At 44.3% G+C, this 115,343-nt stretch carries 104 protein-coding genes and 1 tRNA gene (2 of these 105 running past the window's edge); 56 read left to right on the top strand and 49 right to left on the bottom strand.

Features of this window, described 5'->3' with window-relative positions; all coding sequences use genetic code 11:
* From B5Z18_RS05105 to B5Z18_RS05080, 6 genes are all read left to right on the top strand, one after another.
* Positions 1-3,417: the 3' portion of a SusC/RagA family TonB-linked outer membrane protein gene (locus B5Z18_RS05105; RefSeq protein ID WP_159454195.1), read on the top strand. 99 nt of this gene lie to the left of the window's left edge; the window shows 3,417 of its 3,516 coding nt (coding positions 100-3,516); its start codon lies off the left edge, out of view; it ends in the stop codon at positions 3,415-3,417.
* Between the two features lie 20 nt (positions 3,418-3,437).
* Positions 3,438-4,886: a RagB/SusD family nutrient uptake outer membrane protein gene (locus tag B5Z18_RS05100; RefSeq protein ID WP_079468304.1), complete on the top strand. Its 1,449-nt coding sequence runs from the start codon at positions 3,438-3,440 to the stop codon at positions 4,884-4,886.
* Positions 4,887-4,944: 58 nt separating this feature from the next.
* Complete coding sequence (locus B5Z18_RS05095) at positions 4,945-5,463, top strand: TlpA family protein disulfide reductase (protein WP_079468303.1); 519 nt, start codon at positions 4,945-4,947, stop codon at positions 5,461-5,463.
* A gap of 41 nt (positions 5,464-5,504) precedes the next feature.
* A complete protein-coding gene (locus B5Z18_RS05090; RefSeq protein WP_079468302.1) occupies positions 5,505-6,218 on the top strand; it encodes a DUF4369 domain-containing protein in 714 nt (237 codons plus the stop codon).
* Positions 6,219-6,342: 124 nt separating this feature from the next.
* Positions 6,343-7,353 (top strand): TlpA disulfide reductase family protein, encoded by a 1,011-nt coding sequence (locus tag B5Z18_RS05085; protein WP_200817199.1) that lies wholly within the window; start codon positions 6,343-6,345, stop codon positions 7,351-7,353.
* A gap of 77 nt (positions 7,354-7,430) precedes the next feature.
* Positions 7,431-8,567 (top strand): TlpA family protein disulfide reductase, encoded by a 1,137-nt coding sequence (locus B5Z18_RS05080; protein ID WP_079468301.1) that lies wholly within the window; start codon positions 7,431-7,433, stop codon positions 8,565-8,567.
* Positions 8,568-8,677: 110 nt separating this feature from the next.
* Here the strand turns inward: B5Z18_RS05080 and B5Z18_RS05075 are convergent, their stop codons facing one another.
* On the bottom strand, positions 8,678-9,271 hold the full coding sequence (locus B5Z18_RS05075; protein WP_143313492.1) for an alpha/beta fold hydrolase: 594 nt from the start codon (positions 9,269-9,271) through the stop codon (positions 8,678-8,680).
* 403 nt (positions 9,272-9,674) lie between these two features.
* Between B5Z18_RS05075 and B5Z18_RS05070 the strand changes: the two genes are divergently transcribed.
* The 9 genes from B5Z18_RS05070 to B5Z18_RS05030 all read left to right on the top strand — a co-directional run bounded on the left by B5Z18_RS05070 (position 9,675) and on the right by B5Z18_RS05030 (position 21,869).
* Positions 9,675-9,947 carry a DUF4242 domain-containing protein gene (locus B5Z18_RS05070; RefSeq protein ID WP_079468299.1) on the top strand — a complete coding sequence of 91 codons (273 nt, stop codon included), beginning with the start codon at positions 9,675-9,677 and terminating at the stop codon, positions 9,945-9,947.
* 171 nt (positions 9,948-10,118) lie between these two features.
* The gene (locus tag B5Z18_RS05065) at positions 10,119-11,195 is read left to right on the top strand and encodes an alpha/beta hydrolase (RefSeq protein WP_079468298.1); all 1,077 of its coding nucleotides are present in this window, start codon (positions 10,119-10,121) and stop codon (positions 11,193-11,195) included.
* 128 nt (positions 11,196-11,323) lie between these two features.
* A complete protein-coding gene (locus B5Z18_RS05060) occupies positions 11,324-12,130 on the top strand; it encodes a helix-turn-helix domain-containing protein (RefSeq protein WP_079468297.1) in 807 nt (268 codons plus the stop codon).
* Positions 12,131-12,200: 70 nt separating this feature from the next.
* Positions 12,201-13,604 (top strand): S41 family peptidase, encoded by a 1,404-nt coding sequence (locus B5Z18_RS05055; RefSeq protein ID WP_079468296.1) that lies wholly within the window; start codon positions 12,201-12,203, stop codon positions 13,602-13,604.
* Between the two features lie 131 nt (positions 13,605-13,735).
* Entirely contained in the window at positions 13,736-14,326 is a 591-nt protein-coding gene (locus B5Z18_RS05050) for an RNA polymerase sigma factor (protein ID WP_079468295.1), read from the top strand.
* 78 nt (positions 14,327-14,404) lie between these two features.
* Entirely contained in the window at positions 14,405-15,580 is a 1,176-nt protein-coding gene (locus B5Z18_RS05045) for a FecR family protein (RefSeq protein WP_079468294.1), read from the top strand.
* A gap of 405 nt (positions 15,581-15,985) precedes the next feature.
* Complete coding sequence (locus B5Z18_RS05040; RefSeq protein ID WP_159454194.1) at positions 15,986-19,300, top strand: SusC/RagA family TonB-linked outer membrane protein; 3,315 nt, start codon at positions 15,986-15,988, stop codon at positions 19,298-19,300.
* Positions 19,301-19,310: 10 nt separating this feature from the next.
* Positions 19,311-20,714: a RagB/SusD family nutrient uptake outer membrane protein gene (locus B5Z18_RS05035; RefSeq protein ID WP_159454193.1), complete on the top strand. Its 1,404-nt coding sequence runs from the start codon at positions 19,311-19,313 to the stop codon at positions 20,712-20,714.
* A gap of 27 nt (positions 20,715-20,741) precedes the next feature.
* Positions 20,742-21,869, top strand: coding sequence for a TlpA disulfide reductase family protein (locus B5Z18_RS05030; protein ID WP_079468291.1), 1,128 nt, complete (start codon positions 20,742-20,744; stop codon positions 21,867-21,869).
* Positions 21,870-21,991: 122 nt separating this feature from the next.
* On the opposite strand, the gene B5Z18_RS05025 is transcribed toward B5Z18_RS05030, so the two are convergent.
* The 5 genes from B5Z18_RS05025 to kynU form a co-directional block, all read right to left on the bottom strand.
* Positions 21,992-22,759, bottom strand: coding sequence for an ABC transporter permease (locus tag B5Z18_RS05025; RefSeq protein WP_079469975.1), 768 nt, complete (start codon positions 22,757-22,759; stop codon positions 21,992-21,994).
* Between the two features lies 1 nt (position 22,760).
* Positions 22,761-23,516 (bottom strand): ABC transporter ATP-binding protein, encoded by a 756-nt coding sequence (locus B5Z18_RS05020; RefSeq protein WP_079468290.1) that lies wholly within the window; start codon positions 23,514-23,516, stop codon positions 22,761-22,763.
* Positions 23,517-23,528: 12 nt separating this feature from the next.
* On the bottom strand, positions 23,529-24,467 hold the full coding sequence (locus B5Z18_RS05015) for a pentapeptide repeat-containing protein (protein WP_079468289.1): 939 nt from the start codon (positions 24,465-24,467) through the stop codon (positions 23,529-23,531).
* A 216-nt stretch (positions 24,468-24,683) separates the two neighbouring features.
* Positions 24,684-25,643 (bottom strand): tryptophan 2,3-dioxygenase family protein, encoded by a 960-nt coding sequence (locus tag B5Z18_RS05010; RefSeq protein WP_079468288.1) that lies wholly within the window; start codon positions 25,641-25,643, stop codon positions 24,684-24,686.
* A gap of 8 nt (positions 25,644-25,651) precedes the next feature.
* A complete protein-coding gene (gene kynU / locus B5Z18_RS05005; RefSeq protein ID WP_079468287.1) occupies positions 25,652-26,950 on the bottom strand; it encodes a kynureninase in 1,299 nt (432 codons plus the stop codon).
* A gap of 403 nt (positions 26,951-27,353) precedes the next feature.
* On the opposite strand from kynU, the gene B5Z18_RS04995 reads away from it, so the two are divergent.
* From B5Z18_RS04995 to B5Z18_RS04970, 6 genes are all read left to right on the top strand, one after another.
* Positions 27,354-27,929, top strand: a complete 576-nt coding sequence (locus B5Z18_RS04995) for an RNA polymerase sigma factor (RefSeq protein ID WP_159454192.1) — start codon at positions 27,354-27,356, stop codon at positions 27,927-27,929.
* Positions 27,930-27,971: 42 nt separating this feature from the next.
* Positions 27,972-29,114 carry a FecR family protein gene (locus B5Z18_RS04990; protein WP_079468284.1) on the top strand — a complete coding sequence of 381 codons (1,143 nt, stop codon included), beginning with the start codon at positions 27,972-27,974 and terminating at the stop codon, positions 29,112-29,114.
* 272 nt (positions 29,115-29,386) lie between these two features.
* The gene (locus B5Z18_RS04985) at positions 29,387-32,647 is read left to right on the top strand and encodes a TonB-dependent receptor (RefSeq protein WP_235015876.1); all 3,261 of its coding nucleotides are present in this window, start codon (positions 29,387-29,389) and stop codon (positions 32,645-32,647) included.
* An 11-nt stretch (positions 32,648-32,658) separates the two neighbouring features.
* Entirely contained in the window at positions 32,659-34,308 is a 1,650-nt protein-coding gene (locus tag B5Z18_RS04980) for a RagB/SusD family nutrient uptake outer membrane protein (protein ID WP_079468282.1), read from the top strand.
* A gap of 65 nt (positions 34,309-34,373) precedes the next feature.
* Positions 34,374-37,073 (top strand): glycoside hydrolase family 2 protein, encoded by a 2,700-nt coding sequence (locus tag B5Z18_RS04975; protein ID WP_079468281.1) that lies wholly within the window; start codon positions 34,374-34,376, stop codon positions 37,071-37,073.
* Positions 37,070-38,227, top strand: coding sequence for a glycoside hydrolase family 130 protein (locus B5Z18_RS04970; RefSeq protein ID WP_079468280.1), 1,158 nt, complete (start codon positions 37,070-37,072; stop codon positions 38,225-38,227). The genes B5Z18_RS04975 and B5Z18_RS04970 overlap by 4 nt, the downstream gene beginning before the upstream one ends.
* 362 nt (positions 38,228-38,589) lie before the next feature.
* Here B5Z18_RS04970 and B5Z18_RS04960 read toward each other — a convergent pair whose 3' ends face one another.
* From B5Z18_RS04960 to B5Z18_RS04915, 10 genes are all read right to left on the bottom strand, one after another.
* Positions 38,590-39,144 carry an RNA polymerase sigma factor gene (locus B5Z18_RS04960; protein WP_079468278.1) on the bottom strand — a complete coding sequence of 185 codons (555 nt, stop codon included), beginning with the start codon at positions 39,142-39,144 and terminating at the stop codon, positions 38,590-38,592.
* Between the two features lie 163 nt (positions 39,145-39,307).
* The gene (locus B5Z18_RS04955; RefSeq protein ID WP_079468277.1) at positions 39,308-40,690 is read right to left on the bottom strand and encodes a SusD/RagB family nutrient-binding outer membrane lipoprotein; all 1,383 of its coding nucleotides are present in this window, start codon (positions 40,688-40,690) and stop codon (positions 39,308-39,310) included.
* Positions 40,691-40,718: 28 nt separating this feature from the next.
* Positions 40,719-43,760, bottom strand: coding sequence for a SusC/RagA family TonB-linked outer membrane protein (locus B5Z18_RS04950; protein ID WP_079468276.1), 3,042 nt, complete (start codon positions 43,758-43,760; stop codon positions 40,719-40,721).
* Positions 43,761-44,056: 296 nt separating this feature from the next.
* A complete protein-coding gene (locus B5Z18_RS04945; RefSeq protein WP_079468275.1) occupies positions 44,057-44,974 on the bottom strand; it encodes a helix-turn-helix domain-containing protein in 918 nt (305 codons plus the stop codon).
* Positions 44,975-45,000: 26 nt separating this feature from the next.
* Positions 45,001-45,741 (bottom strand): SDR family oxidoreductase, encoded by a 741-nt coding sequence (locus tag B5Z18_RS04940; protein WP_079469974.1) that lies wholly within the window; start codon positions 45,739-45,741, stop codon positions 45,001-45,003.
* 242 nt (positions 45,742-45,983) lie between these two features.
* Positions 45,984-46,484, bottom strand: coding sequence for a heme-binding domain-containing protein (locus B5Z18_RS04935; protein WP_079468274.1), 501 nt, complete (start codon positions 46,482-46,484; stop codon positions 45,984-45,986).
* Positions 46,485-46,532: 48 nt separating this feature from the next.
* Positions 46,533-47,753, bottom strand: coding sequence for a DUF3570 domain-containing protein (locus tag B5Z18_RS04930; RefSeq protein WP_079468273.1), 1,221 nt, complete (start codon positions 47,751-47,753; stop codon positions 46,533-46,535).
* Positions 47,754-47,769: 16 nt separating this feature from the next.
* On the bottom strand, positions 47,770-47,991 hold the full coding sequence (locus B5Z18_RS04925) for a DUF4266 domain-containing protein (protein ID WP_079468272.1): 222 nt from the start codon (positions 47,989-47,991) through the stop codon (positions 47,770-47,772).
* 1 nt (position 47,992) lies between these two features.
* Positions 47,993-48,949, bottom strand: a complete 957-nt coding sequence (locus tag B5Z18_RS04920) for an FAD:protein FMN transferase (protein ID WP_235015875.1) — start codon at positions 48,947-48,949, stop codon at positions 47,993-47,995.
* Positions 48,936-49,373: a thioredoxin family protein gene (locus B5Z18_RS04915; RefSeq protein ID WP_079468270.1), complete on the bottom strand. Its 438-nt coding sequence runs from the start codon at positions 49,371-49,373 to the stop codon at positions 48,936-48,938. The genes B5Z18_RS04920 and B5Z18_RS04915 overlap by 14 nt, the downstream gene beginning before the upstream one ends.
* 45 nt (positions 49,374-49,418) lie before the next feature.
* On the opposite strand from B5Z18_RS04915, the gene B5Z18_RS04910 reads away from it, so the two are divergent.
* From B5Z18_RS04910 to B5Z18_RS04900, 3 genes are all read left to right on the top strand, one after another.
* On the top strand, positions 49,419-49,781 hold the full coding sequence (locus tag B5Z18_RS04910; protein WP_159454190.1) for a hypothetical protein: 363 nt from the start codon (positions 49,419-49,421) through the stop codon (positions 49,779-49,781).
* 245 nt (positions 49,782-50,026) lie between these two features.
* The gene (locus B5Z18_RS04905; RefSeq protein WP_200817198.1) at positions 50,027-50,587 is read left to right on the top strand and encodes a YybH family protein; all 561 of its coding nucleotides are present in this window, start codon (positions 50,027-50,029) and stop codon (positions 50,585-50,587) included.
* A 31-nt stretch (positions 50,588-50,618) separates the two neighbouring features.
* Entirely contained in the window at positions 50,619-51,086 is a 468-nt protein-coding gene (locus B5Z18_RS04900) for a hypothetical protein (RefSeq protein ID WP_079468268.1), read from the top strand.
* Between the two features lie 124 nt (positions 51,087-51,210).
* On the opposite strand, the gene B5Z18_RS04895 is transcribed toward B5Z18_RS04900, so the two are convergent.
* Positions 51,211-51,507: a hypothetical protein gene (locus B5Z18_RS04895; RefSeq protein ID WP_143313491.1), complete on the bottom strand. Its 297-nt coding sequence runs from the start codon at positions 51,505-51,507 to the stop codon at positions 51,211-51,213.
* 301 nt (positions 51,508-51,808) lie between these two features.
* The gene (locus B5Z18_RS04890) at positions 51,809-52,705 is read right to left on the bottom strand and encodes a LysR substrate-binding domain-containing protein (protein WP_079468266.1); all 897 of its coding nucleotides are present in this window, start codon (positions 52,703-52,705) and stop codon (positions 51,809-51,811) included.
* A 126-nt stretch (positions 52,706-52,831) separates the two neighbouring features.
* On the opposite strand from B5Z18_RS04890, the gene B5Z18_RS04885 reads away from it, so the two are divergent.
* From B5Z18_RS04885 to B5Z18_RS04875, 3 genes are all read left to right on the top strand, one after another.
* Complete coding sequence (locus B5Z18_RS04885; protein WP_079468265.1) at positions 52,832-53,389, top strand: hypothetical protein; 558 nt, start codon at positions 52,832-52,834, stop codon at positions 53,387-53,389.
* A 680-nt stretch (positions 53,390-54,069) separates the two neighbouring features.
* The gene (locus tag B5Z18_RS04880; RefSeq protein WP_079468264.1) at positions 54,070-54,519 is read left to right on the top strand and encodes an Hsp20/alpha crystallin family protein; all 450 of its coding nucleotides are present in this window, start codon (positions 54,070-54,072) and stop codon (positions 54,517-54,519) included.
* Positions 54,520-54,529: 10 nt separating this feature from the next.
* Entirely contained in the window at positions 54,530-54,820 is a 291-nt protein-coding gene (locus B5Z18_RS04875) for a hypothetical protein (protein ID WP_079468263.1), read from the top strand.
* 419 nt (positions 54,821-55,239) lie between these two features.
* Here the strand turns inward: B5Z18_RS04875 and B5Z18_RS04870 are convergent, their stop codons facing one another.
* From B5Z18_RS04870 to B5Z18_RS04830, 9 genes are all read right to left on the bottom strand, one after another.
* The gene (locus B5Z18_RS04870; RefSeq protein WP_235015874.1) at positions 55,240-56,043 is read right to left on the bottom strand and encodes a helix-turn-helix domain-containing protein; all 804 of its coding nucleotides are present in this window, start codon (positions 56,041-56,043) and stop codon (positions 55,240-55,242) included.
* A gap of 14 nt (positions 56,044-56,057) precedes the next feature.
* A complete protein-coding gene (locus B5Z18_RS04865) occupies positions 56,058-56,960 on the bottom strand; it encodes an SDR family NAD(P)-dependent oxidoreductase (protein ID WP_079468262.1) in 903 nt (300 codons plus the stop codon).
* A gap of 476 nt (positions 56,961-57,436) precedes the next feature.
* Complete coding sequence (locus tag B5Z18_RS04860) at positions 57,437-57,754, bottom strand: Arm DNA-binding domain-containing protein (protein ID WP_159454189.1); 318 nt, start codon at positions 57,752-57,754, stop codon at positions 57,437-57,439.
* A gap of 246 nt (positions 57,755-58,000) precedes the next feature.
* The gene (locus tag B5Z18_RS04855) at positions 58,001-58,771 is read right to left on the bottom strand and encodes a GIN domain-containing protein (protein WP_159454188.1); all 771 of its coding nucleotides are present in this window, start codon (positions 58,769-58,771) and stop codon (positions 58,001-58,003) included.
* Positions 58,772-58,852: 81 nt separating this feature from the next.
* Entirely contained in the window at positions 58,853-59,356 is a 504-nt protein-coding gene (locus B5Z18_RS04850; RefSeq protein ID WP_079468259.1) for a DUF4252 domain-containing protein, read from the bottom strand.
* 2 nt (positions 59,357-59,358) lie between these two features.
* The gene (locus B5Z18_RS04845; RefSeq protein ID WP_079468258.1) at positions 59,359-59,805 is read right to left on the bottom strand and encodes a hypothetical protein; all 447 of its coding nucleotides are present in this window, start codon (positions 59,803-59,805) and stop codon (positions 59,359-59,361) included.
* Entirely contained in the window at positions 59,802-60,290 is a 489-nt protein-coding gene (locus B5Z18_RS04840) for an RNA polymerase sigma factor (protein ID WP_079468257.1), read from the bottom strand. The genes B5Z18_RS04845 and B5Z18_RS04840 overlap by 4 nt, the downstream gene beginning before the upstream one ends.
* Before the next feature lie 1,229 nt (positions 60,291-61,519).
* Positions 61,520-62,458, bottom strand: a complete 939-nt coding sequence (locus B5Z18_RS04835; RefSeq protein ID WP_159454187.1) for a GIY-YIG nuclease family protein — start codon at positions 62,456-62,458, stop codon at positions 61,520-61,522.
* Positions 62,459-62,768: 310 nt separating this feature from the next.
* Positions 62,769-63,821 carry a phospholipase D-like domain-containing protein gene (locus tag B5Z18_RS04830; protein WP_394333859.1) on the bottom strand — a complete coding sequence of 351 codons (1,053 nt, stop codon included), beginning with the start codon at positions 63,819-63,821 and terminating at the stop codon, positions 62,769-62,771.
* Positions 63,822-64,544: 723 nt separating this feature from the next.
* Between B5Z18_RS04830 and B5Z18_RS04825 the strand changes: the two genes are divergently transcribed.
* Both B5Z18_RS04825 and B5Z18_RS04820 read left to right on the top strand, forming a co-directional pair.
* Positions 64,545-65,339: a hypothetical protein gene (locus B5Z18_RS04825; RefSeq protein ID WP_079468254.1), complete on the top strand. Its 795-nt coding sequence runs from the start codon at positions 64,545-64,547 to the stop codon at positions 65,337-65,339.
* A 51-nt stretch (positions 65,340-65,390) separates the two neighbouring features.
* Positions 65,391-66,416, top strand: a complete 1,026-nt coding sequence (locus B5Z18_RS04820; protein WP_079468253.1) for a hypothetical protein — start codon at positions 65,391-65,393, stop codon at positions 66,414-66,416.
* A 662-nt stretch (positions 66,417-67,078) separates the two neighbouring features.
* Here the strand turns inward: B5Z18_RS04820 and B5Z18_RS04815 are convergent.
* From B5Z18_RS04815 to B5Z18_RS04770, 10 genes are all read right to left on the bottom strand, one after another.
* Entirely contained in the window at positions 67,079-68,530 is a 1,452-nt protein-coding gene (locus B5Z18_RS04815; protein WP_159454186.1) for a C1 family peptidase, read from the bottom strand.
* A gap of 28 nt (positions 68,531-68,558) precedes the next feature.
* Complete coding sequence (locus B5Z18_RS04810; protein ID WP_079468251.1) at positions 68,559-69,434, bottom strand: hypothetical protein; 876 nt, start codon at positions 69,432-69,434, stop codon at positions 68,559-68,561.
* 605 nt (positions 69,435-70,039) lie between these two features.
* Positions 70,040-70,612 carry a hypothetical protein gene (locus tag B5Z18_RS04805; RefSeq protein WP_079468250.1) on the bottom strand — a complete coding sequence of 191 codons (573 nt, stop codon included), beginning with the start codon at positions 70,610-70,612 and terminating at the stop codon, positions 70,040-70,042.
* A 9-nt stretch (positions 70,613-70,621) separates the two neighbouring features.
* Positions 70,622-70,834: a hypothetical protein gene (locus B5Z18_RS04800; protein WP_079468249.1), complete on the bottom strand. Its 213-nt coding sequence runs from the start codon at positions 70,832-70,834 to the stop codon at positions 70,622-70,624.
* Positions 70,835-70,908: 74 nt separating this feature from the next.
* Positions 70,909-71,643 carry a RipA family octameric membrane protein gene (locus tag B5Z18_RS04795; protein WP_079468248.1) on the bottom strand — a complete coding sequence of 245 codons (735 nt, stop codon included), beginning with the start codon at positions 71,641-71,643 and terminating at the stop codon, positions 70,909-70,911.
* 107 nt (positions 71,644-71,750) lie between these two features.
* Entirely contained in the window at positions 71,751-72,152 is a 402-nt protein-coding gene (locus tag B5Z18_RS04790) for a hypothetical protein (RefSeq protein WP_079468247.1), read from the bottom strand.
* A gap of 48 nt (positions 72,153-72,200) precedes the next feature.
* Entirely contained in the window at positions 72,201-72,902 is a 702-nt protein-coding gene (locus B5Z18_RS04785; protein WP_079468246.1) for a hypothetical protein, read from the bottom strand.
* Positions 72,903-72,904: 2 nt separating this feature from the next.
* The gene (locus tag B5Z18_RS04780) at positions 72,905-73,402 is read right to left on the bottom strand and encodes a restriction endonuclease subunit S (RefSeq protein ID WP_159454185.1); all 498 of its coding nucleotides are present in this window, start codon (positions 73,400-73,402) and stop codon (positions 72,905-72,907) included.
* A gap of 56 nt (positions 73,403-73,458) precedes the next feature.
* Positions 73,459-73,532 (bottom strand) — tRNA-Pro (locus tag B5Z18_RS04775).
* Positions 73,533-73,609: 77 nt separating this feature from the next.
* Positions 73,610-74,149: an RNA polymerase sigma factor gene (locus B5Z18_RS04770; RefSeq protein ID WP_159454184.1), complete on the bottom strand. Its 540-nt coding sequence runs from the start codon at positions 74,147-74,149 to the stop codon at positions 73,610-73,612.
* Between the two features lie 199 nt (positions 74,150-74,348).
* Here B5Z18_RS04770 and B5Z18_RS04765 point away from each other — a divergent pair, with 199 nt between their 5' ends.
* The 3 genes from B5Z18_RS04765 to B5Z18_RS04755 all read left to right on the top strand — a co-directional run bounded on the left by B5Z18_RS04765 (position 74,349) and on the right by B5Z18_RS04755 (position 78,824).
* Entirely contained in the window at positions 74,349-75,041 is a 693-nt protein-coding gene (locus B5Z18_RS04765; RefSeq protein WP_079468243.1) for a hypothetical protein, read from the top strand.
* A 103-nt stretch (positions 75,042-75,144) separates the two neighbouring features.
* The gene (locus B5Z18_RS04760) at positions 75,145-77,547 is read left to right on the top strand and encodes a TonB-dependent receptor (protein ID WP_143313490.1); all 2,403 of its coding nucleotides are present in this window, start codon (positions 75,145-75,147) and stop codon (positions 77,545-77,547) included.
* Between the two features lie 26 nt (positions 77,548-77,573).
* Positions 77,574-78,824, top strand: a complete 1,251-nt coding sequence (locus B5Z18_RS04755; RefSeq protein WP_079468241.1) for a hypothetical protein — start codon at positions 77,574-77,576, stop codon at positions 78,822-78,824.
* Between the two features lie 62 nt (positions 78,825-78,886).
* On the opposite strand, the gene B5Z18_RS04750 is transcribed toward B5Z18_RS04755, so the two are convergent.
* Positions 78,887-79,423: a class I SAM-dependent methyltransferase gene (locus B5Z18_RS04750; RefSeq protein ID WP_200817197.1), complete on the bottom strand. Its 537-nt coding sequence runs from the start codon at positions 79,421-79,423 to the stop codon at positions 78,887-78,889.
* A 600-nt stretch (positions 79,424-80,023) separates the two neighbouring features.
* Between B5Z18_RS04750 and B5Z18_RS04745 the strand changes: the two genes are divergently transcribed.
* The 5 genes from B5Z18_RS04745 to B5Z18_RS04725 all read left to right on the top strand — a co-directional run bounded on the left by B5Z18_RS04745 (position 80,024) and on the right by B5Z18_RS04725 (position 82,936).
* Complete coding sequence (locus tag B5Z18_RS04745) at positions 80,024-80,626, top strand: ATPase (protein WP_079468240.1); 603 nt, start codon at positions 80,024-80,026, stop codon at positions 80,624-80,626.
* Between the two features lie 131 nt (positions 80,627-80,757).
* On the top strand, positions 80,758-81,039 hold the full coding sequence (locus B5Z18_RS04740; protein ID WP_079468239.1) for a YHS domain-containing protein: 282 nt from the start codon (positions 80,758-80,760) through the stop codon (positions 81,037-81,039).
* A complete protein-coding gene (locus B5Z18_RS04735; RefSeq protein ID WP_079468238.1) occupies positions 81,039-81,662 on the top strand; it encodes an SCO family protein in 624 nt (207 codons plus the stop codon). The genes B5Z18_RS04740 and B5Z18_RS04735 overlap by 1 nt, the downstream gene beginning before the upstream one ends.
* Positions 81,663-81,694: 32 nt before the next feature.
* Positions 81,695-82,030 (top strand): hypothetical protein, encoded by a 336-nt coding sequence (locus B5Z18_RS04730; RefSeq protein WP_079468237.1) that lies wholly within the window; start codon positions 81,695-81,697, stop codon positions 82,028-82,030.
* 36 nt (positions 82,031-82,066) lie between these two features.
* Positions 82,067-82,936 (top strand): AraC family transcriptional regulator, encoded by an 870-nt coding sequence (locus B5Z18_RS04725; protein ID WP_079468236.1) that lies wholly within the window; start codon positions 82,067-82,069, stop codon positions 82,934-82,936.
* A gap of 6 nt (positions 82,937-82,942) precedes the next feature.
* Here the strand turns inward: B5Z18_RS04725 and B5Z18_RS04720 are convergent, their stop codons facing one another.
* A complete protein-coding gene (locus tag B5Z18_RS04720) occupies positions 82,943-85,201 on the bottom strand; it encodes a M60 family metallopeptidase (RefSeq protein WP_079468235.1) in 2,259 nt (752 codons plus the stop codon).
* A gap of 172 nt (positions 85,202-85,373) precedes the next feature.
* Here B5Z18_RS04720 and B5Z18_RS04715 point away from each other — a divergent pair, with 172 nt between their 5' ends.
* Together B5Z18_RS04715 and B5Z18_RS04710 are read left to right on the top strand one after the other, a co-directional pair.
* Entirely contained in the window at positions 85,374-85,934 is a 561-nt protein-coding gene (locus B5Z18_RS04715; protein WP_079468234.1) for a flavin reductase family protein, read from the top strand.
* Position 85,935: 1 nt separating this feature from the next.
* A complete protein-coding gene (locus B5Z18_RS04710) occupies positions 85,936-87,531 on the top strand; it encodes a Na+/H+ antiporter (protein WP_079468233.1) in 1,596 nt (531 codons plus the stop codon).
* 90 nt (positions 87,532-87,621) lie between these two features.
* Here the strand turns inward: B5Z18_RS04710 and B5Z18_RS04705 are convergent, their stop codons facing one another.
* Complete coding sequence (locus B5Z18_RS04705; RefSeq protein WP_079468232.1) at positions 87,622-88,047, bottom strand: SWIB/MDM2 domain-containing protein; 426 nt, start codon at positions 88,045-88,047, stop codon at positions 87,622-87,624.
* Between the two features lie 174 nt (positions 88,048-88,221).
* On the opposite strand from B5Z18_RS04705, the gene B5Z18_RS04700 reads away from it, so the two are divergent.
* The 5 genes from B5Z18_RS04700 to B5Z18_RS04680 all read left to right on the top strand — a co-directional run bounded on the left by B5Z18_RS04700 (position 88,222) and on the right by B5Z18_RS04680 (position 94,935).
* On the top strand, positions 88,222-88,737 hold the full coding sequence (locus B5Z18_RS04700) for a hypothetical protein (RefSeq protein WP_079468231.1): 516 nt from the start codon (positions 88,222-88,224) through the stop codon (positions 88,735-88,737).
* A 62-nt stretch (positions 88,738-88,799) separates the two neighbouring features.
* Positions 88,800-89,678, top strand: a complete 879-nt coding sequence (locus tag B5Z18_RS04695) for a LytTR family DNA-binding domain-containing protein (RefSeq protein ID WP_079468230.1) — start codon at positions 88,800-88,802, stop codon at positions 89,676-89,678.
* Positions 89,679-89,815: 137 nt separating this feature from the next.
* Positions 89,816-92,566, top strand: coding sequence for a TonB-dependent receptor (locus B5Z18_RS04690; protein ID WP_079468229.1), 2,751 nt, complete (start codon positions 89,816-89,818; stop codon positions 92,564-92,566).
* Positions 92,567-92,590: 24 nt separating this feature from the next.
* Positions 92,591-93,862, top strand: a complete 1,272-nt coding sequence (locus tag B5Z18_RS04685) for a parallel beta-helix domain-containing protein (RefSeq protein ID WP_079468228.1) — start codon at positions 92,591-92,593, stop codon at positions 93,860-93,862.
* A 26-nt stretch (positions 93,863-93,888) separates the two neighbouring features.
* Complete coding sequence (locus tag B5Z18_RS04680) at positions 93,889-94,935, top strand: SO2930 family diheme c-type cytochrome (RefSeq protein WP_079468227.1); 1,047 nt, start codon at positions 93,889-93,891, stop codon at positions 94,933-94,935.
* A gap of 13 nt (positions 94,936-94,948) precedes the next feature.
* Here the strand turns inward: B5Z18_RS04680 and B5Z18_RS04675 are convergent, their stop codons facing one another.
* Positions 94,949-95,419, bottom strand: coding sequence for a hypothetical protein (locus tag B5Z18_RS04675; RefSeq protein ID WP_133256216.1), 471 nt, complete (start codon positions 95,417-95,419; stop codon positions 94,949-94,951).
* Positions 95,420-95,534: 115 nt separating this feature from the next.
* On the opposite strand from B5Z18_RS04675, the gene B5Z18_RS04670 reads away from it, so the two are divergent.
* On the top strand, positions 95,535-96,506 hold the full coding sequence (locus B5Z18_RS04670) for a DUF6528 family protein (RefSeq protein ID WP_079468225.1): 972 nt from the start codon (positions 95,535-95,537) through the stop codon (positions 96,504-96,506).
* Positions 96,507-96,535: 29 nt separating this feature from the next.
* A complete protein-coding gene (locus tag B5Z18_RS04665; RefSeq protein ID WP_079468224.1) occupies positions 96,536-97,867 on the top strand; it encodes a DEAD/DEAH box helicase in 1,332 nt (443 codons plus the stop codon).
* A gap of 55 nt (positions 97,868-97,922) precedes the next feature.
* On the opposite strand, the gene B5Z18_RS04660 is transcribed toward B5Z18_RS04665, so the two are convergent.
* The 4 genes from B5Z18_RS04660 to B5Z18_RS04645 all read right to left on the bottom strand — a co-directional run bounded on the left by B5Z18_RS04660 (position 97,923) and on the right by B5Z18_RS04645 (position 101,060).
* The gene (locus B5Z18_RS04660; RefSeq protein ID WP_079468223.1) at positions 97,923-98,576 is read right to left on the bottom strand and encodes a hypothetical protein; all 654 of its coding nucleotides are present in this window, start codon (positions 98,574-98,576) and stop codon (positions 97,923-97,925) included.
* 20 nt (positions 98,577-98,596) lie between these two features.
* Complete coding sequence (locus tag B5Z18_RS04655) at positions 98,597-99,103, bottom strand: hypothetical protein (RefSeq protein ID WP_079468222.1); 507 nt, start codon at positions 99,101-99,103, stop codon at positions 98,597-98,599.
* Between the two features lie 138 nt (positions 99,104-99,241).
* On the bottom strand, positions 99,242-100,243 hold the full coding sequence (locus B5Z18_RS04650; protein ID WP_079468221.1) for an NADP-dependent oxidoreductase: 1,002 nt from the start codon (positions 100,241-100,243) through the stop codon (positions 99,242-99,244).
* A 13-nt stretch (positions 100,244-100,256) separates the two neighbouring features.
* Entirely contained in the window at positions 100,257-101,060 is an 804-nt protein-coding gene (locus tag B5Z18_RS04645; protein ID WP_079468220.1) for an SDR family NAD(P)-dependent oxidoreductase, read from the bottom strand.
* Between the two features lie 87 nt (positions 101,061-101,147).
* Here B5Z18_RS04645 and B5Z18_RS04640 point away from each other — a divergent pair, with 87 nt between their 5' ends.
* A complete protein-coding gene (locus B5Z18_RS04640) occupies positions 101,148-101,555 on the top strand; it encodes a winged helix-turn-helix transcriptional regulator (RefSeq protein WP_079468219.1) in 408 nt (135 codons plus the stop codon).
* A gap of 70 nt (positions 101,556-101,625) precedes the next feature.
* Here the strand turns inward: B5Z18_RS04640 and B5Z18_RS04635 are convergent, their stop codons facing one another.
* Positions 101,626-101,979, bottom strand: a complete 354-nt coding sequence (locus B5Z18_RS04635; RefSeq protein WP_079468218.1) for a hypothetical protein — start codon at positions 101,977-101,979, stop codon at positions 101,626-101,628.
* A gap of 40 nt (positions 101,980-102,019) precedes the next feature.
* On the opposite strand from B5Z18_RS04635, the gene B5Z18_RS04630 reads away from it, so the two are divergent.
* Both B5Z18_RS04630 and B5Z18_RS04625 read left to right on the top strand, forming a co-directional pair.
* Positions 102,020-102,958 (top strand): helix-turn-helix domain-containing protein, encoded by a 939-nt coding sequence (locus B5Z18_RS04630; protein WP_079468217.1) that lies wholly within the window; start codon positions 102,020-102,022, stop codon positions 102,956-102,958.
* Positions 102,959-103,039: 81 nt separating this feature from the next.
* Positions 103,040-103,759 (top strand): SDR family oxidoreductase, encoded by a 720-nt coding sequence (locus tag B5Z18_RS04625; RefSeq protein ID WP_079468216.1) that lies wholly within the window; start codon positions 103,040-103,042, stop codon positions 103,757-103,759.
* 5 nt (positions 103,760-103,764) lie between these two features.
* On the opposite strand, the gene B5Z18_RS04620 is transcribed toward B5Z18_RS04625, so the two are convergent.
* From B5Z18_RS04620 to B5Z18_RS04610, 3 genes are read right to left on the bottom strand one after another with little or no spacing between them, the layout of a single operon-like run.
* Positions 103,765-104,355 carry a TetR/AcrR family transcriptional regulator gene (locus tag B5Z18_RS04620; RefSeq protein WP_079468215.1) on the bottom strand — a complete coding sequence of 197 codons (591 nt, stop codon included), beginning with the start codon at positions 104,353-104,355 and terminating at the stop codon, positions 103,765-103,767.
* A gap of 49 nt (positions 104,356-104,404) precedes the next feature.
* Positions 104,405-105,112, bottom strand: a complete 708-nt coding sequence (gene pepE, locus B5Z18_RS04615) for a dipeptidase PepE (RefSeq protein ID WP_079468214.1) — start codon at positions 105,110-105,112, stop codon at positions 104,405-104,407.
* Positions 105,113-105,151: 39 nt separating this feature from the next.
* Positions 105,152-105,685, bottom strand: a complete 534-nt coding sequence (locus B5Z18_RS04610) for a hypothetical protein (protein ID WP_079468213.1) — start codon at positions 105,683-105,685, stop codon at positions 105,152-105,154.
* Positions 105,686-106,032: 347 nt separating this feature from the next.
* Between B5Z18_RS04610 and B5Z18_RS04605 the strand changes: the two genes are divergently transcribed.
* From B5Z18_RS04605 to B5Z18_RS04575, 7 genes are all read left to right on the top strand, one after another.
* Positions 106,033-107,583, top strand: coding sequence for an alpha-N-arabinofuranosidase (locus B5Z18_RS04605; RefSeq protein WP_079468212.1), 1,551 nt, complete (start codon positions 106,033-106,035; stop codon positions 107,581-107,583).
* A 111-nt stretch (positions 107,584-107,694) separates the two neighbouring features.
* On the top strand, positions 107,695-109,368 hold the full coding sequence (locus B5Z18_RS04600; protein WP_079468211.1) for a ribulokinase: 1,674 nt from the start codon (positions 107,695-107,697) through the stop codon (positions 109,366-109,368).
* A 7-nt stretch (positions 109,369-109,375) separates the two neighbouring features.
* Positions 109,376-110,074 (top strand): L-ribulose-5-phosphate 4-epimerase, encoded by a 699-nt coding sequence (locus B5Z18_RS04595; RefSeq protein WP_079468210.1) that lies wholly within the window; start codon positions 109,376-109,378, stop codon positions 110,072-110,074.
* 10 nt (positions 110,075-110,084) lie between these two features.
* Positions 110,085-111,563, top strand: coding sequence for an L-arabinose isomerase (araA, locus tag B5Z18_RS04590; RefSeq protein WP_079468209.1), 1,479 nt, complete (start codon positions 110,085-110,087; stop codon positions 111,561-111,563).
* A gap of 92 nt (positions 111,564-111,655) precedes the next feature.
* Positions 111,656-113,338: a sodium:solute symporter family transporter gene (locus B5Z18_RS04585; RefSeq protein ID WP_079468208.1), complete on the top strand. Its 1,683-nt coding sequence runs from the start codon at positions 111,656-111,658 to the stop codon at positions 113,336-113,338.
* A gap of 90 nt (positions 113,339-113,428) precedes the next feature.
* Positions 113,429-114,148: an NUDIX hydrolase gene (locus B5Z18_RS04580; RefSeq protein ID WP_079468207.1), complete on the top strand. Its 720-nt coding sequence runs from the start codon at positions 113,429-113,431 to the stop codon at positions 114,146-114,148.
* Between the two features lie 368 nt (positions 114,149-114,516).
* Positions 114,517-115,343, top strand: partial view of an alpha-L-arabinofuranosidase C-terminal domain-containing protein gene (locus B5Z18_RS04575; protein ID WP_079468206.1) — the 5' portion only. Its footprint extends 1,156 nt past the window's final position; only the first 827 of its 1,983 coding nucleotides appear in the window; the start codon lies at positions 114,517-114,519; its stop codon lies beyond the right edge, outside the window.

Raw genomic sequence — 115,343 nt, 5'->3', positions numbered from 1 at the left:
TCAAACGTTTTTAAAATTATTGAGAAGCAAACCGGTTTAAGCGTTTTTTACAATAGTGAACAAATCAAAAACGCCGGTTCCGTTACCTTAGAGGCACGTAATATGCCTGTAGAAGATTTTTTAAAAACTGTTCTGAAACAGGAGCAGCTGAGTTACGAAATTTCTAAAGGAAATATTTTAATCAAATACCGGGAGAAGCCGGTGAAGGCATCGGATTTTGTCGTTCCCATAAAACTTTCCGGTACTGTTTTGGGCGACGACAAACAACCATTGATAGGCGCAACAATCCGGGTAAAAGGGCAAAAGGTAAGCGCCGTCAGCGATGAGCACGGGAACTTTCAGATAGCTGTTGAACCGGGGGCAGTTATTGTAGTAAGCTACATTGGCTTCGAAGAGAAAGAAGTAAAAATCACCGGCGAGGAAGCCATAAAGATTACACTCAATGCAGTTGAAACAGTATTGGAAGCTGCGGAAATAGTTTCTACCGGGTACCAGAAAATTTCAAGGGAACGAAGTGCAGGTTCTTTTTCCAAACCTAATTTGGATATTATGAAGAACCGTTCCGGTAGTGCAAATATCCTTTCGAGATTAGATGGACTTGTACCCGGATTGGTTGTGAATAACGCGCCCAGTGCCAGTCAGAACCCTTTTTTAGTACGGGGACTGGCAACAATTGGCCTATATGATGAGTTTGGCAACGCCGTACCAGGCGGCGCCAGCAGAAGCCCGTTGATTGTGGTCGACGGTGTTCCCCAGGATAATATATCCGCTATCAATACACAGGATGTGGAAGATATTACGGTGCTAAAAGATGCAACGGCCGCTTCTATATGGGGTACAAGGGCCGCTAATGGCGTTATCGTGGTTACCACAAAAAAAGGGAAAGCCGGTAATAAGCTGAGTATTGAATATGATGGATTTGTAAATTTTCAGGGAAAGCCGGACCTGAACTATATCCAAAGACTGAACAGCAGGGATTTCATTACCGCCTCCGGAGAGGTATTTCAGCAGAGTAAAGCCAGTTATCCCTTTGGTTTGGCATCACAGTTAGCAGCGTTACGCCCTCATCAGGTTATCCAGTACAACAGGGAGGCCGGGCTGATTTCCGCTGCGCAGGAAACCAAAAGCCTGGATAGCCTGGCTGCCATAAACAACACAGGTGAAATTGCAGACCTTTTTTACCGGAATGCCACACTGACCAACCAAACCATTTCTGTATCCGGCGGGGGAAAGGCGTATGCATTTTATGGATCCGTCAGCTATACCGGAACCAGATCAAATCAACCCGGTCAAAAGGATGATCTTTATAAAATCAACTTTCGCCAGGATCTTGTTCTCAACAAAAGCATCTCGCTTTTCCTGATTACCGATATCAGCAATAGCCAAACTTCATCTCCCATTGATATATCGTTAAGTCCAAACTTTGTTCCTTATCAGTTATTCAAAGATGCTGCCGGTAATCCCTTAACCATTAATCATATGGGGGATTTCAGCGACGCAAGAAGACTGGATTATCAGAACCGGAGCGGGATTAACCTTGAATATAACCCGCTCAATGAGCGTAACCTCGGCTATAATAAAAGTGACCAGCTATACAGCAGGATAGTAGGAGGAGGTACCGTTAAGATTCTGAAAAACCTGCGTTTTGAAGGAAACTATGGGTACAATATTTTGTCGGCCAACGCAACAGGGTTTTTGGACGCCAACAGTTATACCGTGCGTAGGGAATTGCTGGACTTTACCGTGGCGGTGCCCGGAGAAGCCCCTGTTTATTATCTGCCAAACAGTGGCGGCAGACTAACAGAGAATAACTCCTACCTGAAAAATTACTCCATCAGGAACCAGCTTGTTTTTGATCAGAACTGGCAAAAACATCAGTTAACCGTGCTCGCCGGACAAGAGGCCACTTCACAGTATGGAAGAGCAACACAGATCATTGTAAGAGGCTGGGACGATAAACTGCAGATTGGACAGCCGATAGATTACAAAACATTAAACGCCGGAGTGGATGGTACAATAACCAATGCCGCTACATTTTTAGATCAGAATTTTACCGGGGGAGAATCACCTGTAGTCAGAACCAGCTCTTATTATTCAAACCTGAGTTACAGCTACATGGGTAAATATACACTGAATGGTAGCTGGAGAAATGATCAGAGCAATTTGTTTGGCAGGGATAAATCTGCACAAAACAGACCGGTGTGGAGTATAGGCGGAAAATGGAGACTTGGTGAAGAGTCATTTATGCCGGGTAATGACTGGTTAAACAGACTTGATCTGAGGGCTACTTATGGCGTTGCAGGAAATGCGCCGCAACCGGGTACAGCTGCATCTTACGATATTTTAAAAGCGGATGCAGGCCCGTATTATGTAACAGGCATGGGGCTGATTATCGGCACGCCGGGTAACGATAAACTAACCTGGGAGAGTACCGTCATTAAAAACGCCGGGGTAGATTTTGGTTTACTCGGAGGAAGATTAGGCGGATCCATAGATGCTTATATCAAAAATACAACAGATCTGTTGGGTAACCTGCCGGTGAGTCCTTTTTCAGGCTATCAGAATGTGGTAGGGAACCTGGGATCCATACAAAATAAGGGGTTTGAAATTGGTTTGAACTCGATTAATGTGGTTGGTAAGAATTTTTTCTGGAGTACTAATTTCACCCTGGGCTATAATAAAAACAAGGTTATCCGGATAGAATCCCTGGGTACAATTGCCACCGGAACGGAAATGATCAGTCAGCGTTATGTGGCAGGCTATCCTGCTTTTTCATTGTTCGCATTTGATTATGCAGGACTGAACAACAACGGGGATCCGCAAATCAGGCTCGCAGATGGAACCATCACCACTGATCCTGTTGCTTCAAAGGCAACAGATGTAAAATTTATGGGAACCACGCAACCGCTTTGGGCTGGTGGATTATCAAATGGCTTTAGTTACAGGGATTTCTCTTTAAACATTAACCTGGTGTACAACCTGGGTCATGTGATGTTCCGTGATGTTAATACGTTTTGGAGCGAACCAATGTATGACAACGTTCATGCAGAATTTGCCGACAGGTGGAAAGTCCGCGGAGATGAGAACAAAACAAATATTCCCCGCTACATAGGCAATAAAGCTGAGAACAGCGATAGAAATACCACTTACTATACTGCTGCCAACATTAATGTGTTCAATGCCTCATTTGTTAAAGTGAGAGATATAACACTGGCTTACAATCTTCCGGAAAAATTAATCAACCAGCTGAAGGTCCGGGCAATAACCTTTAGGGCACAGGTGTCAAACCTGATGCTGTGGAAAGCAAATAAACTGGGAATTGACCCGGAATTCCAGAATTCCGGACTCTATGGATCCGGTAGAACCTTACGTACTGGTCAGGGTAGCCTTACCCTGGGTGCACATGTTTCATTTTAGGCCTGATAAACATTCAAATTATGCGTATTCCAAACAGACGATATATTTTACTCTTTCTCACAGCAGTGATTGTAGTTACGGTCTCCTGTAAAAAAGGATACCTGGAAGTAGAACCTAAAGGGGCGCTTATTGCAAAGGCCACCCAGGATTATGAAGCATTGCTGAACACCACTAAAGTAGACCCTTCAACAGCCGCAGGGTTTCTGGGAGACGAGGTGGCTGCACAGCAGAGCTATTTTGGTGGTGCATCTGTATACAGGCAGCGCCTGTTCAAATATATCGGCGATGCCTTGCTGCCGGACGACCTGCCGGAAATGGGGTATCTTAAATCGAACTATGCTTTTAATAAGATCATTGAAGAGATAGATGCTTCCACTGGCGGCACTGAACAACAAAAGGCCCAGATCATGGCGGAAGCTAAGGTAGGCAGGGCGGTTTGCCATTTGCTCTTTTTAAATGATTTTGGCAAACCTTACAATGAGGCAACAGCAGCTACTGATTGGGGCGTACCGATTATTACCGCTGCTGATGTAACCAAAACTGATTATAAAAGGGCTACTGTAAAGGAAGTTTATGAGTTCATCATCAATGATATCACGGAGGCATTACCAAATTTATCGAAACCTTTCTCCCATTCACTTAAAATATCAAAGCCTGCTGCCGAAGGAATTCTTGCAAGAGTTTATCTCTACATGCATAATTATACCGCATCCCGTGAGCACCTGGATAAGGCTTTCAGTGCCTTAACAGGAGCAACAAAACCTGTCGGTTTATACGATTATAATGTTACGCTTAGTCCGGATGGAACCTGGCAACCAGCTGATCCTGCATATTTTGGACCTGCATTAATGCCAAATTCTTTTTTGGGAGAAGATCAGGAAAGTATATTGAATATGAGTTTAAGCACTTTTTATATTGGCTCGGCCAATGCATTTGTATGCAGACCGGAAGTTGCAGCCCTTTATGATCCCTCTGATTTCAGGTTACAGATCTATTCGAATACTGAACTTTTTGGAACGGTTATTTTTCCCAATGGAATGAGACGCTATCCAAGATTTAGTGCAGAAGTAGGAATTTGTTTGCCGGATATGTATTTAATGCGTGCTGAACTGAAAGCACGTGCAAATGATTTGGCAGGTGCAAAAGCTGATGTGGAATTACTAAGGGCCAACCGGATGCCTGCTGCGGCGGCTGCTGTTCCGGCCGGCATTGCGGCTAATCAGCAGCAGTTGGTCCGCTTTATCCTGGAAGAACGGATCAGGGAATTTGCCTTAAAAGGTATGAGATGGTACGATGTACGTCGTTTATCTACAGATCCGGTTTATAGCAATACAATTAATTATACCCATAAACTGTATTCAGTTACCGGCGATGTAGTGGAATCTTATACCCTCACTCCGGAGCGGCTGGTGTTGAAGTTTGGAAGAAAACTTACCTCTCAGCATCCGTTACTTATTGAGAACCCTTAATTAAAAGACTGTTTGGAAAAATGATCCGGCAATAGCAGAACACTAAAAAAATATACAAATGAAAACAACAATAGTATTGGCATTGCTCCTTCTTGGAGCAGTTACCTGTTCTCATGCTCAATCGAAAAGTGAAGCCGGGAAAAAAAAGGTGTCAAAAATGATAGGAGGACTGCCTGTTGGTACGAAAGCGCCGGCATTGAAAGTGGAAGAGTGGCTTTCTGAGATACCGGATATGAAAGGGAAATTTGTGGCGCTGGATTTCTGGGGAACCCATTGCGGACCCTGCATTTCCGGGTTTGCTCATGTTAATGAACTACATCGCAAATACAAAGATAAGATAGCATTCATTGCCTCAACTACAAATGAAGCGCCGGAGGACGTATATGTTTTTGAAAAAGCTCCCATTGAATTTTACAGTATGATGCAAAAGGCCAAAGCGTGGAACGACGATTATAAGATCGTAGGAATACCCCATATGATCATAGTCGATCCTAAGGGTATTGTTCGCTTTTCCGGAAACGGTCATGATGTTACAGATGAAATGCTGCATGATCTGTTTGAAAAATACGGCAGGTAAAAAACGTGGCTCAAAGAATTTATCTTTTAAAGCATTGCAAAATGAAAATTATCCCATTGTTTATATTGGTTTTAACAGCCATCACTACGAATGCACAGGAATTGGAATTTACCGGGGAGTTGAAAGACCTGCAACCTGGTACAAAAGTAATCTTAACCGACCTCCGGCCCCGTTCTGATCTGAAAGGAAAGAGATTTCATGATACTGCGGTTGTAAGCAATGATGCTTTCAGGTTTAAAACCAAACTTCCCGGCGCAGGTATCTATGTGCTTCGGGTAGGGTTAATCGGACAAAATCCTGAACACCGGACATTGTACCTGGATGCAGGAATAGTGCGGCTAACGGGGAAACGTGGCGAACTTAAAACGGCTGTCGTTTCAGGTAATGATGGGTATATGAAAGATTATACCCGGTTCACGGAGATAATGGAAAGTCAGGAGGTGTTCGGCAGAAAGAAAGCGATTTACGATACCGCTATGGCGCTGATGGCCAGCACAGGTTCTTATGAAGGTCTTTTTAAAGATAAAGCTTTCCTGGAGAGGGAAACCAAAGTGGATCAGGAAGCCCGTGATAAAACCCTGGAAATAGCCTGGCGGTGGCTGGAAGAAAATCCCGCTTCGGACATCAATGCTTATGTGATTTACACTTATCTGGCCAGGCAGGACGAGGATAAGAGGTATAAAGCAGCAATGGAGAAGCTTAGTCCATCAGCGCGCAAATCCTTTCCCGGAAAAATGCTGACTGATAAGTTTTAATTGAAAGCGCTAAAAACGAAAACCATGGAAAATCCCGGCTGCCGGTCCCGGACACGATATGGATGCAATTCGTGCTGTGCTCAAATAAGGATAATCAAAAATCAATGAGAGATAAAACATGCATATGAATAGATTATTTTTTCTGACAGTAGCCTCTTTTATGACTACATCCGTGTTTGCACAGATGAGTTTTAATATTAAGGGGAAAGTTGCTCCCAATATATCTGCTACCCGTGCAGTATTAACATATGGAGGCGATGCTAAAAGTGATACCGTTAACATTAAGAATGGAGTCTTTGGATTTAAGGGAAATACCCGGAGACCTGAGCTGGTAGTGATAGATTTGATGACTCCTGGTTCATCCGGAGAAGAAGAATACGCTGCATTCTTTTATATGGACCCAAATGCTATCACGGTCGATTTTGATAAAAGTGGTACCGCAAAGATCATAAGCACAGGTAAAGAGCAGAAGATTTTCCGGGAGTATAGCGCCCGGGAACAGGACCCCAAAAATTTCGGTATGGATACTGAACAGGATATCGCCAAATTGATTAAGCAGTATCCCGACAGTTATGTTGGCTTGGATAAGCTGACATATAATTCCGTAAAGATGCAACCCACGAGGGCTCAACAATTGTTTGGCGGCTTAAGCAAAAGAATGCAGCAGACAAAAGATGGTATCGCTTTTAAAAAGGAACTGGAAATAGCCCTTAAGTTTGATGTAGGCCAACCTTCGATAGATTTTACACTTCCCGATACGGAAGGTAAACCGATATCACTGGCTTCTTTCAAAGGACGGTATGTATTGCTTGATTTTTGGGCAAGCTGGTGCGGTCCATGCAGAGCAACTCATCCTGAGCTGAAAAATACTTACGATAAGTACAAGGATAAAAATTTTCAGGTCCTGGCTGTTTCGCTCGATACACAAAAAAATCTCTGGCTGAAAGCAATCAAAGAGGATCAACTGCCCTGGACGCAGGTCATCGATTTGAAGACTGCTTCTAATCAGGTGGCAAAAATGTATGGGATTACACAAATTCCGCAGAGTTTTTTGATTGACCCCAACGGAAAAATTGTAAGCAGAAATCTGAAAGGAGAGGCTTTGGACGCCAAACTCTCACAGTTGCTTAAATAAGGATCAATACACGTTTAATATACCATTTACTATCATCAGATTGCGACCTTCAGTAGCAATCAGGCAAAAAAAATATTATGAAAAAGTTGCTAATATTAGTTTACGCGTTAACAGCAATGCTTACTGCCAATAGCCAGAATTTTACGGTTAAGGGAAAATTATCCGGACTTAATATACCTGCAGATATCAGCCTCGAATATAGCGGGAAAGTACTGAAACAGGTTTCAAATGATGGCACTTTTGAATTCAAAGGTTCCGGTCACCCGGCGGATGCCTTGCTTAAAGTCATCCCTCACCATCCTACCCTGACCATGCAGGATACTGCATTTTGGTCATGGGTAAAGCCCAATATGCATTTAATGGGCGGCAGGAGTTTTTTCCTGGAGGGTGACGTAACCATTAAAGGCGAAACAATAAATGATGTAGTGGTGGAGGGTGGCAAACAAGCTGTTTATGAGGGATTCAGAGCCAGGGAGGATGCGCTCAAACGTTCTTTGGATTCGATAAGAGGAATGGAAAGAGGAAATGAAAGTAACGATGAGGACGATGAGAACGCAGAAGAGACTGTGGAGAGAGAGCCCTCAGCAGCTGAAAAACAGTTGTTGAAACAGATAAGTGATTTGAAATTGCGTTTTGTAGAGCAGCATCCGGATAGCTACTTCAGTCTTAATTTAACCGGGGAGCAAAGTAATGGAGATGTACCCACCTTTAACCGGATGCTGGACCTATTAAGTGAGCGTATGCGTAAAACTTCCGTATATGCTGGTTTGAAGTCAATGTCTGCAGGGTTCTCCATGAAGAAAATCGGTAATGCTGCAAAAAATTTTACACTAAATACCGCAGAGGGAACACCCGTATCTTTGGCATCCTACAAGGGCAAATATGTATTGGTTGATTTCTGGGCCAGCTGGTGTGGACCATGCAGAGCCGAAAACCCCAACGTATTACGTGCCTACAATCAATTCAAAAGCAGGAACTTTGAAGTATTGAGTATTTCGGTAGATGCTAAAAAAGAGGAGTGGATAAAAGCAGTGAAAGAAGATAAGCTTCCCTGGACGCAGGTATTGGATTTAAAAGGGAACAATTCAACGGCAACGGCGTACGCGGTTACGGGTATCCCTGACAATGTTTTGGTAGACCCCAATGGTATCATCATTGCTACAAATCTCCGGGGTAAGCAGCTGGAGAAAACGCTTGAAAAAATGCTCAAATAAAAAATACTGCTATCGTGATAGGCAACAGTAACAGCCGGGCACTTGCCTGGCTGTTGCTTTTCAGGAAAGAGTTGTTCCAAACACGCATTTACCTTCCGGCAGGTCAAATATTATTCACGAAAGTAATTCATGATGATTTTACTAATGGGATCCGCTTTATTAAAAACCATGAGATGTCCTCCGCCCTTAATGCGATAATCGGGATGCACAAGTCTGCTGGCTATTACCCTGTCGGCCGTTCCATGAATTTGAATAGTTTTTTCAGGCGCTTCTTTATTATTCCAATGACCAATGCTTTTCAGTGCCCAGCGGAAAAAGGTGACATCTGTATCTTTCAATAATTTCGTCAGCGCTTTTTTGTCATTCTGTGACTGGGCGCCAAAGTAGCGATAGGTAAGAAAATTGGTACGGTTTATTAATGACGCGGGAATGATCCGGTATAGTCCCAGTTTTATGAAAAAAAACTGCACTTTGTTCAACTCTTTTTTTGTTCTGACCGAAGAGATCAATACCATTTTCTTTACCCTTATCTGTTTGGATACTTCTACCGCCACGATGCCTCCAAAAGAAAGACCGATTATATACGGATTTTCAACGGTGATCTGGCTCTTTATCCTGCCGGCATACTCCGTTATTGATTCATCCGGCAACGCAGGGATCCAGGAGACGTAAACTTTATGGTAGCCCGGAAGTTTCAGGTTCATGAAGATACTTGAATCTGCCCCGATACCACTAAAAAAATATACCGTCTTTTGTTCCTTTTTAGCTGTATCCTTCGTGGTTTGGGCACCAGCCAGGAAGCTGCAGAACATTAATAAAACAAAAAAAATCACTTTCACATTTTGCGTCATAAATTTCCCCGCTTCTTGTAATGTAGGTTACGATATTATTAAAAAAAGTTACTCATTAAAACAATCATATGTTGGCCCATCGGCAGAGTTAGCATATATACAGGCATGACCATCAGGGAAATCCGGCGGATCTTAAAATAATTGCTTACATTTAGGATATGTTACTCCATTGGCTATTCCTAAAATGCCAAACCTGTAAAAGTCCCTACAACGAGCAAGATTTAACTGTCATAGGATCAGCATTAAAACTAAAATTATGCCTAAGTATGTTATTGAACGCGAAATCCCTGGTGCCGGTAAATTATCAGGAGAACAATTAAAAGCAATTTCACAAGCTTCCTGCGGTGTACTAAGTAATATGGGCCCACAAATCCAATGGGTGCATAGTTATGTGACAACCGATAAGATCTATTGTGTTTATATTGCCCCTAATGAAGAAATGATCCGCGAACACGCCAAACAGGGCGGATTTCCAGCCAACACTATCAGTGAGGTGGCTGCCATTATTGATCCTGCAACTGCAGAGTAAAACATAACTATATCCTTTAAAACGCCCCTGCGTCTCAAAGGGGAATCACCCGTAAATAGGAATATTTACCGGCGCTTAGCTTTTTTTGTTTTTTTGTGGGCCACCTCATGCTACATTTTGGTGTCCAAATTTGTATATTACCTCCGCTAATTATAACCCAATTGTAGTCTTATGATAAAATGCCTGGCCTCTCTTTCTATTGCTTTCGTCTTTATATTATTGTCTTGTTCCGTACAAAGCCTGGCGCAGCAGCCGGGAATTGCAAAGGGTACAGTACAGCGGATAAAAGTTCACAGCAAGTTGCTGGAAGGTAATCTCAGTGGCGACAGTGCCGACCGCTATGTGTCTGTTTACCTGCCTGCCGGCTATAGTTCCGGTACTAAGAAACGCTATCCGGTGGTTTACTTCCTGCATGGCTACACGGACAATGATGCAAAATTTTATGGATTTCAAAAGCATTGGATGACGCTGCCCCCCATATTGGATACCGCGTTTTCCCAAAGCCCGGGTCATGAAATGATTGTGGTTACCCCCGATGCCTATACACTTTTCCAGGGAAGTATGTATTCCAATTCAGTAACAACCGGAAATTGGGAAGACTTTGTAGCCAGCGAACTGGTAGGTTATATTGATAGTCACTACCGCACCCTCGCACAGAAAGAGAGCAGGGGCTTATGCGGTCACTCAATGGGCGGCTACGGCGCATTACGGATCGGGGAGAAGAATCCTGGTGTATTTTCAACGGTATACCTGCTGAGCCCCTGTTGCCTGAACTCTCCTGCAATGTCATCGGAAACCTTGCTGCTACAACTTCTCCGGGCAGACAGCATTAAGACGATAGAAGAATTTCAGAAATCAGATTTTTTCACTAAAGCGCTCTTTGCGTCTGCGGCGGCCTGGTCGCCTAATCCGGGAAATCCACCATTTTATCTTGATCTTCCGGTAAAGAATGGAAATTTGCAACCGCAAATATTACAAAAGTGGGACGCGAACCGTCCATTAAACAATTTGGATCAGTATATCTATAACATCAGAAAATTAAAGTCTATCGGTTTTGATGCGGGCGATAAGGATAGGGCCATAGCAGAGAGTATTAAAACGCTGGATGAAGAACTAAGCAAATACAGGATCGAACATTTCTTCGAAATTTATGAAGGTGACCATATCAACCGCATTGCAAACAGAATTGAAGAAAATATGCTGCAATTCTTTTCAAAGCATTTATCGTTTAAACAAAATACAAAGTAGCAAACTGTGCTGCTTCGTCTGGCAGACCGTTTCTTCCTGCTAAATGTTATATTTGCATCTCCTTAAAAAAACATACACGCGGGTCCTGCGCTCATGATGCGGGACAGGAATAAAAATTTAACTGGAAGATGAAAATGGAATTTTACAGGCCGGTAAATGAGATCTTACAAAGATATATAGAAGGTTATTATTTTATTTCCCCCGGTAAAAATTCCGAACAGCTACATTACTGGACATTTCCGAACAACTACTTTATCGTATCAGTGAGCCGGGATATTGAGATTGAAGCAGGGAGTAACAAAATCACCGTCAGACCTTCCCGGCAGGAGAACATTGTAGCCAACTTTGTATCGCGGTATATCGCTCCGATCGAAGTTATAATTGAGGGCGGGATAAACGAGATTACGATTTATTTCAAGCCATTGGCCATCAATTATTTCCTGGATAATGCCCACGAGCTTTTTGAACAGGAAAATGCGGTGGATTTTAATCCCTTTGCCGATTTTATACCGGCGATGAAGCAGATCCTGCTTGAAGATGACAGGAACCTTCAGCGGGAAAGCCTGGAAGACTACTGGATTTCAAAACTCAATCCACGGGAACCCGGATTGATGGAGAGAATTATATCTGATATCGAATCTGGTTTGAAGATAGAGGAGATTGCCCGTAACAATAACTTTTCGAGACAATATCTCAACAGGCTTTTTACCAGGAACATCGGTAAATCGCCCTCAGAATTCTACAGGATCCACCGGTTTAGAAAGGCGATAGCAAAACAGAGAGATGTCAGGAACCTTACGGAACTGTCTTATGAGAGCCTTTTTTATGATCAATCACACCTGATAAAGGACTTTAAACAACTTACCAACGTTAACCCCTATACTTTCTTTAAGAAAGTGGATACAGACAGCGCCTCCATCTGGCTGTTTATCTAGCAGTTTACATTTTTACAATTTTAGCCATAGTGACGGAGCTATATTTGCGGCTCGATCAATAGATATTAATATGAAGAAATGGCTGCTTTGTCTCGCTTTTAATATGTTTTCATTTTCGATATATGCGCAGCAATCAGGCTGCAACTGCGCGGTGACATTGGAAAAACTGGTAAAGAAAGTGGAGACCGAATATCCGGGTTTTGCGGACAAAACGAAGGAAGGATTGCCCTATGAAGAACTAAAACAGCATCTGACCAGGGAGGCTAAAACAGCAGATAAGCCTGGCTGTGAAAAAATCCTGAAGAGGTATACCGATTTCTTCAAAGATCCCCATTTATGGGTGGGTTCAAACGGATCTCCTTTTTCTTCCGGTAACAGTGGCCCTGCAGAATCCATATCTTTTGATATCAGGGGTTTTCAGGATAAAATTAAGCTCACAAAGGATCCGCTGGAAGGGGTATGGTCTACAGAAGGCTACAGGATTGGGATCAAAAAAATGAGTGGAAATGAATATACCGGGTTTATTGTCGGGGCAGAATCTGCATCCTGGAAAGCAGGAGATATAAAGTTCAGGTTGTTTCCGGACGGTTCTTTCGAGTATTCAATGCTTGACCGGTCGAAGAAAAAGGGACGTTATACCATGCATAAGGAGGGTATCCTGTTTTTGGACGCTGTTGGTATGGCGCTGGTCAGGGAACTTCCGGCACCAACGGCAAGTGCAACCCAACTGGAAGAAAAACTAAAGGAGCTTGCGGGTTTTTATTTCAGGAAACTATCTCCCAGGACATCGATCCTTAAATTGCCAAGTTTTGAATACCGGTACCTGGAAAAAATTGATGAGCTGATCTCGCAGAACAGAACGCAAATTGAAGGTAGCGAGAACCTGATCATCGACCTTCGTGGCAATCCCGGGGGAACAACAGATGCTTATCAGAAACTTCTTCCGTACATCTCCGGAAAATCAATACGCAACACCGGGGCGGAGTTCCTGGCTACGCAAACTTATATCGGAAATCTCGAGGCATACAAAAAGAGCCTGGATAAGAATACCCCAACAGATGAAATTGACAAACAAATAGATCAGTTAAAAAAGAACCTGGGTCATTTCGTGAACTTTAGCGATGCAGGTAAACCTGTGTATATCGAAAACGTTGAGCCGGCCGCTAAAAGTCCCCGGCAGGTTGTTATTCTTGCAGATAAGGGAACAGGAAGTTCGGCCGAGTACTTTTTGTTCATCGCAAAGCAGAGCAGGAAGGTCAAGGTATTGGGCGTACCCAGTTATGGTGCATTGGATTACGGCAATGCCTACCTGGTAGATTTCGGATGCCCGGGTTACCAGGTATTCATGCCTACCTATCGCGCAATGCGCCTGCCGGACTACCCGGTGGACAATATCGGCATCCAGCCGGATATCTATCTCGACAGTTCTGTAGAGGACTGGGTAGCATTTGCATGGCGATACATAGAGGAATGAGATTGGCAAAGTCAGACCTGTACCACCGGCGGCCTTTATCCATCAACCAGGCGCTCAGCATTAATCCGGTCCCGGTATTATTTATTTTGGGATTTTTATTATAGTTTGCAGCTTTGGAAAAAAACATATAATTGTCAGGAATTAAGTCAATTGAGGAGACGGAGTTGTTATCTCTTATTGAAAAGGGTAACAGGAGAGCTTTTGAGCTGGTGTACAAGGACTATTTTGGGCAACTTAGCTACTATGCCTTCAAAATTATTGACAATCCTGAAGAATCAAAGGATATCGCCTCTGATATTCTTGTGCAGATAATTGCACGGCCCAAACAATTCAAGAGTCTGAGCCACCTTAAAAATTACCTTTTTTTAGCTACGCGCCACGCTTGTCTGCATTTTCTGGGGCAACAAAAGAGAGAACAGTTCACCTTTGATGAACTGCATAATCTTGCAGACGAAGCGGACTGGGAATCGGATGTAGAACGAGTCCGCGCCAGCGTGGTTTCAGCCGTATATGAACAACTGAACGCACTTCCAAAAGGCTGTGCCGAGGTTTTCAGACTAATATATTTTGAAGGAAAAAGTATCACCGAAGTAGCAGAACAATTAGAGATCAGCACCAAAACTGTATTAAACCAAAAGCAAACTGCCGCAAAACTGCTTAAAGCGGCACTCTTAAAGAAAGGCCTTCTCGCTCTATTCGTGGTCTTTTTTGGGGAATTATAATTTTTTTTAGAAAATTCATGGGAATTTGGGTGACTTCCTCCTATATATATTGTGGGGGAAGAAAACCGATCTTGTATTATGCAAATTGATGATATAATTATTAAGTACATAAATGGTGGTCATGTAACAGAGCAGGAGGCAGCTTACCTGCAGCAATGGCGTGTTTCCTCCGAAGCGCATGAAAGATTGTTCCAGGAATTGAATAACGAAGACTTACTCAAAAAAGAATTGCAGATTTTAATGCAATTCGATAGTAATAAGGCATGGAATGAACTCCGGGAAAAGCGTACAACGCCGGTAGCGCGTCTTAGAACCAATGTAATTAAATGGATGGCAGCTGCTTCGTTACTATTATTGGCGGCAGTTGGCGGTTACGTATTGTTCAGCAACAGAAATGGGGTTACTCCTAAAACAATAACCCACAGTGAGATAAAGGCGGGCACGGAAGGGGCTATACTTACCTTGGCCGATGGGTCGAAGATATCGTTGGACACAATAAAAAGCGGCGTCATTGCACTTCAGGGCGGGGTTACAGCTAAATTGGTAAATGGCGCCCTGGTATATGAAGGCGCTACTGATCAGGTAGTATACAATACCATTACCACTCCTAAAGGGCGCCAAATGAAAGTAAGATTGCCGGATGGATCAATGGTTTGGTTGAATGCAGCCAGCTCAATTCATTTCCCTACTGCATTTCCTTCATCGGCGCGTAAAGTAGCCATGACCGGCGAAGTCTACTTCGAGGTTGCCAAAGAGCAAAATGCCCCATTTATCGTGAGCGTAAATGATATGACTGAAGTGGAAGTTTTGGGAACTTATTTTAATGTCAACGCTTATCCTGACGAGCAATACACCAAAACAACTTTACTGGAAGGAAGCGTAAAAGTCGGATGGCAGGGAGGCCGGTTTTTAAAGATCAGACCTGGCCAGCAAGCTCAGATGAACCATGACAATATTGCGAGAGCTCAAAACAACATCGAAATCAGAAGTCTTGATCAGGAGGAAATAGAAAATGTGGTGGCATGGAAGAACGGATACTTTGATTTTGATAACTCGTCATTTGTTGAGATCATGCGTCAGTTAGAGCGTTGGTACGATATCCAGGTGATTTATGAAAATGGAATTCCAAAAGTAGAATTAACAGGAAATATGACACGGGACGTGACGCTGAATGATCTTATGGAAGGGCTGGAAAAACTTGGTGTTCATTCAAGACTGGAAGGAAGAAAATTAATTATCAGTAAACAACCATAGCATGCTAATATATAAAGAGAGTATTGTTGCCGGAGGTTATTAGGGTCATTTCAGCAGGATTCCCTCTATCGCAAAAAACGAAGTGCTAATCAATTATCAACCAAACTACCTAGAAGTATGCCAAGAATTATTTTCAGGTCCGGGCGTCCTGTGTCCGGATGTTTCAAAAACGGCCGTTTTCGGGCCGGCGTCAGGATTTTTCCAGGAATGAAATTTACCTTTTTGCTAATAGCGATTTCACTTGCATGTTTCGCCAGAAGTTTCGGGCAGACCGTTTCAATTTCGGGGAGGAATTTAACATTGCAATCCATCGTTAAATCTATCCAGAAACAAACCGGGTACGCGGTTCTCGTTAACAGGAATATTTATAATGAAAGCTCAAAAATTTCATTAAACGTTGTCAATATGCCGTTAACTGAAGTGTTAGACCGTGTAGTTAAAGATCAATCACTCCAATATGTCATCAAAGGGAAAACGGTTTTCATCTCCAAAAAAATCCCGGACACTCCTTCTGATACCCCGGCAAAAGAGTATATCAGGGATGAACCTGTGAAGGGCTACATTATAGATTCAACCGGTAAACCTTTAGCCGGCGCTTCTATCAGTTTGAGAAATAAGCCAGGTAAGACAATGACCGGGGAAAACGGAGGGTTTACTTTGGATGTTTCACCGGGAGATATATTGGTGATAAGATTTCTGGGATACGAAACAAAAGAGTTAACGATAACAAACCTGCATATTGCGAGCCCGGATGGTTTTGCTATCCGCCTTGATCCAGCCATGAATGAACTGAGAGAAATTGCGGTAGTAAATACCGGCTATCAGAAAATAAACCGCACCAATCTCACCGGTTCCGTGGTAACGGTTGGAAGCCAGGAATTAGAAAAGCGAAACGCGCAAAATGTATTACAGAACTTAGAAGGTATTGTTCCCGGGCTTGTTCAGTACAGGGGCAATGCCACCATTCGCGGAGTCAGTACCTTACAGGCCAATACAAACATCCTGGTAGTTGTGGATGGGCTGCCAATTGAAGGCTCCATTGCGGATGTAAATCCATATGATATAGATAACGTTAGTGTATTAAAAGACGCGGCGGCATCTGCCATTTATGGTGCGAGAGCTTCTAATGGCGTAATCGTTGTTACTACGAAGAAGGCAAAGGAAAAGAATAAAATTGCGGTGGAGTTTTCAGGTAATATCACGATTACCAACAAACCGGATTATAGTTACCAGAATTACATGACCCCTGCCCAGCAGGTGGATTGGGAAAGAGATTACTATAGCTGGTGGTTTAATGGCGGAGACGGAACCGTTTCCAACCCCATAGGGACTTTCGAGAATAATCTTGTTTTAGGAAATGCTGCATCTCCCGTCCAATATGCTTATTATCAGTTTAAAACTGGTAAAATAGATCAAAATCAATTGGATAACCTGCTGGGTGAATACCGGAAGAATGATTTTGTTACCCAGTATAAAGATAATGCCTTATTGAACCAGGTTCTTCAGCAGTATAACGTTGCTATACGCATGAACAATGGCAAATCCCAGAACAGCCTGGTGGTAAATTATACAACAGACAATACAGGGATCATTAATGGGTACAACAGGCAAATAAACCTCTTTTATAAAGGTGGGTACAGTTTTGCAAAGTGGCTGGATATTGACTATGGCGTGAATAGTATTATTGGAAAAATCAGGACTCACAACAATGAATTTGCTACAACGCCGTATTCAGTACCATCCTACTACAGCTTATTCAACGCCGACGGAACAAGAGCACAGTATTCCACCAACCGGTTCAATATCTATAATACAGTAACAGAAACAACGCCGGGACTGTATTCTTCCAAATTTAACCACCTTGATGAACTGGAACGGGATTTTGCAAATACCTCTACACTGAACACCAGGTATTACCTTAATATGAGCTTTAAGCTGGCTAATGGACTTTCTATTCATCCGATGGTTCAGTATGAAGATTTGCGCAGAACTGTTTCTGCATATTCAGAGGCAGAAAGCTATACAATGAGATGGTTACAGGATGTATATACCACCCGCACCGGCACAGCAGGTAATTACAAGTATACGAATTTGTTGCCCCAAGGAGGAAAGCTGGCCACTTCCGAACTGAAAAGTCCCAATTATACGGCACGCCTGCAGGCCAACTATGATCATGAATTTGGAAGTCACGGTATCATTGCTATTGCTGGTGCAGAATTCAGGCAAACACGCAATTATGGTGTAAATGGAATGTTGTTAGGCTATGATGACCAATTACAGACCCAGTCTACACAAAGTGTTAACTTCGGCAACCTGTACAACATTAACAGCGGTACTTTCTGGAACCCTAATTATCCTGTCAGACAGTATCATTTTAATGACATCGCGGATATGAGTTTGGTTCGTGACGAAATGCACCGGTTTGCCTCAGGATATGCCAACGTCACTTATACCTACGATAGAAGGTATAATATCTTTGGATCATTAAGGAAAGATTACGCAGACCTTTTTGGAGGAGATGAAAAATACCGTGGCCGCCCCTTATGGTCAGTTGGCGCTTCGTGGGCAGCGTCTAACGAATCTTTCTTAAAAGACGTTGCAGCACTCGATTATCTTAAATTGAGGGCAACCTATGGCCTTACCGGCAACATCAGGAATGTTACCGCGGTTCTTGCGGCAACCACAGGGCTAAATCAGGTAACTCAACTGCCTAATGCAACGGTTACAAATCCACCTAACCCACGACTGAGATGGGAGAAAACAGCTACTATAAATATTGGCGCTGATTTCAGCTGGTTCCAAAACCGCCTGAGAGGTTCATTCGATTGGTATAAACGGAAAGGAACTGATCTGTTTGCGCAGAAGCGTTTAGATCCATCAGAAGGATTTACTTCTATGGTGATAAACAATGCCAGTATGATCAACCACGGACTTGAAGTCAATCTTGGTTACGATTGGATAAGATCCTCCTCCGCAAATGGATTCAGGTGGTCATCTGTTTTAACGGGCGCATGGAATAAAAATAAAGTAACGGATGTAGATGAATTAACAAGAGATCCGTTGACATTGGCCGCCGGAGAATCCTACAGGGTTGGATATCCTGTGCATTCATTGTTTTCATTCCGCTTTGCCGGACTTGACGATACCGGAGTGCCAAAGTGGTACGATACCAAAGGAGTTGCTACTAAAGCAACATTGGGAGCAAATGATGCGGATGCATTGGAGTTTTCCGGAAATGCGGATCCTGTCATCAATTTTGGATTGAACAATGATTTTTCATTTAAGGGAATCAGCCTGAGCGTATTTGCGGTTTATTACGGAGGTCATTATTACAGGGCCCGCCCTGTACCGGTGCCTTATCCGTATGCTAATTACGGACCATTGCCTTCTTATTTGTTAAACAGCTGGACGCCAACAAATACGGATACCGATATTCCGGGAAGCGGGCAATATTATCAGATTCCAATTAACAACCAGTATTACTACTCAAACAACCTGGTGAGGCCGGCCGACTTTATAAAGATCAGGAATATCGTATTGGGATATTCAATACCACAAACCGTTTCGTCAAAGATCAGGGCAACCAATCTTAAAGTAAGAGTACAGGTAAATAATCCCAAATCCATCTGGATAAAGCAAAAAGATGTACATGTAGACCCTGAAACCGGTGCTGCGCCAATCCCTGCCTCTTTTGTTTTTGGTATCAATGCTAATTTTTAATTCAATGAACATGAGAAGACATATTTACTTTTGGGTAATCACCATTTCAATGGTTATCGCTTCCGGATGTAAAAAATATACTGACATAACTCCTAAAGGACAGAACTTGCTGAAAAGAGCAAGTGATCTGGACTTACTGATGAATGTTGACTATTCCGGTACGGCCTTCACCTGTGTAAAGCAGGCAATATTGGATAATGACATGTATTTGCATGCGTATAATGTACCAAATACTATTTCGTCCAATGTGCAAACCATGAACAAAATCCTCATTACCTATGATGAATCTGCAGACAGGGCAGCGTTGACGCTTACGGATGGACCCTATGAAGGCCTTTACCGGATCATTTCAACAGTAGCAAATATTGTATTAACCAATGCTGATAAAGCCAGCGGAGATCCCGTATTGTTAAAGCAGTTGAAAGCTGAAGCGTATATCCAGCGTGCCTATTTACATTACCTGCTGGTTAATATTTATGCCAAAGCATATGATCCGGCAACAGCAGATAAGGATGGCGGGATATCCTATGTAAAAGATATCGACTTTGAAGCTGTTAACACAAAAAATACAGTTAAAGAAGTTTACGACAATATACTTACCGACATCGATGCAGCACTTGCTTCCGATGCACTGCCTGACCAACCTAAAAATGCTATGAGGATAGGCAAAGCATTTGCATTGGCGGTGAAAGCAAAAGTATTGATGTCTATGCGCAATTATACAGCTGCTCTTGCCGCCACGGAAGAAGCATTGAAATATAACAGCGTACTGGAAGATCACAGATCGCTGCTGTCATTGCCAAAGGCTTCCAGGGTACCGGTTCGCAATGGCTTAAGCGCAGCTGATAATTTGTTCTATGCCGTTAATTCCGGCTTTTTACCAACCACCTTTACACCTACTTATGAAATCCTGCATGATTGGTACGAGCCAGGTAACATCATCAGGGATTCTTCCGCCGTTTACAACTATGATTATGGGTACCTGTACATTGGCTTGCCGGGTATCCCTGTCTGGATTGCACCATCTTATGAGTCGAACCAGGCTGGTATGACAACCTCAGACCTTGTTTTGATGAAAGCGGAATGCCTGATCCGTACAAATAAAATTGCGGAAGGAATGGAAGAAGTGAACAAAATCAGAATCCGCCGGATAGTACCGTATACGCAGCTTATAGCAGCAAACGAAGCGCAGGCTATGGTCTGTTTGCAAAGGACATCCCGGATAGAATTTCTATTCACCTGGCGAAACTTCATCAACTTAAAAAGATGGAACAGGGAAGGTAAATATGCTGTAACGATTGAAAGGACTATCAACGGGGTTAAATACATATTACGGCCTGACTCACCTTTATGGATATTTCCTTTCCCCCGGAGTGCTACACAGTTTAACAGCACGTTGACACAGAATTATTAAGGATCATTGAAAATTAATTAAATTAATATGAAGAAGATGAATTTAGCAGCATGGATGCTGCTGGTATCAGCGTTTGTATTTTCCTATGCAGGAACGGCAACCGGGCAAAGTAAAAACAAGCTTTCCATCGGTGATCAGGCGCCACCGCTAAAATATTCAAAGTGGATTAAAGGAAAGCCGGTTAAATCCTTTGAAGGCGATCATCTTTATGTGTTAGAATTCTGGGCAACCTGGTGTGGCCCATGTAAAGCTGCTATGCCACATCTTACCGAACTTCAGAAAGAGTATAAGGGGAAGGCCACCTTCATCGGAGTAGGGGTTTGGGAAAAAGTTGAGGAGGGTAAACCTTATGAATCTTCATTGCCAATGTTGGAGAAGTTTGTAAAGGGAAATGACGCCAATATGGGCTATTCGGTGGTGGCTGATAATAATGAGCAATTCATGGGGAACAACTGGTTAAAAGCGGCCGGTGAGAATGGTATTCCATCTACCTTTATCGTAAAAAATAACCAGATTATCTGGATTGGTCACCCGGGTTCGTTAGATAGCACGTTGCCAGGTATCTTAAACGGAACGTATGATATGGCAGCATTTAAGGCTTCATTTGATCGCAAAGCTGAGGCCAGAAGAGGCGAAATGGCTACCATGCAGGCGGCGCTTAAACCCATACAGGATGCTATTACAAACAAAGATTACAAGTCGTCACTGAGTTTAATGGACAAACTGGTAGCAGATAGTCCACAGTATAAGTTTATGGTTGATCAAATGAGATTCGGGGTATTATTAAACTATGTGAATCAGCAACAGGCTATTGAATTTGCCAGAGAATTGCAGAAAACGAATAAATCAGTACCAGGAATAGCACTTAGTGCGGTTTATAACAAAAATGGCTTCGATAAGAGCACTTACTTATGGGCAGCCAAAACTTTCGAGGAGGCAAATCCAAACCTCACTAATCCGGTAGCATTAGACGCGGTGGCCAGCTGTTATGCTAAAGCCGGGGACTACGCCAGTGCCATAGCGAATGAAGAAAAGGCAGTGGAAGGCGCACGTAAAGCGTTGAAGAATGGCGAAATGGTTGGTACTATAATGGATTACACGGTGGTGGAGTACGAAAAAACATTAGAAAACTATAAGAAAATGAAAGGTATCTAGTCGTTGCGCTGTCCGAAATCCTGATGGATGGCGGAATGACATTAACCTGATCCCTGTCTCCCATTGATAATGCCTGGCATTGCCAGGCATTATCAATGGGAGACGCCCGGACAAGCAAACCTTTACGCCTGTTTTTTATACACGCGCATCGCAATGATATAAGCTACGAGCATAATCCCGATACACCAGGCAAGCGCTACCCATATTTCATTGCCGACCGGCTGGTTTGAAAGTAACGCGCGAATGGTTTCCACTATGGAGGTTACCGGTTGATTTTCGGCAAAGGCGCGAACCGGCCCCGGCATCGTAGCTGTTGGTACAAACGCTGAGCTGATTAACGGCAGGAAGTGAATCGGATAGGCAATTGCAGTGGCGCCATCCACCGATTTGGCAGACAATCCGGCAATCGCTGCAATCCAGGCCAGTGCAAGTGTAAACAATGCGAGTATGCCAGCCACGGCCAGCCACGCCAATATACCGGCCGGCGAGCGGAAGCCCATTATTAATGCTACGATAATAATAACGGTGAGTGAAATCAGGTTAGATACCAATGAGGTCATGATATGCCCCCATATTGCAGCGGAACGGGCAATTGGCATGGAGTTGAAGCGCTCAAATATTCCCCGTTGTACATCGTTAAAGAGCCGGTAAGATACATAGCCGACACTGTTTGCAATAGCAATTAACAGTATACCGGGCAACAGGTAATCCACATAGTTATCTGTACCGGACTGAATGGCGCCGCCGAGTACGTAGACAAATAACAGCATCATGGCAATTGGCATGATAGTGACGGTGATGATGGTATCCATGCTGCGGAGAACATGGCGCATGGAACGTCCAAGCATAACGCTCATATCTGCAAAAAAATAGTTTTTTATTGTCTCCATGTTATTTTTCTTTTTTTCCAACAATTGCAAGAAAGATCTCTTCCAGGGTTGGTTGTTTTTCAATATATTCTACCTGTGTGGGCGGGAACAGCTGTTTGAGTTCCGCGAAAGTGCCGCTCACGATGATCCTGCCCTCATGAAGAATGGCAATTTTATCGGCGAGCTGTTCTGCTTCTTCTAAATACTGGGTGGTCAGGAATACGGTTGTGCCGTTACCGGAAAGTTCCTTAACAATCTTCCAGAACTCAATCCGGGCTTCAGGGTCAAGCCCGGTGGTTGGCTCGTCGAGGAAAATAAGCGGCGGGTTTCCCACCAGGCTCATGGCGATGTCGAGCCTGCGACGCATCCCTCCTGAATAAGTGGAGGCGCGGCGGTCGGCAGCATCGGTTAAGCCGATGCGTTCCAGGAGATCAGCGGCTACCTGGCGCGGATTGCTGAGATGCCGCAACCTGGCAATCATCGTAATATTTTCCCGCCCGGTTAAAACCTCGTCTATGGCCGCAAATTGCCCGGTCAGGCTGATCGACTGCCGCACGCTTTCGGGCTTTAAAAGGACATCGAATCCATTCACAGTCACATTTCCACTGTCCTGTTTGAGTAGCGTGCTGAGGATTCTGACGATGGTTGTTTTGCCCGTACCGTTGGAGCCGAGCAGGGCAAAAATGCTACCTTTTTCGACCTCGAAATCTACGCCCTTCAGGACATGAAGCTGCTTATAGGACTTTTGGAGTCCTTTCACTTGAATTGAGTTTTGCATATACTTCGCTCTTTATATAAATGTAACCTTCGACAGATCGGCCCCCATGCCTTTGAGTTCGGCATAGGTCAGCTTATCCATCATTGCACCATCAAAGCAGATGGTTTTAATGGCACGGTAGTATTTATTGGTTAAGGCATACGTTGGACGAAAAGATACATTCCTGAGTGTCGCACCATTGAACGTAGCTTCGTTTAACGCCGTTTTGTCGAACCTGACGCCGATAAAAGTCTGCCCGTCGAGGCGTAGTCCCCGCATATCGGAATACTTAAAGTCCACGCCTTTGAAGACGCAGTTTTCAAAGACGGTTTTTCTAAGGTCGGTCTTGGTCAGCTTTACATCGGTCAGTTCTGCATCAATGAATTTCGCCCCCGCCAGTCCCGAGGTACTGAATACGGTGCGTACGAGAATAGTTTTGTTGAAGCTTGCGCCTGTAAGGTTGTTGGATGACAGGGTGCAGTCTGTCAGGTTTGTCCCATCAAAATTGGCAGCATGTATATCGCTACCGGTAAACGAACTGCCGGTCAGGTCCGCACCGGCAAAGTCGGAACCTTTTAATGCACTCCCGTTAAATTTTCTTTTATGCGCGGTAACGCCGGTGAAGTCGCTTTCTGAAAGGTTGCCGCCGCTGAAGTTTGTTAGTAGCTGCCGCTCCTCCGGCGGGGAGGGAAGGATGGGAACCTCCGTTTGGCCCGTGTCGTTACTATTCTCAATGGTCTTTAAAAATGTGCTATCGTCCGCAGATTGGAAGTTCTCTGAAAAATAATTAAGGTCGACACCCAGGATTTCCGCAAGCCGGTTAATAGTGATGATGTCCGGAATTGATTCCCCGCGCTCCCATTTCCCCACAGCCTGCGGGCTGATAAACAGAAGCTGGGCAAGTTGCGCCTGGGACATATTTTTATCCTTGCGCGCTTTGGCAATTTTGCTGCCGATCATTTTAGTGTCCATGTTTTTGTTTTAGGTTATCGACCCTGTAAAGGTATAGGGATGTATTTCCTGAATCAAAAAAATGCAAACACTCATAGTTGTATTTACGCTACTTAGAGTTGTTATTAATAACCTACGGTGGTATATGGGGGATTAACTGCCTGGAAAGAAGGGGAGGGCTGAGAAATTTAACGCCTGGTCTTCACGGCGCCGGCGTGAAGACCAGGCGTTATGATACTAAGTCCGGTAAGCTTTTAATACATTCATTACCCAGGATTTGCCCCATTGTTCAATCTGTTCTTCAGTCCACAGATAGGGATAGAAAATCCTTTTCTGGAATCTCGGCGGCAGGTATTTCTGCCAGTTGGTGCCACCTGTGGCGGCGATGTCTACCGGGTCGCGCTCGAGGTAACGAACGGCAGACTTATAGTGGGACAGCGGCCACTCCACGTTTACAAACAGATCCAGCTTTCTGAGTTCGGCTTCCACAGCGCTCATATCTTCCCCGCGCCGGAGCAGCGTTTTGTACAGCGAGGAAAAATTGTGGTCAATATTGTTCTGCGCCAGCTGCAGGAGTTGTCCGGCATATTTCACAATGAACTGTTGCAGGGTAAGCGTCTGTTTACCCGTAGATAATTCTGAAGCGCCGTATTTCCAGTAAATATTTTCAAACTGTTCTGCTGGTGTGGCATGTTTTAATTGCTCCCTTTTGCTCAGTGTTACCAGCTGAATGAGGTCGGTTGAATAGATCTCTATCATACGGTACTGTGCCGATTGGAAGCCACTTGCGGGCAGCAGCGACATCCTGAATTTCAGGAATTGTTCTTTGTCCATTCCATCCACCATGATATCGAAGGATGATACCAGGGCGGTGAAATAAGCATTAATTCTTTTAAGCCTGGAAGCAAAAAAGTCAGGCGTAAGCGAAGTATTGGCGCTTATCTGCCTGCACTCGTGCAGGGCAAGCTTAAAATAAAGTTCAGTGATCTGATGATACATGATGAAGATCTCCTCATCCGGATAAGAAGTTTTCGGATGCTGGAGGCTCAACAATGTATCCAGGTGAATATAATCCCAATACGTCAGGTAATCTGCATAAAGAAGGCCATCAAGATAGGCGGTGATGTCCTGTCCCATTGCAGCGTACTTCTCCTGCAGCAGGGATAGTCTGTCTTTGATTTCAGCGGTTATTTCCATTGCTGCTGTTATTGTTTTGGTGTGATCAGTTCTTTACTTATTGTCAGCATTCTTTCTGCTGTCAGGAAAACATCCTCGAAGCTATTATACAATGGTACCGGGCTGAGTCTGATAACATCGGGCTCGCGCCAGTCGCCCAGGATATTGTTGGCTACGAGTGCCTGGAATACCTCTTTGCCTTTGTATTTGGCTATGATAGACAACTGGGCGCCTCTTTCATTTTCGGCAGAAGGTGTGATGATTTTGTATTGTTCGAAGCCGAGCGTTTTATTCACTTCGCTGATGAGGTAGTACAGATAGGCCGTTAACCGGAGGCTCTTTTCCCTGAGCGGGCCGATGAAGCCGGCTTTTTCGAAAGTTTTAAGAGAGGCGTGATACAGCGCCATTGGAATGACCTGCGTGCAACTTACCTGCCAGCCGTCGGCGCCAGCCTCCGCAATAAACCCTTTCTCCATTTTAAACCGTTGTTGTTCCTGGTAGCCCCACCATCCCGCAAAACGGTCGGATGATTTATCGGAAAAATGTTTTTCATGTACAAAAATTCCGCTGATTCCTCCCGGGCCGGCATTCTGATATTTATAAGAACACCAGCATGCGAAATCAATATCCCAGTCGTGCAGTTTCAGCGGTACGTTGCCTGCTGCATGCGCGAGGTCGAACCCAACAACAGCGCCGGCATGGTGCCCTGCTTTTGTAATAGCCGGCATATCAAACCACTGGCCGGTAAAATAATTTATACCGCCAAACAATACGAGCGCAAGCTGTTCGCTATTATCGGCAATAGCAGCCAGGATATCTGCTGTTTGCAGAGTAGCTTCACCAACCCGGGGCGCTACTTCAATAATGGCGTCTTTCGGATCATAGCCGTGAAACCTGACCTGGCTCTCTACTGCATATTGGTCGGAAGGAAAAGCGCCGGCCTCCATAATGATTTTAAATCTGGTTGCAGTGGGACGGTAAAAGCTCACCATCAATAGATGCAGGTTGACAGTAAGTGTGTTCATCGGGCATACTTCCCGGGGGCCGGCGCCAACGATATGAGCCATCAACCCCTTCAGTTCTTTGTGATAGTACATCCAGGGTGTTTCACCTTCAAACCATCCTTCCACTGCCAGGTTTTCCCAGTTATTCAGTTGCTGATCCACATAGCTGCGTGCCGCCCTGGGCTGTAACCCGAGGGAGTTGCCGCACATATAAATGAAAGGGGTACCATGCTGCTTAGGGAAAAGGAAATCGGCTCGCAGGTGGTGTAATGGATCTTGCCGGTCCAGGCTTTGCGCGAAAGCCAGATTGTTTTCAAAAATCATATTGATAATTATGTTAATGGTTGGAAATCGCGTGCATAGACATTGCGGTCGATGGCATCAAAAACGATATACTGGTAAGTTGGATGATCGCAGCAAAATGCTGCCAGCAGAAGGAGCTCCTGCTAGGAAGGCCGGTTGATTATATTTTTATAAATATCTACCATTGGCTGGAAAGTGCGACAAAAAAAATACAAATTGTTTACACTGCCAAATAATATTTACCTGTTATAGGAGTTTGCAGACAACGGAGCCTGACCTCATCAACGGCGCTCACCGGCATTTCACGGAACTAAAACAGTCCATGCTGATCTTCACTCTATGATATGTCATTAAAACGCGCCTGATTTTTTAGGGGGTAGAAATTTTTTATCTATTTTTAGCTCTGCCAAAGCTTGCACTTATATTGCCAGACAATTTCCTACATACAGAGAAAGATATTTTCCAACAGATTGCGAACGGCGATCATGATGCCTTTACCCGGTTGGCGGATCAATACTGGAATAACCTGTATGGGCAGGCGATGGCTTACCTGAAAGACTCTCATAAAGCCCAGGATGTAGTCCAGGAAGTGTTTCTCACTATCTGGAAAAACCGCAGATCCCTGTCAGATGTAGAACGGCCGCAGCACTATTTATATACAATGGCCAAGAACAGGATACTAAGTGAATTCAGAAAGAAGCTGGTAGTCCCGATCCCGGACGATATCGGGCAGCTGCCGCCGGCCTCCGATTCCCCGGCCGATGAGCAGCTGGCGACCAAGCAGCTCCGGGAGCTGATCCAGGTGGTGATAGAACAGATGCCGCCGCAACGCCGGACGGTTTTTGAACTGAGCCGGCAGGAGGGACTAAAATATGAAGAGATTGCAGCGCGGCTGGGGATTTCCCGGGAAACGGTGAAAGGCCATATGATAAAGGCCCTGGCGCAGATGCGAACCTTTATGCGGCATGCGCTCCGGCTGCTGTTCCAAATTTTTTTTTAAAGAGAGCAACCCTCTTTTTACACTTGTGCGTCTTTATAGTATATGCACATCGACGAATTCAAGGATCTATTGGAAAAATACCTGGATGACAGGATCACGCCACACGAACGTCAACGGCTGACAATCGCGCTGGAAGACCCGGATTACATGCAGCTATTGGACGAAACGATTTACGGTGAACTGGTGGCGCGGGCCTATGAAGGAGAACCGGATGAAGGAATCAGGCAATTGATTCAGCAGCGTCTTGACCAGGAAGTGACCCCGGTGCATACCATCAGGCCCCGGCGATATCGATGGGCAGTGGCCGCAGCGATACTCGCTCTCGTGGCCGGAACATACGCATGGCTGCAGCGGCCGGCCAAACATCCGGCGGCGCAACAACTCATCGCCAATGCGATGCCCGGCACCCACAAAGCCATCCTGACCTTATCGGATGGATCCAAAGTAACATTGGACAGTACCGGCAACCAGGTGATCCGGCAGGGCGCAACCGCCATCCATCAACAGGGCGGCCAGCTAAAATATGATGCGCAAAGCACCGCTACTTCTATTCAATATAATACACTAGCCACCCCACGGGGCGGCCAGTTCCGGATCACACTCCCGGATGGTACAAATGTGTGGCTGAACGCGGCTTCCACGCTACGTTATCCGACCGCCTTTACAGGACCGGAAAGACTTGTGGAGATCAATGGGGAAGCTTATTTTGAAGTAGCAGGTAATGCCTCCCATCCGTTCAAGGTGAAGATTAAAGATGCTGAAGTACAAGTGCTGGGAACGAGTTTTAATGTGAATGCCTATGCAGATGAACCAATCATACAAACTACGCTGCTGGAAGGCTCCATTAAGTTCTCCGCCAATAACAACCACGTATTACTTAAACCGGGACAGCAGGCAGTTCTGGCAACTAATAAGGAGTTCCACATCAATGAAGTAGATCCCAACGATGCCATTGCCTGGAAAAACGGCTATTTCCTCTTTAAAAATGAGGGGATCGAAAGCGTTATGAGAACCATTGCACGATGGTATGATGTAGATGTCAGCTATGAGGGCGATGTGAAGAAGCAGCGCCTCGGCGGAACCGTTTCCCGTTACGAAAATCTGGAAGATTTATTAAAGACAATTGAATTAACAAAAAGCTTAAAATTTAAAATCGAGGGAAGGAGGGTAACAATTATGCCGTAAAATCTTTACTCTACATTGCTATTGCTTAAAATAAGGCAGGATGCGGCGCGCGACGTATCCGGCCAAGCCTCAGCGGCCCTTGTCATGGAATAGCTAACTGCCAGCTAGTTTATCAAACCAAACATTTATTTGTAAGATATCTCTAATGCATACGTATGCAGGGGATGTTCTATGCGCTCTTTAAACGTTCCTCAGTTATGAAACTTACAATAGTTCTATTGCTTGCAACAGTATTGCAGGTCAGAGCGGCTACATACGCTCAATCGATTAATTTGAAAGTTAAAAATGCATCCCTCGAAGAAATATTTACCCAGATAAGGCTGCAAACCGGGTTTAATTTTTTATATAACCCCAGCGCACTGGAAGAAACAAAAAAGGTTTCATTAACCGTTACTAATGCGTCGTTAAAAGCAGTGCTTGATCAATGTTTCAAAGACCAGCCCGTAACATACGTGATCACTCAAAACAATGTGGTAATCAGCCGCAAAACTTCAGAACGGGAAATACTGGCCGCCCCTAACGCGGCTATCAAAATAACGGGTCAGGTTAATGACAGTAAAGGCTCGCCCGTTCCCGGCGTATCGGTAACCATTAAAGGCGCCACCACCGGCGCTATTGCAGATGCTTATGGCAAGTACAGTATTTCGGTACCGGATAAATCTGCTGTCCTGGTATTCCGCTCTGTGGGTTTTATAACCCAGGAAATAGCGGTAAATGATCAAACAGTGATCAATGTAACTTTAGCTGAAAAGCCGTCGGCGTTGAATGAGGTAATTGTTGTGGGTTATGGTTCACAAAAGAAAGCGGATGTTACCGGCTCCATTGCGTCGATAGATGAAGAAGCTCTAAAAAGCGTACCGGCAAGTAACCTGGTAAGCGCGCTGCAAAGCCAGGCGCCAGGTATTGATATACAAAAAGCAGGCGGCAACAGTCACCCCGGCGCTACGCCATCCATCTCTATCAGGGGGCAACGTTCTTTGGGCGCCACCAACGATGTGCTGTATGTTGTAGACGGTATACCGTTCAACGGCAACTATATTAATGATCTCAACCAGGATGATGTAGTGGCGGTACAAATATTAAAAGATGCATCTGCAACCGCTATTTATGGATCAAGAGGCGCAAACGGTGTAATACTTATCAGTACCAAACGGGGCAAAACAGGTGCGCCTGTAATTACTTACAGCGGTTATGCCGGCGTGGTAAGCCCACTGGGTTACTATGACGTGATGGACACCAAAAGCTACGAGACCTATAAAAAATGGGGCAACTATAATGCAAACAACCCGAACACCATCGGCACACCTAATCCTTATAATGGAATAGATGATCCTAAGTTCTATACAGATGGTATCACTTTCCTGCCCGCCGAATTAGCCGGTATGAAAAACGGAACTGCCACCGACTGGCAAAAGCTGATTTTTAAGAACGGCTTTAAAACCAATCATCAGCTCGGCGTGTCCGGTGGTACGGCATCAACAAAATACGCGGTTTCCGCCGGTTTTTATAATGAAACCGGTCTGTTTCCCGGCCAGTCATTCAGGCGTTATAGCTTCAAAGTAAGTGTTGACCAGCAATTGGGTAAGATATTTAAGATTGGCGTAAGCTCAATGAATACCGTGAGTAAAATTAATGGAGAAAGTATCAACCCGGTGGCCCAGGCGCTTACATCCAGCCCGCTTACCGTTCCTTACGACGAGAAGGGTAATCTCATTCCATTCCCCGGCGGCGGCTCTTTAACATATAATCCACTGGCCAACCTGAAGGAAGGTGCAGTTGTTCAAAACCGTTCCAGGTATAACACTTTTACAACTGTGTATGCCGAAGCACAGATCACGCCACAGCTTAAGTACCGTTTTAACGGGGGCGTAGAAATTACCCCGGAAACCTACGGCGAATTTTATGGCAGTGCCACCTATCAGAATCTGAGCGGCCCTTCCACTGCTAAAAATACCAATTACGACTATCACGATTATACGCTGGAAAACCTGCTGGTGTATGAAAATACGTTTGCTAAAAATCATCACTTAACAGCTACGGGCCTGTTTAGCTACCAGGATGATTATAAAGCCTCCACTACATTCAGCTACAACAATATCCTGGCAGATTATATTCAATATTTTAACCCGGCACTGGGCGCCAATCTCAGTGGTTCCGGAAGTTATTCGAAGTTTAATATTGTCTCCTTCATGGGACGTATTAACTATGATTATATGAGCAAATACCTGTTAACCCTCACCATGAGGTCTGACGGCTCTTCCACGCTGGCGCCGGGAAATAAATATCATATCTTCCCATCCGCAGCTGTTGGCTGGAATATCACCCGCGAAGATTTTATGAAAAATATTCCTGCGATATCAAGCCTGAAATTGCGCGCCGGTTATGGAACAGTAGGAAATGCTGCAGTAACACCCTACCAGACACTTGGCGGCATGGCATCGATCAATTACAATTATGGCTCTACAAACGTTACCGGCACTTATCCCAACAACGTACCCAATCCAAAACTCGGCTGGGAGTATACGGCAACGCTGAACCTTGCCCTGGACTTCAGCTTGTTTAATGACCGCATCAGCGGGTCCGTTGATGCTTATCGGCAACGCACCAGCAATCTGATACTTCCGCAAAACCTGCCTATTACAACGGGCTACACCTCACAGTTCCTTGCCAACGTGGGTAAAACGGAAAATAAAGGTCTGGAGATCAATCTTGCTTCAACCAATATCAGGGCTGTTGACCGAAATGATTTTGGCTGGACCACCAATTTCAACATCACCTTTAACCGCAATAAAATTACGGCGCTGCAAAATGGCGTAACCCAGGACATTGGCAATAACAGATTTGTAGGGGCTCCTATTAATGCGCTTTATAACTATGTAAGATTAGGCATCTGGCAAAATACACCAGCCGATTCAGCCTTGGCCAGGAAGCTTAACCTGACGTTAGTGGGATCAGGTTCCGTGATTGGTACCATAAAAGTGGAAGACCTGAATGGCGACGGTGTGATCAACTCGAACGACCGTACAATTGTAGGCTCACGTCAGCCCAAGTTTTTCGGTGGCTTTACCAACCGTTTCAGTTATCGTGGTATTGACCTGACAGTAGTGTCTACCTACCGCGTGGGAGGAACACAGATCGCCTATTGGCTTCAACCCGGCAGCAACGTAAACGCGCTAAATGGGAAAATGAATAACCTGAATGTTAATTACTGGACCCCTTTTAATCAGGAAAACACTTACCCTAAACCTAATTTTAACGTAGGCTCGCCCGTTTATGGCGACCTGCTGGGTTATTATGATGCTTCTTATCTTAAAATAAGGACAATCAACCTGGGCTACACACTGCCATCTCATCTCGCAAAGAGAGTCGGGGTACAATCACTCCGGGTTTATAGTAGCTTGAATGATGCCATCATCTTATTCTCTCCATTGCACGACCGGTTTCATGGTGTAGATCCTGAATCGGCAGGTACGTTAGGCGTAGATACACCGCCGAATAAATCGATACTCTTTGGTTTAAATGTCACATTTTAATTTTTATCACGATGAGATCCAGCATATATAAATCTATTCCACTGGCAGCAATTACTTTTTTTAGTTTGAGCTGTAACAAACAATTAATAGAAGAACCACATTCGGGGCTGACTCCACAGTATTTCAATACAGCGCAGGGCTTTCAGTCCGGCTTGGATGCCGCGTACGCGGGTAACCGGAATATATGGGGAACCGAAAACTTTATGACGATGACTGTACCGGGCACTGATGAGTTCAAATCCGGCGGTGGCGGCAATAATGATTTCAATATTTATTCAAGCAGCTTCGACGCCAGCAGTGGCTGGGTTTCCGGCATCTGGAATGCCTGTTACACCTACATCAATAACTGCAATGGTATTATTGACAACGGACCGGCAGTTACCGGTCTTGATGCGGCCACGGTTAAACAAAAAATTGCCGAAGCTAAATTTCTGCGCGCAAACTACTATTTCGTGCTTGTCCGTTTTTGGGGGCCTGTTACGCTTAATACCCATTTTATTGCAGAACCCAGTACAAGCGCTACCAGGGCGCCTGTCAGTGATGTTTACAACTTCATTATCCAGGACTTAAAAGATGCGATTGCCGGGTTGCCGCCAAGTCCTGTGCAAAACGGCGTATTGCCTGGTAAGGCTACCGCAGCTGCTGCATCACACTTGCTGGCAAAGGTATACCTGACCAGGGCATACTCTGAAGCCAAACAATCTGACGATTTTCAGAATGCTTATTCCACCGCGAAGGGTCTGATTGATAATAGTGCGGGCTTAGGTCTTGCGCTGCTGCCGGATTTTGGATCCGTATATGCAGAAGGTAATGAAGGAAGCAAGGAGGTGCTTTGGAGTGTACAACATACTACCAATCTTACTTATAATAACAATAGCAGTGAGTTGAATTTTCACTATGTAATGGGGTATGAAAATTTCCCGGGCCTGGTTCGCTCTATGGCCTATGGCCGTCCGTTTGCGCGCGTAGAACTGACCCGCTGGATGAGCGATACCTGCTTTGCCGATAAAACAAACGACACCCGGTATTACAAAACATTTCAGTCGGTATGGCTATCTAATTCTGCCGACAAAATTCCTAAGGTAAATGGTGTTCCCAAATATGCACTTGGCGATACGGCTATTTATATGCCCGGAGTGGATGTCAGCAATGCCGACATTACCGCTTCACGCTACCTGCTTGTGCCGCCACGGAATTATACCCTGCAGCTATTTCCAACCATGCTCAAATACCAGGATACCAAAAGGGCTAGTATTAATGATCCATCGGTAAGGCCGGTGATTGCTTACCGCCTGGCCGAAACCTATTTGCTGGCAGCCGAAGCGGCTTTCAATATTGGTGATAATGCCAGCGCTGCCAAATATATTAATGTTGTACGCGGACGCGCAGCATATCCCACCGGAAACGCCGCAGCCATGTCTATTACGCCGGCTGACGTTACACTGGACTATATCCTGGATGAGCGTGCACGTGAGTTAGCCGGTGAACAAACCCGCTGGCTGGATCTGGTAAGAACAAAGAAACTGATAGAACGGGTGAAATTACATAACCCGGATGCCGGGGTGAATATTAAAGACAAGCATATGCTTAGACCAATTCCTCAAAGTCAGATAGACAGAACCATCACCGGCGACAAGTATCCGCAAAATGCCGGGTATTGATCTTATAACAAAGTCCGCGGATCATTTCCGCGGACGTTTCTTCCTTTATATCGGATGCTTTTACAATGAAACGGAACGTTTTTATCTGGCTGGTTTTTATAGTGCTCGCCTGGTTGCCGGCACGCGCTCAACAGCCAGCGTACCTTTGCCGGCCCACGGCAGATCTATCTCTCCTTCTAAACTCCGGGGAAACCATTCGCTGGCAGATGCAGCAAGCGGCCAAAACAGGGAAAGGCGATGACATATCATCTGTTAATTACGATAGCAAAGCATGGTTGCCGGCACAGGTGCCCGGTACCGTATTAACCAACCTGGTAGCGAATAAAATTTATCCCGATCCTTACTATGGCGACAACAACCGCAAAAAGCGAAATCTCATTCCGGATATAGCCGATGCTGGCCGGGAGTTTTACCATTATTGGTTCAGAACCGACTTTCGTGTTCCTGCTTCCTATAAAGGGAAACGTATCTGGCTTAAATTTAACGGTATTAATTACCGTTGCACCATCTGGTTAAATGGCGCCAGGCTGGGTGATATGGCAGGCATGTTCAATGACCGGTCTTTTGACATTACAACCCTGGCTGATTTAAAGGGTAAAAATGTGTTGGCGGTAGATGTGCAGCCGGTAGATTTTCCCGGTGCATATGATAAAGCCGGCGCAAAACGAACCGGCGCTGTTGGCGAAAATCATAACGGTGGCGACGGTGAGATGGGCAAAAACGTGAGCATGCTGATGAGCGTGGGCTGGGACTTTACCGCGCCCGATGGTATTCGTGACCGCAATACCGGAATCTGGCGGGATGTTGAGCTTTTTGCTACCGGTGATGTAATCCTCGCGCATCCATTTGTAAAAACTTCCCTGCCGCTGCGCGATACAACATCGGCCAGGGAAACCATTTCGGTAGAAGTTAGTAATGCATCAGATCAGCCGAGGCAAGGTATCATTACGGGCAGCATCACCCAACCAGGTATTAAGTTCTCAGCGCCTTTTTCATTAGCGCCTCATGAAACCAGGACACTGGTATTTACACCGGAGGAGTTTAAAGCGCTGACACTGCAGCATCCCAGGTTATGGTGGCCGGTTAATAAGGGCGAACCCTATCTCTATGATCTTGATCTGCGTGCAATTGTGCAGAATAAGGAAAGCCACCATGTGCATACACAATTTGGTGTACGTACTGTCACTACGGATCGGCAAACACCCGATAAATCGCGCCGCTTCCTGGTGAATGGTCAGCCGGTATTTATCCGCGGCACAAACTGGGTGCCCGAAGCCATGCTGCGTAACAGCAGGCTACGAACGTATTCCGAACTGCGCTATACACGTCAGGCGGGCATAAACCTGTTGCGGCTCTGGGCTGGCGGCGTTGCCGAATCTGATTATTTTTATGAGCTGTGCGACCGTTTTGGCTTGCTGGTCTGGAACGAGTTCTGGATAACGGGTGATACCCGGATGCCTGCAGACACTGCATTGTACCTGGAAAACGTGGAAAGCACCGTCAAAAGAATACGCAACCATGCATCGGTGGCTTATTACGTTGGCGCCAATGAATCTAAAGAGATGCCGGGAGAAGGTAAGCTGATTCTTTCTTTGGATGATACGCACGGTTACCAGGAACAATCCGAATGTTGCGGTGTGCACGATGGCAGCCCTTACAAATATGAAAATCCGATGCAATATTTTGAAAACACTGCATCGCGGCGGGGCAGCCGGGTTGATGGCTTTAACCCGGAATACGGAGCGCCCTGCACACCGGTGTATGAATCGTTAAAGCGCATGATGCCGGAAAAAGACCTGTGGCCGATTAATGATTCCGTGTGGACCTATCTTGATGGCAACGGGTTTCACCAGGTGAACACCCAATACCGGCAGGCAGTAAATGAGTTTGGTGAATCTTCTTCCATACAGGAATATGCAGAAAAAGCACAGCTGGTAGGCGCGTTGAATTTCAGGGCTATATGGGAAGTCTGGAACTACAATAAATTCAGTTATGGAGATCGCTGGACTTCGGGCTTTCTGTTCTGGTATCATAACAGTCCGCTTCCGCAAACCGCTTCCCGCATGTACGACTGGTACCTGGAACCCACTGCTGCCCTGTATTATTCGCAGAATGCCCTGGCTCCGCTTCATCCTCAGTTCGATTACCTGAAGAATTCCGTTTCGGTTTACAATGATTATCGCAGACCGTTTACCGGTTACACGGTAGAAGCCACAGTTTATGACCTCGATGCGCAGCCGGTAAGAAAAAAATTGACAACTATAAATATTCCTGCAGATGGCGTAGTGAATGATGTTATTAAGATTGATTTTCCTGAGAATATCACCCAGGTACATTTTATCAAATTAACACTAAAAGATGAACATGGCCGGTTGATCAATGACGCATTCTACTGGCGTTCAAAAGATAGTTATAAAGGTGCATGGACAATGACAGGGCCCGCTGTATCAGGGTTTGCAGACATCAATAAACTGAAGAAGGCAAATCTGAATGTATCGGTTAAAAAGGAGATCAGGGAGAAAAAGATGGTTCTCAAAGTAACCGTTGCTAATCCTTCAGCCGCGCTGTCTTTCTTCACCCGGTTAAAATTAGAGGATACCAACGGGAGCAGTGTTACACCCGCTTTTTATTCAGATAATTTCTTTTCCCTGTTACCCGGCGAAATTAAATATGTTGATATTGAAATTCCGGCGGAAATCAATTATAAAAACCTGGTGCTGGTCACTGGTGCATTTAATTCAAAAAGTATAAAGACTACCTTATGATTAAAAGATATTTCAGCAGCGTTCTTATGCTGTCGTTTTTTATCACCCAGATAACGTTCGCTCAAACTGCCAATACTTTGCCTGATTGGGCTTTGGGTGGTTTTTCAAGACCACCGGGGAAGAATCCCATCATCTCACCGGATTCTACTGCGATGTTCACCGACCCAATGAGCATGTCAGAAATAAAGTGGGAGATCAACGATACCTTTAACCCAGGAGCAGCGGTTAAAGATGGTAAAGTAGTGGTCATTTACCGGGCTGAAGATAACAGTGGCGTAAAGATTGGTACCCGTACATCACGCCTTGGCTATGCCGAAAGCAAGGATGGCCTTCATTTCAAACGAAAAAGTGAACCCGTTCTTTTCCCGGCAGATGATGATCAGAAAACATTTGAATGGCCCGGTGGCTGCGAAGATCCGCGAATAGCAATGACCGAAGATGGCACCTATGTAATGCTGTATACCCAATGGAACCGTAAGGTGCCGCGTTTGGCAGCGGCTACCTCAAAAGACCTGGTACATTGGACCAAGCACGGGCCTCTTTTTCAGGACGCCTATAATGGAAGATTCTTCAACATCGCTACTAAATCGGCATCTATCTTAACCCAGGTGAAGGGTAATAAACAGGTTATTGCCAGGCTAAACGGTCAGTATTTCATGTATTGGGGCGAGCGGCATGTGTATGCTGCCACATCTACTAACCTTACCGATTGGCAACCTTTGGTTGACGACAAAGGCGAGTTGCTGATCCTGGCATCTCCCCGGAAAGGTTATTTCGATAGCGACATGACCGAATGCGGCCCTCCTGCCTTGCTTACAGATAAAGGCATCGTCCTGTTATACAATGGCCGGAACGATGCAGCCAAAGGCGATAAACGCTTTGGGGAGGGATCATACAGTGCCGGTCAGATGCTATTTGACAAAGCCGAACCAACCCGTTTGATTGCGCGGCTTGACGTGCCATTTTTCAGGCCTCGTGAGGCTTTCGAAAAACGGGGCCAGTATTTAAGCGGAACCGTTTTTATTGAGGGGATGGTATGGTTTAAACATAAATGGCACCTCTACTACGGCTGTGCCGACTCCAGGGTAGGAGTTGCCATTTATGATCCAAAGCACCCGGCAGATCCGGATCCTGTTGAGGACGTTGCCCGGTAAACATTTTTCACTTTTTCATTCTCCTGAAAAACTTGCCAATACTATACGATACGCTCATAGTAATGCAGAGGGGGCATACCCCGAAACGGAAAAATGTTAAGGTCACTTTCTTATACCAGGGCAGATGAGCGGGAATAAGAGGGCAGGTCTTACCATCTCCCTCATATTCCCTTATTCCCCAAATATTGACAGCTGTTTTCATTTTAACCGTTTTTTTATCAACCAAAGAAATGATAAAGGCAAATACCTGTTAATACTAAAGAGACAATACAAAGCGTGATTTTTGTTTTTGCAGACATAATTAAACCGTTTAAAGGTGATTTCCTATTAATACCGGTTCCCGGAATTTATCACCCAAAAAACTATCTGCCTTCTTCTTTTGCCTTTATTTTCTTCACCTGTTGAATGCATTTATATTGCTGGTTGGCGGCTGTATGCCTGTTTTTCCAGCCCATTCTTTTCATTAATACCTCTATGGGGTCCCGGTAAAAGAAGATGGCTTTTAAAATGCGCTGGCAATGCCCTGTGATCCTGGATATCCAGGATTGTACTTTTTCATCCTTACTTTTTTCCTGGTGCAGTTCTATTGGAAAATCTTCTGTTGTGCATGAATACACGGATACATCTTCTACGGGCAGCAACTTATTATCCCGCAGATATTTTAGCCAGAGGTTCCTGGCAATGGAAAAAAGATACGTTTTCAGGGAGGCGGTAAGTAAGAAACCGGGTTGTCTCACTTTTTGAAGCAATACAATAATTGCTTCCTGGAAAATATCTTCCGCATCCTCATTTTGCCCGTAGTTATTAATAATATAGGTGGCAATAGTAGGAAAATAGTATTGATACAATATCTCAAAAGAAGCGTTATCCTCACTTCTAAGCATATTAAGCAGGGCATTGTCTGATATTGTTTGCATACAATTATGAACTTAGTCAATACTATATACCGGAAAGCGCGTTTTATCACCCACAAACTTAAAATTATTTGACGGATGATTGCCGGGGCTTTCCCTGGTAGGGGCTAAAAAAATAAAATCCGCTACTGGAGCGGATTTTAAATGTATGCCGGGAATGCCTGTTTTAATTATCCCACCAAATCTTTGTACTCTGGATAGCTGTTTGTTGCGGTTGTGCATTTGTTAATATCTCGCTTTGCGGATATAATAACCGGCGGGGGATATCTATCAATGCGCCGTCTACTTTCTGCAATTTCGGGAAACCGGTTCTTCTCCAGTCGTTGTACGTTTCAAAATTGAAGATATTGGCTACTGCTTTTTCTTCCATGATCAGCTGTAGTGCATTGCTGCTGGTTAGTTTACGGCTGTTTACATAGGCGGTGGCGGCAGCGGAGGTAGTATCAATCCCGAGTTTTGACAGATGGGAGTTGATCGCATTTACATACACCGGCTGTGCTGCGGCGTAACCACTGGTGATTAGCAGGGCTTCTGCCTGTATGAATAGTGTTTCAGAATAATTGAATATATAATTGGAAGATGCTTTGGCGCCATAGAATGCAGCGGGGTAAGAGTACTTCGCCAGGTCTCCTGTGGGGGTACCGATCTTTCTGCCGGTATATAATCCTGTTGCCGTGGCGGGAGCAATCATCTTTGACAGCCGGGGATCATTCCGGTTACGCAATGAATCTATCAGTGTGGCATTCATCACGTAGGTGGTTACCGGCGTAAAGGTGAGGTACCAGATATTTTCCGATCCTGCTGCGCCTGCGTAATTGAATTTAAGATCGTCTGTGTTGGATGTCATGCCTTGCTTTAAAGCAGCTATCGCACTTTCGGCCTGCGCTTTGGCGGTATACCCGGGCGCTTTGGTGAGATGCAGGTAATACCTGGCTTTCAGCGACCACGCGAGCTTGCGCCAGGCGTTCATATTGCCGTTGTAGAAGTAGTCGTCGCCGGTGGGGCTTTTTGGACTGCTGTTTTTATCGATATTGGCAATGGCATCGGTGAGCAACGACTGGATATTTTTGTAAATATCTTCCTGTTTGTCGTAAGGCACCGTGAAAACGCCGCTGGTAAACGCTTTGGAATAAGGAATATCTCCCCAGAAATCCGTAGCTGTGCCCAGGGTGTAAGCGGTGAGTATTTTGGCAATGGCCGCATAATTCCAGTTGTTATTCGCTTCCGCTTTTTTATTCAGGGTGATCAGGTTGTTGAGCGAGGTTACGTAGAAGTTGGACCAGTCGCCATCCATATCAATATTAAACAACTGGTAACTGCCTACATAAGGATTCAGCTGATTGGCAGCAATGTTCTGTACATAGTTTTGTATAATGATTCCCGCATTACCACCCTGGATATTGTCGGAAATGTTCAGTTCCGCCGGCGCCAGGATCAGTGATTCCTGCACATCTACCGGATTGTTGGGATCGGTGTTTACGTCCAGGAATTTTTTGCATCCCTGTAAACAAAGACCCGTGAGCAGCAGTATATAAAGAGACTTTTTCATGTTGATAAATTTTAGTGGTGCTGGCATACTAAAAACTGAATTTCAGTGAAAAGTTGATAGAGCGTGCTGTAGGCGTGGAAAACGCATAGATGCCCTGTGAGCTGTTGCCCGTGCCATAGGAACTTACTTCCGGATCAGCACCGGTAAAATGCGGACTGTAGATCCAGAGATTTCTGCCGGATACTGCCAGCGAAGCAGATTTGAATGGTGTTTTAGCCAGGAAGGAAGCCGGCAGGAGGTAAGAGAGACTTACATTCCGCAGCTTGATATAAGTACCATCCTGGATGGTAGATTCGTATTGCCTGGTCTGGTAGTAAGTTTGCGCGTCTACTGCCACAGTGTTAGGCTTTCCATCCACTTCGCTGATGCCTTTCACCACCATGCTACCGCGGGTAGCAGTTACTTTCGCCGTGCCGTAGTAGAAACCGGCTGACTCTACATCATTTTGCACATCGCCGCCTTTTTTCATGTCGAAGAAAAAGGAAAGGCTGAACTGTTTATAGCGGAAGCTGTTATCCATACCGGCCAGCCAATCAGGGTTAATATCGCCTACAATGCCCTGTTGCGGATCTACTACCGGTAAGCCACCGGCGTCGATAAGCAGCTCTCCGTTGCTGGCGCGTTTATAACGGTTGCCAAAGAACACGTTATAAGGTTGCCCTTTGATCAGGCGTCCCAGCTGATCAATGTCTGGTCCCAGGGTAAGCACTTCGTTTTTGATCTTCGAAAAGTTCAGGGTAATATTCCAGCTGAAATCTTTTGTCTTCACCGGAGTAGCGCCAAGCAGCAGCTCTATCCCTTTGTTGGATATTTCTGCTGAGTTAAAAGTGGTATTGCTGTAGCCGGTGGCATTGGTGATTTGTGAACCTGGTATGAGTCCATTCTTGGAGCGGCGGCTAAAATAAGATCCTTCAAAGTTAATCCTGTCGTTCAGGAAACGCATTTCAAGTCCTGCTTCATATTCATTGAGCCGTTCATTGATGAGTGTGGGGTTACCCAACGCGGTTGTCAGTAAAAATCCCTGCTGCCCCTGGAACGGGAATTGGAAAAAACCGGCATTCGTGTTCCTGCCTGCCTGCACATAAGGGGTAGATAACGCGTACGCCCCTACGCCGTCGTTACCTACTGTAGCATAACTCAGCCGCACCTTTCCGAAGTTTATGATATTGGAAGCCTTCTGTCCCAGGAATTCGGAGAAGATAAAGCTGGCGGCAGCAGACCCGTAAGGGTAGAAGTTTTTATCGGGATTGAGCACGGAACTGCCGTCGTACCTGCCGGTTAAAGACAGGTTAAGGAAGCGGTTGTACTCAATATTAGCCTGTGAGTAGAAGCCTACTTTCCTGGTCTGGGTATAACTTTCAGTACCGGTGATGGTGCTGCCGGATGATAAGTTGTTAAAATCGTTGATGTTTAACCCGGTGCCATTAATATTCATATACTGGATGTAAGTAGTATAGATATTATTACCGAGCAGCAGGTTCACATTGAATTTGCCAAATGTTTTTGTGGCGTTGATGATCAGGTCATTGTTGAATTGCCGGAAGTTGATGTTCTGGTTCCTGATCTGTCCTGTGAGCCCGATCTGCGGACTTGGATGTTCTATGTACTTATCGGACTCCGTGTAAATATCCGCGCCCAGTCTTTCTGTAATTGTAAGCCAGCTGGTAGGAGTGATATTGGCCGTAAATACCGGGAGAAACCTGTTAACTTTTGAATCGTTGCTGATATTGTCGAGCGTCCACAGGGGCATATTCCTGGAATAGCGGTAGCCGCGCTGGGTGCCGTCCGGCATGAGTACCGGGTAAGGATTCCACGATACCGGCTGCAGCAGCAGTACAAACAACGGCCCGTTGCTGGCGCCTTCCGGGAGCCTGTCCTGTTTTGAGTTGTTGTATCCCATCTGGAAAGTAGTGTTTACATACTTGCCTATCCTGGAATTGTACTTGGCAAAAAAGGAATGCCGCTTAAAGTCATTTCCCGGCATTACGCCTTTCTGGTTGAAATAGGAGTAGCTGAGAAAGTAGTTGGAATTATTGTTACTGCCGGAGGCAGAAATAGTATTGTTGGTAGTAATACCGGTACGGAAAAAATCGTACGGGTCGTAGGTAGGAGCCGGTTGACCGTTTACTTTGAGGGTATCCATGCGTGGGCCCCAGGAAAGGCTTGTTTTCCTGTCGGCATCCTCACCGTTATAAAAGATACCGGTGGTACCCTGTCCGTAAATATTTTGGCGTTCCGGCAACAGCGGATGCTCAAACGAAGCGTCTGACGAAAAATTGAACACCGGCTTTTTATCCACACCGCCGTTTTTGGTGGTAATGAGTACCACGCCACGGGCGCCGGAAGAACCGTACAACGCAGTAGCGGCGGCGCCTTTCAGGATGTTCACATTTTCAATAATAGCAGGATCAATATCTGCGATGCGGTTTACGCCGGAGCCCGCCGCTCCGCCGCCGATATTGCCGGTTTCACTGTTATCCACCGGCACGCCGTCAATTACAAACAACGCCTGGTTTTCCCCGGTTGGAGAAGAGTTGCCCCTGATAACGATGCGGGAGGAGGCCCCTGCATTGCCGGAGGAACTGGTGATCTGTATGCCCGGTACCTTGCCGGCCAGTGTATTCACCAGGTTGGGTTCCTTCGTTTTTAACAGTTCCTCGCCATTCAGTTGCTGGGAGCTGAAGGTAAGGTTGCGCTTTTCCCGTTTTACGCCCAATGCCGTTACTACCACTGCATTCAGCGCGGAAGTGTTGCTGGTTAAAGTAATGGCGAACGTTGTTTTGCTGCCTACCGGTACTTCCGTATTGAGGAACCCGATACTGGAAATGACCAGCGAATTTTTTTCATCTACAGTTAATTTAAAGGTACCGTCGGCGCCGCAGGTGGTGACGGCCTTGCCACCTTTTTCCCTGACGGTGGCGCCAATAACAGGCGTGCCGGATGAATCGGCGACAGTGCCCGTAATCGCTCTCTTCTGCGCAGACGCAGAAAAGGAGAAGAGAGCGAGAAAACATACCACACATAGTGGTACGAAGCATCCTGATACTGCTGATTTTGCTGATAGTGCCATTTGATGAACGTTTGGTTGACAGGTTGAAGGCCTCCATAGAATAGTTAGCAGAATAAAAGTAGGTGTAAGCCGTAAATATGGATTCAGAATAATTAACCGATTGTAAACGTATATTATCCCAAAAACCGTTACGTGTATTAATATACACGTATGTTAAATGTCATATCGACAATAATCTGAATAAGAAGGGGAGTAGCTTTTGTTATAAGCGTTATTTTGACACTAATTTTAGATATTCACTGCCGGCGGGATGGAAGAACCGGGGTAGCATCAGGGTTGCATGCAAAAACGGGCACTCAATTGAATGATTGCCTGTATTCAAGAGGTGAATGGCTTGTTTTGGATTTAAAAAGCTTGTTGAAGGATTGTGGATGTTCAAATCCTAACTGGTAAGCTATCTCTGCTACAGATAGTGAGGTAGTGGTTAACAGGTCTTTTGAGTGTTCGATCACCTTGTGCTGAATGTACTGTTGTGTGGTCATCCCGGCAATCGAGCCTAGCAGGTCGCTGAGGTAACGCATGGATAACTGCAACCGCCCGCAAACATACTGCACGGAAGGAAGCCCGTTTTTCAGTCCTTTATTTTCGCTGAAATACTGGCCCAGTAAATTATCCAGGGAAGTTACTATTTCGTTGTTAATGCTTTTGCGGGTAATAAACTGACGGTTATAAAACCGGTTGCTGTAATTCAGCAGTTGCTCTATTTGCGAAACGAGGATAGACTGACTGAAGGCATCGATGTTATTTTCTAATTCCGCAGCGATGGTTGCAAATAAATTACTGATTATGCTTTTTTCCTTGTGCGACAGGAATAGCGCTTCCGAGGTGGAATAGGAAAAGAAACCATAATTGTCGATGAAATTATTGAGCGGATAGCCTCTGATAAAGTCAGGATGAAAAAACAGGGCATATCCTTCATAGCTTAATGTATCATCCGGCGAAAAAACAATTTGCCGGGGTTTTATAAACGCCAGACCTCCTTCTTCAAAATCATAATATCCCTGGCCATATTTCACTTGTCCGCTGAAAGCCGTTTTAAAGGAGATTTTATACAGATCAAGGCAGATCTTCTTTCCCTTCTCCATATTGCCTGGTTGTACCTGGTTATAATCGATCAGGCCAATCAGCGGATGCAAGGGCTCCGGCTGCCCCAGATCACGCATCAGTTCTGAGATGCTGCTGATTATACAGATATCTGGCGTTGATAGATTCATATACTTCTGTTGTATAAACGAAGATACTAATTCTGGCGGGCAGGACGAATAACAATGTCGCCCACTTCAACATCTGCAGGCTGGCTAATAGCATACGCCACGGCCCCGGCAATCGCATCCGGACTAATGGCCAGCTGTTCCATAGAAGAAGCAATGGCTTCCCGCATCTGTGGATTTTTCATGTTGTGGGAGAAATCAGTTTTTACAACACCCGGCGAAATGCCTGTGATCCGGATAGTGCCGTCGGATTCCTGGCGGAAGGCTTCTGTAAGGGTTCGTACAGCATTCTTTGTTGCGGCATATACACCTTGCGTGGGTACAATCTTTATTCCTGAAGTGGAAATGATGTTAACAATATGCCCGGATTGCTGCTGCCTGAAAACAGGTATCGCCGCGGCCATGCAATATAGTACTCCTTTCAGGTTGATGTCAATCATATCCTCCCAACCTGCTATATCCAGTTCATCTATACGGCTTAGCTGAGCCACGCCTGCATTATTCACAAGCACATCCAGCCGGCCATACTTTGTCACAGCGGCTGCTATCAATTGCCCGGCATCAGCCTGATGTCTTACATCCATCATTACCGCTATCGCTTCACCTCCTGTTTGATTAATTTCTTTGGCTACGGCTTCCAGTAATTCCTTCCGGCGACCTCCGAGAACAACCCTGGCGCCCAGCTTCGACAAATTAATGGCGATTGCTTTTCCAATGCCACTGCCTGCTCCGGAAATAGCGACTACTTTACCTTCGATCAGATTACTCATGATGCTGATATTTATTGAACCACAAAGCTGTTGTATTTTGCTCAGTCGTGAATAGCCGCATTGGTAAATGCTGTAGCCAGGTTGGTAATTGGGGAATTTTTCTCCCACGCCCATTCCGGGCGATTCGGTGTACAATAGATACTAAATGATCTTTTTTAGAAAGGAATCCAGATTAACATACTTTTTTCCTTTTTACTAACAAAAAAGGTTTCAATCTGGCAGGCTTTATTTATTTCTTTGACTTATGCTTTTCTCTTCTTAACAACAAAGCTATCCGCTGGATATTTTTCCTTCATCTTACTGCGTATTCCTTCACACCAGTCGATAAGAAGTTTCTTTTCAGGTGCGGTTAATCTGGCATTCGCGTGAATGATGGTATAAGACGACAACGGCATTTCCCCTTCATTTACCATCTCGGCGCTTTCTCCCAGTTTTTTATACTGCCGGGAAATTGGATTGTTTGTGAATTCGTTAAAATTAAGATCATGTTTTCCATCTTTCACATGTTTGTTCATCCACCAGGCTACCGGTTGTATTTCTGCATACCAGGGATAAACGGTATTGTTACTATGACAGTCATTACAGGCCCGGCTTAATATATTCTTTACTTCTGCAGAAGTATTGTAGGCAGTTGTTATATCATAGGGCTGTGCTGAAGAAGATATATTTCTTGCCGGACGAAAAAATTGTATCAAAACAGCTATCAGCAATACTATCCATAGGATGATTTTCTTATTTTTCATATAAAATCAATCTTGAATATACAATTTTATGTTTTTTAAGTCAGATAACTACTTAAATTTTAATGCTAAGGTTACAATATCACTATTTAAACCCGTGGAACGCATATAATGTCCATACCTCAACTCTAACGAGTTAAAATGCTGCCAACCTAAGACGCCTTTGGGGGGCGATAACCGTATATTCCCTCCTGCGAAACTGCTATGAAGTGTTGACAGGTCATAATCGCTGGTATAATAGGTGTCTGCAGGATTATGCTGGCCGAAGGGGGCAAAATAACGGGTACCTTGTTGCTTGTTGTATCGATAAAATGGAGTTAAAGATACAAAAGAAGTCAGTTTGACAGGTACCTCAATTTCAGCAGTATGTGCCCTGATACCCCAGCTATCCATATAGTAACGATAGAAGGTGCGTATAATAAAGCGGTCGGCAAGAAAATAATTAAGCCTGATACCTACCGGCAATTTATAGCGATTGTCCGGAAGATTTTCTATCCGTTCCGATCCGTCGGTAAAATAATTACGCTGATACCTGGTTGCCAACAAACCATGCTGATAGGACGGTTCAACAATGAGCATAGCCTGCAGTCGTGAATTGATCACCTGTGATAAACCAAAAGAAGCACTGAAAGAATTCCTGGGCCTATAGTCCAGGGCGCGTTGATCACCCTCTGATCCGGAACCATAACCGGGTGGCCGCAACTCAATTGGTAATATCACCTTCCATCTATCCAGGAAGGCCTGTAGCTTGAAATCAAACTGCCGGTTTTTATCTTTGGAAACGCTTGTCAGGTTTATACCTCCACCAAACGATTGATAATCGAATTCATGGGAATAGGAGGCTGTTATTCCAAAAGCATTGCCGGTTTTTATATTTGTATTGGTCCAGTTTAAGGACGGATAGATCCGTGTATCAGAACTGGATGCAGAAGAAATACTCTGGGGATCTATTTTGTCAGACGACGCAGAAGTATAATGATCAATCCCCAATTCGAACAGGAAGGTATGTTTATGTCCTTTTTTGTTAAACTTTGAAAGCTGTACATCGAAGGTATTGGCGAAATCCGTGAGTTTCTCTGTGCCGATGCCACCCGTTACTGCGGAGTTATTTCCATCCTGTGTGTAATAGGCGGACACTATATTTACTTCGTCCAAATGGAGTTTCCGCGATTGATAGTTAGAGGTGTCCGTTGTTTGTTTTTCCTGTGCCTGCGCATGTGAGGTCAGTATACCCAGGTATAACGCCAGCACACTCAGATTTAATCGTCTCATTTACTGCTTTTTAAGTTTAGTTACAACCGCATCCACCACCGCTTTTTCCACCATTGGCGCCAGAACCGCCTTCCCTGTATAGCTGAAAGCTTTGCTCGAATTTCTGTGACTTTCGTGCCGACAGATCCATTTCTGCATCATTTAACTTGTTTTTTTGATAAGCCTTCACAGTGGTACAGGAGCTATGAACCAAAGAGAAAAAGGCAACAAGCAGCATTAAGCAAACACTTCTCTTCATATCACTTTTTTATGTTTATATTATTGGAACAAAAAACACGGTTGTGTTCATCTATGATTATGCAGGCAATTTGTTGCATCTGATTAATGAGATCAAGGCCCACCTTTACCCCCATTACCATTACAGGGGTAGCCATTGCATCCGCAAGTTCTGCACTGGGGCAGATGATACTGACGCTTTTTATTCCTGATACAGGGAAGCCTGTGGCGGGATCAATCGTATGCGAATACTTCCGGCCATCTATGATAGCATACTTCTCATAATTGCCGGAAGTGGCGATGGCCACGTTACTGATGTTAAGCGTAGAGAAAGGTGTCCTCGAATGATCGGGGTCAGCGATGGCAATAGTCCAGGGTTTACCACCGGGTTGCGTTCCCCAGGTAATCAGGTCGCCGGCAGCATTGACAATACCGCTTTTAACGCCCCTGGTCTGAAGGATCATTTTTGCACGGTCTGCCGCATACCCCTTACCAATTCCCCCAAAGCCTATCCTCATACCAGCTTCTTTCAGAAAAACAGTACTGGTATTTGCATCGAGGATAACATTCCTGTAGTTAATTAACCTGACCGCCTCTTTTGCAAGGAGCGGATCGGGTAATGTCTTCATATTTATGTCGAAATTCCAGAGGCTTTTATCAATACCTCCGTAAGTAATATCAAATGCGCCCTGAGTGAGGGAGGATATTTTTAATGACCGGTTTATAAGATCAAATACTTCCTTATCAACTTTTACAGGTTGCACTCCCGCCTGACGGTTTATTTCGCTGGTCTGGCTATCCTTACTGAAGGTAGTCAGCAGTTTTTCAATACGGTCAACTTCAGAAATGGCTGCCTGGATATGTTCTTCCGCCCCGGTTTCATCTTCACTGACCACACTGAACTCAAAGCGGTTCCCCATGAGCTTTGTGACCCGTTTATACAGTTGTTGCCCGGTTGTTGAACGATTAGTGTGAATCACGCGCTATGACATTTATTTCTCCAACGAATCTTTCCGGTGTTCCTCCGGGAAATCCATCCCAAACCTTTAGCACCTTGCCATTTTCATCTACCAGCAATGTATAGGGAAACTTTCCTTCCGGGTTATATTTATCTGCGAGGGCTTCGTTCAGTTGCACCTGTGCTTTACTCAGCTGATTTTTCTTCTGGCGGGGAAAGTCTGCCCGCACGAGTAAAAGATGTGAGGCAGCATAGTCTTCAAAAGTTTTCGACTCCAGAATTTCTTGTCTGAGACGGATACATGGTCCACACCAATCAGATCCCGAAAAATTAATCAGGATCAACTTATGTGACGTAAGGGCGGCCCTTTGTGTTTCCTGGAAATTACCTGACCAGGTCAAACCTGAACCCATGAAAACCAAAAACAAGGAGATTAATAATTTCATATTATTGTTACAATTATTTAAGCGTAAATCCGTAAGTATGATCCCGTGAACTGCGTTTTATATGCAACGAGGGAAAGGTTGGCTGGTCCTGTAGCAACAGAAGCGTTAATGAGCAGAGAAGCGTTAGTGAACGAAGTCAGGTCAGGTGTAAAGTCTGCATTTGATGGGAAGTTGGATGGAGCAATTCTTCTTCCCGAATTCTTTGAACATCCCAAATATGTTGATAAGATCACCGCTGCTGAATTTATACCAGGTTCAGCCAAAAATTTGTTCCTCTTCATTTCCGTTTATTCCTTTGTAGTAATTTGCTCAAACAATGCGAATGGCATTAATTGTTATGATTTCTTTAACAGCTGGTGTACTGAAGATAGTAAGGTAAATGGCGACTTTATTTTATATATGCTATAATAACGGGCAATATCTGAGATAATTCTGAAGAGATTCTGTAGTTTAAAAGCGAAAAGGGCGACCATTTATATCGCGAAGAAAAAGGAGATCAACCGTATTCAGGAAGGGAAGATTAGTAGAGACTCGCCTGGCGTAAATTTCGAACTTATTTTTAATGGATTTAAGACGGCTTATAAAAAAAATCCCCTGCCGCTGTCCAATTTTTGCTTTCCCGGTCATTATTATAATGAAACAAATTTTTAACCATGAACATAAGGAAAGCAATTTCTGGATTGATGATCCTCTGCGGTATTACACTTCCGGGTGTAAACTACGCTCAGGCACCGCAAATTGTAAACAAATCAAAAAAGGAGGCAATAATGACAACCGGGAAAAACAAAACAAATGATGAAGCCCAGGTTCGGCAACAAATCGACAATTTTGTTAAGGCATTTCGTACTAAGGACTTGGATCTGATGATGTCTCTTTACGCTCCGGATTTCGTAGCGTTCGACATTGTGCCCCCACTGCAGCAGGTGGGAACGGATACGTATAGAAATGTTTGGGAACAAGTATTCGCTTTTTTTCAGCACCCTATCGATTTTGAGACACGCGACCTGAGCATTGTCACGGGCGCTGACGTGGCATTCAGCCGCCAGCTCCTCCGGCTACAGACAACAATGCCGAACGGACAGAAGGTCGATCGTTGGGAACGCCTGACTTTTGGCTTCCGTAAAATTGACGGCGTATGGCTGATTTCGCACGAGCACGTTTCGGTGCCTGCCGACCTTTTCAGTGGTAAAGCGGTACTGGACCTCCAACCTTAAATAATTATCATTCATCGTAAAAATCCGGAAGATGTCAATATTTCACTTTTTACTTATGGTGCATTTAATGGCGCTTATCCTGATGGTGGGCACTACGCTGATCGATTTTATTAACTACCAGACATTCTGGCGACTATTTGGCCGTCAAAATGAACGGGCAATAGGGATACTGACGGCTACTGCCAAATTTCGAAAATTGATTGGAATTGGCGCGGGACTGCTCGTAGTCACAGGTGCAGGCATGATCATCTTTACTCATGGATTGATGGCGCAACAATTGTGGTTCAGGATCAAAATTGTCTTTGTCCTTCTTTTGATCGGCAACAATATTTTCTACGGCGCACGCCTTGGTATAAAACTCAGAAAAGCGATTGACTCGAATGCACATGACTTGATCGTTCGGGTGCTGAATTTAAAGGACAAATTACGAACATTCCATATTGTGCAGCTTTGTATTATTCTGATCATTATTTTCCTGAGCGTCTACAAATTCAATTAATGGATCCTGAAAATAAAAGATCTGCCGCACTGGCGTATATGGATACGGAAAGAAGGCACTTTCGCTGATAAAATTACCGGAATAAAAAGAACAGCACCTTTTTCAAAGCGCTGTTCTTTTTTAATTAGTACTCCTGGAAATCATAATACGAAGGGCTGCCACTGCCGCTTACAGCAACCTCTACATAGGTGTTTGCATTGTCTGCAGCATTACAATAAACCGGGGTCGATGGTGAAAGGAATCCGTATCCGTTCGCGGAATATACCACGTAATTTCCGGAAGAAACGTACAAATAGTTTCCTGACCAGCTTAAGCCAGGTACAGGACCATTGCCGAAGGCATAGATGAAATTCCAGGCAAAAGCTGGCGTATGCAGGCCAGGTGTGGAGCCAGTCTGTTTGAACGCGGAAGTTGCTTTCATAGTAAAACTGCAGCTAAGAATGATGGCTGCAGTCACAAGTAGCGTCTTTTGGGTCATAAGATAACTTTTAGAAGGTTAATGTGATTAAACTTCTCAAAAGTTAATGAGACTTTATTTAATCCCTTCATCAATTTGTATCATATTGTTGCCAATTTGTATCATTATAGACTATACTACTCATGATCTGTTTTTATAAGAAATGTGTAAAATTAAATCCGGCTAACGAAAAGCGCATATAAATATTAAAGGACAATGGCATAAAGACAGATAACCCCTCGCCCCCGGTTAAGACACTCTTCAATCAATCACCTGGCCCCCTTTTATTTCCCTGTTTTTTTGAAATAATTTCGCGAAAAGCGACTAACGATTTTTTCTGGTAAACGCCCAACGGCAGAGTTATGGTCGCCTGCCTTTGCATGCCTGTTCCTTCAAGTGGTATTGCCTTTAATGATGGAAAATTAAATAGGGAGCTACTCATTAGCACAGTGCACCACCTCCCGGTATCCGCCAGTTGCAGCAACGCATTAATATCATTAACCTCAATCGCACCTGGCAACTTTATACCCTCATTTGCAAGAGCCTCGTCAAGATAATTTCGTACGCTATAACTCTTCGCCGGTAGCGCCAATTGTAGCCTGGTTAATTGTTGCAAAGCCACTTTTCTACGCTTAGTCATTTCGTTCGATCGGTGAACAACCAGGGAAAGCGTAGCAGTAAACAATGGTTTTATGTCTAAGCTGTCGCTGGGTTGCACAGGCATGAAGGAGAGCATGCAGTCAATTTTGGCCTTATAAACACATTCAAGCAAATATTCAGTTGAGCCGAAAATTATTTGAATACTAATGCCTGGGTAACGATCATTGAATGCCGCGATGGCCTCCACCAATACCGCTGTGAGACCATATGTCGCCCCAACAGTGAGATTGCCGGTCTTCAAGCCAATAAGATCTTGTAAAACCTGCCTCCCTTCATCAGCCTCCCTGAGCGTCTTGCGGGCGTGTGAGAGGAACTGATTACCAGCGTCCGTAAGCCTGACACGTTTACCCAGTCTGTCGAACAGGGGAACGCAAAGGTCATCTTCCAATTGCTTGATCTGTTGCGAAAGCGTGCTTTGGGTGATGTATAGTTCAGCGGCAGCGTTGGTAAAGTTGAGTTGTTCAGCAGCGTGGATAAAATATTTCAATTGTCGTAATTCCATTTCATTATCATTTTTACTGCAAATCTATATTTTATAAATCGAAAATATCGATGTATTAAATCGAAAAAATGAGTTTTTACGATTTAGAAATATTTGCAAGCTTTGTTTCAACAAAAACAAAAAATCATGGAAATCAAACAAACGAATGAAAATGCTTTGTCTGCATCAACTGTAAGCGCAATTATCAATGCGCCCTTTGAAAAGGTAAATATTGCTGACTGGCTCCTTAACCTGCCGGACGCCGAATACCAGCGCTGCTCCGCACACCATATCGCAGCGGGCAATACAACTACCTATGATGGAGAGCCCATGTCTATCAATGTTGAAACCATTGGCGATGCCCTGGTTATTCAACATTACGTAGCAACAGTCCATCGTCCGGACTATTGTCGTATGTTGTCCATTTCGGACACACTCACAGCCAGTGGCCGATCCAAAGTACAGGTCCTGTGGGAGCTAAAGGCTGAGCGTATAGATGAAAAGACTACCCGATATACAAACAGTATTCATGCAACTGCTACCCCGGAATTCCAAAAGTTCATCAGCGAGCATGGAATTAGTCTTGCCCAGGCAGCTAAAGCCAGACAGGAAGCCTCAGACGCGCATAATCGTGAAGAAACACCCAACTTTGCAAAGAGCATTGAGAATAAAGCCTTGTTCGGAAAGTATAATTTGCCTTTTTAATTTCAGTATAATGGGAGCAGGTGCATTTCTCATTATGCACGGGCAGGCATCGCCTAAGAGATTCCAGGGTCAGAAGCCAGTATGAAAAGCAGAAATGGGATGACAGATCGACTGGGCATCCAATCAGGTGCGGATTTGCGCCGAAAAGCATCTGGTTCACCAGGTAGTTCCTGCACGTTTTGTGTTAAAATAAGCTGGTAAAATCAAAATGAATTTTGGAATTTCATTACTTGAAATGCTATCTGTCAGGGCGACTGTTCAACCAACTGTATTCTCGAAAAAAAATGATGATGACATGATCGTTTAACAGGCTGATGATTATTTTCTTTTTATAGCCCATCATGGCATATAATCGTGTGATGTCCGATAACAATGGCTTCAGGTCAAAGTGCTATGGTGTGCTGGCCTCGTTAAATTCGATGACGTTGGTAAGACTATTAGATGTAGTGGCTATCATCTGAAAAATTCCTCTTGAAGGGTTTTACGAAGACAGGCTCACAACATTGCTATACACTTCCCTACTGACAAAAATTTCGCTCCCGGGAAAAAATGACAGGATTACTGAAAAAAGATCAGTCCCGGACCGCCTTGGCATTCTGGTTGCGGAAACAAAGGCGAAAGGTTGGCCAACCGATATTTAAAAACAATTTATTGTTCACATATTTAAAAGGAGGTTAATTATGTCACTGATCAAAAGAAACGGGAACACATTTCCTGCATTCCCTTCGCTGTTCGACGACTTTTTTGGCCGCGAACTTTTCAACTGGGGAAACAATAACTTCTCATCTACCAGTACCACTGTACCGGCCGTGAATATTAAGGAAACCACGGACGCTTTTGAAGTGGAAGTAGCCGCTCCCGGTATGGAAAAAGGAGACTTCAACATTACACTGGATGGTAACCTGCTCACCATTTCTTCTGCAAAACAGCAGCAGGAGGAAAAGAAAGAACAGAATTATACAAGGCGGGAGTTCAGCTACCAGTCTTTCCAGCGCAGTTTTGAGCTGGCAAAAGATGTGGTGGACGAAGACAAAATAAACGCCCGCTACGAGAATGGCTTGCTGCATCTTACTATTCCGAAAAAAGAAGAAGCAAAACAAAAAGGACCACGTACTATCCAGGTAGCGTAAAAATATTCATATGACCTCAGCCAGCTATGAAATCATCATGAATATGCGTGTGCCGGAAGGTTATATTGAAACAGGCAGGTTCTTTATTGGTACTGATAAAGAAACCGCCTGCGAAATGTTCGCCCGGTTGCAGGGAACGCCAGCTCTTACCGGTACTGCTATGCTGCGGATGGATCTTGTAGCTCAGGAGGAAGGCATTGCCACCGTGATACAAACCCTGGGCTGTACCCTGTGTGAAGTATCGGAGAATATGAAGACGATTATGAAGGAAACATTCAAGATGCTTAATCTTAACTCTTAAGAACCGGGCGACAAAAAAATGAATGAAGCTGTCTGTATAAGGCAGCTTTTTTATTACATCGTCTGGTGGCTAAACAATCTGGAAAGGAGCTTTACTTGTAAATCAAATCCCGATGAAAGTGGCCTGCTGTAGATGATTTTCGCCGAAAAGGTTGTGAAAATACAAGTGAGTTCCTGCGGAAAAATGCACCCTTTTTTAAATAAAAAAGCATGAAATTCAATGTTTTGAACTTCACGCTTTGATATAGTTGGTCGGGGCGGCTGGACACATTTCGAACTCTTTTATTCAAGACCTCAGCACAATTCAACATATAATTACATCACTAAACATCAACCTGCATAACCCTACATAAGCTGACATGACTCTGCATAACTCAGAATGAGGCAGTCTGGACAAGTTTCGAACTGCAAACTTTTATTTCATGCTGATCTTTGTCTTTTATCAGATAGATTTGTTGGAGTCATTCCGAATTGCTTTTTGAACGAAAATGAAAAATGCGACAAGGTTTCAAAGCCAAGATCTATATAAATATCTGATGGTTTCATACCTTTTTGTTCAATGAGGAAGTACGCTTCTTGTAGACGCTTCAGTACCAGCCATCGGCCTGGTGTTTCATTGAATATGTGCCTGAAATCCCGTTTGAACGCAGATATACTTCTGCCGGTAAGAAATGCAAAACGTTCTATGTTGACATTAAACGTATAATTACGAACCATAAATTCTTCCAGGTTGATTTTGGCTGGGATGCCAAAATCAAAAAGCAAACCTGCAAGTTCCGGTTGATTCTGTAGTAGAATCAATATTAATTCTTCACGTTTTATCTCCGAAAAGGGTTCGCTTATCTTCCCACGGCTATATATTTGATGCAGCGATCCAATATAACTATCCAGTAATTCGCTATTGTTCACAGGAATGCATGTTTCAGTAGAATCGAATTTTGCTATCGTTGTTTTATACTTGTTATAAAACCTTCTAAGGAAGGACTCATCGAGGGTAAGAATTACCTTCTCCAGTTCGCCGTCTTCTCTCATCTTATAGTAGCGCCCCAACCTGTTTTTGCGGGCAATACAACTTTGCCCGGACCTCAGTTCCAGGTATTTACTCCCATCATAAAGCACCACTATTCCTTTTACCACGTAGATGAAATAATGCTCATCAATAAAATGCTGAGATGAAATTTCATCAATGACATATGCTGGATTCACATTTGTTACTTTCATCATAATGATTCAAATTACTATACTTTCTGCAATAGTCCTCTCGTTTCTGCAACAACACGATCCTGAAATTTGGGATCACGCGACAACTCTGAACCTTGCATTGGGTTACCTTTTTCGTCAAAATAAATACCTGTCTGGCCCGTTTCATCCATCAGTACCCTTGCAATAACTCTTGCTGACTTCTCAGGTGTGCTACTGTAATGGGAGAAAGGTGGTATAATGGCCATAAGATGGCCAAATATAAAGCGCACAACTGAATTTGTGCTTTCACCCCCCAGACTGGTGCCACGGGTTATTCCTGGCTCTACGGCATTAAAATGCAATCTCTTACTTTCACGTGCAAGAGCCATTGTAGCGGCGAGTATGCATTGCTTTGATGTGGCATAAGCATCTATGCCTGCCATTTTTGATCCACCCTCTTTCCATTCACCACGAGTACTTGCCTCAATGGAAATGTAACGGCCTCCGCGCATGCCCATGATTTTTGCCGGCTTGCGTTCAGGGTCTTCAATAGCAGAAGCTATAAACACCACATTTGCCCCATCAGGCAGGTGAGGCGATAATGCTTCGGTAAATGCGAAAGCACCGAGATGATTGGTGGCAAAGGTCATGTCCCAGCCTTGTACATTTTTGGCAGCTTTTGATGACATGATGCCTGCGTTGTTGAGCATTCCAGTTATAGGAAGCTTTAGAGCAACTATTTGTTCTGCTGCGCTTCTTACTTTTTTAATGTCTGATATGTCGCACACTACACTTAACGCCTTTTGTCCACGTTCCTCAATGGTTTTTTGTACTTGATCGAGCTTATCGCGGTTCCTGCCTACAAGAATTACCGTACCATATTTAGCTAGTTCCAATGCAGTGGCATAGCCTATTCCTGATGTTGGTCCTGTGATTACATACGCTTTTGTTGTTTCCATTGCTGCAAATTTTATTGTACAAAGGTCAGTATGAAATCGTAAAGTGGCTTTCCTGAAAGGTCCAAAGTTACTGTCCTAAAAAGTCCATAATAGCATGCAAAGCCTTGTGATTTAACTCGAACTCAGTTACAGTTGAATTTTATTTAAATGATCTGGCTGTAGATGCATTGTATTTAATGTTTCTGAAATTCAGTACTCAAAATACTGTGAGGGAGGCTACTATAACTATCTCATTGATCTTGTGTTTTTGATATACACAAACATTGGCTGAAAATTTCCATTCGAATATCCCCAATAGGATTAAGACAAAAACTGAGGCTTAAAATGCTCAACCAGATTCGAACCCAAAGTAATTGGCAATGAGCCAATTGCAAAAATTAGCAAGTGAATAAAAAAACGCCAAAATCGCTCTTAGAACGAGTTTGGCGTTTTTAGTCGGGGCAACTGGACACATTTCGAACTTTTTTGTGGCAGATTTATGCAATTCTGTCAGCTTTTATGAAAAATCTGTTACGTTCGGAGACAAAATCTCCACTAAAAAAGTTTAACCACTTCAATGCATGTTTCGGAATTTCTTCTTTGTACTTTTCCAAAGTCGTATCGAAGCACCCTTTTAATATATCCAGTTTTATCTCCGCAACCTTTAGTGTAGCGTGATGCATGTTTTCAGGGGTAAAGTCGTGAGGAAGATTTAACGGGTATCTTTTCCCGTTATATCTCCAACGCAACCTGATACGACCAGCATTATTTTCGATACTGATTTTGCCCTTTTTTGCTTTAGATTTCTGACCCAAAAGGTATTTACAAGGCCATGTAAGGGGCTGGTTACTCCAATGGGGGAGGAAAGAGAAGAACAAGAAAAAACCTTGAAATCCCGTATTGCTACGAAATTGCAAGGTTCAATTCATGTGTCGGGATGACTGGCCGACGTGATGTATTCTCAACCATGTAATTATCAATACTTCCAGGGTAAGGAAACCGGTTTGTTCAACTTTTTGTTCTGGAGCCTGAAAAGAAAGAACTGTATATACAAAATAATATTACCGAATCTGCTTAACCACTGCATTAGATGACACGGGGAAGTTTTTCCTATCCAGCGGTCCTTTGTAGTTAAGTACACTATTACCATCTGCACTTCCGGTAATGGCTCCCGATGCCTGGACAGTGGCGATACTGCTGCCAGCCATCGAAATGAAAAAATCCTGGCTATGCAGTTGCTCTCCTTTAAAAACTGAGGAACCTGTCATCTGAAGTTTAGCCTGATCAGCCTGGCCCTTCATGCTGAGGGTAGAAGACGCATCAATTTTTCCTTCCAGTAAATGGAGTTTCACTTGTCCTTCTATGGCTGACGCTCCACTCAGATTTAGCTCAAGTTCCTGTTGGTTCCATGTTCCGGATAATAAGGCTTTAGCCGATCCGCTGAGTTGCAGGAACTTTATTGCAGGCGTGCTGATCTGAATAGTGATCTTGTTAGAGTTTTCTCCAGCTTGCATACCGGTATGAACACCTGAATTTCCCCAATTGTAACTATCATTTTTCTCCAGGCTAATAGTCAGTTTACCATCATTTACCGTTGTATGCACAAAGGGAAAGATCCGGGTTTCCGATACTACCACTTTCACTACTGACTCGTTGCTATGGTTAATTACGATATCTATTGCTGCATCAGTAACAATCGTATCGAAATGACCTAATTTGCGCTCCTGGCTGACTTGTTGAGTCGTATCTTCAGGAACAGCAGCCATCGAGGACGGCAAATTGAATAATCCCAGGACCAGGAGACTTAAGGCGATTTTTGGATAATTTTTCATAATGTTAGATTGAAATGAATGATATTGATTCAGGTCTTGATTGGGGCTGTAGCAGCACTTGCTGTATGCTATCAACATTGATCAGCGGTTTTCTGACAGGGCACGGACGCTTTCCAGGTCGATCTGATCTCCGATGAAACTACTGACTGTCAAGTGCCCCCAGGCCACAGAGACAACAGCAATTTCTTTAATAGTTGGTTTGCCGCGTGTATAAATGATAACTATTGATTCACCGGTTACTTTACGGTAATATTGATCATAGCGCCCGTCTTTCCTAACATCCTGGTCCAATTGTTCAATCATAGTGTTGGTGAATTGAAGACTTACCGGGAGGCTTAAATTTTTATATGTCTTAACCTGTTTCATGATCCTGGCAATGGAAGGGTGCTTCCAGGATCCTTTACCCGACAGCCTTTTTATCATCGCTTCTCCCATCGTCTGGGCGTTGTAGCCTGGCATTTTAGCATAGCTCGTAAAATACGCATCAACAAAGCTATCTTCTGCTTTACCACTATTATTTCCCTGACCAAAGGCCAGGTTAAAGGAGAGTGATAAAATAAACAGGATAATATAGTGAGCTTTCATAATTAATGGTTTAAGCCGGAAATTACCGTTTGTTCAACTGAACTATTCAGGTTTGCATCAGCCTGATTCAAAAGATCTGAAATTTTCATCAGGTCTGACTCCACATTTTGCTGCAGCAGGGCTTCCGCTTTATTTCTTTCATAGTGCATATAACTTTGCCTGATAGCAACAGTCCCTAAGACCAGAATGGCTACGGCAGCTACCCGACGCAGGGTTCTTCCCCAAACCGGTAATTTTCGGATACGGCCGCGTGCCTCAGGTGCAGTAAACTGCTGTACGGGAATATCCAACTGTTTAAATGAACTGGCGGCCTGGAAAAAGGATTGCGCTGCGTCTTGTCCGGCAGAATGCTGCTCCAGATAATCCTTTAAGGCACGTTCTTCTTCCAGGCTGGTTTCTGCCGCGTAATACTTCTCTAATAATCGTTTCAATTCCGCTGCTTCCATCATTTCTGGAAATTTGTTTTGATAAATTGCCTGCCTCTGAAGAGATAGACTTTCACTTGTGATTCTGAAATTTCCAGAATCTTTGCGATCTCCCTATATTCAAATTCCTCCACTTCCCTTAAATACAGGATATCTTGTTGAAGCTGTGGCAGCCGTTGAATCATGCGAAAGAACTGGTACCTGAGATCATCAATTACCATATGTGTTTCAACCTCGTTAGGCTGTGGTTTCTCTGAGAGGTTATCCAGCTCTGCGTAGCGCCGCCGCTGCCGGGCCTTTTGAAAATTCAAAAAAGTGTTCCGGGTGATCCGCATCCCGTAAGCTTCAAAGTTTTCCCATGTTCCCCATTGTTCCCGCATTTCCCATATTTTAATTAAAGTATCCTGATGAATATCCCTGGCATCGCTCACATTTTTAGTAAGCGAATAGGCAAACCTGTACAGTTTGGATTGACTACTCAGGAACTTATCATACAGCGTTGGGTTCATATCTATAAGGGAGACAATTTGAAATCATCAAAAGTTACATTTTTTAGTTCTTTTTTTAAAAGTCTGCAAAAAAGAGGTCATAGTGACGGTATATTGGCTTAGAATTTATGCCTGCTGGAGAAGTTGATGGAAAAGTCCATCTGAGAAAGTGGTAATATCAATGTCGTTAAAGTAATTAAAAGAATTATCTAATTACCCGAAAGCAGGCAAACTCCAGGGAACCGATGGACGAAACTCAATATTGGCCTTTGGTGGTATGCTTTCTAAAGATGCCATTGATTATGTGGCTGCTCACTTTATAAATAAAACGCTAAAAGCAAATGAACACTTCCAGGTGTTCCATAAAATCGCCAACGAAATCGGCTTTTGGGAAAGCGGCTTTTTACGAAGTATTAAAGATAAATTTTCGAAAAATTAAATAGACATAAGTATTTTTAGTTTAAACCTGGTCTATGATTGATGAATCAAATGGCTACGAAGGCATTACAGAAATATATATTAAAGGGCGAGGGCGGGCAGTAAATGGAATAGGTTCGTCAACTATCCGGGCCTGGGCCCCAACCTTTAATAGAGGTTCCGTAGTATTGGATATTGGATGTGGAACTGGTATTCCCGTCACGAAAATATTGCTTGATACATTATTTCAATGCAATCCGGCAAGATTAGGTGACTCTACGGAATGACAAAAAAGTTATGGCTTAGAAGTAAGATGCTGGAAAGGACAGTAATTTAGCATGCGACTTGACAGGACTTGAACCATACAATCATTAATTAGCAATAGAATGGCTTAATTATAATATCCGTCAAAATAATTTCGAACTAAAAAACCCGCTCTGGGAGCGGGTTTCGGAAAACAAGATAAAAATTGTCGGGGCAACTGGACACATTTCGAACTTTTTTGTGGCAGACTTAATCAGAATTGATAGTTTTCATCAGAAATCAGCACAAAAATTATTAGCTATGAAATAAAGCCTCTATTACTATTGGATTAAGTAATAGGTTATTATTATTTAACTACTGCCTTATCTAGTTGCTTGCCGATTTATTCGGATGCCTTAGCATTAAATCACATGACATTTCTCTTAGTTTCATAACATAACAAGAGTTTGCAACATCGAATATTATGGTGCAACAAACATCCGGGGTGAGCTATTTTGGCGTAATTCAGATGTTGGGTTCTACTAAGTAGTAGAAAAAACTCACTTTAAATCACAATTGCACAATTCTGATTATCTTGAACTTCTCTTTTTACTTTTTTTTAATAACGCAGGCAACCAATCTTCTGCAATAGGTCTCTCCAATGCAGCATTTTCCATTTCTATTTCACCATTTACTAGTTTTTCTGCCAGAACTTTCGGTAAGCCAAGTGTCAACTTTTCTAGTACACATTTTTTTATAGGAATGGAATTAAAATCTCTCGTCAAATCATTTAGAACTAGCGGCATGCCGTTATCACCTATTTTAGGTTGTCGTGTACGGGCGATGATTTGACAATAAGTATTCATCTCATAAAAAACAAATTTGAATTTATCTGGATCAGAATCGTCCATCCATAGCAAACGGTCACCTGGTAGTAATCTCTCCTTTCCAATCATTCCGTCATTTTCTGCGGTGCCAGTCCTGTTAAAAAATGGCAATGGATCATCTAATGAAAAAGGCTCATTATTGGCAAATGAACTTGTATACTTTGCATCTGTTCCTAATAATTCAAGTGTGTCTCCATTTGTATGTGCTTGCCATACATCACTGATCTCTTGCTTTCCATCAGGAAAAGAGATAACCACAAATAGCTGGCCTGCCTTCAGAGATAGTAAAGCATGATCTCCTTTATTAATAAGTAGTTTGGGAGCTAAATCATGAGTGCTTATTCCATCAATAAATTGACGACTTGACAAAATTGAATCAATAGCCTCTTCAGGGGATATCCTAAAAAACTCTCGCGTATTGGTTTCCCTACAATATTCTAAGTCTTCATGAACTAACGCCTCTAAAAATTGAGGAAAAGCACTTATCACCCTAAATTCAACCTCAAATGGAGAAGGCACTCCAGTTTTAAACAAGGCTTTTGCCCTGTCTTCAACGAGGTCTCTAGTATAGCCGATTTTTACCAAGCCTGGCATTGATTTATTCGTTAGCACATAAACAAACCCAATTGTAGATTTAGACATTGTTTTATTTTTTTGGGTCATTTACAATGAGGTATTAGGATATCAAATTGAAAGTCACACCTAATCATAACAGTAGACTCAATTTACAAAATATTGGCCAAAAACAGGCATCTTCTGATCTGGATCATTGCTACCTGAATGTAAGAATTTATATTTCAATATGCTTACGAATTAATCATATACGTATTGATGTCGGATCAAGACAACCTTTAATATATCTCGTTTTATCTCAGTAGTATTGACTATAGCGTGGTGAATGTTATCAGCCTTATAGGTATATGGTAAATTCATATGGTACCTTACACCATTTTTATTCCTTCGCATAGTTTTCGTAATACCAGCTTAAAAAATGGTCAACTAGTCCAAGGTCTTTGAACTTACACGCAATCGCAATTTCAGTTATCAATGTATTGTAGTCCTCGTATGTATCAACGCTGAAATTATTTGCCGTGGGATACTCAGCAAATCCCAACTTTGATAAACTTTTTAGTGTCCTACCGTTTGCTATTGAATACTTATTTGGGTTGTAAGTATTCATTATTTCCGTCAATGCATTTCCGCCAAATCCTTTTACTGAATGCATAAGCGGGAGTGTTTTAGAAAAAACTAAAACTGGATCTGCTGATTTATTTTCCTGAATGATTCTTATGATCGAAATAATTGTCTTGTATTTCTTTGCTAAAGTTTTTTTCCCTCTTAATAATCCAGACGAGTGAAATGATTTTGCAATGTCTTCATAATAATAAAGAAAGTCATTTGGCGAAGTGATGTTGTTTTTTGTGATGCTATTCATTAATCTCTTTGCCGTCTTGTAATATTCTATTCTTTCAGCAAAGCGCTCAAGCCCACTGTCAGCAACATATTCCTTAACAAACCTATCGAGTTGTGATAAATCAAGTTTGTGAGTGTTTTCAATTTCGTCCTTAAATTCCTTATCGGCTTTTCTATGTTTCTTTCTGTAAGTATCAAACTCTCTTTCATATTGGCTTAATTGAATATCACCTGTTATTTGAGTAGAGTTAGAGGAATAAGTTTCAATCATTGCTTTAAACTCCTTGTCCACCGAAGAATTTTTTTCAATTTGAATAAGAACTGAAACTTCAAAGTTGGTGTCAAGACCGCCACCAGTGATGTTTGCAGAACCCGCCAAAATTGAAATATTGTTGCCTTGTCTGAAATAATAAATTTTTGGATGAAAAGTTGACTTCACTTTCTTAGTCAAGTAAACTTTGCTTCCATTCCGAAGTAGTTTTTTAATCGCTAAAGGTTCGGTTAAATAATAGTCAGTTCCGACATAAAAAGTACAGTTCTCTGAAAGTCGGTCGAGGATTAAGTCCAGTCCTGACCTTTTAAGAAATGCCACACAGATAATTACCTCGTCAGAAGTGTCCAGCAGTCGGTTGATAACTCTTAAATGTGTCGGTCTTCTATTATTAGTTATTATTTGAAATGTCACTTGTTTCTTATTAGTTGCTTTATGTTAGCACTGTCATCAAAGACTAGCCGCTAACAAACAGATTGATTCAATGCGTCAACCCTCCATAATAAGTATGGATTTATGTAATAAATATACAAAAACATGGAAGAAAACTTTCCGTTCGAAGATCCCGATAGGATTAAAAATAGAAATTGAGGTTAAAGACCTCAACTGGATTCGAACCTAAACTAATTAGCAATGAGTTAATTGCAAAATTTAGAAAAATGACAAAAAAAAGCCCAACTCGCTCTAGTAGTGAGTTTAGCTTTTCCCAGTCGGGCAACTGGACACATTTCGAACTTTATCATGGAGGATTTGACCATTATAGGGCGGTTTCACGCCTGAAACAGCACAAAATGACAAAATTCTTACCCTATCTGAACTGATCGTCCTATTTTTAGATCAACGAATATGCTTATCTTATTTCTTTATTCGAAACAACATCATGAATGTTTAGAAAACCCCGCTGGCAGGAAAGGCGCAATCGACAAACCTAGCAATCATTTAAATGTTTGGGGGATGCCATGCCACGAACAAACCGATTATATCATCAGCAATATATTCTTATTAAACAGTTTAAATATTTAATAATCTCATATATTTTTAGCTATGTTTAAATTAGAGGATAAAGTAGTTGCAAAAGAAGTTAATGCGAGTATTCTAAAATTAATCCTTAGTGCTACTCCCGGTGGAACATTTATCAATGAATATATAGAATTACGCAGTAGAATTAAGCAGGAGCGATTTAATAATTTTGTTTCGCAGCTTTCGGAATATCTTACCAATAATAAAATTGAAGCAAATGCTGATCTGAAAACTGAAGATTTTGGCGATCTATTTGAATCAGTTCTAAGACGTGTTACTGCAACTAAATCCTCTGAAAAGCATTCTCGGTTCAGGGACATCCTTTTAAATTTTATGGAAAATGCAGAAGTTGAAATTGATGAAGCAGAGATATTTCTGGACCTGGCTAATGACTTGAACGACGTTACTGTAATAATTCTAAAGCATCATAAGATATTCAAACGAGAATTTAGTGAGAAAAATATCAGGTTATATAAATTGGAACAGGATCTACCAGTTCTGAATGGAAAAGTCGTCAGGGAAATGGCGTTGAAGGAAAAAGGGGTTGCCAACGATTTTGATACGGTTAACCGGCAGCGGCAGGATACCGATCTGGCTATAAAGAAGTTAAAAGTCGAAATCAAGGAGCTTGATGCAATCAAGATGCCTACGTTCTATAACCTTGATGAATATACATTCCTATATTATAAACAAATTCTCTTATCGAAAGGTCTATTAAAAGATAATTTTGCGGGTAATACTATTGGAGGAAGCCCTTTTATATATATGACAATCACAGAATTTGGCGAAAAATTTATTGATTTCATCCTGAGAACCTAAGAATTTCTCCGTACATTATGATGTGACATTATAAAAATAGAGAATTAAGCTATGGAGAATTTAAAAGGTGAAATTGATCAATCTCTGAATGAAATAGACTTACTAGAAGTTCAATTTCAAGATTACGCTAAGCAAATGATGCTTCCGGATTCAAATATGTTTCTCCTTGACATTTACGCAATTGGAATTGTAAACAGAGCGTTATCGTTAACCTCTGGCTTTAGCACTTTAATTAGACAACAAAATTTTATTGCTGCGTCTCATTTAGTAAGACCATACCTAGATACTTATCTACAATTTTTTGCAGTATGGCAAGTCTCTGATATCAATAAATTTGTATCAGATGTCATGAAAGGGGATCGTATTGATAAGTTAAAAGATAAGAATGGAGTTTTAATGCAAGACAAACACCTCGCAACTTTAGCATCTATTGATTATGAATGGATGTTAAATGTATATAAAGAAACTTCAGGGTTTATTCATTTTAGTAAAAAGCACATATTCACATCAAGTAGACTTAAAGATCCAGATAGCAGAATTATTGAAGGAAGGGTTAGTAAGTACGATAAATATGTTCCAGACGAATCCAGGCTGGAAGCAGTTCAATGTATGTTAGCAATATCTCAAGCTATCTTTAAATTATTGGAAGGCTGGATATGGACTAAGAATAATCCAGAGGAATTGGCAAAAATGAAAGAAGAGGAGGATTTTAAAAATCAATGGAGTAAAAGGGTAAAAATTATTGCAAATTTTTATTCGGCATTAAATGAAAAACGAGTTAACGATTCCCTTGCCCACTTACATGAAAATGTGCTTTGGCCAACCTCGGATCCAAAAACCTTCCTTGAAGGTCAGGCAGCAGTTAAAAGTAATTGGAAAGAGCTTTGGAAAACTACAACGGAAAATATACAGCCTATCTCATTCTCAGTACTAGAAAGCGAAGACGTTTTGATCGATGTCCACGTGATAGTTAGGGATTTGAACGCGGCAGTAAAAGATGATTATAAAACACAGCATTTGGTTGAATTTGATAACTACCTTATTAAAAGAATTGATATAATTCCTTATAAAGACTAATGCTGCGAGAAATGAAAAATCCTCAAAACCTTTACCGCTAAATATTAAACCTTATCAGGCTTAATCGAAAATTGATCAAAATAGACACATTTTATAGTAATCACGGTAAACTTATACAAAAGTGGGCATTCGACAGATAACAATAAAAGAGTTTGAAACACGACCTATCAATATTTGTTCAGTTATCATTGTTGCTTGTCTATTTGATTGTCACAGGTTTCGGCGGCAATGGCGGGGATTTTTAGCACTACTGTTCATATGAAGTCACAAACCACAAAAGTGTCAACAAGGCACAGCCCCCATTACCGAAACCACTTGATAGTGGCCGTTTTATTTGAGTGATTGCATTTTTTCTAAATGCCCACTTACTTTTGGATACTTTCCCATTTATTACAATAAGTAACTAACCGTTTACTCGAAAGATGCAGCCGGTTTTTGAAGATGTAATCTCGTTAATTACAGCCCAGTACTAATTAGTTAATAATGTAATGTAATGTAATGTTATGTAGCTTTGGGCTAAATCTTTGAATTTGGGAATAATGTCAGCTATGTATGTTTTCATATTAGACAAACAGGTTAATTAATATACAAAAGCAATTGACTACCGACTTTAAAGTTATATTAAGTAACGAAACTTAGATTGAACTTCCCAGAGGGCTACCTTAGAAATACTGTACAAGAGCTACCTTATTTAAAAGAGTATAATTAATAAATGCTGCTTTTCGCTGTTTAATATTGAAAAAATTTCCAGCATTATGGATACCTTCCAATTTAAGGTTGAAATGCAAACCTTTAACTTCAACATCGACAACTTCTCCCAGGCCAATTTCAAAATTATTCACCAAATCCAGATCTGTATTATCATCCCTGACAGACATCACAACAGTCTTTTTTCCTTTGTCAATCTGAACTATACCAAATCTGACTCCATTGAAAATTCTATAATAATTAGGCTTTGTCCATTTGATTATGCTACCTGTTGGATAAGATTCGGATTCTTCGTAGCCCAATTTTACCTGCTGTGCGGAGTATCCGGTATATGACACGTTAAGTGTCGCCATTGGGTCAACTAACAATTTGAACTTTCCATCCAAATTAGTAACTGTTCCGATTTTTGTTCCCTGAGCGGTTACTGATACTCCAGACAAGCCATGTCCATTTCTGTCTGTAATAGTTCCAATAAAAGAAGAATCAACGTATTTTCCTGAGACATTCATGTCTTTGGAAAAAGGTGCTCCTGGAGTCGAGATATTTTTGGTTGGCCCTGCAAGCAATTTGTTTTCAAATGATACAGTAAAAGCATTAAAAACCACTCCGTTCTCAGTTCCTTTAACTAAGTTATAGCTAAGCCAAATAAAACCGTTATCTCCGTTTTGGGTTCCATGTGAATCCAATACTTTAAAACATTTTTTATCATCATCATAATCTACTATAACCATAGCATGTTCTTCCTGAGCCACAAACTTGTTTGACCAGATGCCATCTTTCCTTTCACATGCCGAATAATATCCATCATCAATATAGGCTGAAATACAAATAGGATTTCCCAGTTTTAATTGATTTTTATATGCATCGACATCCCTTTTAACTTCTTCAAAACTGAATTGCTTATTAGTAATTTTTTTTGTCAAAACTGAGGGGGGACAACTTGAATGGCAATCTACCGGATAAGGGTAGTCCTTCCATTTGACTAAATTATATTTGATGAGGCATAAAAATGCTGTCGAATATGATATCCCCGTATCACAGGATATAATACCCATACTCTTTTCCTGACGACCTAATGTCCATAAATAAGAGGGGCTGTAGAGGGTCATTTTATCCGTATTGGAGCGAGTCTGCCCATCCAGATAATTTCTTCTAATCGACAATGCTTCTGTAACAGCAAAGGCTGTGCATGCCCCTTGATTTCCCTGATCCAGTACCATTGGGAGATAAGTGTCAAGAGGCACGTCCAGCCGTTTTCCACTATTTCGCAATGAGTTTGTGGTAACTGTTCCCTTTGCTTTATTATATGCCAGAAAATTATAATCTTCCGGGGCTAGACCAGATAAGGATTGACCAAAACATAATTTTGAAAGTGTAATTAACACTAACAGCAGCAGTTTCGCCATCCTGAACGGAAAAAGTTTACTAACCATACTACCTGATTACGTCTTCACCTTTTGAAATCTGCGCAAATAATACAACTTGACCAGTTGATACAACACGGAGTGTGTCTTTAGCTACACGCTTAAAATTTAAGCTAAAGCCTATTTTTCTTGAACTATCGGTAGGCACAACATTGACGTTAAAACCATTGTCCAGGGTTGCTTTCAGACCAGCACTAATAGAATCTTTTGAAGCAATACTTATATCAAAGCCAGACATTTTCAATACTTTTGTAATGATCACATTTCCATCATCCAACATAGATTTCCTATAAAAAGGGATGTTTTTATTTTCTGCTGTTGACAAGTACATTGAAAATGGTCCTGTTTCCAAACTTTCAATATGCCAGGTGCCTGCATTTATTTTAACATCTTTCGCATTCTTTATTAGCCCTCCCAATTCGGCATTAACTGTTTGCCAAAGGTTAGCATCTATCAGCATGTCAAAGGAGAAGTCTGATATTTTCCGCACGTCACACTGCTGAACATCTCTGTCAAAATGAATAAAGTCAGAAAACTTAGCTGTATCACCAACTTTGTAAAAATCCCATCTATCATACTTTTTATTTTTCGATAGAATATAACCTAAATCCCTAGAGTTAGATGGACCTAAGTATACTATATCTGATTTGAAGGTTGCATTCTTAGGACAGTTTTTAAACCATTTAATCCATGCCCTCCATTGAGCACCTTTGGATCCCGGCTGGCTTATATCACCAGGGCTGGTGGAATCTGATATTGCCGCATTTACTGAATCTACAAGACTTTGTCGTGGGCTTTTGAATACCAACTCTGTAGGTTTCGGTTTACAGGAAGAATAGACAAGTGAAATACATAGGCAAGCGAATAATGATGTAAGGGGCTTCATTTTTATAAGTTTTATGGTAAAAAAAAACGATATTAAGTACCATCTGTAAAATGCTTTGGGGGTTTTAAATATTATCCAGCAATAGTTGGAAGAATATTCGAAAATTGACCATATTGTTGTACCGATAAGATGTAGGTAGAATATCAGAACATTTGAGTTTTCCAAAAAGCTTTTTATACATCCTATCTGGGATTTACAATATATTGACCGCATGTAAAGGTTATTAGACTATGGGATGCTGCATAGTGCCTATTTTCTGCATGATACGGGATGGATTTATATACTAATAAAGCCTCACTTTTCATAGCTGGGGATATTCTGATGATAAGAAACAGTCAAAATAAATTTAATTAATATTCTTTGAAAAACCTAATACTTCTCCAGATAAATTTTAGTAAAGCTAAATCAGGCCAGGTGTTCATTAGTATACCATCTAATGAAGACGAATACAAGAATATTTTTTAGGAGTTAGACAGCAGGTAATTTAAGGAAACCCTAAAAATGCGGGAAAACATTATTTCAAAGAATTCCATTTTTAGCACTCCGAATTCATCTGAGCCTTTTATACAGGCTATTAGTAAAGAGAGTTTGGAAGACCCATAACATTATTTGGTTTCCTCGCAGTTATCGCAGATGTCTTCTATTTTCACAATGGCATTTTTCCAAATGACAGAATTCCAGTCTTCACCTTGAAGCCTTTTAATATAGTCTTCAATACTTTTCTCCAATGCTTCTACAAATCTCCTAGCATTTATAACTTTATCACTCTCAATTAATAACGGCCCAGTCCTCAATATTCTCCATGCATTGGTAGTTTCCGCTTGATGAAGAATACCACAACGAATATCTGAATAGAAATCGTTGCAAATTCCTGAAAAATCAGGGAAGTGAGATTTCTCCGATAGAAAAAAGTCCTTGAACATTTTCTTGCTTTTCCCATTTGTATTTTTTTCTCCTTGTTTAAAAGATTCTAAGGTTTCAATCGTCAGACATGATATTGCCATCATTAAAAAGCCACTATCTATTGTACTTAGATGCTTAATATATCTATTAGTAAATCGGTGATCTATCAACATAATGATCTTCTTCTTTGCAGTATCATCTCGATTTGCCAACCAATATCGAACTTCACCTACAGTAACAGTGTCGGTAAGTTTATAGTCATTTATGTCTTTCATAGTGCCATTTTAATTGTTAAGAGCCTTGTAACAGTCATCCTTTGCGGCATCACCATCCAGGAGGTGTTGGATGAGTTCCATAGACACAACTGTACTTGCGATTGCTGTATGTCCCAAAACTTCTTCTGCCTTCTTGATATCATTCGTTAATGCAACGACTTCCCCTATGGAAAGACCATGAACAAGATTTCTATATGCATTTGTATCAAAAAAAACTTCCATACTTACATAATTTTATTTATTATTATATATTATAATTAGTATTAAAATGAACAAAGCTAAAAACACCATAGTACCTACTCATTAGTTTTCGGTGTTTGCTTTAAACCACGCTTTTCAAAATTTATTTCTGTCGACTTTAATTGTTTTTCCTTTTTGAAGAGATTATTAATTCCCGTCTGCGTAAAAGCGAATAATGAAAACAAAGAGATAAAAGTCGCAAGTCCTAATAACGAATAAAAGGAGTAATAGCTTTCAATAGAAGATAATTCAATGGTTAAATTACTCATGAATAGGTCCATAATAATAATAACCCAAAATCCAATTAAAACTACGTTAAGAACCTGATTAATCTTGGAAACACTAAAGGGGAAGGGGGAGAGTAAATGGAAAAATTTTTTTCGATAATATTCTTTATTTATTGTTGTTTTGTAAAGAGGGCCAATTATGTCATCCTCCATAATGTCGACATGTTTCTCCCAATTCACTTGCCAAAATTTTGCGCCTCTATTGGCAAAATACCAGCCAACTGAAAAAACAAGTCCGAGATTAGACAACGAGAAAAGTATTTTGAGAGAATTTTGATTACTATCCGTTTTAGAAAAAACAATAAAGTAGCCAGCAATAACAGATCCTATGATCGTCCAAAAAAAAGTAGTGCGTTTCCAATACAATTCAATTTCAAATTTCCTAATATCGAGAATTTGCTTAAATACTTCTTGCTTATTTCCTTCAAAATTGTCAAATAGAGAAATATACTCTTTCCTATCAGTGATAATTTGAGGGTCGAATTTATTTGGTTGATTAGTCATAAATTCAGGGGGTTTATGTTACTTACTATTTTAGGGAAACAGGATTTATTTATTTATTTCAATACACGTCAGGCCAGTTTATATTTGTTATATCTAAATTCATTTTATTAGTACCAACCCATATTTAAAAGTTGAATCCGATATTTGGGCAAAACTGTGTCTATTATCTTATTAGGATCAAATTCGGTCTTTAAATATTCCCTCTCTCCAATAAAGTAGGAATTAGCTACCACTCGCGCTTTTTGCCCTAAGAAATCGACCAGTTGACTAATAGAAGTAAAATCTAAACAGGAAGCCCCCTCTTGATTGTTCTCAGGGATTGTAATTTTACCTTCATCAACATTCCACTCAACTCTTGACAAGTAAAGATCTATAGTATTCCATACAACCGTTTCCCAATCATCATATTCGTTACTAGGTAAAATAGTTTGTATTTCAATATTTCGATTCTCCCAAAAAGTATCAATATCTTTTTGTATTCTTTGATAAGACAAAATATAATCATCCATCTCTTTTTTAAGGGGCGCACGATTATGTGCGACACAATTTCTTACCTTTTAAATATTATTGAGGTTAGATTTTAGAGATGTGATAAAATCCTCGTATACCTCTTTATTAATTCCTCGACTCAGTACTTTTTGTCTAAATCCGTCAAAGTCAATATTTTTTTGTAAGTATGCTATGATATTACCTATGTCAATATTCGCTAAATCATTAAACCAAATGTAATGCGAGAATAGAAGATAAAAAAATTCATTTTCTAATTTCTTTTTTAAATATTCTCTTCTTTTTACTGGATCTTTATTGAGCTTATCATCATCGTACATAGGCTTGATATTAAGCTCATATAGTACATTATAAAAATCCTGTTTGTAAGTATCGGTAAAGATGAAGGATATTACTTCACGAAGTCTTAATTCAATATTATGGATCTCATTATACAACTTCTCAAGATGTTGGTTGAGAAATGGATCCTGAAATTTAAATACGGCATCGATGAACTCTGCATCGTTCATGCCATCTTCAAATAGCATCTTAATATCATTAGCATTTACATTGCTGCTATCGTGTGCCAGCGAGAACCCTAGACAATAATAGTCACTAGATATTTGATTAAAATACAGAACCTCAATGAGTGTTAAGCCATTAAGGTCTTTAATTTCCGTATAGTATTGTTGATAGGCATCAATTAACAACTCGCTAAGCTTCTGCTTTATGGCTACCTGTGGACTATATATAACTTGATAAACCGTTTCCATTCTCAATTTAAAATCAGCTTTTCAATTTTGTCCTTCCCCTCTTCCAATATTTTATCGGCTTCCTTCCTTAACTCCTTAGCTGTTGTTATTCGCTTACGATTGATTTCAATGATCAGCTCTTGTTCCTCAATACTTGGCACGGGGATCTTTACGCTTTTCAACAGTTCAATATTCACACCGGATTGATTATTCCAATTTGTACATATATTGTAAAAAACATCATGTCTTTGATACAAATTCAGAATTATCCAAAGATACTCTGGTAAGATAATATCCCTCTTTACACCAATTCTAGTTATATGGTTAGAACAAAGATAATCTCCCTCCAGGTCAAACAGGGCAGACTTACCTACCCATTCTTGACTATTTGTATTATTGAATAATACTTCTCCTTTTTGCAAAAGCTCGCTACGTTTTTCCTCTCTATAAGATTCTTTTACTTTTACATACTTATCAAAATACAACTCTCCATCTTCGCTATTTGCAAGCCTGAACAGCATTACAGGCGGAAATAAAAAAAGACAGGATAGCATTTATGCTATCCTGTCCAGCCTAGTCGGGATGACTGGATTCGAACCAGCGGCCTCTTCGTCCCGAACGAAGCGCGCTACCGGGCTGCGCTACATCCCGAAGGAGGCCCTAAATTAAAAATATTTCTTTATCCGGCAAATTTTCACCCACAAATTTTCATCGCACCACAAACAACGTTAATACCCTTCTTTTATAAGATAGGCCCGTATACGCCTAAGTGCAAGCGAAAGCTGGTTGCGGACCGTTTTTTCAGAGATGCCCAGTAAACTGGCTATTTGTGGATTGTTCAACGCATGGTTGAAACGCATATGGTATACTTTCTGGTTTTGGTCGGGTAGTTGTTCAATAAAGCCAGTCAGTTTGCTCAGCAGTTCCCTGTGAAGCAGCGGAGCGTCGGTGGTGGTGTGAACAACATCCGGCAGTGATGCCAGGGGAATGGTTTCTTTCTTCGACCTGTCCCGGATATAGGCAGCCACTGCATATTTTACAGAACGTTTTATATAGTGTCCAACAGGTTGATCAATCCGCAGGGAGTCTTTTCTTTTCCATAGTGAAATGAAAATGTTCTGTACAATATCTTCTGCAACAAAGTCATCTTGTATCAGTTGCCGCGCTAATGATAATGCGTCATACCAGTAACGATTATATAGCGCAACAAAAGATGCTTCATCAATAATGAAGGTAGATCTTTTAGATACAGGATCATTGTTAACCACAAAGCATGATTGAAATATTTTTGATAAAAAATGCTGCCGGGCATAAAAGTAAACGCATTGCACATACGGCGTTTTACAATTCGGGAAAAAGACTTTCGCATTCGGGAAAATTAAACAGGGAAAGACATTAAAGTGTCATAAGCAAAATAAAAAGAAAAAAGCACCGGGACATCCTGCGGGTATTCGATACTATGTTGTTATGAACGTAAACAAATCCTTGCTTTACAGGTACTATCATGAACATTGCAATGAGGAGGAAAAACAAGCCGTGGAGGAATGGTTGTTGAAATCAGGCACTTTTAGCGGCAACCGGTCAGCAGGCGATAGTGAGGATGCGAAACATCGTATGTGGAAGCAGATTCATAAACGTACCATAGGCGGGGAACGGAGAAGAAGATATGTGGAGATGGTTGCCTGTTTGCTCCTGCTTTTCAGTGCAGGTATCATTTCATGGAATAGATTTAACAGGCTGCCTCCCGAAAGCGCTTATGTAGTGATTGATAACACACGGAGCAACTTGCTGGCGCAGCAACATATCGGGAATCTTTTATTGTCCGAATCGGCAAACAGTGGATTAAGGTATGTGGACAATAAAAACTGCCTGCTGTATACAAATTCTCTGATCATTAATAACCAGAAAGGGGAGGATATATGGGTGTATTTAAAAACAAGTAGTGAGAAAGGGAGTGGTATGATCAGATTTCTGTGCAGAAGAAAAAGAACTTATGTAGCAGGATTTATCACGGAACACCGGGAAAGCGGTAACCGTAAATATCTCTATTCCCAACAATCTGCGCCGGTTCCGGAAGCCATTGCAACGGGTATAAACAGCCAGCTGGATGCGGCGAAGATCAATGCTAAATATAATGGCTATACCACCATCATTATCTGAATATAGTATCTGTCGATTTTTTAAATTTTAAGTGTAAAAGAAGGTGAAACATATTTCTACATTGCTATTATCAGGACTTTTGCTCCTGGTAACCGACCTTGCTATGGGCCAACAACAAGAAACCAAAACAGATAGTCATATTTACGGCGAGGTAAAAAGCAAACTGGGAGAACCGCTGATCGGCGCATCTATTAAAATAAACAACGAACAATATGCGGGCGCAATTGCAGATTCCGTTGGTAATTATGATATCAGTACCAGCCGGTCGGGTAAGGTGACGGTATATGTATCATCCATCGGATATCGTCCGCAAACAAGGGATGTTTATCTGAAAGCAGGGCAGTCCACCCATATTGATTTTACATTAACGGAAGATAATCGCCAGCTGAATGAGGTCATCGTTGCAGGAACCGGTAATAATCAGTATAAAGTAAAACAGCTGAAAGAATCGGGGTTTAATGTAAATGTGATAGACGTCAACGAATATGGTAACATATCAACAGATATTAATCAGGTGTTAAAACGTACTACAGGCGTATTGGTAAGAGAGTCGGGAGGTGTTGGGTCTGATTTTACTTTCCAGGTTAATGGACTGGCTGCCAAAATTTATATTGATGATATCCCTATGGATCAATACGGCAGCTCAATGACGTTGAACAATATCCCCGTAAACCTGATAGACCGGATCGAAGTATATAAAGGTGTTGTGCCGGCTCACCTGGGATCAGACGCGATGGGAGGCGCCGTTAATATTATTACGAAACAAAAGAACCGTAAATTTTTAGACGCCAGTTATAGCTATGGCTCTTTCAATACCCACCAGGTAGCGCTTACAGGCGGGATCAGGGATAGTAAAACCGGCCTGAAACTACGAGCCAGCACCTATTATAACTACTCCGATAATAATTATATGATGTACAGCGACTCCGTGTACAACGTGGATTTGCGCATTGTAAAGCGTGATGAGGCAACCGGCACGTACAGACAGGTAAGCATCGATAAAGCCAGGCGTTTTTACGATACCTACCGTTCCGCCATGGGAGAAGTAGAAGTAGGCTATGAAAAAGTAAAGTGGGCCGATTGGTTCACCATCGGCCTTACCTATGGAGAAAATAAGAAGCAGCATCAGCTGGGATCTACCGTTAATTCAGTAATGGGAGGCTTCTGGACGGAAAACAAATATCTCATGCCAACCATCAAATACCGGAAAGATAATTTTATCGTTCCCGGGTTATTTGCCAATCTCTATGCAAACTATTCCAGCAATAAAGACGTGAACAGGGATACAGCCCTGTATCGCTACGACTGGACCGGTCACTGGGCCGCCAACGCCGGAGGAGAGAGGATTCCCGAAGTATTTACAAAGTATTTTGATAATAGCTATACGGCAAGGGCCAACTTTAATTATAATCTTGATAAAGAAAATAATCACAGTCTTAACCTGAACTATACATTTAATACAACCCGGCGGAAGATATATGACGAAGCCGAAACCAATCCCAATAAAAAAGATCTTTCGGGCTTACCCAGTAAACAGGGCAAACATATCATAGGACTGGCCTGGCAGGGACAATGGCTGAAGAAGAAGTTGATCAGTGTGGCATCCTTTAAATATTACGGTATGACCACCAAAGCAACATTAGACGGGAGAGTGTTTGACGATGCCGGGAAACCTGTTGGCGGCGAAATTTATACCCGTAAAGATTTCTTCGGGTTCCCCAGCGGATCACTGGCGCTTCGTTACCGCATTACGCCGGATTGGGGAATAAAAGGTTCCGTGGAAAGAGGATATAATTTACCGGAGATGACCGCCCTGTTTGGTAATGGACAGTTTGTAGTATCCAATCCCGATCTGAAACCGGAGCGTAGCGACAACTTCAACCTCGGCGCCTATCACAATCATTTTATAGGAGAGCATTTTATCAACCTGGATGCATCGGCATTTTACAGGAATTCTAAAGATTACATCGCATCACAGGTATTATCGGATAATATTCACACCCAAAGCCGCAATTTCCCCGGCGTAACACTCTATGGTTTTGAGGCGGAGGCCAGGTACGGCTATAAGGATATGGTAAGTCTTTCCGCTAACATCAGCTATGATAAAGCAGTGGATAACTGGAAGTATACCGATTCTACCAATTCACAGATCAGTCTTACCTATAAGGAGCAGTTGCCCAATCGCCCGTGGATGTATGGCAACGCCAGTTTAATGCTCGGCAAACGCGACCTGGTTGGAAAGGGAACAAGGATACAGCTAAATTATATGTATCAGTACATGCATTGGTTTTATCTCACCTGGGCAAAATTAGGCAGTCCTGGCAGTAAAAACTTTGTCCCGGGGCAAACTGTACACAGCCTCATTTTGGCTTACAGCTGGAAACAGGATGTATACAACATTTCTATGGAGGCGAGAAACTTTACAGATGAAAGGGTATACGACAATTTCAGGTTGCAGAAACCCGGACGTGCTTTTTATGTAAAGCTGAGAGTATCATTAATGTAGTTCAATATTTAATATAAAATAACAAAATGAAAAAGTTAAATGTAGCAGGTATGTTACTGGCAACTGCATTCGCTATGCCATTCATACAATCATGCAGTAAAACGCCCGATACCGGCAATAAACCGGATGATACGAAACAAACAAAGGAGTACGCTATTTTCGTGACGGTAGGCAATTCATCCAGCAGTGAGAACTATTATACATTAACCACCGCCGATCTCATGAAAGATACCCTGCTTAGCCCGGTGAACTCCGGTATTGAGCCGGATAATATTACTTCCTGGGCAGATATCTACAGCGTTTTTTACCAGGGTAGTTTTTATTATACGCAGGATGGTAACATTATCAGTAAACAACGGATCATCAACGGTAAATATAAAGAGCTGGGTAATATAGTGGCCAGTGCAGGATCCTGGCAGCTAGGGATGATGAAAACCTTTTTCAATAACAGTGGTTTAAACTTTCTCAGCTGGGAAGTAAAATATAACCAGGCAGAAGATGTCATTGAAAAGAACCTGTATATTATTGATACCGCAGCCATGACCATTAAATCGAATAACCCGGTAAAGTTCCCGGTACCCGGCTTTACCATTTATGATAATAATGGAAACCCAATGGCAAAAAAAGATATTCCGCTTACGCCATCCAGTTTTTCTATCAGGGATAATAAGGTATTTATTGGTTTCTATTACGACTGGATTACCAAACTGGATACCGCCTATATGCTGGTTTGCGATTACCCGGCCTTAACCAATGTGAAACTGTTAAAGGACAACCGGTTGGGCCACGTATCCGGCGCCTGGTATGCCAGCTCCTCCAGCTTTACAGATGAAAACGGTGATTACTATTTTTCTACCATCAGCAAAAATAAAACATATGGCCTGCTGCGCATAAAAAGCGGCACTACCGTAATAGATCCTGATTACGCATATGACCTGAAAGAAGTGGGCAATATAAGTGGTGCCGTTAGCTGGGGCGACTACGCCGGCTCGGATCACCATGTGTATATTAAAAACGGTTTGGCCCTTATGGGTTCTTACATCATTGATGTGCGCAATAAAAAAGTAATCAAGGACCTGAACAGTTTTGGATTAGGTAAAGTACAGATTACAATGGACACTTATACCGAGAACGGCAACGAAGTATATGTAGTGCTGAAAACCGACGACGCCCGTTGGTTCGTGGCTAAGTACGATGTGGCTGCCAATACCCTCAAAAGAGGAGTGGAAATACACAGTGGTATTAAAGGTATCAGCAGGATAGGCCGGTTGAAATAGTACGGACACACTGATTGTCCCGGTAAAAACAGCAAGGTGGTACCATCCGCCTTGCTGTTTTTTTATCCCGGCATCCTGCGGCTGAACATCGCTGCATACATATGCCCGGACCCATACAGGGAAGGTCTTTCGTTCAGCTTCACAGCAGATGTAAATCCTGCCTGATGAAACAATGCTTTTAAAGCATGGAACGGCACAGGGTAGGGTACCCAGGGATTGGCTTTTGTAGTTTCATATTCCACTATCAGAAAAGCACCGTTTTCCTGCAGGTGCGCACTTATTTTATTAATAAAGGCCGGCTTCCCGGGTACATAGTGCAGGGAGTTGGCCATCAGGATACCGTTTAGCCCTGATACGGGTATATCATCTTTCAGAAAATCCAGTTGCCCCGGTTGAATAGTAATATGATGAGGATTGGGCAGGCCGGATAACGCAGGGCGTGCTTTGTCCCACGCGTAAATAGTGCTGCCAGTTGCCAGCAGGTTGGCTAAGGCATAGGTAAACAAACCTGACCCGCATCCAAGATCCGCCCAAACGGTTTGGGCTCCGTCAGTAACCGGTGTATGATTTATCAGCGCAATGGCATCTCTTATATCCATAGCCAATAAAGGTACAAAGAAGGGGGCACCCTGATGCCAGGTTGGTAAATTCCGTATTAAAGCATTAGATAAAATACTGATAAGTTATAGATAAGCCGTATCTCTTTAGGTACAGCTTATCTACGGCTTATATACGGCTTATATACGGGTTATCTACGGCTTATCCTATAATGGCGTATGCCTGGGCCTGGTATAGGAATAATATCTTATTGCCCTTGAAACAAGGTTGGATAACAGTGACTGACGCAATAAAAAGTGTCCAGGGCGAGGCGCCGCCGGCATTCCGGGAATAAAGGGAAGGGGGAGTGGATTTAGGGAATAATTGTTATTTTTGTAGTCGTTTAAAGGTATCAGTTATGGCCAGGAAAGCAATTCATACGGTCGCAGACCCCACTTCTCCTCTTGAAGCACGACTTAGGTTAGTGTTGAAAAGGGCGCTGAGAAGCCATGCCCGTAAGGATATTCCACTTGTATACAAAGACCCTAGCTGTAAACGGCCTAACGAGTTTATCCACGAGTACCCCGACGGCAGAAAATTTCTCATTCGTCAAAGTCTTCGTAGTTCCACGGAAATAATAGTACGCCAATTAAAATAGTGCTATGCCCAAGTTGTTTATTGTCGCTGGTCCTAACGGAGCAGGGAAAAGTCTTTTTTCCGCAGAATTGACGGCTACTGATTTTGGGGTATTTGACGGAGACAAGCACATGACCAGGCTTAAGGCGAAATATCCTGAAACAGGCAGCGATGCGCTGGAAAACTTTGTCAATGAAGAGATCTTTAAAACGGCAAAGCAGAAGGCTATTACCGCCCGCGGAAACTTTGCTTTTGAAACCAACTTTAGTGCTGAAGATCCCCTCTATTCCATGAGAGCATTTAAGGCTGCCGGATACCAGGTACATCTTGTATTTATGGGGATGAACACGGTCGAAGAATGTATCCAGCGCGTGTCAATAAGAGTAAAGGCAGGTGGTCATAAAGTACCCGAAGATGCCATTATTCATAATTTTAAGACCGGATATGCAAACCTCTACGCCTTTTTTAAGGAGTTCGACTCCGTAACCTTATATGATAACAGTATTCCCTGGAATAATGAGGGGCGTATTCCTGAAAAGGTACTTTATTGGGAAAATGGAAAGATCCTGTTTGTTGCAGAGCGCGTTCCTGTCTGGGCACAGCAGGTTATCAATTTTGTAAATTCATAAAAGGCGCTGTTATTAATATCGCATTTTACTCCCTCCCCAGTAACCTTTTTCTAAACTATTGTCCCGTTCATTTTTCCCCTCCCTTCATTTTAATCCCTATTTTTGCGGCTGGTAATGAAAAATAAACAGGCATGAAGGCTTATATAGGATTATTTTTAATAACTACACTGGCAGCCTGCGGCGGCAACACCAGCCACGAAACGAGCGATTCCTCAATGGCGGCAACCCCGGAGGAAGTTCAGTACGATACCTCGCTCGTGGCCAACCGGAGAGATCCCGTATGCAGGATGCCCATCAAGGCAGGGATTTATGATACTGCACATTATCAGGGCGCCGTTCTCGGATTTTGCTCCTCCGCCTGCAAGGATAGCTTTTTATTAAAGCCGGCGGCTTACACACTTGTCATGAAATAATGAAGAAGATACTCCTGCTTGCTTTACTGGTATCCGGATGTGCATCGCCGGCGAAAAAGCTGCCCATACTGGGCGAGCCCGCGGTAACAGCGCGTCAGGATAACGGGAAAACGGTGTATGACACCATTTACCCGGTCGTTCCGCCGTTTTCGTTTACGGACCAGGATAGTCTGGCGGTAAATGAACAGTCCTTTGCCGGGAAGATCTACGTGGCGGATTTTATCTTTTTGTCGTGCCCCAATATATGCCCGAAGATGACCGTGGAGATGAAGAAAGTGTACAACACCTTTAAAACAAACGATGGCATCCGCTTCCTGTCGCACACCATTGATCCGGAAGACGACTCCATCCCGCGACTGAAGGCATATGCAGCCAGCCTGGAGGTGACAGGTCCCAAATGGCGCTTTGTTACCGGTAACCAGGATACCATTTACCGCCTGGCAGAAAAGGGATATTTTTCTACGGCGTATAAAGACAGCACCGCTCCCGGGGGCTTTGTACACAGCGGCGGACTCCTGCTGGTGGATAAAGCCCGGCACATACGCGGGGTATATAACGGCACAGACCCGCAGGAAACAACCCGGCTGATAAACGATATTAACATCTTACTAAAAGAAAATTGAAAAGAATACTATCCATATGGCTTTTGTGTATCATGCTTTTACAAAGCACCGGTAACTGCTGGATAGTAGCCGCATTTTATCTTAACAGGAACTATATCGCCTCCGAACTTTGTATCAACCGGTTCGACCTCATCCCGGTTTGTAAAGGCTCCTGCTTCCTGGAAAAGAAAATAAAAGAAAACGATAAACCCGAAAACACCACAGGCCTCCGGCTCAAAGAAATCACCCTCTTCTGCCAGCAATACGATCTTGCCCCGGTAAAACCCATATCACCGGAAAGCTTCGTCACCTTTTGCGATTACCAGTCGCCCTGCTTCCCTCAACTGCTTATCAGGCAGGTATTCCGGCCTCCCGCTACTATGGCGTAATTCCTCCTCTTACGTTCAACATCATTAAGCTACTACATGAGTATGAAATCCAGCGAAATAGCTGTGTTATCTGCTGACATGTTTGACACCGGTAATGATTTTTTCTGGATAGGCAGCCTCGGATGTATACCTGAAAAGTACCCGCTGCTGGAACAGCCCCACAGGCAAATGTTCTACATGCTGCTGTGCATCGAAAGCGCACACGGCACCGCGGTAATTGACGGCGCTGTTATCCGGCTGGATCATCCGAAAATCATTTGTGTGAAACCCGGCAGCATATGCAGCATACATATTAACAACACCGCCCGCGGTAACGTGATCTGCTTTACAGAAAGTTTTTTCTCCCTGAGATATAACAATAATGTACTGCTCAACTTTTCTTTCCTGAACAAGGAAAGCATACACGAAGTATGCCTGGAAGAAAACAAAGCAGCAGAATGGAACCAGATCACCCGGTTTATGCACCAGGAATTTTATGGCCGGGATAAAGGCGCCGGTAACGTGCTGCGGTCGTACCTGAATATCCTGCTTTGTAACCTCGACAGGCATTTCAACCCTTCCTCCGGAATTGAGCGGAAGAGTAATAAAGAAGAAAAACTGCGGCAGTTCAAATTGTTGCTGGAGGAGCATTTCATACAGCATAAAACCCCTTCCTTTTACGCGGGGCAATTAAATATCACCACCAACTACCTGAATAAACTGTGCAGGGAATACAACGGGCTTTCCAGCGGAGAGCTGATCCGCAAAAGGATCACGCTGGAAGCACAGCGCCTGCTGCACTACACCGGGTTGTCGGTGGCGGAAGTAGCCAAAGAACTGGAGTTTGAAAGCGCTTCGTATTTCGTCACCTTCTTTGGTAAAAATGCCGGCATGACACCCGAAAGTTTCCGGAGAAATCAACAGTAAAAATATTTACCGGAGTTCTTCCGGTAACCACGAGGGATAATTACTTACTGCTTTCTTCGCATTTTCAGTAACAGGTACCTGCCACTTTTCAAAGAAGAGGGAAAGATCTTTTTGCGTGGCGGCGCTGATGCACGTAAACCAGTAATCCCTTTTGTCTGCCTCTGATACAGGGTATTGTGAGGCGGGTAGTGACCGGTACTTTTTGAAGACTTCGGCAATCGGCTGCCACCCGAATTGTTCAATTATTTCGATGTACATTTTTAAGGCGAGAAACGGGTCTTCGCAAAATTTGTCGAAGCCGGGCTGGCCTTTCATGTAGTGCTTCACTTCATCAATAACGGCCTGCCTGCTGCTGATATTTTCATGATTATAAAGTCCTTTATGTAGTACCTGGTCGTATACGTACATGGTGTAGAGGTTTACCGTTACTTCTCCGAGCCCGTTGAAATCAATGCCCCAGAACTGGTGGCGGTGGCCCAGTTCATGAAAATGTCCCCAGGAGCCTTTGCTGCGGAGCTGCGCCTCATCCAGCATCAGGGTGCAGCTTTCATCGTCGGGTGCCACAATTTTATACGGCGCCGTGTACATATAACCGAATGCCACCTGTTGATCAATAATAATCCTTTCCGGATGAACCCTGTCGGGAGCAATATCCGCCAGCCTGGCATCAGCATCCATAACTTCATCCCAGAACTTCATGAGTTTTTCAGGGTCGTCCAGTTGACGGATACGATAGGAAGGCACTGTGAGAATAATTTTATCGGTGGCCAGTTCAGCCCACGGCCCGGGGTAGTTGCGGATGGTGTTTTTCCAGTCGGCCATACTGGTAACGCCCGATTTGAAGTAAGGACTTTTAACCGCTCCGTTTACCTGAACGTTAATTGTTGTCAGCGAAGTGGTGTCGGGCACCTTAATCATGAGCAGTCCTCCAAACGGGGAAAAAATAGTAGTAGTGGGTTTGTCCAGTTCAAAAGTTTTCGTCAGATTATCGTAATGGCGCACATAATAATCCATATGATTTAGATTGTCTTCATGTACGCCTATCTGCGCTTTCAGCTGTTGCGGAATACAGCCGGGGGAAATGGTAATAGTCACGGTATCGCCGGCAGCCACATATAAGCCGGTGCTGTGCCACCTGTAAAAAACGCCGTCCGGTTCCAGTAAACCCTGTGTGCCTTTTTTTATGGGGATCACTACCTGCTCATTCACTCTTTGAGCTGTTTTGCTCACTTCTCCGGGAAATATTCTGCTGGCAGGATGGATATACCCGGTGTCGGTATGTCGTTGCTGGCGTTGCATTTCCAGGTAGTTTTGCACATGGTAGGTGAACCGGTTTTTTATATCCTCTTTCCAGAGAGGATGTGCGGGAGATGGAATGATTGGCTCCTGCCGGTTTCCAAACATTGCCCTGATTTCATTTGATATAGCAGTGGTATCGGGGTTATTAAACAAATAGTTGGCGATGGTACTGCCGTAGCTGTCTGCTTCAGCAGCTGCGGGTATAAATCCGGGTGTTTTAAATGCGGCCAGTAAGGAAGAAATATTAACGTAAGCAGGAATGGAACTGGTCGTCAGCGTTCCTTTTTTATCTTCCGGTTTCAGCGTCGAGGTAACATGAAACATACCTGCTTTAATAAAAAGCTGGTTTAAGCCCATGTCAAAATAATTGATTTTCTGCTGGTTTAAAATGCTGTTAACAGGAGAACCAAATATTAAGGCGCCTCCTTTTCTTACAAATGCTTCCAGGTTATTTCTTTTAACGGTATCGGTAATTTCCTGCGTCAGGATAATAATGCCGGTTGACGGGTTGATACTAACGGTATCGGCTATATTTTTATATCCTTTCAGGAGATGTAAAAATGATGGAAGATCGCTGTTGCTGCCCCATACCTTGATGGTTTTGCTGTTGCTATTGGCAGCCCATGTAATTGAATTCCGCAGCAACTGCTGTATGTGCTTATCCTTTAACAGGGGCTTTTTAAAATATTGATCAGACCCTATAATCAGTATCCGGCCTTTATCCAGCCGGGAGCTGATGATAACAGGGAAGTGCTGCTTTGTTTCTTTTTCAGGCGCCGTGGCAATAACGGTTGGTTTTTCATTTAAAGGGATGGTGAAACTTGCATCATCCGGAGCCGCCGGCAGCATTACCAGGGGAACATTATTCAGCAGGCGCCTTGCATCGGTTTGCTGCGCCGGTAATGAATGATGGATGAAAAGAAGAAAGCCGGTGAAAATGACGGATATAAATGTCTTTGATGTCATGGGTTTATTAATAACAGGCGGATGCGCCTGCCTTCTAATTTAATAAGAATAAACACATCGGCGAAGATCTTCCTTTGCTTGATAGGATTAACGATCTTCCACCGCGGGTCAACAATGTGTGGCGGCCATTGTTGTGTATGATTATTGCAGCCCTGCATCCAAACAGCCTGTTATGAGAAGAGTTTACAAAAAGGCAGATTTGCCGGTAGCGGAGATCCGCAGATTCCTGGAACCCGGTCCCATTGTGCTGGTCAGTTCCCGCTGGAAAAACCATACCAACATCATGACGATGGGGTGGCATACCGTGATGGAGTTTTCCCCTTCGCTGATAGGGTGTATGATCACAGCCGCCAATCACAGTTATGAGATGATCCGGAAAAGCGGCGAGTGTGTGATCAATATTCCTACTGTTCACCTGGTAGAAGAGATCGTAGGGATTGGCAACACCACCGGCGCTCATTTGGATAAGTTCCGGAAATTCGGTCTTACGGAAGAGGAAGGAAACATCGTGAAAGCGCCGTTGATAAAGGAGTGTTATGCGAACTATGAATGCCGGGTGGCCGATACGCAACTCCTGAAAGGATACAATTTCTTTATCCTGGAAGTGGTGAGCGCCCGCGCGGCTGTTTATCCGAAGTACCCGAAAACGGTGCATTACAGGGGAGAAGGCATCTTTATGGTATCGGGAAAACATATTAACTTGAGAAAGAAATTTAAGAACCAGAATCTTTAGTATGCTCACTACCGTTATCCAACACATTTTACTGATCTTTTTTATTTTGGTCCTGGTGATGATTGCGCAGAAGCTGAAAATCGCTTATCCGATCATTCTCGTGCTCGGCGGACTGGGACTCAGCATGCTGAGGCTTTTTCCTTCCATTGAAATCAACCCTGAACTGATCCTGCTGATTTTCCTGCCGCCATTATTATATGAAGCGGCGTGGTATACTTCGTGGAAAGAGCTTTGGCGATGGCGGCGGGTGATCTCCATTTTTGCTTTTTTAATCGTGATTGTTACCTCCGGTGTAGTAGCGGTAGTATCGCATGCGCTGATCCCGGGATTTTCGCTGGCATTGGGCTTTGTGCTGGGCGGTATTGTATCGCCGCCGGATGCGGTATCTGCCACTACCATCCTGAAATACGTGAAAGTACCGAAGAGGATTTCCGCCATCCTGGAAGGGGAAAGCCTGATGAACGATGCTTCCAGTTTGATTGTGTTCACCTTTGCCAGAACGGCTGTAACCACCGGTGTATTTGTATTGCATGAAGCGGCAACGGGCTTTGTGGTGGCCATTGTGATGGGTATTGCCATTGGTTTGCTGGTGGCGTTGTTATATTACGCTGTTCACCGCTGGCTGCCTACAGGTACAGAGATGGATGTGATCCTGACCCTTACGGCGCCTTACGTAATGTATATTACAGCCGAATATTTTCATGGCTCCGGTGTACTGGCCGTTGTAAGCGGCGGATTGTTCCTCTCTTCCCGGAGCCAGCATATCCTGAGTTACCGTAGCCGGTTGCAGGGCGCCAATGTATGGGCCACGCTGGGATTTATGCTGAACGGACTGGTATTTATGCTCATCGGGCTGGAACTGCCTGTGATCATCAAAGAACTGGGTACTGTGAGCCTTTCGGAAGCAATTAAATACGGCGTTATTATCACCGTGGTGCTGATTGTGACCCGCCTGCTTTGTACGCTGTCGGCCTCCGCATTCACCGTTTTTATCAGCAGATATATCACTACTGCCGATAGCCGGCCGGGCTGGAAAGGCCCTGTTATCATAGGCTGGGCGGGCATGAGGGGAGTGGTGTCCCTGGCGGCGGCGTTATCCATCCCGGTATACATGGATAACGGCGCGCTTTTCCCGCAACGCAACCTGATCCTGTTCATCACCTTTACGGTGATCCTGCTTACACTGGTGGCGCAGGGGCTATCGTTGCCCTTCGTGATCAAATGGGTGGACATGGAGGACCCGGACAAACACCTTTCTGTGGAAGAACAGGAGCGGATTATCCGCGACCGGTTACTGGAAGGAAGCATCCGTTTCCTGGATAATCATTATCCTGAAGAGGTAAAGGCAAATCCCGCGCTGAAACAGCTGCGGGAAGACCTGGAGCATCGCAAAACCGTGTCCATGCACAATAAAATAGAAGGGGTGGACCATCTTTTATATAAGAAAGTATACCTGAAGATGTTGAATCACCAGCGCAGCGTATTGCACGAGCTAAACAAGGATCCTGCTACGGCGCATGAGCTGATCCGGAAGTATCATGAGCTGGTGGATATTGAAGAAGAGATCCTGAGAATGAAATATGAACCTGCTTCCTGAGTGGGGAGGGCATAAAATAACAACAGGGTGCTTCCGGTATTTAGCCGGAGGCGCCCTCTTATTGCCGGTTAACCTTACTTTGCCCGGTATTTATTTCACATGAACACTGATCACTTTGGCCAGGTCAAACATCGAGATCTGCTTCTTTCCGCCAAATAATTTATTCAGCTTATCATCTGCATTGATCATGCGTTTGTTGGCAGTATCCTGCAGATTGTGCTTCTTAATGTAATCCCATACTTTTTTTACGATCTCGGTTCTTGGCAATGCCGTGGTACCAATAACAGCGGCCAGTTCTGCAGAGGGTGTGAGCGGTTTTTTAAGACCGGAACCGGCAGAGCTGCCTGCTGCTTTTTTAGCGGCAGCTGGTTTTGTGGCGGCTGCTTTGGCTGGTGCTGCCTTCTTAGCGGGTGCTTTAGCTGCAGGTGCTTTGGCTGCAGGAGCCTTTGCAGCTGCTTTCTTTGCCGGTGCTTTTGCAGCAGCCGCTTTCTTGCCGGTAGTACTTTTGTTTGCCATTTTTCTTGTTTTAAGATGATATGATGCAGTTCCTTGAATGATTCCATCAGTTTTTCAGGCGGAACCGTTGGGGATATACGCCCCGTAACATCAACACATATGCCAGATTATTGAAAAGACCGCATTATTCACCGGTGGGCCTGCTTTTATATCACTTAATTGTATCTTTCCGGCATGAAAAGGAGTGATTACCTGCGGCAGGGAAAGTCTGAGAATTACCAGGATGCCGAAGCAAAGGGTTTATTGAAAGCCGGTGAAGTAGCAGTATTGCTGTCGAAGCAATTCAACACTAAGATATCGGCAAAGGAACTGAGCGTATTTTCCACAGAATGGCACCACGCCGGTGTTTTCAAGGGCGCAAAGAATGGCAGGTTGATCGGGCGAAAAGTTTATTTCTTTTCGGCAGCCGCTGTCAGTCACATCTCCCTGGATGCTATACTCGCCAACAGGAATAAGGCCGCAGAAAAACCGCTGCCGGACAACAGCCCCGTTCAGGGCTGGTATCCGCAGTTTTTTCGTATGACCGACCCCGTTACCCGCAGAACCTTCCCGAAGCCTTTCATCGGCATTTACAAAGGACCTGCGGCCAAAGCGCCTAAGGGTTTCAAGGCATTGCCGGACGACGCTTTTGCCACAGCCGAAAAGCTGCGGGGAAAAGAACTGAAGCCGGGAGAGGAGCCCCGGTTTTAACCTTCACTGCATCCGGATTCCGGCTTTTTTACTTAACTTAATTAAAGTAAATCATCCACTACATGAAAAGCTTGCCTACTTTGCCACTCATTTCCCGGTATACTGCAGAGCAACCCCGCTTTACGTTACTGGATTCCGTAGCCAACAGGATTTCCCTGATCGCATTCTGCAGCGTTTTCAGCTTCCTGTTCATGTATATCTTCCTGCCCTTTAATATTAATATGTGGTATGAAGGACAACAGTTATCCCTGATGGCATTGTTCCTCATATTTACCTTATGCGGGGTGGTAGTGCTTACCATCTCACAGTTTGGGCTGGCCCGGTTAAAATGGCGCCGCAAGCTCACCAACGCCACTTACCTCTGCTGGTTCCTGGGTGAAATTGTAGGCGTGGCCGTTATGGTTACCATTGTGGATGTAACCCTTACAGATACTTTTTTCCTTACCTGGGCGGAGTTTATCACCACCCTTCGTTATATCGCCCTTATTTTACCGCTGCCTTACTGCATTTCCCTCCTGTGGTTTTTTACCAGGGAGAAGATGGCCCAGCTCAAAAGCCTGGAAAAAGAACAGGTGATCAAAACCGGCGACCCCTGTATCCTGATCCGTGATGAACATGATAAACCCGTACTCACCCTGCACCCTGGGAAGTTACTGCTCATGAAAGCAGAAGATAACTATGTGCAGGTTTTTTATATCTCCGGAAATACAATCAGCAAAGAACTCATCAGAACGTCCCTGAAGAAACTGGAATCGTACCTGTCGCCCGATAATTTTGTGCGCGCACATCGCTCTTACCTGGTGAACATCTCCAAAGTGGTTCTTTTTAAGAAAAATACAAAAGGACATTACCTGGAATTGGAAGGTCTTCATGACATCAGTGTGCCGGTATCGGCTACCTGTTTAACCGCCTTCCAGGAAAGATTCGCCCCCACGTCCTGATTTTTACCCCCAATAGCCCCGGTTTCGCCCCAAAGTCAATGGTACCAATACTTTCAGTCCCGGTATTTTGGTAATATCGCTATGCCCATAAGGCGATAAAATGATACACAACCAAGCCATCTAAATCCCACCTGCCGATGTTAAGATCCATAATTATAAGTATGGTTTGCCTGTTTGGGGTATGCCTTACGGTTAATGCACAGATTGTGATTTCGGGCAACGTTCGTAACAGCGTTACCCAGGAAGTAGTGCCCGTTGTTTCCGTTACCATGAAGGAAGCACAGAACGGCGACTATACCAACGACCAGGGAAACTTCAAATTCTCCACCCGGAAAAATTATCCTGTTACCCTTATACTGTCATCGGTAGGCTTTGAAACAAAAGAAATCATCATTTCCGGTCCCGGCTTCCAGCGCATTGAGCTGTCGCCCGCATCGGTACTGGGAAAAGAAGTGGTGGTTTCTGCCAGCCGGTTTGTACAAAAGAAAATAGAATCCCCGGTTACCATTGAAAGGATCAGCAGCAAAGACATCATCAACTCCCCGCAGCCCAGCTACTATAATATGCTGCAGGGTCTCAAAGGCGTGGATGTTACCACCTCCAGCCTCCTGTTCACCACCATTACCACCCGCGGCTTCAATACCAGCGGTAACACCAACTTCACCCAGATTGTGGATGGAATGGACAACCAGGCGCCCGGCCTCAACTTCCCCATCGGCGCTATTATTGGCCTCACGGAACTGGATGTGGACAACCTCGAGGTGCTGTCCGGCGCCTCGTCTGCCTTGTATGGCTCCCGCGGCCTCAATGGCACAATGGTGATGACCGGCAAGGATCCGTTCAAATACCAGGGCCTCAGCGCGCAGATCACACAAGGGGTGAATCACGTTAAAAAAGGGAAGGCCAACGATCCGCTGGGGCCATCGCCTTACTACGACTGGACCGTGCGCTGGGGCAAAAAGGTAAATGACAAGTTCGCCTTTAAAATAAATGTGCAGTACACCCAGGCGAAAGACTGGATGGCGAACGATACCACCAACACCAATGGTCCCGGTGGCCCCAGGCAGGACCCTAACTATAACGGTGTAAATATTTACGGCAGCAAAACATCTGTAGACATCAACCCTTTCCTGGAAGGGGCCCTGGCGCAGGTGCCGGAACTGGAGCCTATCATTTCGCCCATGCTCGCGGAAGGCAGGCATATGGTAGCCCGCACCGGCTACCCCGAATACGGCTATCTGAGCAGCGATGCCAAAATGTTCAAAGCCAATGTGGAACTGCGTTATAAGATCAAACCGAAGCTGGAAGCCATCGTGTCCGGTACCTACGGGCAAGGCAACGCGGTATACAGCAATGATACCCGCTATGCACTCAAAGACTTCCACCTGGGACAATACCGCGCTGAATTAAAAGCAGAGCATTGGTTTGTACGGGCCTATACTTCCCGCGAAAATTCGGGTCGTACCATTATTGCCATGCCCACGGCGCAGCTGATCAACGAAGCCTGGAAGCCCAGCTACGACGGCAACACCGGCGATGGCTGGTACCCGCAGTATACCAGCGCTTTGCTCGAAGCCATGTCGCAGGGCCAAAGCTATATCGATGCCAGCAACCTGGCCAGGACATTCGCTGATCAGGGACGTCCCGACGCCGGCAGCGCGCAGTTCCTGCATCTGAAAGACAGTATCTCCAACATCCCCACCTCAAAAGGAGGTACCCTGTTCACCGATAAAAGCCGCCTGTTTAATGCAGAAACCCAGTATAATTTTACGCACCTGGTAAAATTTGCAGAGTTGATTGCAGGACTGAATTACCGTCTTTACCGGCTGGATTCCAAAGGCACCCTGTTCCCGGATAACGACAGCCCCATTGATGTGGCGGAGTACAGCGCATACGCCCATCTCACCAAAAAAGTAATCCGCGAAAAACTGAGCCTGGCGGCCGCCTTCCGGTACGATAAAAATACCTTGTTCGCCAAACCGCGTATCACCACCCGGGTATCTGCCGTGCTGGAAGTAAACAAGGAAAGCTTTATCCGCTTCTCGTACCAGAATGCGTATAGCTTCCCGTCTAATATCCAGTCGCTCCAAAGCACCCCGGTGGATTACAACAGCTTCGCTTCCGGCGGCTCCGACAGGCTGCTCAACGGCGTATACCAGTTTAATAAATACCCGGCCTATACGCTGGAAAGCGTGGATTCCTTCCAGCGCACAAAGAATCCCGCCGACCTGAAACAGTTTGCTTTGAATGACATTAAACCGCAGTCCGTAGATGCGTTCGAGTTAGGTTACTCGTCCCTTATCGCCGGCCGGGTGCTGATAGACGTGCTGGGTTATTATTCTACCTGGAAAAATTTCATCGGTTATGTAAATGTGGCCAACACCCCCGGTACGGCAGATCCCAATGCCTTCCTGGATCATGGCACCTATATCCAGTATAATATTGCGTACAATGGCGCGGAAAAAGTGAATACCTATGGCTATGCCGCCAGTGTGAGCGTGGATTTGTCGCATCACTTCCTCGCAAAGGTGAACTTCTCTTCCGACTTCCTGAAAAACAGGAATAACAGCCAGGTGAATAATTTCAATACGCCCAACTATAAATTCAACGTGGATTTTGGAAATACCGGCTTTGGTAAGAAGGAAAGATTCTCATTTAATACTACCTTCCGTTACAGACCGGCCTATTTCTACCAGATTGGTTTTGGCAGCGGTACGGTACCCGCCTCGGCAGTCATTGATGCACAGGTGAGCTACCGGCTCCTGCAGGCGCATTCCACGATTAAACTGGGTGGGGTAAATCTCACCAATACTTACTACAGAAATGGCTTTGGCAGCCCGGCCATCGGAGGTATGTACTACGTCACCTTCGCTTACAATGTTTTCTGATTTATCTAAATAAATATTCAAAATATGAAACGATATCCTATCTGTTTGTTATTGATTGCCCTGCTGGCAGCCTGCCAGGGTCCGGATGTACAGGAGAAAAGCGGGTATAAAACCCGGCTTCAGTTTGGTCCCGGCGAAGAAATAAAAATTGCAGAAGCCTTTCTGTCGCTGAAAGACAGCAGCAGTATCACCCTAAAAGAAGGGACATATAAATTTGATAACCTCAGCATTGCGCAGGTAAATCATATCCTGATCCAGGGCGCCGGTCCGGATAAAACCATCTTCGACTTTTCGGCTCAGAGCCAGGGTGGGGAAGGCATCCGGGTAACCGATGTAAAAGGCTTTACCATCGACGGCCTTACCCTGCGCGACTCCAAAGGGGATCTGATCAAGATTAATAAAAGCGAAAGGGTAGTGGTGACCAATGTACATGCCATCTGGTCCGTGTCCGACTCCACCAGCGGCGGATACGCCATTTATCCCGTGATGTGTAAAGATGTGCTGGTAGAAAACTGCTATGCCCAGGGCGCTTCCGACGCCGGCATCTATGTAGGACAAACCGACAGCGCCATCGTACGTAAATGCAAGGCATTTAAAAACGTAGCCGGTTGCGAAATAGAAAATACCTCGCATGCACAGGTGTACGATAATGAGTTTTGGGGCAATACCGCCGGCTTCCTCATTTTTGATTTGCCCGACCTGTCGAAACGCGGCGGCTTTGTAAAGGCATACAACAACTATATGCACGACAACAACGAAAAGAACTTTGCCAAATCCGGCAGCTTCGGTTCTACCTGGGGCGTGGGCAACGCCGCTCCCGGCAGTGGCGTGGTGATCCTCGCAGCGTCTGATATAGAGCTGTACAACAACCGCATCATCAATAATAACTCCAGCGCTATTTCTGTGGTATCCGGTTTTTTTATTGATGAAAAAGCAGGCGACAAAATCAATGATCATTATTTCCCGATTCCCCGCAATGTGCATATACATGACAACATCATGGAAGTGGGCGCCGCTTTCCCGCCGGCCGTATATGAGCATCATACCGGGAAGATCCTGGTGGGCATAGAACAGAAATTAAATGCAGATGATCCCGCGCGTAAAAATGCCCGCCTGCCTTTCATTACCTATGATGGTATTACCACCAACATTCTTACAAAAGGTACGGCTGTGAATCCTGATTCGCTCTGCATCCGGCAAACGGGGCCTAATTTATTTGTAAATGTGGATGCCATGAACATGACATCGAAAAACTGGAAGCCCAGTACCGATGTTGCGCCTTATGTATGTAAATAGTGTTTTTATTAAATTTTTTTAGGGAGATGAGGAAGTCTTGTTTATTGGTGATGTGTTTAATTTTATGGATTGCCGCCACGCAGAGCTGTCAGCAACGGTCTGCGCCCGCGGGTCCGTTCCAGTTTAAACAAAAATTATCTGAGTATGGATTTTTTACCGGCGCGCTCAAAGCCCTGCAGCCGCGTAAAGGCGTAGTGAATTATGAACTGGTGACGCCACTGTTCACCGACTATGCCGTAAAAGACCGCTTCATTGTATTACCGGAAGGAAAAACGGCAGGCTACACAGATCATGGCGCGCTCGATTTTCCGGATTCTACTTTTATCATTAAAAACTTTGCGTATACCAACCCGGCGCATGAAAAGATCATGATAGAAACGCGCCTGCTGTTCAAAGATCCGGCAGACCAGCAGTGGAAAGTGATGAACTATCTCTGGAACAACAATCAGCAGGACGCAGAGAAATGGATCCTGGGAAAAAAGATCCCTATCACTTTCCTGGACGACAACGGGCATCAGCAATCTACCCTGTACCAGATGCCTAACACCAATGATTGTAAACGCTGTCATATTAATAACAGTGTGCTTACGCCTATTGGTCCTAAAGCGCGCAATCTTAATTTTGTGCGCCACGGGCAAACGCAGAACCAGCTGCAGCAATGGGCCGCCAATGGTTTGCTGGCGGGAATGCCTTCACTGGATAAGGTACCGCAGCTGCCCGATTGGAAGGATAGTATTCATTACACCGTGAATGAACGTGCCCGTGCTTATCTTGACGTAAACTGCGCGCACTGTCACACCAAAGGTGGCGATGCATTCAATACCGGTTTATTCCTGGAATATGAACAAACTACCCCGGATCATCTTGGCATAATGAAGTCGCCCGTTTCTGCGGGTGGTGGCGCCGGCGGACTGGATTACGACGTGATCCCCGGCGACCCGTTGCATTCTATTTTGGCTTACCGCATGAATAGTGTGGAACCGGGTACTGCTATGCCGGAACTGGCGCGTACAGTGGTGCATACGGAAGGAGTGGAGTTGATCCGGCAATGGATCGCGGAGATGAAGAAATAGGAGGAATGGCGCGTTATTTACACGCGCCTTCCACCAATGGGATATTATCAAATTTCAGCGCTTCATTCCGGGTATTGAACACCGGTAATCCCTGGTGGTCGATACTGTCGGGTAACGCCTCATATGCTTCGTGGTCGGATATTTTGAAGATCACCTGGCGGGAGCTTTCCACGCCTTCGCTGAAGAAAACATATTTTCCGCGAACGATGCCGTTGCTGATAAGGCCATTAAATTCACCGGTATTTTTATCTTTTTCAAAATAATTATATACCAGTGTGCCGGTAGCTACGCTGTCGTGCATCGTTAACCTGAGCTGGATGGTATCCCTGCCGAGTACTTTTTCGAAGCAATGGTTGGATTTCTCTTTTTCCACCACCGGTGGTAATGAATCTTTTACAACGTTGGTTTGCTGCTGCTGGCCCTGTTGTTGGCAGGATGCAAAGATACCTGCGCCAAGCGCCAGTAATATGTAAGGTGTTTTCATATGTTGAAAGTAAGAAAAATGGGGCAATTGCATGCCGGGAGATCCTTTTTATTCCCCGGAAAAAATTGTAATTATGTGGCGCCACAGCCAAACGTGGTGATATATCTTACTAACAATGAAGAAAAGAAGATCCTTTTTGGCCGCCATGATTTGTTTGCTGGCCGCCGCCGCTTCCGGCAAAAGCAGTATTGCCCCGGCGGGAAATAACCCGGATACATCTGTAGCGGCATGTAATCAATGCATGGTTATAGCGGAGCAGTCGCAGCACCGGATTGTAATAGCAGCAATGCCTTCCGGCACGGTGATCTGGGAATGGAAGCCGGAAAACTCCAATGTACAGCCGGCGCATGTAAAATGGTTCAGCAATCCCAGCGACGCCAAAATGGTATATAACAACGAATATGTGCTAATGAATGCCTCTGGCGGCGGCGTGGCGCTGATCAGGGTAGCAGATAAGAAAACGGTGTTTTATGCTTATGCAGGCGGTAATACCCATTCTGTTGAGCTGTTGCCGGATGGTAATATAGTGAGCGCTTCCAGCACCGGTAACTACCTGATGGTGTTTAAAACAGATACCGTTCATTTCCCCGATAACGTATATACGAAAAAAATACCTATTGATTTCGGGCATAATGTGGTGTGGGATGCGAAGCAGCAAAGACTCTGGTCTGCCGCCAGGGAACATATGCATTCATTCAGGTATAACTTCAACTGCAATGCGCCGGACCTGGTACAGGATACTGTTTTTTCCCTTCCCGGAACAGAAGCACATGATCTCTTTCCGGTATATGGCGAAAATAAGCTATGGCTGACCAACACCACCAACGTATATAAATTTGATGTTATTACCCAAAAGCTCACGAAGGCAGATGTGTTGCAGGACAACATTAAATGCGTTTCATCCGCCGGGGATGGCCTTCCCACCATTGTGATCCGGCCAAAAGAATCCTGGTGGACGGATGAGGTGCTGGATGCCAAAGGTAAGCGGCTGTTTATCCAAAAGGGCTGGAAGATCTACAAAGCCAGGTGGGTAGTCCGCAATACATTCAGTTATCCGGCGGGCGATCCGATGCATTTGTGCAGGTAAAACCCGTTAATCTTCGTACTTTTGCGGCAATGCAAAAAGAAAAATACTCATTAGGTAATATTCTTACCAATCTAAAGATCGATTCACTCAATGAAATGCAGCAGGCATCAGTGGACGCAAACAAGCATCACAATGATGTTATCCTGTTGTCGGCTACGGGTTCCGGTAAAACGCTGGCATTCCTGCTGCCCATCCTGGAGAACCTCGATCCAGCCAATAAAAATACCCAGGCCCTGATCGTGGTGCCCTCCCGTGAGCTGGCCTTACAGATAGAGAAAGTGTTCAAATTGATGGGCACCGGCTATAAGATCACCGCCTGCTATGGCGGACACCTGAGGGAAACAGAAGAGAACAACCTGATACAGCCACCGGCAGTGATTGTAGGTACCCCCGGCCGCCTGGGAGACCACATCCGCAGGGAGAATATCACCACCGCAGCTATTGAAACGCTGGTACTCGACGAATTTGATAAAACCCTGGAACTAGGGTTCCAGGAGGAAGTGTCTTTCATTATTGAATCACTCCCCAATATCAAAAAACGGATATTGACTTCCGCCACAGAATCAGTGGACATCCCTGATTTCCTGGCGCTGGAAAACCCGGAGAAGCTGGACTTCCTCCCGGAAGAAGGCACTCCCGCCGCCCGTTTAACGATCAAGGAAGTGTTGTCGCCGGAAAATGATAAGGTGGAAACCCTTTTCCGCCTCATCTGCTACCTGGGCAACCGCTCTACCATTGTGTTCTGCAATCACCGCGAAGCAGTGGAACGCACCAGTAAAATGCTGTCTGAAAAAAGTATTATCAATACTTTCTATCATGGCGCTATGGAGCAGCAGGAACGTGATGCGGCCCTCTGCAAGTTCCGTAACGGGTCTGTAAACGTATTGGTCACTACCGATCTGGCCGCCCGTGGTCTTGATATTCCGAATATCCGTTATATCGTGCATTTCCACCTGCCACATACGGAAGACAGCTGGACACACCGTAACGGCCGTACCGCCAGGATGGAAGCCAGTGGCACAGCGATCCTTATCCTGTCGCCCGATGAAAAACGGATGCCTTACCTCGCGGATGAAGTGGTAGAAAACATCGAACTGCCCGCTACTTCCACCATCCCGGACAAACCCAAATGGACAACTATTTTTATCGCCGCCGGTAAAAAGGATAAAGTGAATAAAGTGGATATCGTGGGCTTCCTGTCAAAACAGGCACATCTTAAAAAAGAAGATATCGGTTTAATTGAAGTAAAAGATTTCTTCTCCTTTGTAGCAGTGGTGAAATCGAAAGTACAGAATACGCTGGAGATGATTAAGAATGAGAAGATCAAGAATAAGAAAGTGAAGATTGATATAGCGAGATAAGAGATATAAATAATTCAAAGAGGGCGTCTCAGGAACATTGAGACGCCTTCTTTAGTTAAAACGCTTCCTTCAATACCGGTACACTTAGTCCGTTAAAAGCCAGTACCGCAAATTTGCCGTCATTCTCCTTTGTTACAGCAGTTAAAGCGGCAGTGGAAAACTGCTTCTGATATACCTGCTCGCCTGCTGTAAAGCCGGTTGGCAGCGGTACCGCCACCGAATTGGTATCTGCAAACTTTACGCTGAACAGGCGATCTATTTCCTTCTTATACGATGCCGCCTCCGGTTCATGGTCGATATTAAATATCCTATCGGCGATCGCATCAATAAATGTGGGGTCGTGGCGCTTGCTGCCGGTGGTATAAATGCAATAGTAAATGCCGTTGGTATCGTTGCCATATATCTTCTTCGCTACACAAACCGGTACGGACGCAATATTATTTATCACCTGCTGTTTTGCACTTTTCTGGATAAGGGCAATGGCTATTATGGAAAGCAATATCAGGGCGCCACAAACCAGTGTATAGGTGGAGTAGCTGCTGTCGGTTTTAGAAAGGTCGTAAAAAAAATAGAGTGCAAACGCACTGAAAATTAACACCACTACGGGCAGGAATACAATTTTATTTTGTCCCCAGCTGCCTGCTGCTGCGTAATTTTTTTTCACTGCTGAATCTTGCTCAAGATCATGCAGCATTTGTGTAGTTATCATTAGCTGATCATTTACATGGGTTAGAAGCTGGTATTCCAATATACATCACTGACATTATCCCCTTTTTGTGTTGTGGGTTGCAGTATTACCTCAAAACGGTCCCCTTCGTCTCCGGGAACAAACATTTGCCGTACCGTGCAGTGATACCTTCCCGGCGTCAGCGTAATATACAGATCTGCATTTAGCTTATCCGGAATTACGCAATCTTCAAATTGTGCTGCCATAGTAAGGTCTGTATAATTCGTCAGATACAACCTGCCATCCGTTACTACAATGGAACTTTCAAATTGCCGGAATGCATCTTTCCCGGAGGCGGACTCCAGGAATTCAACCGTCCAATCCCCACCTCCCGGTGAAGTTTCCCAAACGATCAGTGTTTCATCGTTAATCGCCTGCGTAAAATGACGGAATAACTGACCCAGTTCCCAGTCGTTGTCAACAAAGGAATGATAAGCAGTGGCATTGACAATCCCAATAAAACCATCTTCATCGCCTATACGAAATTCACGTGCCGTTGTTTCGAACATTACTAACGATTTAAAGGTTAACATTCGCTCAAATATAACAGCAGCCGGTTACAAAAACAATGGTTGGGGTGAACTGGATAAATTTGCCGGGAGGCTGGCAGCGTTGCCGCTAAATTTATTGAGGGCTTAAAAGTAATTTCAGATAACCTTGATGACAACCTTACCTTTTGCGCGCCCGCTCTCGACATAGGTTAATGCTTCGTTTGTTTTCTCAAATGGAAAGACCTTATCGACAACAGGATTAATGAACCCGGCGTCAATAAGCGCTGTTATCTTGCTTAGCTGGCTACCTTCTGCCCGCATAAAAAGGAAAGAATAATCTACGCCCAGGCGTTTTGCTTTCCTGCGTACGCCAGAGCTCAGCAGCCCCATGACTATCTTCAGCGGCCAGCCCAGCCGGAATTCTTTGGCAAAAGCAGGGTCAGGAGGGCCGGATATCGAGATCAGCTTTCCGCCTGGTTTGAGTATCCGGAGGGATTTTTCGAGTGTTTGGGTATCCTGGCTGTTCAGCACCACATCATAATCGCGGAGAATGGTTTCAAAATCTTCCGTTTTATAATCAATTACTACATCTGCACCAAGTGCTTTCACCCATGCTACGTTTGCGGTACCGGTTGTGGTAGCCACAGTGGCGCCAATGTATTTCGCCAATTGAATGGCAATGGTACCCACACCACCGGAGCCTGCCTGGATGAAAACTTTCTGCCCTTTTTTCAGGTTTGCTTTTTCAACAAGCGCCTGCCAGGCCGTTAAGGCCACAAGGGGGATCGATGCCGCTTCTTCCCAGGTGAGCTTTTGGGGTTTAAGCGCCACATCGGCTTCATTGATGGCAATCAGCTCCGCAAAAGTACCGATGTGATGATCTGCCGGCCGTGCATATACTTCATCGCCCACTTTAAAATGGCTGACTTTAGCGCCTGTTTTGATGATCACACCCGCTACATCATGTCCTGAAACAAGCGGCATTTTGTAGGGTAGAATAAGTTTGAATTCACCATTTTTGATTTTTGAATCCAATAGGTTCACACTGGCGGAATATACCTGAATCAGCACGTCATTTTCTTTTACAACGGGTTCCGCGATTTCATGCAGGTGCAATTGTTCTTTCTTGCCGTAGCGATGTATAATAAATGCTTTCATCGTTTTTTAAATTTTATTGTGCACCATTCACTCTTTTCAAAATGGTATTTTCAAAAACGCTGTAGGCAAAACGTTGCAGCGTAAGAATAACAGAAGAACCTTTACCTACAGGAGAGCTGAATTTCGGATCTTCTTCATTCATAATTTTCAACACTGTATTTACAACTGGCTCAGGCCCGGCTGCTTTATCAAATTCTTTTTTTGTGTACGCATCCATTTTCTGCCGGAACACATCATAATCGCTAATTCCCCCATTTGATGCAATCGCGTTTTCTCCAATGTTGGTTTTGAACCCCATAGGTTCGACCATACTTACTTTGATGTTAAATTGATTCAGTTCAAATCGCAGTGATTTGAAATATCCTTCCAGGGCATGCTTAGAAGCGGAGTAGTAAGCAACATTAGGAAGCCCGATTAAGCCAAGAAAAGAGCCAATGGTAATTATTTTGCCCTGCTTCTGCTTCCTGAAATAAGGGAGCAATTCATTGGTGAGCTTAACAGTTCCCCAAAAATTTGTTTCCAGTTGCTGTTTTCCCAATTCTACAGAAGTTTCTTCGGCGAGCCCTGTTACCAAATATCCGGCATTATTAATTAATACATCTAACTGATTGATTTCACTGAACAGCTGCCTGGCAAAAGATGCGATGGAATGATCGTCCGCAATATCCAATGGCAATAGCTTAAAAGGCAGTGTGGCTTTATATTTATCCGGATTGCGGCTTGTTCCGATTACGTGGTAGCCGCTTTCGTGAAGCTTATTGGCAATGAGGAGGCCAAAACCCGAAGAAGCCCCTGTCACTAAAATTGTTTGTTTCATTTTATGTTGTTTTGTAACTTTACTTGCATTTTGCAAGTGTAAAGATAGTAATTACTTGCAAAATGCAAGTGTTTTTAAAATATTTTTATGTCTAAAGTCAAAAAAAGGTCGGATTGCCCGGTTAGTTGTTCCCTGGATATATGGGGAGATAAGTGGTCGCTATTGATTGTCAGGGACTTACTATTTGCAAAAGAGTGCACTTACGGAGACTTTTTAAAGTCCGGGGAAGGGATAGCTACTAATATTTTAGCCGCCAGGTTACTGGCACTGGAAGAAAACAAGATTATTGAGAAATTGGCACACCCGGATAGTAAAGCCAAAGTGCTCTATCGGTTAACGCGAAAAGGGATCGATTTACTTCCTGTAATGATTGAAATAAATTTATGGGCAGAAAAATATTTTTCTATCCCGGAAGATAGAAAAGCGCTGTTGAAAGAGGTGAAAAAGGATAAGGCAGGATTTATTAAAGCAACGATTAAAGAACTGGAGCGTTGATATTGCTAATGTGCTCCGGTTATGCTAACATAAAGAAAGAATGCTGATATGAGCGTCAAAACCGCGCCTTTCATTTCGCATCCTTATAATACCGCTGCGTCACTTCAATCGCTCCCACAATATTATCATTAAACTCCTCCAGCTCCTCCGCCGGTACCCACAGTTCATTGTGAATGTCGCCGCCTACATTTTCAATGTTATACCTTTTCAGGAAATCACTGTTCACGGAAAATTTAGTGACAAAGCCCGATCCATACGCCGGCACATTCCATTCCACGGATATCTGGATGGCATACGCTTCATTCATCACGGGGTAAAAAATGGGCTGGTCCGGTCTTCTGGGCGGAAAGCGTTTCCAGCCGGATTGTTCAATCAAAACCAGTTCATCTGGTCCTACCGGGCGATACAGGGTGGTTAACTCCATTGGTAATATTTATCTATTTTTAAAGAACGAATATAGGCAAATGGCAAGGAAAACCAAGCTCAACAAACCGGAAATACCGCAGTATGTATTGAACGATTTCCGCCATCTTCACCGGGAGGAGGCAGATACTTCCAGTTTTGGTTATAATAACCTGGAACGGGAGAAAAAGATTGCGGGCATGGAAATTTACTCCAGTGAAGGATTGCGGTCGGCAGTGGGACCTTTGAAATCCGACTTTTACCGGATCAGTATTACGCTCAGGGGCAGCGTGGATGTGCAGCTGGGACTGGAACAGTTTAAACACCGGCCCGGCACATTGAGCTTTACTTTTCCGGGGCAGGTGTTCAGTAAAAGCAATATCAGTGCAGATACTTTCGGCTATTATATTTTGTTTAATGCAGATTTTCTGCAGGAAATTATCCCGGTAGATAAAATTCCGGAAGAGTTTCCCTTCTTCGATTATGCAGGCGTGCCCTTTATACAATTGCAGGAGGCGGAAATAACAGCGGTGGCGGACTTTTGTGGTAAGATCAATGAAGAACTGCAACATCACCGGCCGGGATGTGAGAAAGCGATCAGGATGTATCTCTATTTATTACTGCTGGAAGTAAAAAGAAGTTATGTGGCACAGCAACTCCATTTAACGGCTACGGATACACGAAGCACTTACCTGGTGCCCCGGTTTAAGAAGCTGGTCAGCCAGCATTTTCTCTCTAAAAAAAGAGTAGCAGATTATGCCGCATTGCTGGGTGTAACGCCTAATCATCTTAACCGTATGGTGAAAGAGGTAACGGGCCACACGGCTTCTGATGCTATTGCAGAAATGCTGGTGCAGGAGGCGAAAGCGGTGTTACGGTATACGGATACTTCGGTGGCAGAAATCTCTTACCAGCTCAATTTCAGCGACCCGGCAGGGTTTAACCGCTTCTTCCGGGAGCAGACCGGGCAAACGCCGCTGGCATTCCGTAAAAATGCATGATCGGGTTAATACGATGCATCATTCCGGTAACAGTGAACGGCATATTATACCCCAACTTTGTGGGTATAAAACAGCAATAACATGTCGGACTCATTTGAAAGTAAAAAAGTAATTATTGCCGGTGGCTCCTCCGGAATAGGATTGGCTACCGCCGCAATACTGGTAAAAGAAAAAGCGAATGTAACCGTTACCGGCCGAGCTGCTGCAAAGCTCGCAGCAGCAGCAAAAGAAAACCCCGGTATTCAAACAGCGGCGCTGGACAGCAACAACCGGAAAGAACTGGATGAATTTTTTCATTCGCAGGGCAATTTTGACCACCTGGTGATTGCGTTGAGCGGCGCCAAAGGCGCCGGTAATTTTGCGGACCTGTCGTTACAGGACCTGCGCGATGGCTTTGAAGGCAAGTTCTGGCCGCAGCTGAACACGCTCCAGGCGGCGTTGCCTTACGTGAATAAAGGTGGCAGCATTACATTGATCACCGCTATTTCGGCTATCAGCAAGGCGCCGGGCGTATCCGGACTGGCAGCTATCAATGGCGCCCTGGAACTGATGATTCCTTCTATTGCCAAAGAAATACAACCGTTACGCATAAACGCTGTTTCACCGGGTGTGGTAAATACGGCATGGTGGGACTTCCTCCCGGCAGATGCCAAAGCAGCCACCTTTCAGCAGTATGCGTCTCAATTGCCTGTTGGCAGGGTAGGAGAGCCTGAAGAAGTAGCAGATACTATTCTTTTCCTGATGCGTAATGGTAATATAACGGGAACGGTAATACGTTGCGATGGCGGATTGAGTTTGTAATTTCCTTACGCCCGCAGTGCCCTCATGGTGCGCTGAAAGGTTAGCAGCAACAACTCATCAGTCAGTGAAAAAGGAACGCCGGACATCGCCGAGTTATCAAGATGGAATTTAACAAGGGTATAGAACGGGCCATAGGCAATGGCCCAGAATACTTCCGGCGGCAGGTTCACTATTTGGCCTTTCTCTGCTGCATTTGCCACAAACCGCTGCATTGCCTTTTTGAAAGCAATTTCCGGTGCATCGTCCTGCCTTTTGATCAGGGGGGAGTTACGGAACTGTTCTGAGAAATGGTAATGCAGCGGATTGCTTAGTACATATTCATACCTGTTTTTCCATTGCAGCCATAAACCTGCTTCAAAGTCCATGTCGGGGTCAAACCCTTTCAGGCTATGTTGCACAAAATTTTCCACTACTGCCGTATATAACTGGTTCAGCAGATCTTCACGGTTCCGGAAATAGATATAGATGGTAGACACAGAAATGTTGGCCGCCTTGGCCAGTTTATGCATGCTCAGGCCATCAAAGCCTTCATGAACAATCATTTCTATGGCCTTTTCCCGGATGGTCCATTCTTTATTGTCGTCTTTTGCGCGCATGGCGCAAAGATAAAAGAATGATTGTTCTTTTAAAGGGTCGCCCCGATTTTTATTTCAGATGGATCAGGGAGCTGCCTGCGGGTAGTTCGTAAGGGTCTTTACCAGCTTCAAAGATCCTGGCACTCAGCGTGCCTTTAAGGGTTAACGTATCGCCCTGTGCATAGATCCAGCTGCCTTCTCTCAGCCCAAGTACCGGCGTGGTATTTTGGGTATGGTATTCCCTGATACGCGTTTCACGGGTTTCGCCCATATGCTGTGAGCCGGGCTGCGGGTCCAGGTAGTGTGGGTTAAGATTGAAAGGGATTAGTCCCATTGTTTCAAAACTGGGAGGGTACACAATGGGCATGTCGTTGGTATTTTGCATGGTTACTCCCCCGATGTTGCTGCCGGCGCTGCATCCCATATAGGGGGCGCCGTTGTTCACTGCATCGCGGAGTACAGGCATCAGCCCCTGTTCATGTAATTGCTTTACCAGCAGGAAGGTGTTACCGCCTCCTGTAAAAAATCCTCTGGCATTTTTAATAGCTGCTGCCGGATCATCAAAGGTATGGAGGCCGCGCACGCGGATGCCCATCTCTCCAAAAGCTTCCGCCGCTCTGCTGGTATAATCGTCGTGGGAAATACCGCCCGGACGGGCAAACGGAACAAACACAATTTCTTCCACTCCTGCATACAATGCCCTCATGGCGGGTTGCAGATACGCCAGGTAGGCCTCTCCAAACAACGTGGACGTACTCGCCAGTATAAAATGCCTCATAGTAAAAAAATTAAGCAAAGGTAATTCTTCCGGCTAAATTTACTTCCCGTCATGTTCCTCCTCATGTTCCAGGAACAAATACCGGCAGTTTTCTGCGGAGCAGCTATAAGAATAGCTATGGTGGCGGTTATACAAACGAAACCAGGAACCGGCATTAATGATATACTGGTAGGTATCGCCGTTAATCATTACCTGTCCCCTTACCTCACATTCCATTGTACTGTACAGGTAGTGGATCACAGTATTCTCTGCCGGCTGGCTGTTACGGAAAATCTTTTCAATATCAGGATTACTGAGCCTCCAGGTATTACACTGTTGTATGTATTCAGGGTACCTGGTGCCGGTTACCGTTTTTGTGGCCGTGAGTATACGTATTTCGGCGTCGGCGGGTATAAACATACTGTCTTCTTCAATGTCCACAGGCCGCGAACCGGCCGGCATAATCATATGTTGTTCTGCCGGCAGCGCAACAGTATCTGCTGTTAGTGTTTTTTTTCCGGGAGATGGGGAATGCACACAGCCCGCTAATAATAACAAACAAAGGGACAAGAGTTCCAGGTTGGTGAATGGCATAAGAATGGATTGTGCAGATTTTTACGCAAATATCGAAATTCCGGTGTGAATTGGAAAGCCGCCGTAGTAAATTAATAACGGCAATATTGCTGGTTGGACCGGCGGGCGCTAACGTTCGGCCAAACCATCCATCCCAATTATAATACCCGGTGGTAAATCCGCACTATCTTGATGAGTTCCATCTTTCCAGGAAAAATATTTACCAGGTAAAATAAGCCATAGATCGGCCTTTTGTTGCCTTTAAATGTTTTTTTTACTGTTTTAATTGTAAATGTGACAATTATTTTGTTCTTTTGAATTATCGCAGCAAAACAGTGCTGTTATACCGGATTTTTTAAAACCTCGTTATGAAAAAACAATATCGTTATATCCGTACGGGTATCCTGGGCCTGTTGCTTTCCACGCAAACAACACAAGCGCAAAATACAGTTACCTTTCGTCCGGATGCGCCAACTCAAGTTATCAACCGCAATATCTATGGTCATTTTGCGGAGCACCTGGGAAATTGCATCTATGGTGGTTTTTATGTGGGTGATACTTCCCATATCCCCAATACCAACGGGGTACGCAAAGACGTGATCGCGGCGTTGCGTAAGATGAAAATACCCAATCTCCGCTGGCCGGGTGGCTGCTTCGCAGATACCTACCATTGGAAAGACGGGATAGGGGCGAAAGATAAAAGACCTGCCATTGTAAATACCTGGTGGGGAAATGTAACGGAAGATAATAGTTTTGGTACGCACGACTTCCTCAACATGTGCGAGGAACTGGGAGCAGAGCCTTACCTGTCCGGTAACGTGGGTAGCGGTACTGCGCAGGAGCTGGCCGACTGGGTGCAGTATACCAACTTCGCCGGTAAAAGTCCGATGTCTGACCTGCGTCAGCAAAACGGCCGTAAAGAGCCGTGGAAGGTACGCTACTGGGGTGTAGGCAATGAAGCCTGGGGCTGTGGCGGTAATATGCGTCCTGAATACTATGCGGATCTTTACCGCAAGTTTGCCACCTTCATGCAAAGCGACTGGAAAAATGCGCCTCTCTTTCGTATTGCTTCCGGCGCCAGCGATGGGGATTACAACTGGACGGAAGTACTCATGAAAAACATCCCTGCAAATTTACTCGATGGCGTTGCCCTTCACCATTACTCTACGGTGGATTGGAACCATAAAGGCGATGCGGTTGATTTTACGGAGAAACAATATTTCGCTACCATGAAATCTGCCCTGCTGATGGACACCTTAATCAGCAAGCATACAGCGATCATGGATAAATATGATCCGAAGAAAAAGATAGCGCTCCTGGTAGACGAATGGGGCGGATGGTATAACGTGGAGGGGGGAACGAATCCCGGCTTCCTGTTCCAGCAGAACACCATGCGCGATGCGATGATTGCCGGCGCTACGCTGAACATCTTTAATAATCACTCCGACCGCGTGCGTATGGCCAACCTCGCACAGGCCATTAATGTTCTGCAATCTGTTATTCTTACCAAAGGAGATCAGATGGTACTCACACCTACTTATTATGTAATGGAGATGTATAACGTACACCAGGATGCTACACTCATCCCGGTAGATATTCACTCCAACGACTATACGTTTGAAAACGAAAAGCTGCCGGCAGTTTCTGCTTCTGCTTCCAAAGATAAAAATGGCATCACGCATATCTCCCTCGTGAATATTGATGCCCATAAAACACAGGAAGTAACGCTGGACACCCGCAGCCAGGCATATAAAGCCATCAGCGGTAAACTGCTGGCCTCTGCCAAGTTGCAGAACTATAACAGCTTTACAAAGCCGGATAATATTAAACCGGTGGATTTTAAAGGCGCTACGCTAAAAAATAATACGGTCAGCGTAAAACTGCCCCCTTATTCAGTAGTAGTGCTGGAGTTAAAGTAACGAATAACGGCGTGGTGGATTGACTGAACTGGAATCCAGTCAATATTTTACCCACCCGCCGTCATTCGTAATTTTTTACCTTTTTTTATAAGTGTCAATATAACATTCAATATGAATTCATCCTGGGTAATAGGGGTAGACTACGGTACCGACTCGGTACGTTCTATCATTGTAGATGTGCATAACGGGAATGAAATCGCCTCGGCAGTATTTTATTACCCGCGCTGGAAAGACGGCCTGTACTGCAACGCAGCCCAGAGCCGGTTCCGCCAGCACCCGCTGGATTACGTAGAAGGGCTGGAAACCACCATCCGCCAATGCCTGCAACAGGCAGGTCCCGGAGCTGCTGCCAATATTAAAGCGATTTCGGTAGATACCACTGGTTCCACACCGGTAGCTGTTGATGAAACGGGTACGCCGCTGGCGCTCACACCGGCCTTCCACGATAACCCGAACGCCATGTTTGTGTTATGGAAAGATCATACCGCACTAAAGGAAGCTGCTGCCATCAACGCCACCGCCGCTACGTTTGAAGAAAATTATCTCCGCTTTGTAGGAGGTATTTACTCGTCGGAGTGGTTCTGGGCAAAGCTGCTGCATATTCTTCGTGTAGATGAAACCGTTAGAAACGCCACTCATTCCTGGGTGGAGCATTGCGACTGGATACCGTTCCTCCTTTCCGGCGGAAAACATATCAGCCAGCTGAAACGCGGTGTTTGCAGCGCAGGACATAAAGCGCTGTTTGCAGAAGAATTTGGCGGCCTTCCGCCGGATGCTTTCTTCTCCGCCATCGATCCTTTACTGCAGGGATTCACACAAAAGCTCTTTACAAAAACATATACATCCGGCGAAGCCGCAGGTCATCTTTGTCCCGAATGGGCAGAACGATTGGGGCTTCCCACCAGTGTAGTGATTGGCATCGGTGCGTTTGATGCGCATATGGGTGCAGTAGGCGGACAAATAGAACCCTACCACCTCAGCAAGGTAATGGGTACTTCTACCTGCGATATGCTGGTAGCGCCAATGGAGGAAATGAAACATAAACTGGTAAAAGGTATCTGCGGACAGGTACCCGGCTCCGTGATCCCTGGTATGATGGGCATGGAAGCGGGACAGTCGGCCTTTGGCGATGCATATGCCTGGTTCAGCAACGTACTGGCGTGGCCGTTACAACATCTCCTGCCATCGTCTTCCCTGATTGATGCAGAAACTGCCGCCAAGCTGGCGCAGGAAACCTCCGGCAGGATGATCACCGAACTGGCTAAACAGGCGGCGCAGATCCCACCGGAAGAACACAGCGAACTGGGTATCGACTGGCTCAATGGCCGCCGTACACCAGACGCGGACCAGTCGCTCAAAGGTACCCTCACCGGCCTGAACCTCGCTACAGACGCACCCCGCATTTTCCGCACCGTGGCGGAATCTACCTGTTTTGGCGCTAAAGCCATCGTGGAAAGATTTGAAAGGGAAGGTGTTCCCGTAAAAGGACTGATAGGTATCGGCGGTGTAGCCAAGAAATCTGCGTTCATCATGCAAATGATGGCCGATGTAATGAATATGCCGATCCGTATTCACCGCTCAGAACAAACCTGTGCACTCGGTGCGGCCATGTTTGCTGCCACTGCCGCAGGATTGTTTAACAGGGTGGAAGATGCAATGGAAGCAATGGGTCAGGGATTTGAAGTAACCTATCACCCGGATGCCCAACGCGCTGGCATATACGAAAACAGGTACCAGAAGTATAAAGCATTAGGCGCATTTACTGCCGCCATCACTATTGACTAATTTTTGTATGCAACAGTATCAACATATCCGGCAGGCCGCATACGAAGCCAATATGCAACTGCCCGCACTGGGACTGGTCATCTTCACTTTCGGAAACGTAAGTGCGGCTGACCGGGAGCTGGGCGTGTTTGCCATCAAACCCAGCGGCGTTCCCTATGCGGAACTATCTCCCGAAAAAATGGTGATCGTGGACTTTGATGGTAAAACAGTAGACGGGCAACTGCGCCCTTCTTCTGATACCCTCACCCACGCTGTATTGTATAAGCATTGGGAACATATTGGCGGTATCGTGCATACCCACTCCACTTATGCTACCGCATGGGCACAGAGTCAGCGCGATATTCCCATCTATGGCACCACTCACGCCGATCATAATACGGTGGATATTCCCTGCGCCCCGCCCATGTCTGACGAGATGATTGCCGGCGACTACGAATACCAGACCGGCTTCCAGATCATGAATGCACTGACGGAACGCGGACTCACCTACGAAGACATTGAAATGATCCTGGTAGGAAACCATGCGCCCTTCACCTGGGCAAAAACTCCCGCCAAAGCAGTATATAACAGCGCCGTACTGGAATCAGTGGCACAAATGGCGTATCTCACGGAGTCGATTAACGGGAATGCACCGCGACTGAAAGATGCGCTGATCCGGAAACATTTTGAACGTAAACACGGCCCCAATTCCTATTACGGGCAATAAACCAAGCAACATGATTAATCTGAAAAATTTCGAGATCTGGTTCGTTACCGGCAGTCAGCACCTGTACGGAGAAGAAACATTGAAACAGGTAGCCGCTCACAGCCAGGAAATAGCCGCCTCCCTGCATAAGGATGCACGTATACCCGTTACCGTGGTTTACAAACCTACTGTAAAAACACCCGATGAAATTTACGCTGTATGCATGGAAGCCAATGCTGCTCCCAATTGTATCGGTGTGATCACCTGGATGCATACTTTCTCGCCGGCCAAAATGTGGATCCGCGGTCTGAAAGCATTATCCAAACCCATTTGCCACCTGCACACCCAATTCAACCGGGATATCCCCTGGAGCGAAATAGATATGGACTTCATGAACCTGAACCAGAGCGCACACGGCGATCGTGAGTTCGGATTTATGATGAGCCGCATGCGCATGAGCCGCAAGGTGATCACCGGTCACTGGCAGGACCCGGAAGTACTGGATGAACTGGGCGCCTGGGCAAGGGTAGCCGCCGGCTGGCACGACTGGCAGGGCGCACGCTTTGTTCGCTTTGGTGATAACATGCGCTTCGTAGCAGTAACCGATGGCGATAAGGTAGAAGCGGAATCCAAACTGGGCTTCTCCTGCAATACCCACGGTATAGGCGATCTCGTAAGCGTGATTAATGGTATTTCCGATGGAGCCGTGGCTTCCCTCGTAAAAGAATACGGTGACGCATATACGATATCTTCCGCATTGCTGCAGGACCCCGCATTGAAAGATGCAGCACGCATAGAACTCGGCCTGAAAGCATTCCTGGAAGATGGAAACTTCAAGGGCTTCTCCGATACCTTTGAAGACCTGCACGGTATGATCCAACTGCCGGGCATTGCAGTGCAACGCCTGATGAAAGCCGGGTACGGTTTTGCCGGTGAAGGCGACTGGAAAACAGCGGCGCTGGTGCGGGCCATGAAAGTAATGGGCAGCGGTTTACCCGGCGGCAACTCTTTCATGGAAGATTATACCTATCACTTTGATCCGTCTAATCCAATGGTGCTGGGATCCCATATGCTGGAGATCTGTGAATCCATTGCCAGCGGAAAACCATCATGTGAGAAGCATCCGCTGGGCATAGGTGGAAAGGCTGATCCGGTAAGACTGGTATTCAACTCCGCTGCAGGACCGGCTATCAACGCCTCTTTAGTAGACATGGGTAACCGTTTCCGCCTGCTGGTAAATGAAGTAGAAGCGGTGGAACCACCACAGGATCTGCCGAAGCTGCCCGTAGCCCGCGTGTTATGGAAGCCTTATCCCGACATGAAGAAAGGCTGCACCGCCTGGATACTGGCCGGTGGCGCCCATCATACCTGTTACAGCCAAAACCTTACCTCCACACATATGCAGGACTTTGCAGAAATGGCAGGTATTGAACTGGCACTGATAGGGAAGAATACCGACCTGCGCGAGTTCAAGAATGAACTGCGCTGGAACGATGTATCCTATAAATAATTCCACCCGCCGGCGGCAGGAGCTTTAGCATCGCCGCCGGCTGCTTTATAACATGCCATCTTCTTAAAGCAAAAGCAAATAAACTGCCCGTTATGCAAAACATCCTTTCCACCGGCGATATACTCGTCTTCATTACTTATTTCATTATTGTTTCCGTATATGGTTACTGGATATACAGACGAAAAAAGAAAACAGAAACGAATACAAAAGACTTCTTCCTCGCTGAGGGAACCCTTACCTGGTGGGCAATTGGTGCTTCACTGATTGCGTCAAATATTTCTGCGGAGCAGTTTATCGGCATGAGCGGAGATGGCTATTTCGTTGGGATTGCTGTAGCGGCCTATGAATGGGTTGCCGCGATCGCCCTTATCATTATTGCAGTTTGGTTTATTCCTATCTACCTGAAGAATAAAATTTATACCATGCCGCAGTTCCTGAAAACGCGGTATAATGAAACGGTAGCATTGATCATGGCTATCTTCTGGTTATTTCTCTATGTGTTCGTTAACCTCACCTCCATTCTATATCTCGGCGCATTGGCCATCAACGGCCTGTTAGGCGGGGAATACCTGCATGTGGTAATGATTGCGCTCTCTGTATTTGCCATCATCATTACGCTTGGTGGTATGAAAGTAATCGGTTATACAGATGTGATCCAGGTAGGGGTATTGATCATCGGCGGACTGGCAACTACCTACATGGCCTTAACGCTGGTGAGTGAAAAGTTTGGCCTGGGACACGACGCCCTGGCTGGTTTTAATGCCCTTATGAAAGATGCGCCGGATCACTTTCATATGATCCTCGCAAAGCCTGATGCTAATTCTTCGCAGGAATATATCAATAAATACCTGGTGCTTCCGGGCATCCTGATGTATGCCGCCGGCCAGTGGATTGTGAACCTCAACTACTGGGGTTGCAACCAGTACATCACGCAACGTGCGCTGGGAGCCAATCTGCAAACTGCCCGTAACGGTATCCTCTTTGCGGGTTTACTGAAGCTCATGATGCCCATCATTGTGATGCTGCCTGGTATTGCGGCATATGTGCTGCAAAAAAATGGCCACCTGCCTGGCCTGTCCAGTAAAGACGGCGCCTATACAGCGATCCTCGGCTTCCTGCCGTCCGGGCTGAAAGGCTTGTCTATAGCGGCGTTAACCGCTGCCATTGTAGCATCTCTGGCAGGTAAGGCTAATAGTATCTCCACTATTTTTACACTGGATATTTACCGTAAATATATTAAGAAGGATGCCTCTGAAGCAAAGTTGGTATGGACCGGTCGCATCACCGTGGTAGCTGCCATGTTGCTGGGCATCCTCTTTACCTGGAACGATTTACTGGGTATTGGCGGAGAAGGTGGATTTACCTTTATCCAGAAATATACCGGCTTTATCAGCCCCGGCGTATTTGCCATGTTCCTGCTGGGTATGTTCTGGAAACGCACTACCGGCGCCGCTGCGGTAGCAGGGGTTATTACCGGCTTCACGCTGTGTGTTTTCTTCAACCAGTTTGCACCTGCCGTATTGGGTCATGAAACTATTTTCTATACCGCTTATCCAAATGGCAAAGGCGGGTACGAAATTCCTTTCCTCATTTGTATGGGACTGGCCTTCATGTTTACGATGATCGTAATGATCGCTATCAGCTTTGCCGGACCAAAAGTGAATCCGAAAGCCTTTGTACTTGATAAGACCATGTTTAAGATCACCCCGGCTACCACCGTGCTGATTGTAATCACATTGCTGTTGTTATCTGCTTTGTACATCAAGTTCTGGTAAGATTTTCAAGGGTTTTGTTTTGCCACGGCAAGACAAAACCCTTAAAAATACCCGCCATTAATTTGTACTTTCACCGCCTAATTTATCGTTATGAAAAGATATTCGCAGCAGACCCGGTTATTATTCGCCGTTGATTGTATCATTTTTGGGTTCGATGGCCAGGAAATGAAACTGCTGCTGATACAAAGAGGGTTTGAACCCTGTAAAGGGCAGTGGAGCCTCGTAGGCGGCTTTATACAGGAACACGAAAGCGCTGAAGATGCCGCCAGCAGGGTACTGAAAAATCTCAGCGGACTGGATGGCATTTATATGGAGCAGCTCCATACTTTCAGTTCTCCTTCCCGTGACACCGTGGAACGTACCGTATCAGTTGCCTATACCGCACTGATCGATATCCAGAAATACAAACAGCAGCTGAATGAAGATTTCCACGCCGTATGGTTTCCTATTAACCATCACCCGGACCTGATCTTCGATCATAAAGCGATGGTAGACCTGGCAAAGGAGAAGCTGCGTTATAAAGCCGCATTGCACCCCCTGCTGCTGGAATTGTTGCCGGGCAAGTTCACCATTCCTCAATTACAACACCTGTACGAATCTGTTTACAACATCTCTTTTGATAAGGGTAATTTCAGCCGCAAGATCCTGTCTACCAAACTGCTGGTAAAGCTTACGGACAAAGACAAGCTAAGCTCCAAGAAGGGCGCCTTTTATTACAGGATCGACCGGAAAAAATACAACGCCAATTTCCATGCGTTCCTGAACTTTGTGCCTGATCCGCACATGCTGCAGCATAACAATGGAGGGTGAGGGAGAAACCGGATTATTTAATTGTAATTTTGACAATTAAAAAAGATCCCTTAATTTAGTCTTGTTGTAGAATTAATCGATCGTCGTGTTCCCGCGGAACACTTTTTAGCCAATATTACATAGTTGTTTAATTGACAATTGAAACGCAAGGTGCCATAATCTGATGCCATTGTCCGGCGCCGTTAACAGGCAGGATCAATTTAGAGCAGTCTTCGTAAATTCCGGTGTATTCCATCAGGATATCAGTATCCTGTGTAAAGAATGAATTTCCGTTATGAAAAGAACAAATGCACTCCATGCAGTTGCGGGAAGCCATTGAATAATAATGGTACCGCTCTCCGGGCAAGAAAAAACTGGAATAATTACATATGAAAGCACAACGTATTATTGCGGCATTCACCATGTTGGCGGGCGTATATACGATCCCGTTAGCAGCGCAGCAACCACTGAATTTCACGGTGAAGGCCGGCGAAATAAAAACGCCGGTATCGCCCAACATGTGGGGTATTTTCTTTGAAGACATCAACCTCAGCGCTGACGGCGGTATTTATGCGGAGCTGGTCAAGAACCGTTCTTTTGAATTCAGTACGCCGCTCATGGGCTGGAGCATTCCAAAGGATGCGGTATCCAACGGGCAGATACTGGTTCTTAACCGTAAAGAAGAGCATCCCTCCAATCCCCGCTTTGCGAGGATAACGATGCCGGCTACACGTAGCTTTGAAATAGTGAATGAAGGTTTCCGTGGTATGGGCATTAAAGCCGGTGAGCAGTACAATTTCTCTTTGTATGCCCGTCAACAGGAAGGCGCCGCCGTAAAGCTTACCGTTACGTTACTGGATGATGCCGGTAAAGAAATAGGCAGTACCACCGTAGCGCCCAACGGCAGCAGCTGGCAACAGTATAAAGCCAGTTTCTCCGCCACCGCCGCAGCGGCAAAAGGCAAGCTGAAGGTGACTTTCAGCGGCCAGGGGGTAATAGATGTTGATATGATATCCCTGTTCCCGCAACATACCTGGAAGGAACGGAGCAACGGGCTGCGCGCCGATCTGGTACAATTGCTGGCCGACCTGCATCCGGGCTTTATCCGGTTTCCCGGTGGCTGCATCGTGGAAGGGCGGGAGCTGGTAAACCGCTACCAGTGGAAAAAAACAGTAGGAGATGTGAACGACCGCGAATTGATCATTAACCGCTGGAA

This window comes from Chitinophaga ginsengisegetis, assembly GCF_900168065.1.
Classification (GTDB): domain Bacteria; phylum Bacteroidota; class Bacteroidia; order Chitinophagales; family Chitinophagaceae; genus Chitinophaga; species Chitinophaga ginsengisegetis.
This window is presented reverse-complemented; position numbering and strand designations above follow the sequence as displayed.

Excerpts from the sequence above, each read along its gene's own strand:
- B5Z18_RS04635 (WP_079468218.1), bottom strand. The coding sequence starts at position 101,979 with ATGGAGTTAACCACCCTGTATCGCCCGGTAGGACCAGATGAACTGGTT.
- B5Z18_RS05095 (WP_079468303.1), top strand. The coding sequence starts at position 4,945 with ATGAAAACAACAATAGTATTGGCATTGCTCCTTCTTGGAGCAGTTACC.
- B5Z18_RS05015 (WP_079468289.1), bottom strand. The coding sequence starts at position 24,467 with ATGGACACTAAAATGATCGGCAGCAAAATTGCCAAAGCGCGCAAGGAT.
- B5Z18_RS04650 (WP_079468221.1), bottom strand. The coding sequence starts at position 100,243 with ATGAAAGCATTTATTATACATCGCTACGGCAAGAAAGAACAATTGCAC.
- B5Z18_RS04900 (WP_079468268.1), top strand. The coding sequence starts at position 50,619 with ATGTCAATATTTCACTTTTTACTTATGGTGCATTTAATGGCGCTTATC.
- B5Z18_RS05070 (WP_079468299.1), top strand. The coding sequence starts at position 9,675 with ATGCCTAAGTATGTTATTGAACGCGAAATCCCTGGTGCCGGTAAATTA.
- B5Z18_RS05075 (WP_143313492.1), bottom strand. The coding sequence starts at position 9,271 with ATGAACCTGAAACTTCCGGGCTACCATAAAGTTTACGTCTCCTGGATC.
- B5Z18_RS04845 (WP_079468258.1), bottom strand. The coding sequence starts at position 59,805 with ATGATGGAAGCAGCGGAATTGAAACGATTATTAGAGAAGTATTACGCG.
- B5Z18_RS04675 (WP_133256216.1), bottom strand. The coding sequence starts at position 95,419 with ATGAAAACACCTTACATATTACTGGCGCTTGGCGCAGGTATCTTTGCA.
- B5Z18_RS04855 (WP_159454188.1), bottom strand. The coding sequence starts at position 58,771 with ATGAAAAATTATCCAAAAATCGCCTTAAGTCTCCTGGTCCTGGGATTA.
- B5Z18_RS04990 (WP_079468284.1), top strand. The coding sequence starts at position 27,972 with ATGCACATCGACGAATTCAAGGATCTATTGGAAAAATACCTGGATGAC.
- B5Z18_RS04840 (WP_079468257.1), bottom strand. The coding sequence starts at position 60,290 with ATGAACCCAACGCTGTATGATAAGTTCCTGAGTAGTCAATCCAAACTG.
- B5Z18_RS04625 (WP_079468216.1), top strand. The coding sequence starts at position 103,040 with ATGTCGGACTCATTTGAAAGTAAAAAAGTAATTATTGCCGGTGGCTCC.
- B5Z18_RS04955 (WP_079468277.1), bottom strand. The coding sequence starts at position 40,690 with ATGAAAAAGTCTCTTTATATACTGCTGCTCACGGGTCTTTGTTTACAG.
- B5Z18_RS04930 (WP_079468273.1), bottom strand. The coding sequence starts at position 47,753 with ATGAGACGATTAAATCTGAGTGTGCTGGCGTTATACCTGGGTATACTG.
- B5Z18_RS04805 (WP_079468250.1), bottom strand. The coding sequence starts at position 70,612 with ATGAAAGACATAAATGACTATAAACTTACCGACACTGTTACTGTAGGT.
- B5Z18_RS04595 (WP_079468210.1), top strand. The coding sequence starts at position 109,376 with ATGCAACAGTATCAACATATCCGGCAGGCCGCATACGAAGCCAATATG.
- B5Z18_RS04850 (WP_079468259.1), bottom strand. The coding sequence starts at position 59,356 with ATGAAAGCTCACTATATTATCCTGTTTATTTTATCACTCTCCTTTAAC.
- B5Z18_RS04730 (WP_079468237.1), top strand. The coding sequence starts at position 81,695 with ATGCTTTTACAAAGCACCGGTAACTGCTGGATAGTAGCCGCATTTTAT.
- B5Z18_RS04905 (WP_200817198.1), top strand. The coding sequence starts at position 50,027 with ATGAACATAAGGAAAGCAATTTCTGGATTGATGATCCTCTGCGGTATT.
- B5Z18_RS04915 (WP_079468270.1), bottom strand. The coding sequence starts at position 49,373 with ATGAAATTATTAATCTCCTTGTTTTTGGTTTTCATGGGTTCAGGTTTG.
- B5Z18_RS04950 (WP_079468276.1), bottom strand. The coding sequence starts at position 43,760 with ATGGCACTATCAGCAAAATCAGCAGTATCAGGATGCTTCGTACCACTA.
- B5Z18_RS05030 (WP_079468291.1), top strand. The coding sequence starts at position 20,742 with ATGAAGAAGATGAATTTAGCAGCATGGATGCTGCTGGTATCAGCGTTT.
- B5Z18_RS04665 (WP_079468224.1), top strand. The coding sequence starts at position 96,536 with ATGCAAAAAGAAAAATACTCATTAGGTAATATTCTTACCAATCTAAAG.
- B5Z18_RS04925 (WP_079468272.1), bottom strand. The coding sequence starts at position 47,991 with ATGAAGAGAAGTGTTTGCTTAATGCTGCTTGTTGCCTTTTTCTCTTTG.
- B5Z18_RS04810 (WP_079468251.1), bottom strand. The coding sequence starts at position 69,434 with ATGAAGCCCCTTACATCATTATTCGCTTGCCTATGTATTTCACTTGTC.
- B5Z18_RS04815 (WP_159454186.1), bottom strand. The coding sequence starts at position 68,530 with ATGGCGAAACTGCTGCTGTTAGTGTTAATTACACTTTCAAAATTATGT.
- B5Z18_RS04745 (WP_079468240.1), top strand. The coding sequence starts at position 80,024 with ATGCCCAAGTTGTTTATTGTCGCTGGTCCTAACGGAGCAGGGAAAAGT.
- B5Z18_RS05035 (WP_159454193.1), top strand. The coding sequence starts at position 19,311 with ATGAGAAGACATATTTACTTTTGGGTAATCACCATTTCAATGGTTATC.
- B5Z18_RS04710 (WP_079468233.1), top strand. The coding sequence starts at position 85,936 with ATGCTCACTACCGTTATCCAACACATTTTACTGATCTTTTTTATTTTG.
- B5Z18_RS04870 (WP_235015874.1), bottom strand. The coding sequence starts at position 56,043 with ATGATGAAAGTAACAAATGTGAATCCAGCATATGTCATTGATGAAATT.
- B5Z18_RS04700 (WP_079468231.1), top strand. The coding sequence starts at position 88,222 with ATGAAAAGGAGTGATTACCTGCGGCAGGGAAAGTCTGAGAATTACCAG.
- B5Z18_RS04755 (WP_079468241.1), top strand. The coding sequence starts at position 77,574 with ATGAAAAAGTTAAATGTAGCAGGTATGTTACTGGCAACTGCATTCGCT.
- B5Z18_RS05025 (WP_079469975.1), bottom strand. The coding sequence starts at position 22,759 with ATGGAGACAATAAAAAACTATTTTTTTGCAGATATGAGCGTTATGCTT.
- B5Z18_RS04975 (WP_079468281.1), top strand. The coding sequence starts at position 34,374 with ATGAAACGGAACGTTTTTATCTGGCTGGTTTTTATAGTGCTCGCCTGG.
- B5Z18_RS04835 (WP_159454187.1), bottom strand. The coding sequence starts at position 62,458 with ATGTCTAAATCTACAATTGGGTTTGTTTATGTGCTAACGAATAAATCA.
- B5Z18_RS04875 (WP_079468263.1), top strand. The coding sequence starts at position 54,530 with ATGACCTCAGCCAGCTATGAAATCATCATGAATATGCGTGTGCCGGAA.
- B5Z18_RS04740 (WP_079468239.1), top strand. The coding sequence starts at position 80,758 with ATGAAGGCTTATATAGGATTATTTTTAATAACTACACTGGCAGCCTGC.
- B5Z18_RS04695 (WP_079468230.1), top strand. The coding sequence starts at position 88,800 with ATGAAAAGCTTGCCTACTTTGCCACTCATTTCCCGGTATACTGCAGAG.
- B5Z18_RS04960 (WP_079468278.1), bottom strand. The coding sequence starts at position 39,144 with ATGCAAACAATATCAGACAATGCCCTGCTTAATATGCTTAGAAGTGAG.
- B5Z18_RS05080 (WP_079468301.1), top strand. The coding sequence starts at position 7,431 with ATGAAAAAGTTGCTAATATTAGTTTACGCGTTAACAGCAATGCTTACT.
- B5Z18_RS04765 (WP_079468243.1), top strand. The coding sequence starts at position 74,349 with ATGAACGTAAACAAATCCTTGCTTTACAGGTACTATCATGAACATTGC.
- B5Z18_RS04720 (WP_079468235.1), bottom strand. The coding sequence starts at position 85,201 with ATGACATCAAAGACATTTATATCCGTCATTTTCACCGGCTTTCTTCTT.
- B5Z18_RS04630 (WP_079468217.1), top strand. The coding sequence starts at position 102,020 with ATGGCAAGGAAAACCAAGCTCAACAAACCGGAAATACCGCAGTATGTA.
- B5Z18_RS04645 (WP_079468220.1), bottom strand. The coding sequence starts at position 101,060 with ATGAAACAAACAATTTTAGTGACAGGGGCTTCTTCGGGTTTTGGCCTC.
- B5Z18_RS04970 (WP_079468280.1), top strand. The coding sequence starts at position 37,070 with ATGATTAAAAGATATTTCAGCAGCGTTCTTATGCTGTCGTTTTTTATC.
- araA (WP_079468209.1), top strand. The coding sequence starts at position 110,085 with ATGATTAATCTGAAAAATTTCGAGATCTGGTTCGTTACCGGCAGTCAG.
- B5Z18_RS04715 (WP_079468234.1), top strand. The coding sequence starts at position 85,374 with ATGAGAAGAGTTTACAAAAAGGCAGATTTGCCGGTAGCGGAGATCCGC.
- B5Z18_RS04940 (WP_079469974.1), bottom strand. The coding sequence starts at position 45,741 with ATGAGTAATCTGATCGAAGGTAAAGTAGTCGCTATTTCCGGAGCAGGC.
- B5Z18_RS05060 (WP_079468297.1), top strand. The coding sequence starts at position 11,324 with ATGAAAATGGAATTTTACAGGCCGGTAAATGAGATCTTACAAAGATAT.
- B5Z18_RS05085 (WP_200817199.1), top strand. The coding sequence starts at position 6,343 with ATGAATAGATTATTTTTTCTGACAGTAGCCTCTTTTATGACTACATCC.
- B5Z18_RS04725 (WP_079468236.1), top strand. The coding sequence starts at position 82,067 with ATGAGTATGAAATCCAGCGAAATAGCTGTGTTATCTGCTGACATGTTT.
- B5Z18_RS04885 (WP_079468265.1), top strand. The coding sequence starts at position 52,832 with ATGGAAATCAAACAAACGAATGAAAATGCTTTGTCTGCATCAACTGTA.
- B5Z18_RS04880 (WP_079468264.1), top strand. The coding sequence starts at position 54,070 with ATGTCACTGATCAAAAGAAACGGGAACACATTTCCTGCATTCCCTTCG.
- kynU (WP_079468287.1), bottom strand. The coding sequence starts at position 26,950 with ATGATTTTTGAAAACAATCTGGCTTTCGCGCAAAGCCTGGACCGGCAA.
- B5Z18_RS04825 (WP_079468254.1), top strand. The coding sequence starts at position 64,545 with ATGTTTAAATTAGAGGATAAAGTAGTTGCAAAAGAAGTTAATGCGAGT.
- B5Z18_RS05100 (WP_079468304.1), top strand. The coding sequence starts at position 3,438 with ATGCGTATTCCAAACAGACGATATATTTTACTCTTTCTCACAGCAGTG.
- B5Z18_RS04680 (WP_079468227.1), top strand. The coding sequence starts at position 93,889 with ATGAGGAAGTCTTGTTTATTGGTGATGTGTTTAATTTTATGGATTGCC.
- B5Z18_RS05020 (WP_079468290.1), bottom strand. The coding sequence starts at position 23,516 with ATGCAAAACTCAATTCAAGTGAAAGGACTCCAAAAGTCCTATAAGCAG.
- B5Z18_RS04795 (WP_079468248.1), bottom strand. The coding sequence starts at position 71,643 with ATGACTAATCAACCAAATAAATTCGACCCTCAAATTATCACTGATAGG.
- B5Z18_RS04800 (WP_079468249.1), bottom strand. The coding sequence starts at position 70,834 with ATGGAAGTTTTTTTTGATACAAATGCATATAGAAATCTTGTTCATGGT.
- B5Z18_RS04890 (WP_079468266.1), bottom strand. The coding sequence starts at position 52,705 with ATGGAATTACGACAATTGAAATATTTTATCCACGCTGCTGAACAACTC.
- B5Z18_RS05040 (WP_159454194.1), top strand. The coding sequence starts at position 15,986 with ATGCCGTTAACTGAAGTGTTAGACCGTGTAGTTAAAGATCAATCACTC.
- B5Z18_RS05010 (WP_079468288.1), bottom strand. The coding sequence starts at position 25,643 with ATGGAAATAACCGCTGAAATCAAAGACAGACTATCCCTGCTGCAGGAG.
- B5Z18_RS04620 (WP_079468215.1), bottom strand. The coding sequence starts at position 104,355 with ATGCGCGCAAAAGACGACAATAAAGAATGGACCATCCGGGAAAAGGCC.
- B5Z18_RS04605 (WP_079468212.1), top strand. The coding sequence starts at position 106,033 with ATGAAAAAACAATATCGTTATATCCGTACGGGTATCCTGGGCCTGTTG.
- B5Z18_RS04585 (WP_079468208.1), top strand. The coding sequence starts at position 111,656 with ATGCAAAACATCCTTTCCACCGGCGATATACTCGTCTTCATTACTTAT.
- B5Z18_RS04780 (WP_159454185.1), bottom strand. The coding sequence starts at position 73,402 with ATGCTGTTCAGGCTTGCAAATAGCGAAGATGGAGAGTTGTATTTTGAT.
- B5Z18_RS05055 (WP_079468296.1), top strand. The coding sequence starts at position 12,201 with ATGAAGAAATGGCTGCTTTGTCTCGCTTTTAATATGTTTTCATTTTCG.
- B5Z18_RS05090 (WP_079468302.1), top strand. The coding sequence starts at position 5,505 with ATGAAAATTATCCCATTGTTTATATTGGTTTTAACAGCCATCACTACG.
- B5Z18_RS05065 (WP_079468298.1), top strand. The coding sequence starts at position 10,119 with ATGATAAAATGCCTGGCCTCTCTTTCTATTGCTTTCGTCTTTATATTA.
- B5Z18_RS04790 (WP_079468247.1), bottom strand. The coding sequence starts at position 72,152 with ATGGATGATTATATTTTGTCTTATCAAAGAATACAAAAAGATATTGAT.
- B5Z18_RS04785 (WP_079468246.1), bottom strand. The coding sequence starts at position 72,902 with ATGGAAACGGTTTATCAAGTTATATATAGTCCACAGGTAGCCATAAAG.
- B5Z18_RS04820 (WP_079468253.1), top strand. The coding sequence starts at position 65,391 with ATGGAGAATTTAAAAGGTGAAATTGATCAATCTCTGAATGAAATAGAC.
- B5Z18_RS05045 (WP_079468294.1), top strand. The coding sequence starts at position 14,405 with ATGCAAATTGATGATATAATTATTAAGTACATAAATGGTGGTCATGTA.
- B5Z18_RS04660 (WP_079468223.1), bottom strand. The coding sequence starts at position 98,576 with ATGATAACTACACAAATGCTGCATGATCTTGAGCAAGATTCAGCAGTG.
- B5Z18_RS04895 (WP_143313491.1), bottom strand. The coding sequence starts at position 51,507 with ATGAAAGCAACTTCCGCGTTCAAACAGACTGGCTCCACACCTGGCCTG.
- B5Z18_RS04580 (WP_079468207.1), top strand. The coding sequence starts at position 113,429 with ATGAAAAGATATTCGCAGCAGACCCGGTTATTATTCGCCGTTGATTGT.
- B5Z18_RS04980 (WP_079468282.1), top strand. The coding sequence starts at position 32,659 with ATGAGATCCAGCATATATAAATCTATTCCACTGGCAGCAATTACTTTT.
- B5Z18_RS04760 (WP_143313490.1), top strand. The coding sequence starts at position 75,145 with ATGGGCCAACAACAAGAAACCAAAACAGATAGTCATATTTACGGCGAG.
- B5Z18_RS04935 (WP_079468274.1), bottom strand. The coding sequence starts at position 46,484 with ATGAAAAATAAGAAAATCATCCTATGGATAGTATTGCTGATAGCTGTT.
- B5Z18_RS04945 (WP_079468275.1), bottom strand. The coding sequence starts at position 44,974 with ATGAATCTATCAACGCCAGATATCTGTATAATCAGCAGCATCTCAGAA.
- B5Z18_RS04685 (WP_079468228.1), top strand. The coding sequence starts at position 92,591 with ATGAAACGATATCCTATCTGTTTGTTATTGATTGCCCTGCTGGCAGCC.
- B5Z18_RS04640 (WP_079468219.1), top strand. The coding sequence starts at position 101,148 with ATGTCTAAAGTCAAAAAAAGGTCGGATTGCCCGGTTAGTTGTTCCCTG.
- B5Z18_RS04670 (WP_079468225.1), top strand. The coding sequence starts at position 95,535 with ATGAAGAAAAGAAGATCCTTTTTGGCCGCCATGATTTGTTTGCTGGCC.
- B5Z18_RS04865 (WP_079468262.1), bottom strand. The coding sequence starts at position 56,960 with ATGGAAACAACAAAAGCGTATGTAATCACAGGACCAACATCAGGAATA.
- B5Z18_RS04735 (WP_079468238.1), top strand. The coding sequence starts at position 81,039 with ATGAAGAAGATACTCCTGCTTGCTTTACTGGTATCCGGATGTGCATCG.
- B5Z18_RS04610 (WP_079468213.1), bottom strand. The coding sequence starts at position 105,685 with ATGCCATTCACCAACCTGGAACTCTTGTCCCTTTGTTTGTTATTATTA.
- B5Z18_RS04655 (WP_079468222.1), bottom strand. The coding sequence starts at position 99,103 with ATGTTCGAAACAACGGCACGTGAATTTCGTATAGGCGATGAAGATGGT.
- pepE (WP_079468214.1), bottom strand. The coding sequence starts at position 105,112 with ATGAGGCATTTTATACTGGCGAGTACGTCCACGTTGTTTGGAGAGGCC.
- B5Z18_RS04705 (WP_079468232.1), bottom strand. The coding sequence starts at position 88,047 with ATGGCAAACAAAAGTACTACCGGCAAGAAAGCGGCTGCTGCAAAAGCA.
- B5Z18_RS04750 (WP_200817197.1), bottom strand. The coding sequence starts at position 79,423 with ATGGATATAAGAGATGCCATTGCGCTGATAAATCATACACCGGTTACT.
- B5Z18_RS04600 (WP_079468211.1), top strand. The coding sequence starts at position 107,695 with ATGAATTCATCCTGGGTAATAGGGGTAGACTACGGTACCGACTCGGTA.
- B5Z18_RS04690 (WP_079468229.1), top strand. The coding sequence starts at position 89,816 with ATGTTAAGATCCATAATTATAAGTATGGTTTGCCTGTTTGGGGTATGC.